Origin of the sequence: Levilactobacillus sp. FUA 3915 (assembly GCF_044053135.1) — a bacterium.
Classification (GTDB): Bacteria; Bacillota; Bacilli; order Lactobacillales; family Lactobacillaceae; genus Levilactobacillus; species Levilactobacillus lanxiensis.
Window position 1 is genome coordinate 1,211,102 of record NZ_CP168704.1, and the last position, 115,343, is coordinate 1,326,444.

At 48.9% G+C, this 115,343-nt stretch carries 95 protein-coding genes, 6 rRNA genes and 1 riboswitch (2 of these 102 running past the window's edge); of the genes, 69 read left to right on the top strand and 32 right to left on the bottom strand.

The genetic code is table 11. From position 1 onward, the window contains the following. The 12 genes from ACEPST_RS05830 to ACEPST_RS05885 all read left to right on the top strand — a co-directional run. Positions 1 to 678 carry the 3' portion of an alpha/beta hydrolase gene (locus ACEPST_RS05830; protein WP_204120657.1) on the top strand. The gene continues 108 nt to the left of window position 1, outside the view, so only the last 678 of its 786 coding nucleotides appear in the window; its start codon lies beyond the left edge, outside the window; it ends in the stop codon at positions 676 to 678. A 150-nt stretch (positions 679 to 828) separates the two neighbouring features. Beyond that, a complete protein-coding gene (locus ACEPST_RS05835) occupies positions 829 to 2,451 on the top strand; it encodes a glycoside hydrolase family 43 protein (protein ID WP_204120658.1) in 1,623 nt (540 codons plus the stop codon). 425 nt (positions 2,452 to 2,876) lie between these two features. Further along, positions 2,877 to 4,427 carry a glycoside hydrolase family 43 protein gene (locus ACEPST_RS05840; RefSeq protein WP_204120659.1) on the top strand — a complete coding sequence of 517 codons (1,551 nt, stop codon included), beginning with the start codon at positions 2,877 to 2,879 and terminating at the stop codon, positions 4,425 to 4,427. 792 nt (positions 4,428 to 5,219) lie between these two features. Next, entirely contained in the window at positions 5,220 to 7,046 is a 1,827-nt protein-coding gene (locus ACEPST_RS05845) for a DUF2207 domain-containing protein (protein ID WP_204120660.1), read from the top strand. 374 nt (positions 7,047 to 7,420) lie between these two features. Further along, positions 7,421 to 10,519 (top strand): YfhO family protein, encoded by a 3,099-nt coding sequence (locus ACEPST_RS05850; protein WP_204120661.1) that lies wholly within the window; start codon positions 7,421 to 7,423, stop codon positions 10,517 to 10,519. Between the two features lie 144 nt (positions 10,520 to 10,663). Beyond that, a complete protein-coding gene (locus ACEPST_RS05855) occupies positions 10,664 to 11,578 on the top strand; it encodes a prenyltransferase (protein WP_204120662.1) in 915 nt (304 codons plus the stop codon). A gap of 193 nt (positions 11,579 to 11,771) precedes the next feature. After that, positions 11,772 to 12,071 (top strand): hypothetical protein, encoded by a 300-nt coding sequence (locus ACEPST_RS05860; protein ID WP_204120663.1) that lies wholly within the window; start codon positions 11,772 to 11,774, stop codon positions 12,069 to 12,071. 92 nt (positions 12,072 to 12,163) lie between these two features. Beyond that, complete coding sequence (locus ACEPST_RS05865; RefSeq protein WP_204120664.1) at positions 12,164 to 12,637, top strand: hypothetical protein; 474 nt, start codon at positions 12,164 to 12,166, stop codon at positions 12,635 to 12,637. A 2-nt stretch (positions 12,638 to 12,639) separates the two neighbouring features. Next, complete coding sequence (locus tag ACEPST_RS05870; RefSeq protein WP_204120665.1) at positions 12,640 to 13,116, top strand: hypothetical protein; 477 nt, start codon at positions 12,640 to 12,642, stop codon at positions 13,114 to 13,116. A gap of 4 nt (positions 13,117 to 13,120) precedes the next feature. Next, positions 13,121 to 13,702: a hypothetical protein gene (locus tag ACEPST_RS05875; protein WP_204120666.1), complete on the top strand. Its 582-nt coding sequence runs from the start codon at positions 13,121 to 13,123 to the stop codon at positions 13,700 to 13,702. A gap of 16 nt (positions 13,703 to 13,718) precedes the next feature. Then, positions 13,719 to 13,874, top strand: a complete 156-nt coding sequence (locus tag ACEPST_RS05880) for a hypothetical protein (RefSeq protein ID WP_204120667.1) — start codon at positions 13,719 to 13,721, stop codon at positions 13,872 to 13,874. A gap of 344 nt (positions 13,875 to 14,218) precedes the next feature. Beyond that, complete coding sequence (locus ACEPST_RS05885; RefSeq protein WP_395390570.1) at positions 14,219 to 15,751, top strand: ATP-binding cassette domain-containing protein; 1,533 nt, start codon at positions 14,219 to 14,221, stop codon at positions 15,749 to 15,751. Positions 15,752 to 15,812: 61 nt separating this feature from the next. Here ACEPST_RS05885 and ACEPST_RS05890 read toward each other — a convergent pair whose 3' ends face one another. Then, on the bottom strand, positions 15,813 to 17,123 hold the full coding sequence (locus ACEPST_RS05890) for an NCS2 family permease (RefSeq protein WP_275404323.1): 1,311 nt from the start codon (positions 17,121 to 17,123) through the stop codon (positions 15,813 to 15,815). Between the two features lie 506 nt (positions 17,124 to 17,629). Next, positions 17,630 to 18,613 carry an aldo/keto reductase gene (locus ACEPST_RS05895; RefSeq protein ID WP_203647055.1) on the bottom strand — a complete coding sequence of 328 codons (984 nt, stop codon included), beginning with the start codon at positions 18,611 to 18,613 and terminating at the stop codon, positions 17,630 to 17,632. Between the two features lie 149 nt (positions 18,614 to 18,762). On the opposite strand from ACEPST_RS05895, the gene ACEPST_RS05900 reads away from it, so the two are divergent. The 3 genes from ACEPST_RS05900 to ACEPST_RS05910 all read left to right on the top strand — a co-directional run bounded on the left by ACEPST_RS05900 (position 18,763) and on the right by ACEPST_RS05910 (position 21,099). Continuing rightward, entirely contained in the window at positions 18,763 to 19,365 is a 603-nt protein-coding gene (locus tag ACEPST_RS05900; RefSeq protein WP_204120669.1) for an NAD(P)-binding oxidoreductase, read from the top strand. Positions 19,366 to 19,559: 194 nt separating this feature from the next. Then, positions 19,560 to 19,934: a hypothetical protein gene (locus ACEPST_RS05905; protein ID WP_239064474.1), complete on the top strand. Its 375-nt coding sequence runs from the start codon at positions 19,560 to 19,562 to the stop codon at positions 19,932 to 19,934. A 130-nt stretch (positions 19,935 to 20,064) separates the two neighbouring features. After that, a complete protein-coding gene (locus ACEPST_RS05910) occupies positions 20,065 to 21,099 on the top strand; it encodes a polysaccharide deacetylase family protein (protein WP_239064475.1) in 1,035 nt (344 codons plus the stop codon). A 57-nt stretch (positions 21,100 to 21,156) separates the two neighbouring features. Here ACEPST_RS05910 and ACEPST_RS05915 read toward each other — a convergent pair whose 3' ends face one another. After that, a complete protein-coding gene (locus ACEPST_RS05915) occupies positions 21,157 to 22,299 on the bottom strand; it encodes an ArgE/DapE family deacylase (RefSeq protein WP_125764832.1) in 1,143 nt (380 codons plus the stop codon). Between the two features lie 362 nt (positions 22,300 to 22,661). On the opposite strand from ACEPST_RS05915, the gene ACEPST_RS05920 reads away from it, so the two are divergent. From ACEPST_RS05920 to ACEPST_RS05965, 10 genes are all read left to right on the top strand, one after another. Continuing rightward, complete coding sequence (locus tag ACEPST_RS05920; protein WP_204120671.1) at positions 22,662 to 26,306, top strand: PD-(D/E)XK nuclease family protein; 3,645 nt, start codon at positions 22,662 to 22,664, stop codon at positions 26,304 to 26,306. After that, complete coding sequence (gene addA / locus ACEPST_RS05925; protein ID WP_204120672.1) at positions 26,290 to 30,081, top strand: helicase-exonuclease AddAB subunit AddA; 3,792 nt, start codon at positions 26,290 to 26,292, stop codon at positions 30,079 to 30,081. The genes ACEPST_RS05920 and addA overlap by 17 nt, the downstream gene beginning before the upstream one ends. Before the next feature lie 330 nt (positions 30,082 to 30,411). Next, entirely contained in the window at positions 30,412 to 31,803 is a 1,392-nt protein-coding gene (locus ACEPST_RS05930) for an MATE family efflux transporter (protein WP_395390572.1), read from the top strand. A 15-nt stretch (positions 31,804 to 31,818) separates the two neighbouring features. Beyond that, positions 31,819 to 33,447 (top strand): amidohydrolase, encoded by a 1,629-nt coding sequence (locus ACEPST_RS05935; RefSeq protein WP_204122285.1) that lies wholly within the window; start codon positions 31,819 to 31,821, stop codon positions 33,445 to 33,447. Positions 33,448 to 33,468: 21 nt separating this feature from the next. Then, on the top strand, positions 33,469 to 34,500 hold the full coding sequence (gene ptcA, locus ACEPST_RS05940; protein WP_204122284.1) for a putrescine carbamoyltransferase: 1,032 nt from the start codon (positions 33,469 to 33,471) through the stop codon (positions 34,498 to 34,500). Between the two features lie 31 nt (positions 34,501 to 34,531). Then, positions 34,532 to 35,905 (top strand): MATE family efflux transporter, encoded by a 1,374-nt coding sequence (locus tag ACEPST_RS05945; RefSeq protein ID WP_204122283.1) that lies wholly within the window; start codon positions 34,532 to 34,534, stop codon positions 35,903 to 35,905. Positions 35,906 to 35,922: 17 nt separating this feature from the next. Next, positions 35,923 to 37,017, top strand: a complete 1,095-nt coding sequence (gene aguA, locus ACEPST_RS05950) for an agmatine deiminase (protein ID WP_204122282.1) — start codon at positions 35,923 to 35,925, stop codon at positions 37,015 to 37,017. A 74-nt stretch (positions 37,018 to 37,091) separates the two neighbouring features. Further along, a complete protein-coding gene (gene arcC / locus ACEPST_RS05955; RefSeq protein WP_395390573.1) occupies positions 37,092 to 38,036 on the top strand; it encodes a carbamate kinase in 945 nt (314 codons plus the stop codon). Between the two features lie 36 nt (positions 38,037 to 38,072). Beyond that, positions 38,073 to 39,164, top strand: coding sequence for an agmatine deiminase (gene aguA, locus ACEPST_RS05960; RefSeq protein ID WP_204122280.1), 1,092 nt, complete (start codon positions 38,073 to 38,075; stop codon positions 39,162 to 39,164). A gap of 14 nt (positions 39,165 to 39,178) precedes the next feature. After that, on the top strand, positions 39,179 to 39,991 hold the full coding sequence (locus tag ACEPST_RS05965) for a MurR/RpiR family transcriptional regulator (protein ID WP_204122279.1): 813 nt from the start codon (positions 39,179 to 39,181) through the stop codon (positions 39,989 to 39,991). 50 nt (positions 39,992 to 40,041) lie between these two features. Here the strand turns inward: ACEPST_RS05965 and ACEPST_RS05970 are convergent, their stop codons facing one another. Then, positions 40,042 to 40,233 (bottom strand): hypothetical protein, encoded by a 192-nt coding sequence (locus ACEPST_RS05970; protein WP_125764825.1) that lies wholly within the window; start codon positions 40,231 to 40,233, stop codon positions 40,042 to 40,044. Positions 40,234 to 40,287: 54 nt separating this feature from the next. Next, positions 40,288 to 41,457: an acetyl-CoA C-acetyltransferase gene (locus ACEPST_RS05975; RefSeq protein ID WP_204122278.1), complete on the bottom strand. Its 1,170-nt coding sequence runs from the start codon at positions 41,455 to 41,457 to the stop codon at positions 40,288 to 40,290. Between the two features lie 157 nt (positions 41,458 to 41,614). Between ACEPST_RS05975 and ACEPST_RS05980 the strand changes: the two genes are divergently transcribed. After that, positions 41,615 to 42,577: a hypothetical protein gene (locus tag ACEPST_RS05980; RefSeq protein WP_395390574.1), complete on the top strand. Its 963-nt coding sequence runs from the start codon at positions 41,615 to 41,617 to the stop codon at positions 42,575 to 42,577. A gap of 391 nt (positions 42,578 to 42,968) precedes the next feature. On the opposite strand, the gene ACEPST_RS05985 is transcribed toward ACEPST_RS05980, so the two are convergent. Both ACEPST_RS05985 and lysS read right to left on the bottom strand, forming a co-directional pair. Further along, positions 42,969 to 44,486 (bottom strand): UDP-N-acetylmuramoyl-L-alanyl-D-glutamate--2,6-diaminopimelate ligase, encoded by a 1,518-nt coding sequence (locus ACEPST_RS05985; RefSeq protein WP_204122276.1) that lies wholly within the window; start codon positions 44,484 to 44,486, stop codon positions 42,969 to 42,971. A gap of 20 nt (positions 44,487 to 44,506) precedes the next feature. Then, entirely contained in the window at positions 44,507 to 46,021 is a 1,515-nt protein-coding gene (gene lysS, locus ACEPST_RS05990) for a lysine--tRNA ligase (protein ID WP_203647028.1), read from the bottom strand. 321 nt (positions 46,022 to 46,342) lie between these two features. On the opposite strand from lysS, the gene ACEPST_RS05995 reads away from it, so the two are divergent. The 4 genes from ACEPST_RS05995 (at position 46,343) to rrf (ACEPST_RS06010) (ending at position 52,934) form a co-directional block, all read left to right on the top strand. Further along, the gene (locus ACEPST_RS05995) at positions 46,343 to 47,527 is read left to right on the top strand and encodes an MFS transporter (protein ID WP_204122275.1); all 1,185 of its coding nucleotides are present in this window, start codon (positions 46,343 to 46,345) and stop codon (positions 47,525 to 47,527) included. A 512-nt stretch (positions 47,528 to 48,039) separates the two neighbouring features. Then, positions 48,040 to 49,605 (top strand): 16S ribosomal RNA (locus tag ACEPST_RS06000). A gap of 220 nt (positions 49,606 to 49,825) precedes the next feature. Continuing rightward, positions 49,826 to 52,744: ribosomal RNA gene (locus tag ACEPST_RS06005) — 23S ribosomal RNA — on the top strand. 73 nt (positions 52,745 to 52,817) lie between these two features. Then, positions 52,818 to 52,934, top strand: a 5S ribosomal RNA gene (gene rrf / locus ACEPST_RS06010). Together the 16S, 23S and 5S rRNA genes form the textbook arrangement of a ribosomal RNA operon. A gap of 487 nt (positions 52,935 to 53,421) precedes the next feature. On the opposite strand, the gene ACEPST_RS06015 is transcribed toward rrf (ACEPST_RS06010), so the two are convergent. Next, positions 53,422 to 54,006 carry a helix-turn-helix domain-containing protein gene (locus ACEPST_RS06015; RefSeq protein ID WP_204122289.1) on the bottom strand — a complete coding sequence of 195 codons (585 nt, stop codon included), beginning with the start codon at positions 54,004 to 54,006 and terminating at the stop codon, positions 53,422 to 53,424. A gap of 142 nt (positions 54,007 to 54,148) precedes the next feature. Between ACEPST_RS06015 and ACEPST_RS06020 the strand changes: the two genes are divergently transcribed. From ACEPST_RS06020 to ACEPST_RS06050, 7 genes are all read left to right on the top strand, one after another. Continuing rightward, positions 54,149 to 55,051, top strand: coding sequence for an ABC transporter ATP-binding protein (locus ACEPST_RS06020; protein ID WP_204122290.1), 903 nt, complete (start codon positions 54,149 to 54,151; stop codon positions 55,049 to 55,051). Between the two features lie 3 nt (positions 55,052 to 55,054). Beyond that, positions 55,055 to 55,828: an ABC transporter permease gene (locus ACEPST_RS06025; protein WP_204122291.1), complete on the top strand. Its 774-nt coding sequence runs from the start codon at positions 55,055 to 55,057 to the stop codon at positions 55,826 to 55,828. Positions 55,829 to 56,375: 547 nt separating this feature from the next. Next, positions 56,376 to 57,941, top strand: a 16S ribosomal RNA gene (locus tag ACEPST_RS06030). Between the two features lie 220 nt (positions 57,942 to 58,161). Then, positions 58,162 to 61,080 (top strand): 23S ribosomal RNA (locus ACEPST_RS06035). A 73-nt stretch (positions 61,081 to 61,153) separates the two neighbouring features. Continuing rightward, positions 61,154 to 61,270, top strand: a 5S ribosomal RNA gene (gene rrf / locus ACEPST_RS06040). Between the two features lie 460 nt (positions 61,271 to 61,730). After that, a complete protein-coding gene (locus ACEPST_RS06045; protein ID WP_204122267.1) occupies positions 61,731 to 63,017 on the top strand; it encodes a cation:dicarboxylate symporter family transporter in 1,287 nt (428 codons plus the stop codon). Between the two features lie 744 nt (positions 63,018 to 63,761). After that, positions 63,762 to 63,928, bottom strand: a riboswitch (M-box (ykoK) riboswitch). A gap of 218 nt (positions 63,929 to 64,146) precedes the next feature. Beyond that, complete coding sequence (locus ACEPST_RS06050; protein WP_125765325.1) at positions 64,147 to 64,710, top strand: peroxiredoxin; 564 nt, start codon at positions 64,147 to 64,149, stop codon at positions 64,708 to 64,710. A 94-nt stretch (positions 64,711 to 64,804) separates the two neighbouring features. On the opposite strand, the gene ACEPST_RS06055 is transcribed toward ACEPST_RS06050, so the two are convergent. After that, positions 64,805 to 65,152 (bottom strand): hypothetical protein, encoded by a 348-nt coding sequence (locus tag ACEPST_RS06055; protein ID WP_203639696.1) that lies wholly within the window; start codon positions 65,150 to 65,152, stop codon positions 64,805 to 64,807. Between the two features lie 307 nt (positions 65,153 to 65,459). On the opposite strand from ACEPST_RS06055, the gene ACEPST_RS06060 reads away from it, so the two are divergent. Continuing rightward, positions 65,460 to 66,101: an SDR family oxidoreductase gene (locus tag ACEPST_RS06060; RefSeq protein WP_204122266.1), complete on the top strand. Its 642-nt coding sequence runs from the start codon at positions 65,460 to 65,462 to the stop codon at positions 66,099 to 66,101. A gap of 91 nt (positions 66,102 to 66,192) precedes the next feature. Continuing rightward, positions 66,193 to 66,456, top strand: coding sequence for a hypothetical protein (locus tag ACEPST_RS06065; protein WP_125765322.1), 264 nt, complete (start codon positions 66,193 to 66,195; stop codon positions 66,454 to 66,456). Between the two features lie 48 nt (positions 66,457 to 66,504). Here the strand turns inward: ACEPST_RS06065 and ACEPST_RS06070 are convergent, their stop codons facing one another. After that, the gene (locus tag ACEPST_RS06070; RefSeq protein WP_204122265.1) at positions 66,505 to 67,062 is read right to left on the bottom strand and encodes a TetR/AcrR family transcriptional regulator; all 558 of its coding nucleotides are present in this window, start codon (positions 67,060 to 67,062) and stop codon (positions 66,505 to 66,507) included. 145 nt (positions 67,063 to 67,207) lie between these two features. On the opposite strand from ACEPST_RS06070, the gene ACEPST_RS06075 reads away from it, so the two are divergent. Then, positions 67,208 to 68,383 (top strand): NADH-dependent flavin oxidoreductase, encoded by a 1,176-nt coding sequence (locus ACEPST_RS06075; RefSeq protein WP_204122264.1) that lies wholly within the window; start codon positions 67,208 to 67,210, stop codon positions 68,381 to 68,383. A 49-nt stretch (positions 68,384 to 68,432) separates the two neighbouring features. Here the strand turns inward: ACEPST_RS06075 and ACEPST_RS06080 are convergent, their stop codons facing one another. After that, on the bottom strand, positions 68,433 to 68,873 hold the full coding sequence (locus tag ACEPST_RS06080; RefSeq protein WP_204122263.1) for a hypothetical protein: 441 nt from the start codon (positions 68,871 to 68,873) through the stop codon (positions 68,433 to 68,435). 303 nt (positions 68,874 to 69,176) lie between these two features. On the opposite strand from ACEPST_RS06080, the gene ACEPST_RS06085 reads away from it, so the two are divergent. Further along, positions 69,177 to 69,761: a hypothetical protein gene (locus ACEPST_RS06085; RefSeq protein WP_204122262.1), complete on the top strand. Its 585-nt coding sequence runs from the start codon at positions 69,177 to 69,179 to the stop codon at positions 69,759 to 69,761. A 68-nt stretch (positions 69,762 to 69,829) separates the two neighbouring features. On the opposite strand, the gene ACEPST_RS06090 is transcribed toward ACEPST_RS06085, so the two are convergent. The 3 genes from ACEPST_RS06090 to ACEPST_RS06100 form a co-directional block, all read right to left on the bottom strand. Then, positions 69,830 to 70,453 (bottom strand): helix-turn-helix domain-containing protein, encoded by a 624-nt coding sequence (locus tag ACEPST_RS06090; protein ID WP_204122261.1) that lies wholly within the window; start codon positions 70,451 to 70,453, stop codon positions 69,830 to 69,832. Positions 70,454 to 70,612: 159 nt separating this feature from the next. After that, complete coding sequence (gene gndA / locus ACEPST_RS06095) at positions 70,613 to 72,055, bottom strand: NADP-dependent phosphogluconate dehydrogenase (protein WP_125765318.1); 1,443 nt, start codon at positions 72,053 to 72,055, stop codon at positions 70,613 to 70,615. Positions 72,056 to 72,208: 153 nt separating this feature from the next. Continuing rightward, entirely contained in the window at positions 72,209 to 72,640 is a 432-nt protein-coding gene (locus ACEPST_RS06100; protein WP_204122260.1) for a MarR family transcriptional regulator, read from the bottom strand. A gap of 84 nt (positions 72,641 to 72,724) precedes the next feature. Here ACEPST_RS06100 and ACEPST_RS06105 point away from each other — a divergent pair, with 84 nt between their 5' ends. Next, on the top strand, positions 72,725 to 73,162 hold the full coding sequence (locus ACEPST_RS06105) for a GNAT family N-acetyltransferase (RefSeq protein WP_204122259.1): 438 nt from the start codon (positions 72,725 to 72,727) through the stop codon (positions 73,160 to 73,162). A gap of 78 nt (positions 73,163 to 73,240) precedes the next feature. Here the strand turns inward: ACEPST_RS06105 and ACEPST_RS06110 are convergent, their stop codons facing one another. Beyond that, a complete protein-coding gene (locus ACEPST_RS06110) occupies positions 73,241 to 73,921 on the bottom strand; it encodes a Crp/Fnr family transcriptional regulator (protein WP_204122258.1) in 681 nt (226 codons plus the stop codon). 84 nt (positions 73,922 to 74,005) lie between these two features. Between ACEPST_RS06110 and ACEPST_RS06115 the strand changes: the two genes are divergently transcribed. Further along, entirely contained in the window at positions 74,006 to 74,758 is a 753-nt protein-coding gene (locus tag ACEPST_RS06115; RefSeq protein ID WP_204122257.1) for an SDR family NAD(P)-dependent oxidoreductase, read from the top strand. A gap of 73 nt (positions 74,759 to 74,831) precedes the next feature. Here the strand turns inward: ACEPST_RS06115 and zwf are convergent, their stop codons facing one another. After that, the gene (gene zwf / locus ACEPST_RS06120) at positions 74,832 to 76,319 is read right to left on the bottom strand and encodes a glucose-6-phosphate dehydrogenase (protein WP_204122256.1); all 1,488 of its coding nucleotides are present in this window, start codon (positions 76,317 to 76,319) and stop codon (positions 74,832 to 74,834) included. 452 nt (positions 76,320 to 76,771) lie between these two features. Here zwf and ACEPST_RS06125 point away from each other — a divergent pair, with 452 nt between their 5' ends. Next, positions 76,772 to 77,587: an aminoglycoside N(3)-acetyltransferase gene (locus ACEPST_RS06125; protein WP_204122255.1), complete on the top strand. Its 816-nt coding sequence runs from the start codon at positions 76,772 to 76,774 to the stop codon at positions 77,585 to 77,587. A gap of 85 nt (positions 77,588 to 77,672) precedes the next feature. Here ACEPST_RS06125 and ACEPST_RS06130 read toward each other — a convergent pair whose 3' ends face one another. After that, the gene (locus tag ACEPST_RS06130; protein WP_204122254.1) at positions 77,673 to 78,515 is read right to left on the bottom strand and encodes an aldo/keto reductase; all 843 of its coding nucleotides are present in this window, start codon (positions 78,513 to 78,515) and stop codon (positions 77,673 to 77,675) included. Positions 78,516 to 78,755: 240 nt separating this feature from the next. Here ACEPST_RS06130 and ACEPST_RS06135 point away from each other — a divergent pair, with 240 nt between their 5' ends. Then, positions 78,756 to 79,574 (top strand): Ig-like domain-containing protein, encoded by an 819-nt coding sequence (locus tag ACEPST_RS06135; RefSeq protein WP_204122253.1) that lies wholly within the window; start codon positions 78,756 to 78,758, stop codon positions 79,572 to 79,574. A 294-nt stretch (positions 79,575 to 79,868) separates the two neighbouring features. On the opposite strand, the gene ACEPST_RS06140 is transcribed toward ACEPST_RS06135, so the two are convergent. Beyond that, positions 79,869 to 80,762, bottom strand: a complete 894-nt coding sequence (locus ACEPST_RS06140) for an IS982 family transposase (RefSeq protein WP_204122300.1) — start codon at positions 80,760 to 80,762, stop codon at positions 79,869 to 79,871. A 692-nt stretch (positions 80,763 to 81,454) separates the two neighbouring features. Here ACEPST_RS06140 and ACEPST_RS06145 point away from each other — a divergent pair. Further along, the gene (locus tag ACEPST_RS06145) at positions 81,455 to 81,805 is read left to right on the top strand and encodes a hypothetical protein (protein WP_204121977.1); all 351 of its coding nucleotides are present in this window, start codon (positions 81,455 to 81,457) and stop codon (positions 81,803 to 81,805) included. Between the two features lie 77 nt (positions 81,806 to 81,882). On the opposite strand, the gene ACEPST_RS06150 is transcribed toward ACEPST_RS06145, so the two are convergent. The 5 genes from ACEPST_RS06150 to ACEPST_RS06170 form a co-directional block, all read right to left on the bottom strand. Then, positions 81,883 to 83,784: a heavy metal translocating P-type ATPase gene (locus ACEPST_RS06150; protein WP_204121976.1), complete on the bottom strand. Its 1,902-nt coding sequence runs from the start codon at positions 83,782 to 83,784 to the stop codon at positions 81,883 to 81,885. A gap of 223 nt (positions 83,785 to 84,007) precedes the next feature. Next, positions 84,008 to 84,292, bottom strand: coding sequence for a hypothetical protein (locus ACEPST_RS06155; RefSeq protein WP_395390575.1), 285 nt, complete (start codon positions 84,290 to 84,292; stop codon positions 84,008 to 84,010). A gap of 485 nt (positions 84,293 to 84,777) precedes the next feature. Continuing rightward, positions 84,778 to 85,341 carry a Dps family protein gene (locus ACEPST_RS06160; protein WP_204121975.1) on the bottom strand — a complete coding sequence of 188 codons (564 nt, stop codon included), beginning with the start codon at positions 85,339 to 85,341 and terminating at the stop codon, positions 84,778 to 84,780. Between the two features lie 35 nt (positions 85,342 to 85,376). After that, the gene (locus ACEPST_RS06165; protein WP_125765308.1) at positions 85,377 to 85,604 is read right to left on the bottom strand and encodes a heavy-metal-associated domain-containing protein; all 228 of its coding nucleotides are present in this window, start codon (positions 85,602 to 85,604) and stop codon (positions 85,377 to 85,379) included. A 21-nt stretch (positions 85,605 to 85,625) separates the two neighbouring features. Further along, positions 85,626 to 85,853: a heavy-metal-associated domain-containing protein gene (locus tag ACEPST_RS06170; protein WP_125765307.1), complete on the bottom strand. Its 228-nt coding sequence runs from the start codon at positions 85,851 to 85,853 to the stop codon at positions 85,626 to 85,628. A gap of 238 nt (positions 85,854 to 86,091) precedes the next feature. Here ACEPST_RS06170 and ACEPST_RS06175 point away from each other — a divergent pair, with 238 nt between their 5' ends. From ACEPST_RS06175 to ACEPST_RS06185, 3 genes are all read left to right on the top strand, one after another. Further along, complete coding sequence (locus ACEPST_RS06175) at positions 86,092 to 87,258, top strand: MDR family MFS transporter (RefSeq protein WP_395390576.1); 1,167 nt, start codon at positions 86,092 to 86,094, stop codon at positions 87,256 to 87,258. Between the two features lie 274 nt (positions 87,259 to 87,532). After that, positions 87,533 to 87,868 carry a hypothetical protein gene (locus ACEPST_RS06180; protein WP_204121973.1) on the top strand — a complete coding sequence of 112 codons (336 nt, stop codon included), beginning with the start codon at positions 87,533 to 87,535 and terminating at the stop codon, positions 87,866 to 87,868. 304 nt (positions 87,869 to 88,172) lie between these two features. Then, on the top strand, positions 88,173 to 89,528 hold the full coding sequence (locus ACEPST_RS06185) for an MFS transporter (protein WP_203647218.1): 1,356 nt from the start codon (positions 88,173 to 88,175) through the stop codon (positions 89,526 to 89,528). Between the two features lie 44 nt (positions 89,529 to 89,572). Here ACEPST_RS06185 and ACEPST_RS06190 read toward each other — a convergent pair whose 3' ends face one another. Beyond that, entirely contained in the window at positions 89,573 to 89,995 is a 423-nt protein-coding gene (locus tag ACEPST_RS06190) for a helix-turn-helix domain-containing protein (RefSeq protein WP_204121972.1), read from the bottom strand. Further along, positions 89,996 to 90,367: a hypothetical protein gene (locus ACEPST_RS06195; RefSeq protein ID WP_239064542.1), complete on the bottom strand. Its 372-nt coding sequence runs from the start codon at positions 90,365 to 90,367 to the stop codon at positions 89,996 to 89,998. Between the two features lie 269 nt (positions 90,368 to 90,636). On the opposite strand from ACEPST_RS06195, the gene ACEPST_RS06200 reads away from it, so the two are divergent. Then, complete coding sequence (locus ACEPST_RS06200) at positions 90,637 to 91,749, top strand: AAA family ATPase (RefSeq protein ID WP_204121971.1); 1,113 nt, start codon at positions 90,637 to 90,639, stop codon at positions 91,747 to 91,749. A 66-nt stretch (positions 91,750 to 91,815) separates the two neighbouring features. On the opposite strand, the gene ACEPST_RS06205 is transcribed toward ACEPST_RS06200, so the two are convergent. Next, a complete protein-coding gene (locus tag ACEPST_RS06205) occupies positions 91,816 to 92,574 on the bottom strand; it encodes an NADPH-dependent oxidoreductase (RefSeq protein WP_204121970.1) in 759 nt (252 codons plus the stop codon). Continuing rightward, entirely contained in the window at positions 92,571 to 93,041 is a 471-nt protein-coding gene (gene nrdI, locus ACEPST_RS06210) for a class Ib ribonucleoside-diphosphate reductase assembly flavoprotein NrdI (protein WP_204121969.1), read from the bottom strand. Before nrdI ends, ACEPST_RS06205 begins: the two co-directional genes overlap by 4 nt. Positions 93,042 to 93,445: 404 nt before the next feature. On the opposite strand from nrdI, the gene ACEPST_RS06215 reads away from it, so the two are divergent. Together ACEPST_RS06215 and ACEPST_RS06220 are read left to right on the top strand one after the other, a co-directional pair. Next, positions 93,446 to 94,963 carry an ABC-F family ATP-binding cassette domain-containing protein gene (locus ACEPST_RS06215; RefSeq protein ID WP_204121968.1) on the top strand — a complete coding sequence of 506 codons (1,518 nt, stop codon included), beginning with the start codon at positions 93,446 to 93,448 and terminating at the stop codon, positions 94,961 to 94,963. Positions 94,964 to 95,094: 131 nt separating this feature from the next. Continuing rightward, positions 95,095 to 96,528 carry a DHA2 family efflux MFS transporter permease subunit gene (locus ACEPST_RS06220; protein WP_204121967.1) on the top strand — a complete coding sequence of 478 codons (1,434 nt, stop codon included), beginning with the start codon at positions 95,095 to 95,097 and terminating at the stop codon, positions 96,526 to 96,528. 54 nt (positions 96,529 to 96,582) lie between these two features. Here the strand turns inward: ACEPST_RS06220 and ACEPST_RS06225 are convergent, their stop codons facing one another. Next, positions 96,583 to 97,512: an AEC family transporter gene (locus ACEPST_RS06225; RefSeq protein WP_204121966.1), complete on the bottom strand. Its 930-nt coding sequence runs from the start codon at positions 97,510 to 97,512 to the stop codon at positions 96,583 to 96,585. 249 nt (positions 97,513 to 97,761) lie between these two features. On the opposite strand from ACEPST_RS06225, the gene ACEPST_RS06230 reads away from it, so the two are divergent. Then, positions 97,762 to 97,959 carry a hypothetical protein gene (locus tag ACEPST_RS06230; RefSeq protein ID WP_204121965.1) on the top strand — a complete coding sequence of 66 codons (198 nt, stop codon included), beginning with the start codon at positions 97,762 to 97,764 and terminating at the stop codon, positions 97,957 to 97,959. A 273-nt stretch (positions 97,960 to 98,232) separates the two neighbouring features. Here ACEPST_RS06230 and ACEPST_RS06235 read toward each other — a convergent pair whose 3' ends face one another. Next, complete coding sequence (locus tag ACEPST_RS06235; protein ID WP_204121964.1) at positions 98,233 to 99,075, bottom strand: SDR family oxidoreductase; 843 nt, start codon at positions 99,073 to 99,075, stop codon at positions 98,233 to 98,235. A 13-nt stretch (positions 99,076 to 99,088) separates the two neighbouring features. Then, positions 99,089 to 100,069 (bottom strand): zinc-dependent alcohol dehydrogenase, encoded by a 981-nt coding sequence (locus tag ACEPST_RS06240; protein ID WP_204121963.1) that lies wholly within the window; start codon positions 100,067 to 100,069, stop codon positions 99,089 to 99,091. A 119-nt stretch (positions 100,070 to 100,188) separates the two neighbouring features. Here ACEPST_RS06240 and ACEPST_RS06245 point away from each other — a divergent pair, with 119 nt between their 5' ends. Continuing rightward, positions 100,189 to 101,058 carry a LysR family transcriptional regulator gene (locus tag ACEPST_RS06245; RefSeq protein WP_204121962.1) on the top strand — a complete coding sequence of 290 codons (870 nt, stop codon included), beginning with the start codon at positions 100,189 to 100,191 and terminating at the stop codon, positions 101,056 to 101,058. Between the two features lie 42 nt (positions 101,059 to 101,100). Here ACEPST_RS06245 and ACEPST_RS06250 read toward each other — a convergent pair whose 3' ends face one another. After that, entirely contained in the window at positions 101,101 to 102,480 is a 1,380-nt protein-coding gene (locus ACEPST_RS06250) for a hemolysin family protein (protein ID WP_204121961.1), read from the bottom strand. Positions 102,481 to 103,049: 569 nt separating this feature from the next. On the opposite strand from ACEPST_RS06250, the gene ACEPST_RS06255 reads away from it, so the two are divergent. Both ACEPST_RS06255 and ACEPST_RS06260 read left to right on the top strand, forming a co-directional pair. After that, a complete protein-coding gene (locus ACEPST_RS06255; protein WP_203639725.1) occupies positions 103,050 to 103,412 on the top strand; it encodes a hypothetical protein in 363 nt (120 codons plus the stop codon). A 151-nt stretch (positions 103,413 to 103,563) separates the two neighbouring features. Further along, complete coding sequence (locus ACEPST_RS06260) at positions 103,564 to 103,899, top strand: type II toxin-antitoxin system Phd/YefM family antitoxin (protein WP_204121960.1); 336 nt, start codon at positions 103,564 to 103,566, stop codon at positions 103,897 to 103,899. A gap of 806 nt (positions 103,900 to 104,705) precedes the next feature. On the opposite strand, the gene ACEPST_RS06265 is transcribed toward ACEPST_RS06260, so the two are convergent. Further along, entirely contained in the window at positions 104,706 to 104,888 is a 183-nt protein-coding gene (locus ACEPST_RS06265; protein WP_125765289.1) for a YlcI/YnfO family protein, read from the bottom strand. Positions 104,889 to 105,154: 266 nt separating this feature from the next. Here ACEPST_RS06265 and ACEPST_RS06270 point away from each other — a divergent pair, with 266 nt between their 5' ends. From ACEPST_RS06270 to ACEPST_RS06330, 13 genes are all read left to right on the top strand, one after another. Beyond that, on the top strand, positions 105,155 to 105,727 hold the full coding sequence (locus tag ACEPST_RS06270) for a hypothetical protein (protein WP_204121959.1): 573 nt from the start codon (positions 105,155 to 105,157) through the stop codon (positions 105,725 to 105,727). Between the two features lie 28 nt (positions 105,728 to 105,755). Then, positions 105,756 to 108,269 (top strand): AAA family ATPase, encoded by a 2,514-nt coding sequence (locus ACEPST_RS06275; RefSeq protein ID WP_395390578.1) that lies wholly within the window; start codon positions 105,756 to 105,758, stop codon positions 108,267 to 108,269. Between the two features lie 18 nt (positions 108,270 to 108,287). After that, positions 108,288 to 108,716 (top strand): hypothetical protein, encoded by a 429-nt coding sequence (locus tag ACEPST_RS06280; protein ID WP_204121957.1) that lies wholly within the window; start codon positions 108,288 to 108,290, stop codon positions 108,714 to 108,716. 170 nt (positions 108,717 to 108,886) lie between these two features. Further along, the gene (locus tag ACEPST_RS06285) at positions 108,887 to 109,747 is read left to right on the top strand and encodes a hypothetical protein (protein ID WP_395390579.1); all 861 of its coding nucleotides are present in this window, start codon (positions 108,887 to 108,889) and stop codon (positions 109,745 to 109,747) included. Positions 109,748 to 109,792: 45 nt separating this feature from the next. Further along, a complete protein-coding gene (locus ACEPST_RS06290; protein WP_204121955.1) occupies positions 109,793 to 110,314 on the top strand; it encodes a hypothetical protein in 522 nt (173 codons plus the stop codon). 37 nt (positions 110,315 to 110,351) lie between these two features. Further along, positions 110,352 to 110,798, top strand: a complete 447-nt coding sequence (locus ACEPST_RS06295) for a hypothetical protein (RefSeq protein ID WP_204121954.1) — start codon at positions 110,352 to 110,354, stop codon at positions 110,796 to 110,798. Positions 110,799 to 110,810: 12 nt separating this feature from the next. Then, the gene (locus tag ACEPST_RS06300) at positions 110,811 to 111,326 is read left to right on the top strand and encodes a hypothetical protein (protein WP_204121953.1); all 516 of its coding nucleotides are present in this window, start codon (positions 110,811 to 110,813) and stop codon (positions 111,324 to 111,326) included. A 147-nt stretch (positions 111,327 to 111,473) separates the two neighbouring features. Further along, the gene (locus ACEPST_RS06305) at positions 111,474 to 112,541 is read left to right on the top strand and encodes a hypothetical protein (RefSeq protein ID WP_204121952.1); all 1,068 of its coding nucleotides are present in this window, start codon (positions 111,474 to 111,476) and stop codon (positions 112,539 to 112,541) included. A gap of 89 nt (positions 112,542 to 112,630) precedes the next feature. Beyond that, positions 112,631 to 113,095 carry a hypothetical protein gene (locus ACEPST_RS06310; RefSeq protein WP_204121951.1) on the top strand — a complete coding sequence of 155 codons (465 nt, stop codon included), beginning with the start codon at positions 112,631 to 112,633 and terminating at the stop codon, positions 113,093 to 113,095. A gap of 24 nt (positions 113,096 to 113,119) precedes the next feature. Continuing rightward, the gene (locus ACEPST_RS06315) at positions 113,120 to 113,482 is read left to right on the top strand and encodes a hypothetical protein (protein ID WP_204121950.1); all 363 of its coding nucleotides are present in this window, start codon (positions 113,120 to 113,122) and stop codon (positions 113,480 to 113,482) included. A 58-nt stretch (positions 113,483 to 113,540) separates the two neighbouring features. Continuing rightward, entirely contained in the window at positions 113,541 to 113,903 is a 363-nt protein-coding gene (locus ACEPST_RS06320; protein ID WP_204121949.1) for a hypothetical protein, read from the top strand. Between the two features lie 56 nt (positions 113,904 to 113,959). Further along, positions 113,960 to 114,841: a hypothetical protein gene (locus ACEPST_RS06325; RefSeq protein WP_204121948.1), complete on the top strand. Its 882-nt coding sequence runs from the start codon at positions 113,960 to 113,962 to the stop codon at positions 114,839 to 114,841. Positions 114,842 to 115,010: 169 nt separating this feature from the next. Beyond that, positions 115,011 to 115,343, top strand: partial view of a hypothetical protein gene (locus ACEPST_RS06330; RefSeq protein ID WP_204121947.1) — the 5' portion only. Its footprint extends 1,410 nt past the window's final position; only the first 333 of its 1,743 coding nucleotides appear in the window; its start codon is at positions 115,011 to 115,013; the stop codon falls past the right edge of the window.

The window sequence follows — 115,343 nt, forward strand, 5'->3', positions numbered from 1 at the left end:
TTCAGCTCGAATCGTGACGAGGCATTTAATTCCTTCGTCTACATGAGTCGCTTGCTCAACCAAAATGGGATTGCAGCGGTTGCGTTTGACTACGGTTACCATGGTGAGAGTGACGGGGACTTTATCGACTTTACCTTCAGTCAGGAACTCCAGGAAAGTCGTGCACTCGTTGCGTTTGTTAAGACACTGGATTTCGTTGATACCCAGCGCTTGTCATTACTTGGCATGAGTTTAGGCAGTGTGGCCGCTAGTATGACAGCGGGGCAGCTACCAAACGATATCAAGTCACTGTGCATGTGGTCACCAGCGGCGGTCTTTGTTGATGAGATTGCGAACAAACACGTGTTGCAGGGCAAGTCGACGGATACGGTTTCCCAGACGGGTTATCTGGACTTCAATAGCTTAAAACTAGGCCCAGCTTTCTTTGCGGATTTGCAAAACATTCAAATCTACGAAGAGGCCGCCAAGTATAAGGGGCCAGTGACCATCATTCATGGGGATGCGGATAACATTGCACCGCTCAGCTACTCAAAGAAATATCAAAGCGTTTATCAACAGCCAACAAATCTGGTTGTTGTGCCAGGCGCCAGTCATGCTTGGAACTCAGTTGCTGTGAAAGAAACGTTGCTTAAAGAAACTCTCGGGTTCTTCAAGGAGACGTTGTTAGGCCAGAAATAGCCGTCACGGCGATTCCAAAATGACGACGAAAGATGGGGATTCAGGTCTGGCGAGCTTGCCAGGTTTGAATCCTCATTTATTCGTTATTTACGGCCAAACGAAAGGCCCTGTTAAATTAAATTTCAGTTTACACGAAAGGATAAATTTCTTATGAAAATTCAAAATCCTGTGTTACCTGGTTTTAATGCCGATCCCAGCATGATTCGGGTGGGCGACACCTATTATATTGCCAACTCAACCTTCGAATGGTTCCCTGGGGTACGGCTACATGAATCCAAGGACCTGGTTCACTGGAACCTGTTACCATCACCACTGTCCACGAAGACCTTGCTCGACATGACGGGTAATCCGTCTTCTGGGGGGATTTGGGCACCAGATTTGAGTTATGCCGATGGTAAATTCTGGCTGATCTACACCGACGTTAAAATTACCGATGGGCCATTCAAGGATATGATCAACTACCTGACCACGGCGACCGACATTCACGGGCCATGGACGGATCCCATCAGGATCAACGGGGTTGGTTTCGATGCCTCCCTGTTCCACGATGAGAACGGTCATAAGTACCTGGTTCAACAAACCTGGGATCACCGTGAATATAAGCAACCCTTTAACGGGATTACGCTGACTGAGTTCGACCTGGATACGATGCAGCTGAAGCCTGAAACAGCGCGCAACATTTACAACGGTGATGATGTTAAGTTGGTTGAAGGGCCACATCTGTATCAAATCAACGGCTACTACTACCTGTTTGCCGCTGAAGGTGGCACCGTCTTTACCCACCAGGAAATCGTGGCACGTTCCAAGACGCTCGATGAATTATCCTTTGAAGGTGAACCAGACGGGCCATTCATTACGAACATGGACACGCCTGACTTCTACTTGCAAAAACAGGGTCACGGGGCCTTGGCTTCGACTCCAGGTGGCGAATGGTATTACGCTTCGCTAGTCGCGCGTCCTTGGAATCACGCTAACGAATCCAGTCATGATCCTCGTGGCTGGAGCACGTTAGGCCGAGAAACTTCCATTCAAAAGGTTGAGTGGGATGATGCTGGCTGGCCACGGGTTGTTGGCGGTCACGGTGGTCAAGTTGAGGTGGAAGCGCCTAAGGACGCCATTTTAACCGATGCGCCCAAGGATCACTCACAACACGATGACTTTAGTAAATCCACGTTGGACCTCAACTGGAATACGCTACGTCAACCGTTTACCCCTAAGTTGGGGACGGTCGGCGACGGCAAGCTGAAGCTGGTGGGACAACAGTCCTTATCTAGCACCTTCGACGTGTCCTTCGTGGCGCGGCGCTGGCAAGCCTTCAACTTCGATGCCGAAACAGAAGTTAGCTTTGATCCGTTCAGCTACCAACAAATGGCTGGCTTGGCTAATTTCTATAACGACAAGCATTACTCCTGGATTTTCATCACCAACGATGAGAAGAAGGGCCGCGTGATTGAAGTCGCTCAAAATGACGACAACACCTACACGTCCTTCCTGAAGGACAACGCGATTCCTGTCCCAGCAGATGCAAAATCCGTTTGGTTCAGAGTCCAAGCCCGCAAGGAATCTTACACGTACCAGTATTCCTTTGATGGTAAGACTTGGGAAACGGTGCCCGTCACGTTAGACGCTGCTATCCTGTCCGATGACTACGTCCTGCAAACGTCAGGTGGCTTCTTCACTGGCGCCTTCGTGGGGCTAGCAGCTGTCGATTATGCAGGGTACGAACAGGTGGCCACGTTTGACCACTTCGACTACCAAGAACTTCCTGACTAAGCAATTTTCTCAGGTGTTATATGCGTGGGAGAGCCTGTCTGTCCGGTCATTAATCTAGGTTCACAATTTGTCTAATGGGTGACTGAATATGTCGTTAAGCAGATTAATTGGCGGAATTTAGTGGTGGGTGTATGATGGACCCGCTCAAGTGGTTTGTCACCGTTAGCTGGATTGAGGCCGGGAAACCGGTCAGCGGGGGTGACACACGCGTAGCAGATTAAGACTGTATGTGTGATAGACGACACTTTTCGGTTCTTGCCGGAGGGGTCGTCTATTTTTATGGGGAAATGGGTCAGAAACGTCAAGGTCACAAATTGACTAAAAATAGGCATGAAGGAAGATAACGGCCTTTTGTGAAAGCAATTACAATATAAGGTGTCTCAGGTTATTAGAAGTTTTAAAAATAAAGCTAGGTGGCGTAAACAATGGCAAATGTACAGTATGAAAATCCCATTTTACATGGATTTTACCCGGACCCTTCGATTTGTGCGGTGGGGAAGGACTTCTATTTGGTCAATTCCACGTTCTCTTATTTCCCAGGGATTCCGGTCTTTCATAGTCGGGACTTAGTTCATTGGGAACAGATTGGGAATGCCTTGGATCGGGATTCGCAGGTGAGTCTACGAGGAAATGATGATCACGAGGGAATCTATGCCCCCACGATTCGTTATCATCAAGGAACTTATTACATTATCGCAGACCATGAAACGACGAAGAATCGTGGTGGCATGTTTGTTGTCACAGCCAAAGACCCACGGGGGCCGTGGTCTGAACCACGCTTTATTGATGCCGCCGATGGGATTGATCCCAGTTTGTTCTTCTATCAGGGCAAATGCTACTTCGCCGCGACGCATGACAATTCAGCCGGGCCAAAGTATTCTGGAGATAAAGAAATTTACGTTGCTGAATACGATTTGGAAACAGGGCAAATTGGAGATACGACCCCGGTTTGGCAAGGCGCCTTACGGAACGTTGTTTGGCCAGAAGGTCCGCACCTGTATCACCGAGGCGAGTACTTCTACCTGCTGATAGCGGAGGCGGGGACGTCGCACCAACACGCGATGACGGTTGCCAGAAGTAAAAACATCTTCGGCCCTTACGAAGGGGACTTGGATAATCCCATTCTCACGCATCGTTTCTTGGGCAAAGACTTTCCGGTTAAAAACGTTGGACATGGCGACTTTGTTCAGGCTTATACGGGCGACTGGTACTTTGTGTGCCTCGGTAGCAGACAGTGTGAAGGCTATGTCAATCTGGGTCGAGAAACGTTCCTAGGTCGGGTCCAGTGGGAAGACGGCTGGCCGGTCTTGAATCCTGGCCTCGGTCGTCTGGCAACGCACGGCGAGCTGAATCTCCCTAGTCACGCGGTTCCACAGTTAGCGAATAAACTGACTTTTGAAACGGATAAAGCAGACTTACGGACGCTATATCTGCGTAATCCTTACCGCGACCATTACGTTTTGGACCAGCAAAAACAGGTGTTGAAGGTAGTTTCTTCTCTGAAGTCGTTGGCAAGCATGGACTCGCCAACATTCTTGGGGATTCGTCAAAGCACCATGACGGGGACCTTTGAAGTGGCCTTTGGCGAGGTCACCATCCCGAACAGTCAGGTGGGGCTGGCGGTTTATCAGAGCCATACGCACTTTGTGACGTTTATGATCAGTGAAGTTGACGGGCAATTTGCGTTAACGGTAACGAAGCATCTGGATGATCAGGAGACGGTCGTTGAAACGGTCACCTGTCCAGAGATGCCGAAGAAACTGATTCTCAAGCAGCACGGGCAGAAGCTGTCATTTGGGTACTTTGACGAGGTCATCGGCAATTATCGTTGGCTAGCTACCCAGATGAAAACGAGTTTCCTAAGCACCGAGGTCGCCGGTGGCTTTGTGGGCTGTGTTGAGGGTGTTTATTGTTATGGGCCAGAGGGTCAAGGAACGGCTGAAATCCAGTCGATGACGACGAGTGATAGTTTTTAGAAATTTCTAATAGGCGACACTTTCCGGTCAATACCGGAAGGCTCGCCTATTTTTCTGCACAAAAATAGACCCCAGCGAGGCGTGTCGTCGGGGCCTGGCAAATGCATGTGTTTCCTAATTCTTGACTGAAGGTACTGGATTGGTATGACTAGTTAGGGGTGCCAATGCAATCCATAGGTGGGTGCTGGTTGGTAACGCCCATCTACAGGCTTAATAGTAACTGAGCAAGTGGGGAAACACAATCAAAGTGCTTCACAATCGGATTACCGGGCGATTGGTTGAGTTGGCGGGCTATTAAGCCGGTGGGTACGAAAGCGAGACAGACTAGGCGGTGAATGGCGTCACTCCTGTATTCTAAAGAAGTCGTCGATTTTGGTGACGATTGAGAGGAGTGGGCGTTGTGTTGAATTCTTTCTTGCTTCCCCTGGTAACGGGTTTAATTGTTGCTTGGTTTGCAGATTGGTTAAGTCGTAAACATCGGAAGTGATCGTTCCTTAGCCCACCAGTTCGCTTTTAGAACTAAAAAAACACCCCAACGAGTGCAATCGTTGGGGTGTTTGGTGTGTTGAATTCTTCTCTCACCACTATAGTACCTGGCTAACCGGTAAATAGCAATCAAAGATAACAACAATCGTGTTACGGGGTTATTAGTTATAGTAGCGGGTAATCTTTGCATATCCCAAGCCGCTGGCGGGAAACGACTGGCCAGTCCAAAGTTTCTTTGCCAACGAATACCCACCCCGAGAACGATATGCTACACTGAAACAAACACGGGAAAACGGGGGGATGAACATGCGAAAAGGAACGGGACTGATTTGGAGCCTGGTGGCGGTGTTGACCATACTATTGGTGTGGGGCAACACGCCCGTGACCGCGTCAGCCAGCTATAAGATTCAACCATTTAACGTGCACGTGACGGTCTTGAAAAATGGGGATGCCAACGTCACAGAAACGTTGACGTACCATTTCAATTCGGATTATCACGGCGTCTTTAACGTGCAAGATCTGCGGGGCATTCGGGGTGGCAAACTCATCGAGGTGCAGACGCAGCTCAATGGCGGCAAGGTCGTGACGGCCAAGCCAGCTAGCAAGCAACAGGACAATACCTATCAGCTGACGCAGACTTCCAAACGCCTCAAAGCCAAGCTGTACCGGTCAGTACGTGCGGGTAACCGATTGAAAGTCACGTATAAATTTCATTTGCGTGGGGTCATCACGAACTACCGCGACACCGCTCAGCTTAACTGGCGCGTCGTTGGCGGGGGCTGGGAGGTGCCGCTGACCAACGTGACGGTGACGATTCAGTTGCCAGCGAAAAATATTACGCAGCTGCAGGGGTGGACGCATGGACCTTTAGACGGCCACACGCAGGTCAATCGCGCGGCTGGGACCGTGACGATGACGGTGGCTAATAACCCTTCAAACAGCTTTATTGAGAGTCACCTGCTCTTTCCGACTAGCGTGACGGCGACCAACCCCAATCGCGTTGCGAAGAACCATAAAGCCGCGGCCCAACGGCAGGAAGCGGCCTTGGTCGCGGATGCCAATGCCCAACGAAAGAGTCGGCGTCGGCTCGTTTACGGGGGCTACGTGGGTCTACTCGTGGCGTTGGTAGCGACACTCGGTGGGTCCTGGTGGTGGTTGAAACGCCATCCGGCCAACGTTTATTCGCGGCCCATTCAAGTCGACCACTTCTTTGATGTCCCGCGCGTAACGCCAGCTTTGGCGGAATCACTAGTTGATGCGCGTTGGCCAAATACGAATGCGCTGACGGGTGACATCATGATGGCGGCGGGCAATCACCAGCTTAAGGTGGAAACGGTGAAGGATGGGCGACGGAACACCGTCCGGATCACCAAGACGGGGACCGTGGACAATTATTTCTTGCAGAAATGTTTCGTGCGCCTGGGGGCCAACGACAGCTTCACGCTAAAAGAACTCAATGCATTTGCGAAGAAGGATAAGAAGGGCAAGGTCGGCAAGTGGTTTGAACACTGGCAAACAGGTATCGACGAGCAAACCGACCAATACCAGGACGATGCAAACATCACCTTACGCCAACGGTTAGTCTGGTTGGCAGCGGGCATCAGTGCGCTGGTTGTCGCGTTGGTCATTTTCGCCTGGGTCATGGGGCTCGACGAGTTTGCCCTGACCGCGGGTGGCGGCCTGATCTTGCTGATCGGCGTCTGGAGTTACGCCTTGGTTCAACGGCGTCGCATCGACCGCAACAATACGGAAGGTCTGATTTTGGTCAACGAAATCCAGGGCTTTCGGCGGATGCTTAAGGACATTGGCCACTTCAACACGGCTAAGATCGGTGACCTGATCTTGTGGGAACAAATCCTGCCGTACGCCGCGGCCTTTGGGTTAGCTAAACAGGTTGCCCGGAAATTGGAAATTGATTTTGGCCGAGCAGAAGTGCAAGCCAGCTTTATTGATTTCTATCCACTGTATTTCGCTAACGTCACGGGGCAACCGTTGGGCGATGCGATTGGCAGTAGCGTTGCCGGCTCGATTAAAACGTCGAACGACCTAAGCTCCACGTCTGGTGGCTCCGGTGGTTTCTCCGGCGGCAGTTCAGGCGGATTTGGTGGCGGTTCCGGCGGTGGCGCGTTCTAAGGCCGGTCACCCAGAAACAGAATATAAGCAAACCTCGGTCGCCATGAGCAGTTTCCAAGCTCGTGGCGACCTTTTGTGTGGATCAGTTAACCAACGCTGGCGTTCCCAGCAAAAGGGTGGTTTTGGCAAAATGTTCCATGTGAAACATTACAATCGGGTATCGTCTGGCGAGAATCATTGACACGGAGCGCTTTTCTTGCAAAAATTAAGGTTAACTTAGCTAACACTAACGCCATTTAAGTTTAGAGTCGGCGTTTTTGAAAGTGACATTTTAATTGTAACCCAAAAAATGACAATTGAGCTGGTCAATCCGAATTAGTCGGCAGACAGGGGACGAATCAGACCAGCAACCAAATGAAAACGGAGGGAACAAAATGAAAATCGGACACCGCCAGTGGCCGCTGTGGTGGCTTTACACCTTAGCGTTTACGGTGATTGCGGCATTGGGGTTTGGCGTGTTTGGCCTGGCCAATCGCACCATGATCTGGTACATGGACGGGGTGACGCAGCATTATCCCGTCATTTTAGAGTTGCACCGCCTACTGGCCAAAGCGGGCGTCGGCGGGCTAGCCGGTTGGTCCTGGACGATGGGGCTAGGCGCCGACAAGCTGACAACGCTGGCTTATTACGTTCTCGGCGACCCGTTTGCCTACGTGTTGGCACTGCTACCGACGAAATTTTTAGAGGCAGGGTTCGGCTGGGCCATCATTCTGCGGCTCTACGCCACCGGCCTAGCCTTCCTGGTACTGGCCAAACGATACGCGTTTAAGCCCAGCAGCCGCCTGTTGGGGGCCATCACGTACGCCTTTACCGGCTACTCGTTGATGGTGGGCGTCCATCACCCCTTCTTCCTCCTGCCCATGATTTGGCTGCCCCTATTGTTCGTCGGCATCGACCGAATCCTTCACGGCAAAGGGTGGGGCTTGCTGGCACTGATGACCGGGGTGACGATTCTCAGTAACTTTTATTTTGCCTACATCTTAGGGTTGGGCAGTCTGATTTACGCGGTGATTCGCTACTTGCACGTCAAGCAGCAGGGGACACTGGCTGTGAAATTGCCAGTGGTCATTGCCCGTTTCTTGGCCGCTGCCGGGCTGGGCATCTTAATTTCTGGTGTATTGCTAGTCCCTTCACTCCTGATGATGCTCAATTCCACACGGACCGGGTCGATTTTTGCCAACGGCCTGTGGCTCTATCCGATTGATTACTATTTAAAATTAGGCAACGCCGTCCTGACGACTGGAAACACGCTAGATTACTGGAGCGTGCTGGGGTTGAGCGGTATTTCCTTCTTTGGCTGCGTCTACACGTTGGTCCATTGGCGGCAGCACAAGTGGGTTGCGGGCACGCTCATTGCCGTCGTCATCGGCCTGATGTTTCCGGCCGTGGCAGCGGTCTTCAACGTCCTGTCGACGCCATCTAACCGCTGGATTCTGCTAGCAGCCGTGCCAGTGGGACTCGCAACGATGACGTTGGCCGATAAGCTGACGACCCTGACCAACCGGGACCGGTGGTGGTTGGCGGGGAGTACGGTTGGCCTGTTAGCGCTGGTTTATCTGTGCAACGGTTTGGTCTTTAGCAATCCCGCCCGAGACCTGATTACCTACGGCCTCCTGCTGGCGTTAACGGCGGTCCTTGTGGCCAATGCGCCAGCCCGCGTCACGCTAGGCTTGGTTTGGACACTGGTCGGCCTCAATTTGGTCAATAATGCCTGGGGCTACTACGACCCGAACGCGGGGGTACAGGCGACCCAGGAACTTCGCCGGGGCGACGCGACTCGCTACATTCAGGATTACTTTGACGGTGCCCAAACGGTGGCCCAAAAGTCGGCCACGTTCAGTCGGGTCGATGCCACGCGGAACTTCAATCTCTTTCGCACGGTCGGCAACAACATGACCATGACCCACGGCCTGCACGGGACAATGTCGTATTTTTCCGTTCAAAATGGCTACGTGGGGCAATTTAGCCGTGACCTGCAGAACTCGGAGTATGCGATGAACGCGCCGATTGGGCAAGGGGATAGTCGAACCACATTGAATCAACTGCTGGGGGTTAAGTACCTCTTTGCTCGCGAGGATCAGGTGGCCGCGAATCAGGCCTTACCGTACGGTTATCACGCCCAGAAAAAGGTTTTCACCGAGAAGCCCGTCTACGCGCTATCCAACGGGGTGGGCACGCAGGTATTGACGACCAAGCTGGCTTTCCCATTGGTCTACACGCAACCGCAAGCGTTAACGACCGCGGCTTGGCATCAGCTAAGTGGCGTCGACCGGGAACGGAGTTTGACACAGGGGGCCGTCACGCCAACGGCAGTTAAGGGTGTGAAGACGGTAGACTACCAGTCGCCTAAGCGGACGCTGGGCTACACGGTCACGCCCAATGCTGTGCCGGTGATCGACAGCACCAATAAGGTTGTCCAGTATCGCCTGAAACAGGGGCAAGCGGGTCTGAAGACTGGGCTGAACGAGAAGCAACAGGATATGTTTGGCAGCACGCTGAAGGCACCCAAGCTGACCGTGGATGAGAATGGCTTGATCAGCAAGCAGGATATGCGGCAGTATGGGCCAATGGTTGCGTTGCAGCAGAACCGGCAGGCGTTAGACCGCGTGTTGACGAAGAATCAGGATATTTTAAAACAAACCACGACGGCAAACGCGACAGGCCTGCATCAACTGGCCAGTGATGCGCAAGACAATCCGATTAGCTACACGCTGACGCTGAACCGGCCCAAACGCGCGCAGGGGACCGAGTTGTATTTGGAACTCAACGGCATTACCTCTGAGCAATTGACCACGGCCGGGCAGCTTCAGGCGCAGGACAATACCAGCGTGTTGGGCGCCACGCCACGGTCAGCGCTGACTAAACTGAATGCCTGGCGCGATGCCACGCGGACGCCGGACCTGGGCGATTACTGGGTCACGGCGAGAACGCGTAATGCGGCCAAGACGTTCTCCCAATTTGGGATCGATAACCTATCCGACTATGAACCCAAGCAACACGTTCTGCTGAACCTGGGCTATTCCCAGCAATTGCGCAAGACCGTTGACGTGACCTTTAGCGCGACGAAGCAGATCAATTTCAAATCGGCGCGGTTGATTGCCGTGCCATTTGGGCAATCTTATGATCAGCAAGTTCACCGCGTTCAACGGCGGGGCTTGCAGCATGCACGGGTCACGAACAACCAAATCACTGGGGACCTGACGACAGGTCAGACCAGCGTCATGACGACGTCGGTGCCGTACTCAACGGGCTGGCAGCTGACGGTGGATGGCCGGCCAACCCAGACGTTGGTGGTCAACGACGGCTTTGTCGGTGCCCGACTACCTAGTGGGACGCACCGAATCAAGCTGACGTACCAGACACCGGGACTCAAGCTCGGCTGGATGCTGACAGTGGTTGGGCTCATTGGATTAGCCGGTGAAGTCGATTGGTGGCATTGGCGTCAGAGAAAACAGAAAAGCAGACTGAAGTAAACAAGTTAGGGTGTTGTGACCGTCCATGGGGCGGGAGCGATACCCTATTTTTGTGGCGGAAATTTCAGTGAGCTTGGGGACCGGCATTGCGCCGCAAGTTTGGTAAACTGGGGACAGTGTCAAACAATGTGGGGAGTGAGGAAAATGTCACGGTGGTTAACGTGGCCCGTATTTTACGAGTTAACGGAGATTTACACGGCGCCACTCAACATTATGTGGTTCATCTTGGGTGCAGCGATTGCCCAGTTCTATGCGGGAACGGTGGATTGGGTGAACGTTGGGCTGTGCCTGTTGGTGGTTTTTATTTTTGATTTGGCGGTCAACGTGGCCGATAATTACTATGATTATCAGCACGCCCATGACCGAGCGGGATACGCGCAACAGACGAATCCGGTTGGGCGGTTAGCCTTGCCTGAAATGGGGGTCGCGCAACTGGCCTGGGGCCTGTATGCATTGGCGGCAGTGCCGGGTGCTTTGCTGGTTTGGCGGACGGGCTGGCCGGTGGCGGTTTTTGGTGTTGTGGGTTATTTAATTGGCATCTTTTATACGGCTGGGCCGCGGCCAATCAATGCGACGCCGTTCTCGGCAATCATTGTGGCGCTGGCGATTGCCTTTCTGATTCAGCTGACCTGCGTTTACGTGTCCATCTATGGTCAACGGCCGCTCACCTGGCGCATGGTGGGCGTGACCTTCTTGCTGTGCCTACCGTTGACGTTGATCTTCTTTACGCTACAAATGGCTAATGATACGGCTGACCGAGCGGAGGATATTGCCAATCATCGCTATACGCTGGCCTATTACCTGGGCCAGCGCGGATCCGTGCGGCTGATTCAAGGGGTTGTGGTTCTGGGTAGCCTGTGGCCGCTGGTCAACGTGGCCCTGGGCCTCGCACCGGTGTGGACCGCGCTGGCAGTTCTGCTGTTGCCCGTGATGTGGCGGGGGATGCAGCCGTTCTTTCGGGTTCAGGATAAGCGCCAGACGTTCATGGCGATGGTCAAGAGCGCGTCCTTATTTTTCGTGGCGTACCCGCTACTATTCGCGTTGGGCGCCTGGTTATAGGGTGAAAATGTCAGAATTAACCCGGGTTATAGTTTGAAAATAGTGACGTCGATTCTGGGGTGATTACCGGGAATCGGCGTTTTAATTTGCTCGCGGAGAGATTGTTTGGGGGCGTGGCGATTTTGGCTATGCAAGCGTCCCAAAGTAAGGTATCGTGGAAGGTGTAGTCAGCAGGTAAAGGAGCTAACTAGCCATGAACCGCAGTATGAAACCTTATTTAATCATTTATGATATCTGTTGTATCGGAAGCCTGGTTGCGTTGCCAGCCTTGCTGTTTTTTGCCTCGTTTCGTGATCAGCTGCTGTATGCGGTCCTGATTGGGGTGGGCATCGGTGACTGGCTGACGCGGTCACTAGCGTTACGACGATATCAGCAAAACTTTGGTTACTATCGCGTGGCTTGGCGCCTGCGCCGAGTGGTGTTGGTCTTACTAACGGTAATGGTGGTGTTGGCAATTTTGCTGGCGGCAGTTGCACGGATACAGGGCAGTTAGATGAACGTGGGGACGTTGATCTAACGGGGGAATATACTCGGGTTAACCCGGGTTATAAGTCGAACAGCCAGTTTTTCCTGGGGAGGAAAGTCATGACAGCACACGTTCGTAGTTATTTGCGACAACAGGTTTTTGACGTCTTCTTTTTTATCGTGGTGTTCAATACGAGTGTTCAAGTTGTGCCTAAGTTCAATGAGTGGTATTGGCAGTGGGGAAGTACTATTTTCCTGATGTTGATGCTGATTTTGTTGGGAATTGAGGGACTGCTTACCCTATGGCGGCCGCAGCCTGATCCCACCGATTTCGACTGGCAACAGCGGCGCCACTGGCTCTATCTATTGAATGAGCCCAATGGGGATTATCAGCAGATGAACCTGACCTGGTCCAAGGTCGTTATTGTCGCGGCCGCGCTGGGGGCCCTCAGTCTACAACTCGGACGCGTATCGCTTTGGCATGAGCAAGTTGGCCTGGGAGTGGCCGGTCTGACCACAGGGATTTACCTCATGAATATTGGGTTATGGGGCTATCGATTGCGCAAGCACACACAAATTTCGGGGAGGAAATAAGCGTGACGAAGCAAACAAGAGATTACTGGCAACAATTTTTCGGGGATATTATCTTAGTTATGGTGACGCTGCAGTTAGCCATGATGCTGTTGGAATGGGATGGCGAGTGGGCTTGGCGGTTCCTGGCGGTGGCGGGTTTTGCCGTGGCCGCGATTGGCCTGAGTGTCGTAAGTATAGGGCATTTATTCTGGCACAATCCACGGTCATTAACGACCGAACAGACGGCGGATTGGCTCTACTTATTAAATGAGCACAGTGCCAATCCAATGCAAAATTGGTGGACCTGGTCGAAGGGCCTCCTGGTGGGATTGGCAATCTTAATGGTGGCCATTAGTCTTAGCGCGGATTTGATAAACTTACCACCCACGACCAACCTGTTTTTGGGCTTGGATAGTGCGGCAATCGCGTTAGGCATCGTGGGCGTGAATATTTTGCGGTGGCTACTGACGCGTGGTCGGCGGACAGCCAGGAAGGGGTAGGGACATGACACGAAGGAATTTTATTTGGGGTCTCGTGATTGTTCTAGGTAACGCGGGAATCCTGTACAGCTCACTAGCCATGCAGGCGACGATTCCGTGGCGGTTAGGGCATTTGGCACTGATGGTGGGGCTGTTTAACCTCAGTCTGATTTTTTGGCAACGGCACTGGCAGACATTTTGGCACGGTACGATTGACCGGTTTGCGGAATTGGTGTGGCTGGTGCTGGGAGATCTGGCTTATGGGTTCTTGGCCATCAGTCCGGCCGTTCATGGGTGGCAAGCTAGCGTCTGGCAGGTTGCCAACGTCGCAAACTACCTGGCGATTGCGTTGTTTTTAGTGGCGGCCTATGAGGTCGGCCAGGCTTGGTATCAACGACGCGTGCCGAAGAAGCTGGAGACATTGTGGCGGAAAGTTTTCCGTATCCTGGTTTTCTCCGCCGCTTTTCTCGGCGCCAGTTGGTTAGCACGGTTGGTGTGGCCACAGGCCGGCCAACTTAATTGGCAGCTAGCTGTGTGGGTGATTGGCTGCTTTGTTGTAGGGAGTTTTTGGCCAGACAAACGTCACAAGAATTCGTCGAATACATAGTAATAGGGGAGGACAAATGAGACAGTTTGATGGGATTGTCGCGCTGTTAATGGTGGTTGGTGCTGTTTCCTTTTTGGTTTACTTTTTTGTTACTGATTTTAAGACGGCCCTCCTTTTTACGGTTGCTTTGCTGAGTGTTTCGTACATTAAGAAATATTTTTCGAAGAAGTAGGGGTTACGTTGCTTGGGATTAAGTAAAACTAGAATGGAGTGGATGACGGGTTTTGTTGTTATCCGCTCTTTTTGTGCAATGAAAAGGGGCTAACTTAGGGGCAGCCAATGGCAGTTAGGTCGTTCACTGAACAAAAATAATGGCCTCAAATCACTGATCAATGCTCTAGATGGTTCTAGCCAGTCATAAATTATTTTATTCTGGTGAGCAGTGCACTAGTATTTGAATCAAGTCGTAAAATGTAGCAGGTAACGGGGTGAGCCTCGATGAAAAATTATAAAAAGGTAAATCAGTGTGGTGCTTTCTTTTTCAAAAAACAGTTACGAGGCAATTGGAGACAACTTGTGAAATTAGTCAGTTTGGCGCTATTAAATACTGGAAGCAAAATTACGTTGGCGTACGCGATGGGCTGGTTCATCAATGGTGCCGTTGCTCGTAGAATGCTTAGTGTTTGGGCTGCCGGTGGCGTGGCCTTGCTTTCGTTGATTCTGGGCTATGGTCTAACAATCACGCTATCTGCGACCCAATTGGAAATGACCAAGCAGATGCAACAGTCGCTGAAGGCTGCCATTTATCAGGTTATTTTTTATCGGGACGTACAGGAGACAAGAAAGTTTAGGTGGCAGAATATTTTTAATCTGACTGAAAATAGTGTCCCGACTGTGGCTAGCGATTACTTTGGTAATAATTTGGCTAATATCGGTCGCGTCATTCAAATCAGTTTGTGTTCGCTAGCGCTGTTAGTCATCAATATTGAAATTTTTGGATTGTTTGTCGTTGTGTCAGCGATTCCGTTCTTTCTGAATCCAGTCATTCGCCGTCAGTTTGGCCGGTATAAGGCAGAGTTGAATGAAAAAAATATGGCGCATATGAGCCTGATGACCAATGTTTTAAAGGGACTGACAACGATTCGGTCTTTCTCGGGTGGGGCAATTTTCAATCAGCAGTTGAAGGTAATGGACGAGCAACTGGAGGAACAACGCAAGCGCTCTAAGCTCTGGGACATCCGAATTGGTCAGCTCTCGACCTTGTTAGCGATGAGTGCCCAAATTATTTGCATGCTAATAGCCGCCTTCTTCGTGTTAAATCGCATGATTTCCATTGGGAATCTTATTGTGACGACCCAGTTGTTAAATTTTATCGTCCCTACGATTACGGCATTTAATACTGCGTACTTGATTGGTAGAGCCACGCTTCCCTTACGAAAAGAGTGTGATGCGGTTCTACGGGTCACAGCCAATTCAGCTTCTCGTCAGTTTATCAATGGGGATATCGTGGTTTCCCATTTGAGCTATGCTTATCCACAGAATGCCCCGTTGTTCACTGATCTTGAGGTGACATTTGCATCAGGAAAGAAGACAGCGGTTATTGGTGAAAGTGGCTGTGGTAAAAGTACCTTGATGAGACTAGTTGCCGGTGAATTAACGGATTATCAAGGCAGTGTAACGATTGGGGGCCAAGCAATCACGACAATTGACCCCAGGCAATTTCATCGTCATGTTATTTATGTGAATCAGACGCCAGTCATCTTTGCGGGAACTGTATTGGAAAATATCACATTATTTGGTACGCCTGCTTCGCCGGGCATGGCCAATATTTTGTGGCAACTCAAGCTAACCCATTTAGTGCAACGACACGTAGAGAATGGGGACGTTGAGCTATCCGGTGGCGAACGGCAACGAATTTCTCTAGCCCGCGCACTCTTGGTGCAGGCGCCAGTTTTAATGATTGACGAGCCTGATAGTGGACAGGACCCGGCTTCGGCTAGGACAATTCAACAGTTGATTTTTAAATTAAAAGATAGAACGGTCGTTGTGGTGACCCATAATTGGGAGGCCACGTACCTAAAGCGATTTGATCAGGTCATTAGGTTATAACTAAAAAGCAGTTCGCCAAATGATTAGGCGAACTGCTTTCATTTAATCTTTGTAAGATAGCTTATCCCGCGTTCAAAATCCACAGGAACAGTACGAAGACAATGGCTAAACCGTACATCATAGCGCCGACTTCCTTGCCGCGCTTGGCCGCAATCATGGTCAATGGGTAGGTGATGAACCCTAAGGCAATCCCATCAGAGATGCTGTAAGTCAGGGGCATCCCCAGGACGATTAGGAAGGCAGGGGCAGCGACTTCGAACTTTTCCCAGTGAATGTTCTTCAGGGATTGGGCCATCAGGACCCCAACAATGATCAAAGCAGGCGCGGTCACTTGGTTCGTGACAACGGCCAGGAGTGGGGAGAAGAAGGCGCCCAGGATAAAGAAGATACCCGTTACGATGGCGGTAAACCCGGAGCGACCACCCACGGCAATCCCGGCGGAGGATTCCACGAAGGCGCCCATTGGGGAAGTCCCGAGGAGTGAGCCGACGACCATCGTACTGGAGTCGGCCATCAGGGCCTTACCGATTCGCGGCAGTTTGTTATCCTTGACCAGGCCGGCTTGTTCGGCCAACCCGACCAACGTCCCGGTGGTGTCAAAGAAGGTTACCAGTAAGAAGGTTAAGACGACAACAACTAATTGCAGGGAATTAATGCTTGTGACATGCGTCAACCCAACCATAAAGGTCGAGCTGATGGATGGCACGCCGGAAATGATGTGTTTTGGCATGGCAATCAGGCCAGTGGCTAAACCTAAGATGGAGTTGGCGACCATCCCGATGAAGATGGCTCCCGGCACGCGGGCACTCATCAGAACCAGTGTCACCAGCAGACCAAAAATAGTTAACCAGGTGCTGCCGACTTGCAGGGAACCCAGCGTCACCACCGTGGACTTGTCAGCCATGATCAAGCCCCCTTGGCTCAGACCAATAAAGGCGATAAACAGCCCAATACCAGCACTGATGGCCATTTTTAAATCACGAGGGATGGCGTCAACGACTTTTTCCCGTAGCTTGAACGCGGTCAAAATCATGAAGAGAATCGAGGCCACAAAGACACCAGCCAGCGCCGTTTGCCAAGGAATCTTCATCCCGATAACAACGGAGTAGGAGAAGAAGGCGTTGATCCCTAAACTAGCGGAGATGGCAATCGGGTAGTTGGCGAGGATTCCCATCAACATACACCCGAAGGCGGAAGCGAAGGCCGTCGCAGTGAACACGGCCCCTTGGCTGATCCCGGATGCCCCCAGGACTTGGGGGTTCACGAACAGGATGTAAGCCATGGAGACGAAGGTAGTTAACCCAGCCAGCGTTTCCTTTTTATAGTTGGTACCCAATTCTTCAAAATGAAAAAAGTCAGCGATTCTTTGCATGAATAATTGCTCCTTTAAGACAGAATTTATGTAAAATCCGAACGTTAATGGTAATCGTTCGTGTTTTTCTCTCAAACAATACTTATAGAGCTTATCATTCATGCAAATAAAATGCAATCACGAATTATGAATTATTTTATTATAAATAAGTTCGTGAAACACGAACATCCCATGACACCGGCGTTAGGCAAAATAAAAGGGTCCGAGAAAATTTTCTCGAACCCTTGGGGGAGTGTGGTGCTTTGAATTTGTCGAAGTGAAAAATTTTTAGAAGCGGGTCCTGATAGCTCAGGACAAATTACAGTTAGCCGCAGGGCTGGTGAAAATGGGCTCAGCCGTGGGAGTTCTCTTGGTGGCGATTTTTGCCAGCTAGAGAACTGGTATCTTTGAAACGCGGGCTTGGCGGTTCAAAGTAAGCTTGGAGACCGTTTTTTGGCTCCAAGTGTCCGCCCACCGCGTCCCGGCCCATTTTCACCAGCCCGGAGGCAGTGAACCAGCTATTTGTCCTAGTCTGGGTCGGCTAAGGACTTGCCGCTTTCGATGGACTTGAAGCCAGCAAAGGCGGTATCGATCGTTTGATATTCCGTGTCGCTCAGGGTGACGTCCAGGGACTGCGCGTTGGCCTCGACTTGAGCGGCGCGCTTGGCCCCGGGGATGACGACGCTGACCAGCGGATCCTGCATGTACCAAGCTAAAACGGTTTGGGCAACCGTGGCGTTGTGTGCCTTGGCGATTGGCCGGATAGCTTCGATGGCCTTCAGGGCCTGGCTGTAGCGCGGTTCCTGGAAGTCGCTGATTTGGCTACGGATGTCATCGGCTGGGAAGGACACGTTAGCGTCATATTTCCCCGTCAACAGGCCGGAAGCCAGTGGGAAGTAAGGGACAAAGCTGATTTGGTGATCCTTCAGGTAGGGCATCAAATCGGCTTCGTGGTCGCGGTGTAGCAGGCTGAATTCGTCTTCAACCACGTCCACGTAACCGTCGGCGTTGGCTTCCTTGACCTGGTCCAGACTGAAGTTAGACAGGCCAATCGCGCGAATCTTCCCTTGTTCCCGCAGCCGTTGAAGGGCGCCAACCGCTTCGGCCTTAGGCGTCTGTTTATCTGGGAAATGGATGTAATAAATATCTAAGTAATCGGTATTGAGACGTTTCAGACTAGCCTCGACTTGTTCAGTTAAGAACTTAGGGTCGTTGTTGATGACCTGTTCGCCGCTGGAAAAGTCTTGAGCGCCCTTAGTTGCTAGGGTAAAACTATGCCGGTCAAAGTCGTGCATTGCTTGACCAACGAGTTCTTCGGAATGGCCCAAGCCATAAACGTAGGCCGTATCCAGTAGCTGAATACCGTTGTTTAAGCCCGCTTTGACCAAGTTCAGCCCGTCCTCGTCTTTCAAATTCGGGAAGAGGTTATACCCGCCAACGGCGTTTGTGCCCAGTCCTAGCGGTGTTGTTTGCACATCAGTTTTACCAATCGTGACTTGTTTGTGTGTCATACAAAGACCCTCCTAATTAATTGTGAAACCGGATTCAAATACATTTCCTATTATAACGGATTTATTTTGCGGTGAAAAATATCTTGGCCCGGTGTTAGCGTTCGCCACTTTCTGGTACACTGGGAGGCAAGGAAAAAGGAGCGGATATGATGACAACTTATTTAATCGTGGGCGCAACCATGCTGGGACAAACCGTCGCTCGGCAACTGGCACAGAAGCCGGACGCAACGGTGCGCGTGCTACACGCCGCAACGGAAACGCTGGCAGCGGACGTGGCCGGTCTCGTCACGGAATTTAGCGGAGATTTAACGGCGGAAGCAACCTACGTGGCGCCCTTACAGGATAGCCCGATTATTTTCTCAGCCTTGAGCGGGATGGATGTCGATTTGGCGTTTGAAGCCTTGTTCGACGCGCAATACCACCAACGACTCAAGCTGACACGCTTTGTGATGCTCAGCACGGCTGGCGTGGATCAAGAGGTGACGGGAGACTTAGCTTATCCCGGCATCGATAACGTGAAGGAATACCTGAATCAACAGCGTTATGCGGCCAAACTGGTCGACGAAGCGGAGTTTCCTTACACCATTTTGCGGCCAGTCACGCTGACGAATGGCGCTGGGCGTGAGCCGCGGATTATTAAAGAGGGTAATCCGGTTCCCACGGGCACTGTTTCACATGAAACAGTCGCCCACGTGGCCGTTGACCTGCTGGTTGATGGCGGCTATGATTATCAATCATTGGCTATTTGCTAGAGCTTGGCGGCTCAAAGCAAGTCTAGAGACCGCCTTTTGGCTCTAGACGTCCGCCCACAGCGTTCCGGCCCAGTTTTTCTCACCTTGGAGGCGAATCAAAGCACGAGAGTTTGCCCAAAGAACCTAAAGATTGCGGAAACCTGACGAAATTTTGCGTGACACCACGCAATGTTTGTTAGAATAGACCCAGTGGGGTGAAAGCATTGGCATTAAAAATAGATGATGAACAATTACAAGCGATTCGCGAACGCATGGGTGAGGCCAATCAACAGGCTCATTTCGTGATTTTTCAATCCGTTGAACGTGAGACGGGCAAGGTGTTACGCTTGATCACCGATGTCGAAAGCTTTCGGTCGATTCAGGAGCAGCATCAGGATGACTCAGACATGGCAATTATCCAAGATATCGTGCCAATTACCGACACGTTGGCGCGCTGGGCGGTGGCTGAAAACATGGCCGCACAACAGGGCGACAGTGCCAGCATTTTGGCTGACCTGGAACATTACACCAATGAGGTTTTGAAAGAGAATCATCAAACGATTAATCCGCCAGATAGTGCGGAAGATTAAAGGGAAACTGACTTCGGTTGGTGGCCCTTTTTTGATGTCAAATTATTTAGGCGGAACGCGTTCATTTCAAGGCCAAAACTGGTAACATAAGGGTAGATTCAGGGGAGTCTATTTTTTAGGAGGGATTTTAATGAGAAAACGACAACGAAGCATCATAACAGGGGTTATGGCAGCAGCGGCGGTCCTCTTACTGACCGGAACGTTATCTGCTCAGGCACCCGCCCAGGCGAAAACCAAAGCGGTGAACAAGACGGTTACCTATGGCCAATTAACGAACAAGCAACCGCACCGCTTAGCGGCAATTCGGGAGGCAGCGCGCCAGTCCATTTTACAGACGACCAAGGCCAAGAGTTCCAAGGTGGCTACGGTATATCAGGTGAAATTACCGACGCACATGAACAAGACCGCTAAGCTGACCAAGGATGGCTTGCGGATGCCACTGCTGACAAATAGTTTTAAACTCAAGCACGTCACGGTCCCTTACAGCGAGTTGAAGGGGAAGGTGTTGAACCGCTACCTACCTAAGGCTGATAAGACGAGTAAGGTCAAGACGAATAAGATGGTGGCATTGACGTTTGACGATGGGCCAGACCCAACCCTGACACCACGGCTATTGAAGACGTTAAAGAAGAATAAGGCGCACGCCACGTTCTTTGAAGTTGGGCAGAGTGTAAGCCGTTATCCAAAGATTACCCGCGCCGTACTGGCTGGGGGCAACGAATTGGGGAACCATTCGTGGAATCACCCCGACTTCAACACTATCGGAACCAGCAACACGGCAAGTCAGGTCATGCGTACCAACCGGGCCATCTACCAGGCGACTGGGACGCTGCCGCAGTACGTTCGGCCACCATACGGCAATATTACCGCGGCTGAGGGCCGGAAGATTCAGCAGCCCATCATCCGTTGGTCAGTCGATTCACGTGATTGGTCTTACCTGAACACGCAAAAGGACATTAATGAAGTGATGAAAGACACCCGTGGCGGGGATATCGTGTTGATGCATGATATTCACAAGCAATCCGTCGCTGCGGTACCGACGATTATCAAACGCTTAAAGGCCAAGGGCTACAAGTTGGTCACGGTCAGTCAGTTGTTGAATTACCAGGCGCTACCGGGACTTCAGTACTTCGGCGCGCATGATTTCCGAACTGCCGGTAAATAGGGCAACAAAAAACGCTTAGTTTCACGTGGAACATTCACGGAAACTGAGCGTTTTTACTTAGGCTAAGATCTGTTTTACGAGTTGTTCATAGACCCGTTGGACGTGGCGGAATTCGTCGAGGTCCACGGATTCATTCAAGGAGTGGGCGTCGTACCACTTACCCGCACCGTAAACGATGACGGGGAACTGATTCGTTGATTTAGTAAATTCGGAAGCGTCGGTCGCACCATGGATGACTTGCAGGTCGATTGGGTGGCCAAATTCGGCGTCGGCAATGGCCTTGGTCGTCTTGACCAGTGGGGAGTCCTGCGCGCTGATGATGGGTTTGAAACTGTAGTCCACGTGGAGCTTTAGGTCGACACCGTCTTCTTGGTTGAGGCGGTCCACGGTTTCATTTAACCGGTTGATGACGGCTTCGTTGTTAAATTCTGGAATTGGGCGAATATTGCCTTGCAGCTCGGCCTTGGCGGGAATACTGTTGACCTGTTCGCCACCGTTAAAGACGGTCACGCTGTGGACCAGTGGCCCGAGTTCGGGGCTGACCGGTGCATCGTCAAATTCGGTGGCTTCGGCGGTCACGTACTTGATCAAATTGGTGATGGCGTTCACACCCTTTTCAGGCATTGAACTGTGGGCGCCGACCCCACGAGAGTAGACGTGATAGTTGAGGGAACCATTGTGGGCGTAAACCAGGTTGCCGCCGGTAGGTTCACCGATGACCATGCCACGGACATCGTCGGCGTAGCCCTGTTCCGTCAGCATGCGTGAGCCCATGGCCCCGTTCTCCTCACCGACCGTCCCGATGAAGCGTAGACGACCATTCAGCTTGACCTTGGCGTCGGCCAGGTTAACGAAGGTAATCAGCATGCCGGCCAGTCCACTCTTCATATCGGCGGCGCCACGGCCATACAGCGTGTTGCCTTCGATGTGCGCGGCGAAGGGGTCGAATTGCCAATCGGCTAAATCGCCCGTGGCCACGGTGTCCAGGTGACCGGCTAGGACGAAGACGTTGTCGCTAGTTGGGTCCCCAATTTCGGCGACGATGTTACTGCGACCGGTGGCGTAAGGGATGATCTTAGCGTCAATGCCGTGTTCACCGAAGAGCTGTTTAATATATGTCGCGACAGCGTCTTCGTTGCCGTTGACGGAATTGATGCTGACTAAATCCTGTAAAATCTGAACTTCTTCACTATCTTTCATAAATGCAAGCCCACTTTCTCACCAATTTTTAATATTATGATTAAGTGTAGCACGCTTTCAGAAAAATGGCCCGCGAAGTCCTCAGATTATGACAAAATTTGTACCAAACAAGTGTTCGCTTTTGCGATGACGTATGCTAGAATATAATCAACCTAAGAGATGGACGGACTGGACTAAAGTTGCCCATAACTGGTGAAAACGACAATTGCTGACGGGTGTTTTTGATATCATGAGGCTAACGATTAGGTGAGGGGTTACGATCGTCCACACAGCTGCGATTAGTCACCTAACCGGCCTGTCCGGTCCCTGTCATGAAGCCGGGCAGTACATAGCAACAGAACTTAAGAGATGGAGGTTCGCAGATGAGTTTACAATTTATTCTAGGAAGTGCCGGCCAGAATCACCGCCAGCCGATGGTGGATGCGTTGGCCCAGCAGGTGACGGACCAACCGACGGATCAGAGCTATTACTTGGTTCCCAACCATATTAAATTCGAAACTGAAGTCGACGTCCTGGCCGCCTTGAAGGCCCAGGTCGCGCCAGACCAACCACTCTTCGCGCAGACGCAGGTGCAAGTCTTCTCGTTCACGCGACTAGCCTGGTTCTTCATGAAAAATGAACCTGTTTACCAGCTACCCCGCATCTCGACGGCTGGGCTGAACATGCTGATCTACCAAATCATCCAGAGTCATGCCGATGAGCTGACGATTTTTCGTGGCGAGGTCGACCGGCCCGGCTTTATTAGCCAGTTGACGACGCAGTTAGCCGAATTCAAGGTGGGTCAGGTGACGGCCGCCGACCTGTTAGCGGCGATTGATCAATTTCCGGGGAAGAACGCCGATCTGCAGGCCAAGCTCCATGATTTAATGATTATTTATGAGGCGTTTGAGACCCAGATGTTGGGAAAATACGTCGAAAATACAGACTTACTGAACCAATTAGCAGATTATCTGACGACACGGGTCGACCTCAGCCATGCCCATTTCTACCTAGAGGGTTTTTCACAATTAAGCGCGCAGGAGCGGCAACTGGTGGCCGTCTTGATTGAAAATGCGGCCAGCGTGACGGTGGCGTTGAACCTGGATAAGGGCTATCCACTAGATTTGCCGGATCCAACGAATCTCTTCTTTCAGTCGGCCAAAACGTATCACCAACTCTACGTGGTGGCCCAGGCTGCACACGTCCACGTGTTACGTGACCACCAGGCCCGGACACCACGCGTCAGCGCTGATCTACAGGCGTTAGATGCCTACTGGCAGGCTAGTAATACGCTATCACCTCAGCCAGAGCACGCCGAGCAATCGCTGACGAATGTGCAAATTGTTCAGGCGGACAACCGCTACGTGGAGGTCTCCCGGGTCGCCACGCAGATTCGCCAAATGGTGGCGACCGGTCGGTACCGGTATCAAGATTTTCTGGTATTGGCGCGCCATTTAGATGCCTATCAGACGGTGATTGACCCCATTTTTAGTGCACAGTCGATTCCGTACTTTGATGACGCCGACGTGCAGATGGCCGATCACCCCTTCGTAGAGCTGTTGAACGCGTTATTTGATGTGCAACGGCGGAACTACCGCTATGCTGACGTCTTTCGGGTCTTGAAATCAGAATTATTATTGCCACAAGATGCCGAGGGTCGGCCGATTTCAGTGACGAGCTACCGCCAAGCCCTGGCTCTGACGGAAAATCTCGTTCTGAAGAATGGGTATGAGGGCCAACATCGCTGGACCCAGGACAAGGATTGGGTCTTCAACCGCTTTGCGACCGGGGATGGTGGTGTGCAAACCACCCAAGACGATAAAATCTCACGGCAAATTAATTTAATTCGCCACTTTGTGAAAGATACCTTGCCGCCATTCTTTGCGCGGTTGAAGGGCGCTAAGACCTATACCGACGCCGTGGCCGTGCTCTATCAATTTCTGGTGAACGCTGGCGTCATGGACCGCTTGATGGCTTGGCGGGACCAGGCCATCGACGATGGTGATTTAGTGCGGGCAGGGCAACCGGAACAGACCTGGTCGACCTTCTGCCAAATTTTGGATGAATTCCATACGATCCTGGGGGACACGCCATTTGTGCAGGCTGACTTCCAAGCGTTACTACAGGCTGGGTTTGCCGGGGCTAAGTTCAGTCAGATTCCATCGACGTTGGATCAGGTCACCATTTCTGAAAGTGGGATCGTGCAAACCAATAATCGCAAGGTGACCTTCCTGATGGGGGCCACGGCCGATACCATGCCGGACAATCAGATTCCGACGACCTTGCTGGCGGATAACGACCGCCAAGACTTGAGTGCGCAACTCCAGCAGGTTGATGCCGATAGTTATTTGCGCGATGACGCAGCGACCCAACTGGCGGGGGAGCCCTACCTGAACTACCTGGCTTTTCTTAGTAGTAGTGAACAGTTGATCTTTAGTTATCCTGCAACCAGCGATGATGATAAAAATGGGCTACAACTGTCGCCGTATGTCGCGCGGATTCAGAACTTCTTCCAGTTGCCAACGCAGATTGCGGCGGCAACCCCAACGGCCGAGGACGGCGATATCTTGCCGTTTGTGGGGACGCGTCGGACCACGCTACGACACCTGGTGCAGGCGAGTCATGATAGTCAGCTCCGCGAGAAGCCGCTATCCAATGCGTGGTTGTACGTGCTCCAAGTTTTACGGTCGGACACCAATTATGGTGAGCTGACGACTAAGTTGCTGGGGAGCCTGAGCTACCGCAATGTTCCAACAGCGTTAACACCAGATATCGTGACCCAGTTGTACGGCAATAAGATCAGTACCTCCATTTCTAAATTGGAGGAATACTATGCCAATCCGTACGCTTATTACCTGAAATATGGGTTAAAGCTGCAGGAGCGGGATGTCTTTGAGCTGTCGCCGGCTAGCACCGGGGAGTTTTTCCATGCGACGCTGGATAACCTGATGAAGCTGGTCAATCAACAGAAGCTGGACCTGGCTGAGATGGATGACCAGCAACTGCGGGAAATGACGGATGAAGTGATTGCCAAAATTTTGGACACTACCGAGAATCCCCAGTTTGCCATTCTGGAGAGCTCTCACCGGATGACTTACATTCGCGAACAATTGATCAAGACCATGCGGCGGATGGCCAAAACCCTTCAGGAACAAAGCAAGCGGACCAAGTTCCGGCCTAAGCGGACCGAATTACAATTTGGCCTCGGTGACGAGCGGGGACTGACGGCCCTGTCCTTTGATGTCGGCAAGCAGCGCCAAGTTACCGTCCGCGGGCGGATTGATCGGCTGGATGCCATGCAGGTCAACAACAAGACCTATTTGGGAATCGTGGATTACAAGAGTTCCGAGCATAAATTTAGTTATCAAGACGCTTACTACGGCCAAGCCATGCAGATGCTGACGTATTTGGATGCGGTTAAGAAGAATATGCCGGACCTGTTGACGGATGTGTCACCAGCAGATGCTGAACTGGCCGGAGCCGTGTACCTGCACCTGCAGAACCCGATTTTAAAGGCGGCTGATGTGTTGGGCGAGGACCTCGAAGATGCGCTGCTCAAGGCGGAACAGTACCAAGGGTTATTGCTGGATGATCCAGATTTATTAACGAATCTGGATACGTTATTTGCTGACCCCGAGTTTAGTGGGAGCTCCTTGCTCTACCGGGGATTACGGCGGACCAAGAAGGGGACCATTACCTCCTACGGCAAGATGCTGGTTAACCCCGGCGAGTTGGACATGCTGTTGAACCATACGGAACGCTTGATCAAACGGGCAGCCACCGAAATTTTCGACGGGCACGTCGACTTGGCACCTTTCCGGCAACAGAGTAAGACGGCGCTCCAGTATTCACCATACAAATCAATCATGCAGTTTGATCCGTTACTCAAAGAAAACAATTACCGTGATCTAGCGGCGTTGAAGAAGGATGACGTCATGGCCCGCATCAAGGCCGAACAGAAAAAGGAACAGGAACAGGAACAGGAACAGAAGCAGGAACAGGAGGGTCCCGATGAGCACAAAATTTAAGTACACGCAGAGTCAGCACGATGCGATTTATCAAACGGGTAATAATTTGTTGGTCTCGGCCTCGGCCGGTTCCGGGAAGACCCGGGTGTTGGTCCAACGGGTGATTGAGCACCTGAAGGCGGGGATGGGGATCGACCGCATCTTGATTGTGACCTTTACCAAGGCCGCAGCCGCAGAAATGCGTGACCGAATTCAAACCAGCCTGCGTGCCGAACTCACAGCCAGCCAAGGCAATAGTGAGCAGCAACAGTTTTATCTGCGACAGCTCAATCAGTTACCGGTCGCAGATATTAGTACGCTGGATGCCTTTTGTTTGCGGATCCTGCAACACTATTATTATGTCATCGATATGGACCCCGTCTTTCGGTTATTAGCGGATGAAACGGAAAATGCGTTGCTCCGCGATGAAGTCTGGGCGGACCTCCGGGAAGACCTCTACGCTAACGATGAATCTGGCCTATTTGCGCGGCTAACGGAGAATTTCTCCGGCGACCGGAGCGATGATGGCCTGGCCGAACTGGTGCAGCAGACCTATACGTTTGCGAACGCCACGCCCGACCCAGCGGCCTGGTTAGCGGCCTTACCGCAACCGTATCAGTTGGATAGTGACCATTTGACCGGTACGACCTTTTATCAGGAACGGTTAAAGCCGTTATTTAGTCAGCAATTACAACAAATCAAGGCCGACCTGACGAGTGCCCAACAGATTGCCACGCAGGCGGACTTAACGAAGCAACTGGACCACCTGACGCCCCTGCTGAGCGATTTAGACGGCATCATTGCGTTAGTAGATGGTGAGAGTTGGAACGCGCTGAGAGCGGCGATTCAAGGCTTTTCCTGGGGCCGCATGCCGTCGATTCGGAAGACAAATGAAGACTATCCTGTCTACGATGAGTTAAAGTCGACCTACTATGATCCAGCCAAAAAACAGTTGGAAAAGTTACAGAAATCCTACCTGTTGCAGACCGAAGAGCAGGCTACGACTACGATTGCCAAGTCCGGCGAATTAGTTGGTGAACTGGCCCGGGTCGTGGGCGCCTTTCGGGATGCGTATCGGCAAGAGAAGCAGCGGCGACACGTCCTAGATTTTGCGGACATTGAACACGCGGCACTGGAAATTTTAACCAGTGACACGGATCAATCGCGTCAGGTCGCGGCGCAATTACGCGAGCAGTATCAGGAAATCATGATCGATGAATATCAAGATACCAATGGGCTGCAAGAAGCCATTTTAACGGCTATCGCGCAACCAGCGCCCCACGGTAATCTCTTCATGGTGGGGGACGTCAAGCAGTCCATTTACCGCTTCCGGCAGGCAGACCCGACACTTTTCATGGACAAGACGGATCGCTACGAAACCAATGGCGACGCCGGTCAGTTGATTGTGTTGGCCGAAAACTTCCGGTCGATGAAAAACGTGGATGATTTTACCAACTTGATTTTTAAACAACTGATGGACCGTGAACTGGGAGAAATTGCGTACACCGGCTCCGCTCAGCTGAAATATGGCGCGACCTATTACGATGAGCAGGGTGCTGGCGCCAAGAGCACCGCCGAGTTGCTGGTTTACTTGACCGAGGGGGCTGAAGAGGCCGCTGGTGAGGGGGAACCCATGGACTCGACCTTCCAGGTTGATAACAAACACCAAGGTGAAGTTTTGATGGTGGGGAAGAAAATCAAGGAATTGATTGCCGCTAAGACCCCCATTTATGATCGGGATGCTAAAGAGGTTCGGGACATGACTTACGGGGATATTACGCTGTTAACACCGACCCGGACCAATAACCTGATCATTACCGATGAACTCCGGCGACTGGGAATTCCGGTGGTCGTGAATGATGCGCAGAATTATTTCAAGACGACTGAAATTCAAATCATGATGGCGTTACTGCGGATCATTGATAACCCCTATCAGGATATTCCGTTGGCCGCGGTGCTGCGGTCGCCCATCGTGGGGTTGAACGAAAATGAATTGGCGATGCTTCGAATCAACCAGAAGACGGGGGATTACTACCAGGCGTTACTGCATTTCCAACAGACCTTTGCGGGCCCCAAGGCGAGTGATTTCCAGCAGCAGGTCCATACAAAAGTGACCCATTTCTTGGAGCAGCTACAGACTTTCCGAAACGTCGCGCAACAAAATGAATTGGTCACTTTGATCTGGCGCATTTACCAGGATACCGGCTTCCTCGATTATGTCGGGGGGATGCCGGCTGGTGAACAGCGTCAGGCCAATCTGCATGCGCTGTATGAACGGGCTCAGAGCTATGAGAAGAGTAGTTTTAAAGGCCTATTCCAGTTCGTCCGGTTCGTGGAACGCCTACAGGAGCGCGATGCCGATTTGGCGGGGGCACCGGTACAAACGGCGACGGACGCTGTATCGGTCATGACCATTCATGGGAGCAAGGGACTGGAATTTCCAGTGGTCTTCATCATGGATGCGTCCCGGCAGTTCAATAAGCAGGACCAACAGGGAAACTACGTCATGAGTGGCAAGACGGGGATTGGGATTGATTATCTGGATCCAGATAGCCGCGTCAAGGCGCCAAGTCTCCAGAAGCTGGTCACGGCCCAGGCCATTTCGCGGGCGAGCCTGGCCGAAGAAATGCGGAAACTGTACGTGGCTTTAACGCGGGCGGAATCTCGACTCTACATTGTTGGATCACACAAGACCCAGGCAGAGGCCATTGCGGCGTGGGAACAGGCTTATCAGAGTCCTGACCTGGTGTTGAACGCGACCTTGCGGGAAAAGTCGACGCAGGCGAACTATCTCGACTGGATTGGGATGTGCTTGGTTCGTGATCCCAAATTTGCGGCTGACTTACGCCAAGGGTCAACGACCTTCTCAGGCTTAGCTGGCGATCCCGCTGATTTTGGTATCGCATTTGCAACGGCCAATGATTTGGAACCCGCCCAAAGTGTCAATGAGGCGGCAACGGATTGGCTTCAGTCAACCAGCGAAACGGCCGCTAAGGTAACTGCCAGCGCGGTTTCTGGTGAACAGATCCAACAGATTATGGACTTCCAGTATCCACACCAGGCGGCAACCATGACCACGGCCTACCAGTCAGTCTCCGAAGCCAAGCGGTTATTTGAGGATCCCGACAACGCGTCGATTGGGGAATACCGAGCCAGTGCAACGGGGCAGACGACCGGGAATCGGTTCGTGACCCACGACTTTGCACGGCCAGACTTTTTACAAACGGTGCGGGAGCCCTTGCCAACCGAAATTGGGAGCGCGACCCATTTGGTGCTCCAGAAGCTAGACGTCACGACTGCGCCAACGGCCGACAGCGTTCAGGAAGTTATTGACCAACTGGTCGCCGACCAAGTTTTGTCAGCAGAGGTGGCGCAGCGTATTCAACCGGAATTCATTTTGCGCTTCTACAGTAGTGAACTCGGCCAGCAGATTTTGGCAACGCCCCAAGCTCTCCATCGTGAAGTGCCGTTCTCCTTATTGATGCCGGCGCGAAGCTTGTTCCGGGACTTTAAGGAAGCCGACTCACAGGTGTTGGTCCATGGGATTGTCGATGGTTATTTGGAAACGGCGGACGGGGTCATCCTGTTTGACTACAAGACCGATCACGTCAACATGCAGGCTGTTGCCCAAAGCGAAGCCAAGTTGATCGACCGTTATGGGGGTCAAGTAAACCTGTATGCGGCGGCATTGAAACAGATGACGGGCAAACCTGTGCTGGCGCAGTACCTGTATCTGTTGGCTAGTGGTGACTTATTGCCGGTACCGGTTAAACAGATTCAGAATTTACCAGATTAGATGTAGTATTGGAACACACTTTCAGTTGAATACTGAGGTGTGTTCTTTTTTTATATCTATTTTCTAGTAATTGGGTGCTAAATAGCTTAGAAATCAGCAATAGTCTTTGGTTGAAAAATGTTTCATGAAATGTAACACGTGACACAACTGAGGTAGTAGGATCAATAACTCTGAAAGCGCTTTATTAAGGCGCAGTGATCCTTTATGATAAATATGTTCATGAATGATCAAAGGATTTGAAATCCAAAATAGTTATAGAAGATTGATTGGTCTATTTAAAGTCTGAACTGAGTTTAAACCGCGAAGTTCATTGAAAGAAAGGTGATTCTTATGGATTCTTCAAACGAGAAAGACCCGCTTGAAGAGGTTAACGGTAGCGAACTTGGACATAAAGAAATTACACCATTATTCGCAAGATATACAATGCTAACGTTTGCAGGATTAGCTGCTCAGGCTGTGATGGTCGTAATTGAAGGACTAGTTATTGGCCGCGGATTGGGTTCTAACGGTTTAGCAACTGTCGGAATCATCATGCCACTTGAATACTTGATGTTGGCACTGGGCGGTTTCTTTGCAATTGGAACGTCAACATTATGCGCTATGCGTTTGGGTGAAGGAAAGGAGAAAGAAGCACGCCGGATATTTGGTCAAGGAAGTTGGTATAGCATTATTGTTGGGCTAACGGTAGCTATCTTAATTGCAGTTTTTGCTAGCCAAGTTGCAACACTTTTGGGGGCAACACCACAGTTGCACAGTGAGGTGACAACGTTTATTCGGATATTTATGATTGGATATCCATTTTGTATGATTGGTCATGTCACAGTTTATATGGTCCGTGTGGATGAAAGACCTGATATTGCAACTTGGGCGATGTCCTCGTCAGCAATCATTGCCGCACTCTGGTTGTATTTGAGTGTATTTCCACTCCACATAGGATTTGTTGGCGCGGCATTCTATTATGCATTCTCTATTGGAATTTGGGGATTCTTCTTTGTCTATTTTATTTTTAGTAGAAAGTCCAAGTTTCAAATTCATTGGTCGGATTTAAAGATGGATAAAAAAATTATCCTCGCCATCTCTAAGATTGGTTTTCCTTTTATGCTAATTCAAGCATCCAGTACTGTATTCACCATGGTTTTGAATAACTTTCTTGGAAAATATGGGACTCAGATGGATATTGCAGCCTTTTCAGTGATCAATAGCTATATCATTTATATCCTAATGTTAATTACTCAAGCAACGTCAGGTGGTCAACAACCAATTGCCAGTTATAACTATGGTGCAAATTTATTTGGGCGTGTAATTAAGCTAATCAAGGTTAGTTTGATAGCTAATATTGTTGGAATTTATATATTAGCTGGTTTGTGTTTTGTATTCTCTAATCAAATAGTTGCCTTCTTTGTTGGAAGTGGTTCTAGTCTAGTTGGGATGGCCGGCGGATATTCTAAGATTGTTGTATCTTGTGCCGCTTTAGGATTAACAGCCAATTTAATGTCTGGTTACTTTCAGGCTGTCGAGAGAATTTTGGAATCTACGATTTTGGGCGTTTGTCGTTACCTAATTTTTGGAATTCCAGCAATCTTCATCATGGCCCATTGGCTTGGGGTCACAGGTGTTTGGTTCTCACAGCCAGTTTCAGATGTTCTGGCGTTTCTTCTGACAATGTGGTTAACAGTTCGGGAAATAGGACGTCTTAAAAAATTTGAAAAGAAGTCAAATTGAAAGGAAGATGCTGTTATGCGTAGTGCCGATACAATTATTGAAAGTAATGCGATTTTTAATGGTGTTTCAGACAAGTTAATCAATGGTTTTGTTGCCATTAAGGATGATCATATTCAGTATGTTGGGGAGAAAGAGTTTTTGGATCTTTATAAGGGATCTAATACTAAAGTTATTCAAGCACAAGATAAATTAGTCATGCCAGGCTTTAATGATGCACATGTTCATATGTACATGTCGGCCTTATACGCTTCACCGTTGGTTAACGTTAGCTTTGAGGATAAGAGCGCTGCAGAGTGTGTTGCTGGCCTGAAGAAGATGGAAGACCGAATTCCTAAGGATGAATGGTTGATTGGTGCTGGATGGTACTACACGTTGTGGGATGATCCAACGATGCCAACCAAAGCGGACATTGATGCTGTCTACCCAGATCGTCCCGTTGCCATGGTTTCAGCTGATTGCCATACTTTTTGGGTGAACACAAAAGGTTTAGAAAAGTTGGGAATCACTAAAGACTCTGTTGCGCCAGAAGGCGGGAGCTATAACAAGGATGATGATGGTGAATTAACAGGGATTATTGAAGACACTGCCGCATCTGCATTACAACCAAAAATTTATGATTTCGATAATGAAACGGTCGAAGGATTTTATAACAGTTACATGGCTGAAATGAATAAGCTGGGAATTACTTCAATTTGTGATGTTTCAATGATGGCCATTCCAGGTCTCGACTTTATTCGTGATGACGTTTACGAAAAGATGCAAAAGGATAATAAAGTTTCTGTCCGAGTTAATATGTTTCCAACCCTGCGTAAAGATTTGAACAGACCATTGGAGTTGAGAGATAAATTCCAAGGCAATATGGTTCGATGCCAAGGTGTTAAGCAATTCTTTGATGGCGTTTCGTCTACGCATACAGCATATCTTAAAGATGATTATTCAGATGCCTGGTTTAAAGGAGATCATGGTCATCCTTCAATGCCAGTTGAGAAGATGGAAGAATTAGTCTTATGGGCATACAAGAACGACTTAAGTCCACGCGTTCACGCTATTGGTGATCAATCGATTCATAACTTGATTAATTTCTTCGAAGAGGCACAAGAAAAATATGGGGACAAGCCATATTTGCATCCAACGATTGAGCACCTTGAAAATTTCCAGAAAGAGGATATTGCTCGATTAGGTAAATTACGAGTTATTCCATCAGTACAGCCACCTCACTTAATGGTCGATCCTAACGGGATTGAAAAGGATTTGGGTCAAGAACGTATTCAATACATGTGGCCATTCAGAATGATGTTGGATGCTGGTAGTACGTTAGCCTTTGGGACGGATTCTCCAGTTGTTGAGATTAATCCATTTTATGGAATTTATAATGCGGTTACTCGTCAATCAGCATTTACTAAGGAGCCAAAAGGCGGCTGGATCCATAAGGAACGTATTTCACTGTTTGAAGCTTTACGAGCATATACGTATGGTTCTGCCTGCGCAGCAAGCCGTGAAAGCGAATACGGGACGTTAGCTCCCAACAAACTAGCGGATTTGGTTATTTTAGATAAGAATCTGTTTAAGGAAGATAACGATGCTATCTTAGATACAAAAGTAGACTTGACGATGTTAGGTGGGAAAGTTGTATACAAAAAGTAAATTAACAGAGGAGTAATTGACATGACTAAACGTGATTTTATTGACACCAACACTTACACGAAAGACGAAATCCAATACATGATCGAATTGGGGATCAAGATTAAGGAATCCATCAAGAACGGTTACTACCCACCATTGTTAAAGAACAAGACGCTCGGGATGATCTTTGAACAATCCTCAACGCGGACCCGGACTTCTGCCGAAGCTGCCATGACTGAATTAGGTGGTCACGCCCAATACTTAGCACCAGGCCAAATCCAATTGGGTGGTCACGAATCTATTGAAGATACGTCACAAGTTCTGGGCCGCATCCTCGACATCATCGGTGCCCGGGTTGAACGTCACCACACCGTTGCTGAAGTTGGTAAGTTTGCTAAGGTGCCCGTTGTTAACTTCATGAGTGACTACAACCACCCAACGCAAGAACTTGGCGACATCATTACCATGACGGAACACTTACCAAAGGGCAAGAAGCTTAGCGACTGCAAGATTGTCTTTGTTGGTGACGCGACCCAAGTTTGTGTTTCAACCATGTTTATGGCTACCAAGATGGGGATGGACTTCGTACAATTTGGCCCTAAAGGCTTCCAAATCAAGCCTGAAACGCTTGAAATTGGTAAGAAAAACGCTGAAGTTTCTGGCGGTTCTGTCACCATCACGGAAGATGCTGACGAAGCCTTGAAGGATGCCGACTTTATTTACACCGATGTTTGGTACGGTCTGTACGAAGCTGAATTGTCTGAAGAAGACCGGATGAAGATCTTCTACCCTAAGTACCAAGTCAACGCTGACTTAGTAGCTAAGGCCTCCGATCACGTGAAGTTCATGCACTGCCTGCCAGCTACCCGTGGCGAAGAAGTTACCGACGAAGTCATTGACTCCGACTACTCCATCGTTTGGGACGAAGCTGAAAACCGTAAGACGGCTATGCGTGCCATCTTCGTTTACCTGTTGAACCCAGAATTAAAGTACGCTTCTAAGGCTGTTGCCGACAAGTACGATGCAGAATTTGAATTAATGTTACGGAACGCCGTTGACGAACGTAATAATTAATTTTCCACTAAACGAAAAGTAGTGATTGTACATGGATGAATCGGTAAGGGATGAGCCCAATAGGGAGCTAGGCACGAAGCAGATTGGTATGCTTTTCGCAAAGTATGGTACTACCACGCTCATGGGAATGGTGGCCCAGGCAGCAATGGTGATGTTTGAAGGTATTACTATTGGGAATGGACTAGGTGCTGAAGGCTTGGCCACGGTAAGTATTATTATGCCGTTGGAGTTGTTGGATCTTGCTCTAGGCGGTGCTTTGAGCATGGGAATTAGTTCAGCTATTGCAATTAAACTGGGTGAAGGAAATTTAAGACAAGCACAAAAAGTTTTCTCGGACGGTTTTTGGATTTCGGTAATTATAACAGTTATTCTGTCGATGATAATTGGACTCAATGCTGAAGCTGTAGGTAGGTTGCTTGGAGCATCTGCAACATTATTACCCAGTGTTAGGATATTTATTCATATTTTTATGCTAGGATATCCTTTCTGTATGTTAGGTCAAATCCTATGTAGTGTTCTACGTGTGGATGAGAAACCAGGGATTGCAACCGGGGTAATGATTGCGGCATCAATTTTCGCTATGGCTATTCTGTTTTATACAGTGATAATTGCCAAGATGGGGATTAAGGGTGTCGGTATTTACTATGCGTTCTCTATTGGTAGCTGGTCATTTTCGGTTTTTTACTTCTTGTTTAGTTCTACTAGATTGAAAATAAGATTTGATTTTGAGTTTGAATTCAAGGAATTCTTTAAAGCTTTTAAAATTGGGTTACCTTTCTTTATTGTTCAAATTACAAGCTTTGCTTTTACTTGGACAGCCAATGTTCTATTGGCGAGAGTGGGGAATGATGTTGATGTTGCGGCGTTTGGGATTATTAATAGTTATATTTTTTATGATTTGAATTTAATCACAACGGCGCTGACAAATGGGATGCAACCAATAGCGAGCTTTAATTTCGGGGCCCGCTATGAAGGACGATTGAAGCAGCTAGTTAAGGTCAGTACGATAAGTAATTTCAGCATTTTACTTGTAGTAACGCTTGTATTCATCTTGCTTCCTACACAGATCATTGGACTTTTTGTTGGGAATGATCCTGAATTAATTCATGTTGCATCGCGTGGAGCAATGGTTATGATTTCATGTTCTGCGTTTGGATTAACATCTAACCTAATGTCTGGGTACTACCAGGCTGTTAATAAGACAAAAGTTTCAGTATTGTTGGGAGTCTCAAGATTCTTATTTTTGGCAATTCCGCTTATGGTAATTTTCTCCAGTGTCTTTGGCGTCGATGGAATTTGGGCTAGTCAACCTGTAGCTGATTTAATAATTTTTTTAGTGACAGTAGTTGTCATTAGAAAGGAACTTGAGACGAATGTTGAAGTTAGTGATCGCAGAGAAAAATGATTGTTGGAGGGTAGATTATGAAGACTTTAGATAGTACACCGAAAAAAGATGGTTTCCGTATGCCAGGAGAGTTTGAACCACATCAAGGTGTCTATATGTTATGGCCACAGCGACCAGATAATTGGCGAAATGGTGGGAAACCAGCGCAAAAGACATTTGCCAAGGTAGCAGAAACCATTTCTGGATTTGAACACGTGACCGTTGGTGTGAATGATGATCAGTATGCCAATGCAAGACACCTACTAGCAGATGATGTTGAGGTAGTTGAAATTTCAAGTAACGATGCTTGGATGCGTGACTGCGGTGCGACATTTGTTAAGAATGATAGAGGCGGTTTGCGAGCTGTTGATTGGACATTTAACTCATGGGGTGGGCTTGAAGATGGATTGTATTTCCCTTGGGATAAGGATGATCGCGTTGCACAAAAAATGGCGGAACTGGAGCATGTGGATCGGTATCGGTTAAACGATTTTGTTTTGGAGGGAGGATCAATTCACGTTGATGGTGAAGGAACTTTAATCACAACTGAAGAATGTTTGCTTTCTCAAGGACGAAACCCACAACTCTCTAAGGAACAAATTGAAGAAGTGCTTAAACAAAATTTGAATTTAGAGAAAGTTATTTGGTTAAAAAAGGGAATTTACCTTGACGAGACCAATGGGCATGTCGATAACATCGCTAATTTTGTAAAGCCAGGGGTTGTCGCATTAGCATGGACTGATGATAAGACAGATCCACAATATGAAATCTCAAAAGAAAACCTGGATATTTTAGAGCGTGCAGCGGATGCTAAAGGTCGAAAATTAAAAGTGGTTAAACTACCTGTACCCAAACCAGTATTGATTACGCAGGACGAAAGTGAGGGCGTCGATGCAATTGATGGGACGCTCCCAAGAACAAAAGGTGAGCGACTAGCAGCTAGTTACGTCAATTACTATACGGCAAACGGTGGAATTGTATTTCCATTATTTGATGATCCGATGGATAAAGCTGCCAAGAAAATCTTAAGTGAACTATATCCTGATCGAAAAGTAGTGGGTGTTCCGGCGCGTGAAATTCTACTGGGAGGCGGCAATATTCACTGCATTACCCAGCAGATTCCGACAATTTAATAGGTGTTGCAGATAAGACAAAACGATCAAGTTTTGTCTTATCTTAATTTAAAAGTATTTTTGGAGGTAATATCATGGCAAAAAGAGTGGTTGTTGCTTTAGGTGGTAATGCTATTTTATCTAAAGATGCATCAGCGGAGGCACAGCAGAGAGCATTACGTCGGACAGCGAAGTATTTAGTACAATTTGTTAAGCAGGGAGATCAGCTGATTATTTCGCACGGCAATGGGCCACAAGTAGGAAATCTCTTACTTCAGCAATCTGCGGGGAGTACTAGAGAGAATCCAGCTATGCCATTAGATACAGCTGTTGCTATGACGCAAGGCAGCATTGGGTATTGGTTACAGAACGCTCTTGGAAAAGAACTACGGAGTAGTCAAATTGATGTAGAGGTGGCTACCGTGGTTACTCAAGTTGAAGTAGCTAAAGACGATAGGGCTTTTGAGAATCCAACAAAACCAATTGGACCTTTTTACAGTAAAGAGGCTGCTGAGAAACAACAACAGTTGCACCCCGATTATGTTTTTAGTGAAGATGCAGGTCGCGGATATCGCCGGGTTGTTCCATCTCCCAAGCCTATTAATGTGTGTGAAGCTAACGTTATTAGCAAGTTAGTTTCAAACGGTGTTGTACCGATCTCCGTAGGTGGAGGTGGTGTTCCAGTGGTTAGACAGGGTGAGGTATTAGTCGGTAAAGAGGCGGTTATCGACAAGGACTTTGCATCTGAAAAACTTGCAGAACAAGTCGGAGAGGATCTATTAATTATTCTGACAGCAGTAGACGCAGTTTATATAAATTATAATCAGAAAAATCAAATGGCTTTGAAAGATGTTACAATAAATGAATTAGAGAAGTATATTGCTGAAAACCAGTTTGCGAAGGGGAGCATGCTGCCAAAAGTACAGGCCGCTATTGAATTTGTACAACATTCAGATAATGCTAGGGCAGTTATAACAGCTTTGTACAACGTCTCTGGTTTGATGCAAGGTGGGGTAGGAACCATCATTTCAAAGAAATAGAGCGTAGAATATCTATAGCGAGAGGACTTAGCTGAAATGAAAATGAAAACGTTACCATACCGGGATGGTTTTAAAATGGCTGCCGATTTTGATGAGAAACAGGCGGGTTATATGCTCTGGCCTCAGCGACCAGATAATTGGCGCGATGGTGGTAAACCAGCGCAACGGGCGTTCACGCAATTGGCCAGTAAGCTATCAAAGTATCAGCCGATGACAATGCTAGTTAATGAGAATCAATACAAAAATGCACGGTCCATGTTACCGGTCAGCGTTAGGGTAGTTGAGCTTAGCAGTAATGATGCTTTTGTTAAAGACATTGGACCTATTTATCTACAAAGTACTGATGGACAACAAGTACGTGCAGTCGATTTTAATTTTAATGCTTGGGGAGGCTTAGTAGATGGGCTTTATTTCCCTTGGGATAAGGATAATGAGGTTGCTAAGAAACTTTCAGAACTAGATAGTATTAATTATTATGAAAGTACGCTTACCTTGGAAGGGTGTTCAGTTGTAACAGATGGGGACGGGACCCTGTTAACGACGGAAGATGTTATCTTGTCCGAAGGTCGAAATAAGGGATTAACAAAAGAAGTGGCTACTGAACAACTGAAAGAAACTCTTGGGGTTAACAAAATTATTTGGCTAAGTGAAGGCTTTTATTTAGATGAGACAGGTGGTGATATTGATAATATGGTGAGTTTTATTGCCCCTGGCGAAATTGTTTTGTCATGGACGGAAGATAAATCCGATCCTCAATACGTATCAAGTCACAGGGCTTTTGAAGTTTTAAAGCAGGAGACGGATGCGCGGGGAAGGCATTTTAGAATTCATAAATTGCAAATTCCTACACCCCTTTTCTTATCCAAAGAGGAGGCTAATGGGGTTGATCCTATCAATGGCAGATTACCACGGATAGCAGGTCAACGACTGACAGCAACCTATACGAGTTATGTGACGACGAATCGAGCCATTGTTTTGCCAGAATTTGGTGTCGCACAAGATGAAATAGCTTTAGAGCAAATGAAAAAATATTATCCAGACAGAGAAGTTGAAAGTATTCCTGCAAGAGAATTTTTAACGGGTGGTGGTGGATTACACACAGTTGTTTTAAATGTACCTGGTGTCTAACCTGGAGGTAAATGATGAATTTTTTTGAGATTGTTAATTCTCACCTCAGCTCATTAACTAAGAGTGAACAAGCCTTATTTGACTATGTTGTTAAAAACATGGATAAAATAAAAAATCAGAGAATTAGAGAAGTTGCGGGAGAAACTTTTGTTTCGACAGCAACATTCCTACGTTTTGTAAAAAAAATCGGCTTTTCTGGTTTTAGCGAGTTTACGACGGTTATTAAATATACTGTCATAAATAATCAGCATGCAGAAGATAAAGCTATGCCATTTACTGTTCCTCAGAGAGATTATCGCGAAGAATATCTAAAGAACATCATCGAATCTGTCCGAGTTGTATCACAGAGTAAACTTCAGCAAATTGTAGTGAAATTGGCTAAGCACCCCACAATATACTTTTTCTCAAAGGGAGTTAGTAAGTATGCAACAGAGTACATTTATTATTTGTATACTATGGCGGGCTTCTCAGTCATTCTTCCGAAAGACCATGAAATGCGTCGAATTAGCTCTAGGCAAGTGAAGAGTGACGATGTCGTTTTCATTTTAACGTATAGTGGACGAGATGGTGAATTCTTAGAAATGATGAACCAGTTTTCCGATTTTGACCGCAAGCCATTCGTTATTTCAGTTACTGAGCCAGATAATAATACCATCCAAAATTTAAGTGACATTAATCTCTACATATTCACGGATGATATTAAAGTTAATGAAACGGATATTAGTTCTAGAATATCGACAATTGCGCTAATGGAGCTAATCCTGTATCAATATATTGAGAACTACGGGGGTCGAGATTTTAACTTTAGAAAATTGGGCTTGGGATAAAAACAAGGTTGATCCCGCCAAATTGGCAGGGTCAACCTCGTTTTTTTAATTTATTGATGAATGAGGAGCAAGGACACGAGCACGAAGGCCTGAACGACCATCACGCCGAAGACGCCAGTGAACGACTGGCTGTAATGGTGATCGCGGTGCCAGAGATAACCAACCACACTGGCGAGCACCACGAGGCCAACGACAAGTAAAATAATCAGTTTAAGTTTAACGTCAAAATCCGCTGTTAGCATTGCGTCCGCTTCCCTTACGTTGAATAGTTACCGTCATTATACCAGACCTAGCGGCTAATCGCGCGAAATGGTAAGCGCAATGCCCATTCCGCCGCCGATACACATGGAGGCCAGGCCGTGGTGTAGGTCCGTGCGGATTAGTTCGTGTAGAAGCGTGACCACGATGCGGGTACCGGATGCACCCAGGGGATGGCCGAGGGCAATCCCGCCACCATTCACGTTTAGCCGGTCGCTGGGGATGTGTAGGTCCCGGGTGACGGCGACGGACTGGGCAGCGAAGGCTTCATTAACTTCGAAACGATCAATGTCATTCACCGTCAGGCCATCTTTGGCCAAGACGGATTGAATGGCCGTCACGGGAGCGTAACCCATGACGGCTGGGTCAATGCCGGTTTCCTGATAGCTGCCTAAGATTGCCAGGTAGGGGATGCCCGCAGCCAGTGCAGTTGATTTGCGCATCAGTACCATAGCGGCGGCGCCATCGTTTAAGCCGGCGGCGTTGCCAGCCGTGACAGTGCCATCTGCCTTGAAGGAAGGCTTTAGGGCGGCTAATTGATCCGCCGATGTCGTTGTTCGAACGGGTTCGTCCGCTGTAATGGTTTGGTTACCGACCTTGACCGGTACGATTTCCGCGTCAAAGCGGTGGTCGAGCTGAGCTTGCGTTGCGTTCTGTTGGGAACGTAGGGCGAAAGCGTCCTGTTCGGCGCGACTCACGTGGTATTTTTCGGCCACGTTCTCCGCAGTCATGCCCATCGTTTCGCCACCAAAAGCATCGGTCAGGCCGTCATGGGCCAGACTGTCGATTAAACTGGTGTGGCCAAACTTCTGTCCCCACCGAATATTGTTGTTTAAAAATGGCGCGTTACTCATGCTTTCCGTTCCACCGACCAAGACGGCGTCCGCGTCGCCCATCAGGATGGCACTTTGGCCGAGCCGAATCGCTTTGAGACTGGAGCCACAGACCTGATTGATGGTCATCGCTGTGCTGGTGACGGGTAGACCGGCATTCAGTTCAATTTGGCGCGCCACGTTTTGGCCGAGTCCCGCTTGAAGCACCGTGCCAAAGATGGTTTGCTGAATCATGGCGGGGGCAAGACCGCTCCGCTTAACGGCGGCCTGCGCCGCGATGGTTCCCAATTCAACGGCCGAAAGTCCCTGAAGACTCCGCCCAAATTTGCCAATTGGGGTCCGCACCGCACTAACAATCACAACTTCTTCTGCCATGATAACTCTCCTTTTCCGATAGTATCCGAACCTTTAATATAACTGACTTTCCCCGGTTTGTCTTGGATTACGCGCCAAGATGATCGGGGATTTGCATTTTCTTAAGGAATTTCTCTATAATAGTAGGTAATGGACTCAAGATAGGGGAATAAAAGTGATGGAACAATCAGATTCAACTGCCAAATCGTTGACGCCGGCAGAATTCCTGACGCCGCAACGGTTGGCTTCATTATCAGCTAATCAACAAAAATACGCAGCCGCCATTTTAGATGACGTGCTGCGCGTCCGCAAGACGGTCGACATGGCGCAGGGAGACTGGACGCCGCAACAGGTTGCTGCGACGTTAGCGGCCTTGCCAACGATGGTCGACCAACCACACCTGTATTTCGTGGCGGTCGTGCCGGTCTTATCGGCTTACTTTAAGGCCCAAAAGTTGTCCAATCTGAAAGCCTTGGATGCCGCGTTGAAAGCCGCTCGCCCTGATTTGGTCGAAAAGCATGCCGCTGCGGCCGATGAACAGGAAGCCTACGAGGGCGTGGTCGCGCTCGTTGAGCAGTGGGTCCAAGCCATGACGAATCAGCCGGATGTCGCCAATTTATCGGCTACTGACCAGCAAAACTTCATCACTATCGTCCACACAACGGCCGAACTGATGATTACCGGGAAGGGCAAACAGCCTAAGGATTGGGACGTGCAAACGTTAAGTGAAATCATGTTTGGCCCATTCACCCATTTGCTAGACGAAAACGATCGCGTACCCGCACTGTTCAACCTGGTACCCTTTGCTCTGACGACCCTGTTCGCCTACCTAGCCGACCAGCAAGAGTTACCGGCCGCTACGGCGCTACAGGACTGGGTCAGCGAGCACCACACGGCATTAGTGACCATGTACGACCCGAAGTTGGAGAGTTTCTTTGAAGACCTGACCACGGCCATGCAGGCGCAAAATATCGACGCTGACGATGCTAAAGCGGTGGATGCCTTCACCCAAGATTACCTGCGGGCCCACCCAACAACCAGCCGGGAGCTCTTCACGACGGATCGTCAGTTGACGCACAAGAAACACATTAAGCAGATCAAATACAGCCAAAAGAAGCGGCGGAAGCACCGTCGTCGTTAAGCACGTTAATGTTGCTGCTGGGCTAGCGAAACGATTCTAAAACGTGGTGACGGTCGTTCCCGCCGGCAGATTCAAAGTGCCTGGCTATGGGGTCGGTTCCAGCCTGAGAGGCGGTCTTCCACCTCGATTTTGAGCCAAAGTGCGGTCTCAAAAGTCGTCCCGTGGGCTAGGCTGGGGAAATTCATCCCAGCCAAGGCCATCGACACAGCCGGTCACTTTGATCTGCCTCTGGTCACTCACAGCGACTAGAATGGTACCAATTTCACTGATACAGCGACTGATGTGAGCTTAACGCGTTCTGTCTGCCATGAATTTTAAATCGTATACAAAAACGAGCAAGTAGCTCCCTTCAAATTGAAGAGAGTTACTTGCTCGTTTTGCATATTTTAGATTATTGTTCGTCCGCCAAACCAGCAATCACGTCTTCCGCGACAACGGGGTCGGACGCGTAAGGCGTGTCCACACCGTTGATCTTTTGGTAGGCGTCCTCACCCTTACCGGCCAGCACGACTAAATCGTCGTTGGTGGCACTGGTAATGGCGTGTTGAATGGCGTCTTCCCGTTGCGGAATGATGCTAGTCTTGACCTTATCGTGGTCAATCTGGCTGTCGATTTCCTTGGCGATGGCGATGGGGTCCTCGTGACCCGGATCATCTGTCGTCAGGAAGGCCGTGTCAGCGTAATCGTTGAGCGCCTTGGCAAAGCCCTCGCGGCGGTCCTCACCCTTGTCACCCGTACTCCCAAGAACGGCAGTAATGTGGTGGTCAGGGAACTGCGTGTGCAAGAAGCTCAGCAGGGCATTCATGCTGCCCCAATCATGGGCGTAATCAATGTAGATGGTCCCATGATGTTTGGTCGTAATCGACTCCATCCGGCCTGGAATGGTCGTATGCGCCAACCCGTACTGCAGGTCGCTGACCGCGGCGCCGGCCAAATGACTCGCCAGAATGGCGGCCGTGGCGTTGCTTTGGTTGAAGTCACCCGGCACGGACACATGATACGTCGTGGCCAAGGCCTGTAGCTGGTCGGCACCGTGGACCGTCAAGCCAAATTCGCTATCGGTCAGTGTTGCCGTGCTACTGGTGATGGACAACGTGGCGTCCGGCTGGTTAAAGCCGTACGTGAAGATGTGCTCGGGCGCCGTGGAGACCTTAGCGGCCGCGTAAACCTCATCAAAATGATCCATGTCCGCGTCAATAATACAATTGCGCGAGTTGATCATCAGCTGCATTTTGCAGAAGAGGTAGTTCGCGAAGTTCGGGTGCTCGTTGACCCCGATGTGGTCGGGCGAAATGTTCAGGAAGATACCGACGTCAAACGTCAGTCCGTACACACGGTCCAGCAGGTAAGCCTGGGAGGCCACCTCCATCACCAGCACCTTGTCACCGTTGTCGACCGCTTGCCGCATTTCATGGAAGAGGTCAAATGACTCTGCCGTGGTTAAATGCGCTTTGAACTGGTCTTCCGGCTTGGGGCCGATGATGTGGTTGATGGTCGAGAACATGGCAACCCGTTGTGGAAATGCGTGGCTCAGGATGTTCGTGGTCAGGTACGTCGAGGTCGTTTTCCCCTTGGTCCCGGTATAGCCAATGACGAAGAGGTCATTTTGCGGGAAGCCAAAGTAGAGTTGGGCGGCCAAGGACAGGGCCTTGCGCACGTCGTTGACCAAGATGACTGGCACGTCAACGTGGTAATCCTTTTCGGCTAAGTAACAGGTTGCCCCGTTAGCAATCGCCGACTGTAAATAGTCCACTGAGAAATTGAAGCCTTTGCAGACGAAGAGGCCGTTGGCGCTGGCCTTGCGAGAATCATACGCTAAGGATGCAAAGTCGACGTCGTCTGATGGTAGCGTGGTGCTCAGAAACAGGTTATGCTCCTGGAGCAACGCAATCAGCTGGTTTGCTCTCATTCAATTGCCTCTTTTCGTGGTTAATCGTTAGGCCGCATGGTAGGGAACAGCATCACGTCGCGGATAGAAGCTGCGTCAGTTAAGAGCATCGTCATCCGGTCAATCCCGATACCCAGACCACCAGTAGGCGGCATACCGTATTCCATGGCTTCGATGTAATCATTGTCGATCCCATGGGCTTCTTCGTTACCAGCTGCACGTTCGGCGTCTTGGGCTTCGAATCGTTGCTTCTGGTCGATGGGGTCGTTTAATTCAGTAAAGGCGTTCCCGTATTCGTTTCCGTCGATGTAAAGTTCGAACCGGTCGGTGAAACGAGGGTCCTTCGGGTTCTTCTTAGCCAGTGGTGAGATTTCAACCGGGTGGCCGTAAATGAAGGTGGGGTTAACCAAGTTGTCTTGAACCTTTTCTTCGAAGAAGGCGTTGATGATGTGACCGACCTTCCAGTAAGGTTCGCAGTGAATGCCGTTTTCTTCAGCTAACTTCTTAGCGTCGTCGTCAGACATTGGTTGCCAGAAGTCGATACCAGTGGCGTCCTTAACGGCATCAACCATGTGAACCCGCTTGAAGTCGGAGTCCAGGTCGATGTCCTTACCTTGGTAAGAAACTTTTCCGGAGCCGTTAACCTTGTTGGCCACGAAACGGAAGATGTTTTCCGTCAAGTCCATGACGTCCGTGTAGTCTGCGTAAGCCGTATAGACTTCAACCATGTTGAATTCAGGGTTATGCCGTAAGTCGGTCCCTTCGTTCCGGAAGTCCTTGCCCAGTTCGTAAACTTTTTCCATCCCACCAACGATCAGGCGCTTCAGGTAAAGTTCCGTGGCGATCCGCAGGTACAAAGGAATGTCAAAGGCGTTGGAGTGGGTGACAAATGGCCGTGCTTCGGCCCCACCGGCTTCCGTTTGGAGAACGGGGGTGTCCACTTCCAGGTAGCCTTCGCTATCTAAGTATTCGCGAATAGCTTTCTTGATTTGGGTGACCTTGATGAACCGGTCAAAGCTATCTTGGTTGGCGATTAAGTCCAGGTACCGTTGACGGTAGATGGTTTCAGGGTTCGTCAGACCATGGTACTTGTCTGGTAATGGCCGTAAAGCCTTAGATAAGAATTCAAAATCAGTGAAGCGGAGCGTCAAAGCGCCAGTGTTCGTCTTGATGACGTAACCCTTGGCACCAATGAAGTCCCCTAAGTCTAACGTCTTGTAAAGAGCGTACTTGTCTTCGCCCAGTTCATCTTGACGCGCGTAACCTTGGACCACACCAGTTCTGTCGAGCAAATCGATAAAGCCGGCCTTGCCGCTGCCACGCTTACCGGTAATCCGACCCGCAACAGCAACATAATGTTTGTCTTCCATCAGCTCTTCTTTATCATACTTATCGTATTTTTCAGTGAGCGACTTGCTGTCGTCAGTTCTATCGAAGCGGTGACCGAAAGGCGCGATGCCCTGTTCTTGTAAATTATCCATTTTATCCCGACGAACCTGCATCTGATCATTCAGATCGGCCGGTGCGGCATTTTTATTATTTTTGCTGTTACCCATGTTGTGTCCTCCTATTAAGTATTGATTCAAAGTGTCATGAATCCAAACCTCCCTTAAATTTAGTTGATTTTCGCCCAATAAGCAAGCCATAATGGGGGATTAGCTGAATGAAGACGCTTACAAAATGGTGCCACAGGATTTTTCCGAAATAGTTCGCTAATGCGGGACGCGAGGGACCCGGCAATCGGGGGAGAGTGGTTCAGGCAATTTTGCCAATCCGGTCAAAGAGCTGCAGAGATTTCGGGAACCCCCTTTCGAGTGGTTGGGTAAACATGATAGACTTAGCACATTCACGTTTAAAAAGGGGGTCAAGTATCAGTCATGTTAAGATTAATGCGCAAAATGTGGCCGTTGTTACTGCTCGGATTTTTGGTGAACACGGCCTATAGTGTGATGTGGCCGTTAACCACCATCTACCTGCACGGTGACCTCCACTTAAATCTGGTTCAAAGCGGCTTGATCCTGGCGGCTTACTCCGGTTGTAATGTTCTGGGGGGGTACCTCGGTGGTGTGTTGACGGATCACTACTCGGCAAGAACAGTCGGGGTAGGGATGCTGGTCGGCTTGATCATCGATGCGGTGATTGGCTTCTTCTGGAACGGCATCATCGCCTATCCGATTGTATTAGTGGTCTTTGGCCTATTGACCGGGGGCATGCTAACCCTGATTACGGCGATGACCGCCCAACTCAGCCATCTCGACGGTCGGTTATTCAATCTGCTCTACATTTTTATCAATGTCGGCCTGGTAGTGGGGACAGCTAGTATTGGGGTTCTCTACCATAATAGTTTGAAGCCCATCTTTGGCCTGCTGCTAAGTTGCTACGTGCTTGCGGCCATTCTCTGGAGTTGGCGGGCAGGAAGTTTCGAAAGGCAGTCTGCCGGTCAGACGCCGCGGCAAGCAACACCGAGTGCGACCGCTCACCCAACCACGGGTGGCCGCTTATCACGAATGAGTCTCGTCATCATTCTCCTGAGTCTGGTGTTTATGTGGATTACCTATGCCCAGTGGATGAGTAACGTGTCGGTCTACATTCAAAATGAGGGCTTGGGAATCAAATTGTATAGCACGCTCTGGGTGTACAATGGTGTGCTCCTAATTGTCGTGCAAGCTTTGATGGCAAAAGTCAGTCATAGCAAGGTGTTGCCTTGGCAAATTCTGGGTGGTTTAGTGGCAATTGGCAGTTCTTTTCTTCTATTAACTAGTGAATCTGGTGTGGTGGTGCTATTTGCAGCAATGACCCTCCTAACGATAGGGGAGGCTGTGTATGTTCCGGGAGTCCCCGCGCTGATCAATTTATATACGGTGGGGAACGAAGGTAAGTATCAAGGACTCGTCAATGCGTTTTCTTCATTAGGTAAAGCGTTAGGCCCAGTGCTAGGTGGTGTGGTCATTGCCCATTTGGGGTCGTTTCACTTACTTTTTTGGTTCTGTGCCATCGTTGATGCGGTGATTGCGTTGGGCTTTTTAGTCGGCGTGGTCCCGGCGCTCAAACGTCAGTCATAATTGATGCGAACTATCACCAGGCGTTCCCTGGTAAAACGACCGATTAACTCGGTCGTTTTTTGTTGTTTTCACGACAACCATTCGGCTTTGAAAATTATTTTCATTTTTCGCCTATTTTAGTTGACGGGGCGGGCTGTGGTTGGTATAGTTATATACGTTGTCACGGCGATTAACCAACTAGACCAATTCGAAAGATTGAAAATAGTTGTTGACAAGCATGACGACAAAATGATATATTAATTAAGTTGCTTCGTTGGAAGTAGCCATCAACGAGAAACGTTGTTAAATCAAACTTCTTGTTGACATCAAATCAGTTAAATGATATGATGATTAAGTTGTCTGCGAGAGCAGATAACTGGTAGACCTTTGAAAACTGAACATTGTTTCGACAAACCAAATATGTGTAGGGCGGTTTGATACTTGGTATCAAACCCAAACAATATTTGCGAAGTCAATTCGCTTTTATAACAAATAAAGTAACAACAATCGATGAGCTATTCAAGCATCATCTTTAAGATGAGAGTTTGATCCTGGCTCAGGACGAACGCTGGCGGCATGCCTAATACATGCAAGTCGAACGAGCTTCCGTTGAATGACGTGCTTGCACTGATTTTAACATTGAAGCGAGTGGCGAACTGGTGAGTAACACGTGGGAAATCTGCCCAGAAGCAGGGGATAACACTTGGAAACAGGTGCTAATACCGTATAACAACAAGAACCGCATGGTTCTTGTTTGAAAGGTGGCTTCGGCTATCACTTCTGGATGATCCCGCGGCGTATTAGTTAGTTGGTGAGGTAAAGGCCCACCAAGACAATGATACGTAGCCGACCTGAGAGGGTAATCGGCCACATTGGGACTGAGACACGGCCCAAACTCCTACGGGAGGCAGCAGTAGGGAATCTTCCACAATGGACGAAAGTCTGATGGAGCAATGCCGCGTGAGTGAAGAAGGGTTTCGGCTCGTAAAACTCTGTTGTTAAAGAAGAACACTTCTGAGAGTAACTGTTCAGAAGTTGACGGTATTTAACCAGAAAGCCACGGCTAACTACGTGCCAGCAGCCGCGGTAATACGTAGGTGGCAAGCGTTGTCCGGATTTATTGGGCGTAAAGCGAGCGCAGGCGGTTTCTTAAGTCTGATGTGAAAGCCTTCGGCTTAACCGGAGAAGTGCATCGGAAACTGGGTAACTTGAGTGCAGAAGAGGACAGTGGAACTCCATGTGTAGCGGTGGAATGCGTAGATATATGGAAGAACACCAGTGGCGAAGGCGGCTGTCTAGTCTGTAACTGACGCTGAGGCTCGAAAGCATGGGTAGCGAACAGGATTAGATACCCTGGTAGTCCATGCCGTAAACGATGAGTGCTAGGTGTTGGAGGGTTTCCGCCCTTCAGTGCCGCAGCTAACGCATTAAGCACTCCGCCTGGGGAGTACGACCGCAAGGTTGAAACTCAAAGGAATTGACGGGGGCCCGCACAAGCGGTGGAGCATGTGGTTTAATTCGAAGCTACGCGAAGAACCTTACCAGGTCTTGACATACTATGCAAATCCTAGAGATAGGACGTTCCCTTCGGGGACATGGATACAGGTGGTGCATGGTTGTCGTCAGCTCGTGTCGTGAGATGTTGGGTTAAGTCCCGCAACGAGCGCAACCCTTATTATCAGTTGCCAGCATTAAGTTGGGCACTCTGGTGAGACTGCCGGTGACAAACCGGAGGAAGGTGGGGATGACGTCAAATCATCATGCCCCTTATGACCTGGGCTACACACGTGCTACAATGGACGGTACAACGAGTTGCGAAGTCGTGAGGCTAAGCTAATCTCTTAAAGCCGTTCTCAGTTCGGATTGTAGGCTGCAACTCGCCTACATGAAGTTGGAATCGCTAGTAATCGCGGATCAGCATGCCGCGGTGAATACGTTCCCGGGCCTTGTACACACCGCCCGTCACACCATGAGAGTTTGTAACACCCAAAGCCGGTGAGATAACCTTCGGGAGTCAGCCGTCTAAGGTGGGACAGATGATTAGGGTGAAGTCGTAACAAGGTAGCCGTAGGAGAACCTGCGGCTGGATCACCTCCTTTCTAAGGAATATACGGAGGCTACACATACTTTGTCGAAACAATGGTCAGTTTTGAGGGGCTTACCTCTCTAACTTGTTCTTTGAAAACTAGATATTATCAAATATTTTCTAATAATTATTTTTATTAATAATTAAACCGAGAACACTGCGAATTTTTTTGAGTTTTTAATTAGTTTTTATCGCTAATACTCAATTAATCAACGATTACGAAGTAATCGTTAGGTTAAGTTATGAAGGGCGCATGGTGGATGCCTTGGTACTAGGAGCCGATGAAGGACGGGACTAACACCGATATGCTTCGGGGAGCTGTACGTAAGCTTTGATCCGGAGATTTCCGAATGGGGAAACCCAGTAGTTTTAACCGACTATTACAATTCAGGGAATACATACTTGAATTGAGGCAGACGTGGGGAACTGAAACATCTAAGTACCCACAGGAATAGAAAGAAAAATCGATTCCCTAAGTAGCGGCGAGCGAACGGGGAATAGCCCAAACCAACAAGCTTGCTTGTTGGGGTTGTAGGACTGAACATTTGAGTTACCAAAGTCAATGATAATCGAAACGTCTGGGAAGGCGTGGCATAGCGGGTGATACCCCCGTAGATGAAATCGTTGGCCCTCAGTTCAGGATCCTGAGTACGGCCACACACGTGAAACGTGGTCGGAAACCGGGAGGACCATCTCCCAAGGCTAAATACTCCCTAGTGACCGATAGTGAACCAGTACCGTGAGGGAAAGGTGAAAAGCACCGCGGAAGCGGAGTGAAATAGTTCCTGAAACCATGTGCCTACAATTAGTTAGAGCCCGTTAATGGGTGATAGCGTGCCTTTTGTAGAATGAACCGGCGAGTTACGTTAATTTGCAAGGTTAAGGTGTAAAGACCGGAGCCGTAGCGAAAGCGAGTCTGAAACGGGCGTTTCAGTAAATTGATGTAGACCCGAAACCAGGTGACCTATCCATGTCCAGGTTGAAGGTGCGGTAAAGCGCACTGGAGGACCGAACCCGTGTATGTTGAAAAATGCTGGGATGAGGTGTGGATAGCGGTGAAATTCCAAACGAACTTGGAGATAGCTGGTTCTCTCCGAAATAGCTTTAGGGTTAGCCTCGGAATTAAGAATCGTGGAGGTAGAGCCACTGTTTGGACTAGGGGCCCGTCATGGGTTACTGAATTCAGATAAACTCCGAATGCCACTGATTTATATCCGGGAGTCAGACGATGAGTGATAAGATCCACCGTCGAAAGGGGAACAGCCCAGACCATCAATTAAGGTCCCTAAATACATGCTGAGTGGAAAAGGATGTGGAGTTGCATAGACAGCTAGGATGTTGGCTCAGAAGCAGCCACCATTTAAAGAGTGCGTAATAGCTCACTAGCCGAGTGATCCTGCGCCGAAAATTTACCGGGGCTAAGCATGTTACCGAAATTATGGATGTGACCATTAGGTCACGTGATAGGAGAGCGTTCTAAGGGCAACGAAGCTAGATCGTAAGGACTAGTGGAGCGCTTAGAAGTGAGAATGCCGGTATGAGTAGCGAAAGATCAGTGAGAATCTGATCCACCGAATGACTAAGGTTTCCTGGGGAAGGCTCGTCCTCCCAGGGTTAGTCGGGACCTAAGCCGAGGCTGAGAAGCGTAGGCGATGGATAACAGGTTGATATTCCTGTACTAGTTAATTATGTTTGAACGATGGAGGGACGCAGCAGGCTATGGTATGCGCACGATTGGAAATGTGCGTTCAAGCGTCAAGTCTGGTGATGAGTTAAATGCTTATTGCTAAGGACAAGGCGTTACGAGGACCGAATTTTAGTAGGGAAGTGCCAGATGTCACACTGCCGAGAAAAGCTTCTAGTTAGTAATTAATTACCCGTACCGCAAACCGACACAGGTAGTCGAGGAGAGTATCCTAAGGTGAGCGAGTGAACTCTTGTTAAGGAACTCGGCAAAATGACCCCGTAACTTCGGGAGAAGGGGTGCTACACGCAAGTGTAGCCGCAGTGAAAAGGCCCAGGCGACTGTTTATCAAAAACACAGGTTTCTGCAAAATCGTAAGATGACGTATAGGGGCTGACGCCTGCCCGGTGCTGGAAGGTTAAGTGGATGAGTTAGCTTCGGCGAAGCCCAGAAATGAAGCCCCAGTAAACGGCGGCCGTAACTATAACGGTCCTAAGGTAGCGAAATTCCTTGTCGGGTAAGTTCCGACCCGCACGAAAGGCGTAACGATCTGGGCACTGTCTCAACAAGAGACTCGGTGAAATTATATTACCTGTGAAGATGCAGGTTACCCGCGACAGGACGGAAAGACCCCATGGAGCTTTACTGTAGCTTGATATTGGGTGTTGACACAGCTTGTACAGGATAGGTCGGAGCCGTAGAACTCGGAACGCTAGTTTCGAGTGAGGCGCTGGTGGGATACGACCCTCGCTGTGTGAACACTCTAACCCGCACCACTTATCGTGGTGGGAGACAGTGTCAGGTAGGCAGTTTGACTGGGGCGGTCGCCTCCTAAAAAGTAACGGAGGCGCCCAAAGGTTCTCTCAGAATGGTTGGAAATCATTCATTGAGTGTAAAGGCAGAAGAGAGCTTGACTGCGAGACAGACAGGTCGAGCAGGGACGAAAGTCGGGCTTAGTGATCCGGTGGTACCGTATGGAAGGGCCATCGCTCAACGGATAAAAGCTACCCTGGGGATAACAGGCTTATCTCCCCCAAGAGTCCACATCGACGGGGAGGTTTGGCACCTCGATGTCGGCTCATCGCATCCTGGGGCTGTAGTCGGTCCCAAGGGTTGGGCTGTTCGCCCATTAAAGCGGTACGCGAGCTGGGTTCAGAACGTCGTGAGACAGTTCGGTCCCTATCCGTCGCGGGCGTAGGAAATTTGAGAGGAGCTGTCCTTAGTACGAGAGGACCGGGATGGACATACCTCTGGTGTACCAGTTGTGCCGCCAGGCGCATCGCTGGGTAGCTATGTATGGATGAGATAAACGCTGAAAGCATCTAAGTGTGAAACTCGCCTCAAGATGAGATTTCCCATTCCTATATGGAAGTAAGACCCCTGAGAGATGATCAGGTAGATAGGCTGGAAGTGGCAGCGTTGTGAGACGTGAAGCGGACCAGTACTAATCGGTCGAGGACTTAACCAAGTTGAAAAACGTGGTGTTCTCATAGAAAATAATTTGATGATATCTAGTTTTGAGGGAATAAGTTCTCTTATAGTGTGGTGGCGATAGCCTAAAGGATACACCCGTTCCCATGCCGAACACGGAAGTTAAGCTTTAGCACGCCGATAGTAGTTGGGGGATCGCCCCCTGCGAGGATAGGACGTTGCCACGCAAACGTATGGAACCCAGTGATGGGTTCCTTTTTTTGTGCAGAAATTTAAAAGAGGACTGGCGCATGACCGCAGCAGAAGTAAGACGGGCACCCCGGTCGCGTCAGAAACAAAATGGACGTGTAGATTTGGACGATTTTCTGAAGCTACGGGGCATGTCTTCCATCTATGATTAAGGAACACGTGCAACCGAATCAAAACCGCAGTACGTCATGGACGGTACCTTGAGTTGACGGAACGCTTTCGGATTCTATAGCGTTTGGATTGTGGACGTTCCAGTTCTGATAGTGATGCGCGGCTAAATCGGCGTCCATTTCAAATGGTCGATATCGAACACATTACCGTCAAAAACGAGTACTGGCCCACTAAGCAAGACCCACTAAGGATTAGAAGAATAGCCAATTTAAAAAAGGTAACGGCACTTCCATGTAGGAAGGTCGTTACCTTTTTTGTGAGCAGTTACAGTAGTCCTTATAGATAACGATTACTCTAGCGTTGTGTAACCTTAGTTGATCGCGATTGCCAGCACTTTCTGATCAATGCAATGATAACGACCAGGCCACTGAATTGGCAGGTCGTCATTAGGCCAAAGCCCATGTTAAAGGCGTTGATACTCCCACTAACGAGACTGAGTGCGGCAAATACCGTTAAGCCAATCCAATGTATCCGCTTCGTCCAAGTGTTCGGGTGGCGCCGGGCAATGCCCAAGTTGAGCATAAGACCGATCAGCAAGAGGATGAGGAAGTCCATCCAGTAAAGAGCAGGGAACGTTGAAAATTGGGTGACACGTTCCACCAGGAGAACGCCGAAGAGGACGACTAATAGGCTGGCGTTTGGGTGGGCAACTGGTTTCGTTACGGGGACGGTTGCTGTGTCCTGTAAGAGGTTATCTACTGGGACGGCATATAGAGTAGCTAATTGGGTAATGGTGGCGATGTCCGGTTGGTTCCGGCCAGTCTCCCAGCTGGAAACGGTCTGCCGTGAGACGTGTAGTTGGTCTGCCAGTGCCGTTTGGGTCAGCTGTTGCGTTTGGCGGAATTTTTTCAAACGCGCGCCTAGTTCTGTCGATGCCATGGGGGCACCTCACTTCCTTGATAATTGCTATTGACTCTATCATAGAGAATCGTCTGAAAATAGCAAGCTATTCTCGCTAGCATCCGTATCATTCGGGGATTTGAACGGGTACGCTGAATGGGAGTAGAGGAGATGATGTCCAGTGCAAAATGGACAAGTGAAAATGATTCAGGTAACCGGGCTACGGAAAAAGTTCGGTCGCCATGTGGTCTTACGTGATGTGAATTTCGCCTTTTCAACTGGCGAAGTTGTCGGATTAGTCGGGCCCAATGGTGCGGGCAAGACGACCATTATGAAAGCCTTATTGGGACTGCTAGCCACGGATGCTGGCAACGTTCGGATTTTGGGACAACCCGTTTCAGTCAATACCCATACTGTTGTGACCCAACAGGTAGGCGCGCTCATCGAACGCCCAGCAATTTATCCATTTCTGACTGGCTGGCAACATTTGCAACTGATGACGACTTCCGTGGAACAAATGACATGGGTGGTGCAGGCCCTCCAAATGGAAACCTATATTCACCGGCCGGCCAAGCGGTATTCACTCGGTATGAAACAAAAGCTGGGAATTGCCATGGCGTTGGTGAATCGCCCACGGTTAGTCATATTAGACGAGCCGATGAATGGCTTAGACCCCCAATCGGTTAAGCGACTACGTCATTTGATTGGTCAGTTGGCAGGGGAAGGGACCACATTTTTAATTTCCAGCCATATTTTGAGTGAGCTGGAAAAGATCATTGATACGGTGATTTTAATTGATCAGGGAGAAGTGTTGCTACAACGGACGATGGCGCAACTTCAGGAATCGGCGCGGCAAACATTAGTGGTACGGACGACGGAAAATGCCCGAGGGTTGCAGGTGCTTTTACAGGCAGACTATCCAGTGACACAGCGGGGCAGCAACTTAATCGTGACGAAGCCGGTTGCGTTGACGCCCTTACTGCAGACCCTTCTCGACGCGCATCTTCAAATTTTAAAGATAAACCAGCACCGGGAAGATTTAGAGACAGTCTTGTTACGCTTATTGGCAGAGAGGAAGGCATAGACCATGGGACAATTAATGCAGCAGGAGATTTTTAAATTCAGACATCAACGGATGGCGTGGCTGGCCCCCGTCATCTTGGTGGGTTTAATGGGCGGACTGGCCACGACGGCTCACGGCGCATCAGTCAGTGATCAGAAATTTTATATTTCATCGGCGTATGGTGGGTTTCAATGGCTGACGATGCTCATCATTGTGATTGGCGCTAGCTGTGTGACCATGGAATTCGAGTATGGGACAATCAAACAGTTGGCGACGCAGGTGAATCATCGCTGGACGATTTTTGTGGGGAAGTATGTCCTAGTTCTCGGGTATAGCGTGTTAGGTCATGGGTTGGCCATCCTTGTGACGCTATTGCTCAAGATTAGTGCTGGTCGGGGCCTACACTGGCAGACCATGTATCTCTATCACCAATCGCTATTAGCTAATCTAGTGACTAATGCGGGGCTGGATATGTATGGTGGCATGATGATTATTGGACTGGTCTTCTTGCTGGCAAGCTGTAGTCATAACAATGCGGCAGCCATCGCTATTGGTATGGGTGTCTGTTTTGTGGGGGAAGGGGTATCCAGTTTGTTATTGCAGTCGTTTAAGTCGTTAGTGCCTGTGATGAAATGGAATCCGTTTAACATGTTATTCTTACAGGAGGAGTATGCCAATCCCAGTTATCAGCAGAACGTGACCCATTTGACGATTCAGCAGTTGAGTGTCGGCAGTCTTGTGTGGGCGTTATTCTTTGTAGCGGTCGGTGCGGTGATCTTTTCGAGACGGCGGATTTAGGCTTGGCCGGAAATATGAGTTGCAAATTAGACAGGGTGGCAAGCGTCACGGCGACATCCTACCAAAAGAGACTTCTGGCCCGTGGTAGGGGGCGAGCGAGGGACGGTCCTGGAGCCGCTCCAAACGAATAGTGGGTTATCGATATTAATTTAGGATTTTTGTTGACAGTGGATTGATGTGCATGGTATATTATCTAAGTTGTCTTTTACGACAGCGACTCATTAATTTAAAAAGTTAAATTGCTTGTTGACAAGTAGTCTAACAAAATGGTATATTAATTGAGCTGCTTCGTTAGGAAGCACATTTAACAAGTTGTTGATTAAATAAAGCTTCTTGTTGACATCAAATCAGTTAAATGATATGATGATTAAGTTGTCTGCGAGAGCAGATAACTGGTAGACCTTTGAAAACTGAACATTGTTTCGACAAACCAAATATGTGTAGGGCGGTTTGATACTTGGTATCAAACCCAAACAATATTTGCGAAGTCAATTCGCTTTTATAACAAAAAGTAACAACAATCGATGAGCTATTCAAGCATCATCTTTAAGATGAGAGTTTGATCCTGGCTCAGGACGAACGCTGGCGGCATGCCTAATACATGCAAGTCGAACGAGCTTCCGTTGAATGACGTGCTTGCACTGATTTTAACATTGAAGCGAGTGGCGAACTGGTGAGTAACACGTGGGAAATCTGCCCAGAAGCAGGGGATAACACTTGGAAACAGGTGCTAATACCGTATAACAACAAGAACCGCATGGTTCTTGTTTGAAAGGTGGCTTCGGCTATCACTTCTGGATGATCCCGCGGCGTATTAGTTAGTTGGTGAGGTAAAGGCCCACCAAGACAATGATACGTAGCCGACCTGAGAGGGTAATCGGCCACATTGGGACTGAGACACGGCCCAAACTCCTACGGGAGGCAGCAGTAGGGAATCTTCCACAATGGACGAAAGTCTGATGGAGCAATGCCGCGTGAGTGAAGAAGGGTTTCGGCTCGTAAAACTCTGTTGTTAAAGAAGAACACTTCTGAGAGTAACTGTTCAGAAGTTGACGGTATTTAACCAGAAAGCCACGGCTAACTACGTGCCAGCAGCCGCGGTAATACGTAGGTGGCAAGCGTTGTCCGGATTTATTGGGCGTAAAGCGAGCGCAGGCGGTTTCTTAAGTCTGATGTGAAAGCCTTCGGCTTAACCGGAGAAGTGCATCGGAAACTGGGTAACTTGAGTGCAGAAGAGGACAGTGGAACTCCATGTGTAGCGGTGGAATGCGTAGATATATGGAAGAACACCAGTGGCGAAGGCGGCTGTCTAGTCTGTAACTGACGCTGAGGCTCGAAAGCATGGGTAGCGAACAGGATTAGATACCCTGGTAGTCCATGCCGTAAACGATGAGTGCTAGGTGTTGGAGGGTTTCCGCCCTTCAGTGCCGCAGCTAACGCATTAAGCACTCCGCCTGGGGAGTACGACCGCAAGGTTGAAACTCAAAGGAATTGACGGGGGCCCGCACAAGCGGTGGAGCATGTGGTTTAATTCGAAGCTACGCGAAGAACCTTACCAGGTCTTGACATACTATGCAAATCCTAGAGATAGGACGTTCCCTTCGGGGACATGGATACAGGTGGTGCATGGTTGTCGTCAGCTCGTGTCGTGAGATGTTGGGTTAAGTCCCGCAACGAGCGCAACCCTTATTATCAGTTGCCAGCATTAAGTTGGGCACTCTGGTGAGACTGCCGGTGACAAACCGGAGGAAGGTGGGGATGACGTCAAATCATCATGCCCCTTATGACCTGGGCTACACACGTGCTACAATGGACGGTACAACGAGTTGCGAAGTCGTGAGGCTAAGCTAATCTCTTAAAGCCGTTCTCAGTTCGGATTGTAGGCTGCAACTCGCCTACATGAAGTTGGAATCGCTAGTAATCGCGGATCAGCATGCCGCGGTGAATACGTTCCCGGGCCTTGTACACACCGCCCGTCACACCATGAGAGTTTGTAACACCCAAAGCCGGTGAGATAACCTTCGGGAGTCAGCCGTCTAAGGTGGGACAGATGATTAGGGTGAAGTCGTAACAAGGTAGCCGTAGGAGAACCTGCGGCTGGATCACCTCCTTTCTAAGGAATATACGGAGGCTACACATACTTTGTCGAAACAATGGTCAGTTTTGAGGGGCTTACCTCTCTAACTTGTTCTTTGAAAACTAGATATTATCAAATATTTTCTAATAATTATTTTTATTAATAATTAAACCGAGAACACTGCGAATTTTTTTGAGTTTTTAATTAGTTTTTATCGCTAATACTCAATTAATCAACGATTACGAAGTAATCGTTAGGTTAAGTTATGAAGGGCGCATGGTGGATGCCTTGGTACTAGGAGCCGATGAAGGACGGGACTAACACCGATATGCTTCGGGGAGCTGTACGTAAGCTTTGATCCGGAGATTTCCGAATGGGGAAACCCAGTAGTTTTAACCGACTATTACAATTCAGGGAATACATACTTGAATTGAGGCAGACGTGGGGAACTGAAACATCTAAGTACCCACAGGAATAGAAAGAAAAATCGATTCCCTAAGTAGCGGCGAGCGAACGGGGAATAGCCCAAACCAACAAGCTTGCTTGTTGGGGTTGTAGGACTGAACATTTGAGTTACCAAAGTCAATGATAATCGAAACGTCTGGGAAGGCGTGGCATAGCGGGTGATACCCCCGTAGATGAAATCGTTGGCCCTCAGTTCAGGATCCTGAGTACGGCCACACACGTGAAACGTGGTCGGAAACCGGGAGGACCATCTCCCAAGGCTAAATACTCCCTAGTGACCGATAGTGAACCAGTACCGTGAGGGAAAGGTGAAAAGCACCGCGGAAGCGGAGTGAAATAGTTCCTGAAACCATGTGCCTACAATTAGTTAGAGCCCGTTAATGGGTGATAGCGTGCCTTTTGTAGAATGAACCGGCGAGTTACGTTAATTTGCAAGGTTAAGGTGTAAAGACCGGAGCCGTAGCGAAAGCGAGTCTGAAACGGGCGTTTCAGTAAATTGATGTAGACCCGAAACCAGGTGACCTATCCATGTCCAGGTTGAAGGTGCGGTAAAGCGCACTGGAGGACCGAACCCGTGTATGTTGAAAAATGCTGGGATGAGGTGTGGATAGCGGTGAAATTCCAAACGAACTTGGAGATAGCTGGTTCTCTCCGAAATAGCTTTAGGGTTAGCCTCGGAATTAAGAATCGTGGAGGTAGAGCCACTGTTTGGACTAGGGGCCCGTCATGGGTTACTGAATTCAGATAAACTCCGAATGCCACTGATTTATATCCGGGAGTCAGACGATGAGTGATAAGATCCACCGTCGAAAGGGGAACAGCCCAGACCATCAATTAAGGTCCCTAAATACATGCTGAGTGGAAAAGGATGTGGAGTTGCATAGACAGCTAGGATGTTGGCTCAGAAGCAGCCACCATTTAAAGAGTGCGTAATAGCTCACTAGCCGAGTGATCCTGCGCCGAAAATTTACCGGGGCTAAGCATGTTACCGAAATTATGGATGTGACCATTAGGTCACGTGATAGGAGAGCGTTCTAAGGGCAACGAAGCTAGATCGTAAGGACTAGTGGAGCGCTTAGAAGTGAGAATGCCGGTATGAGTAGCGAAAGATCAGTGAGAATCTGATCCACCGAATGACTAAGGTTTCCTGGGGAAGGCTCGTCCTCCCAGGGTTAGTCGGGACCTAAGCCGAGGCTGAGAAGCGTAGGCGATGGATAACAGGTTGATATTCCTGTACTAGTTAATTATGTTTGAACGATGGAGGGACGCAGCAGGCTATGGTATGCGCACGATTGGAAATGTGCGTTCAAGCGTCAAGTCTGGTGATGAGTTAAATGCTTATTGCTAAGGACAAGGCGTTACGAGGACCGAATTTTAGTAGGGAAGTGCCAGATGTCACACTGCCGAGAAAAGCTTCTAGTTAGTAATTAATTACCCGTACCGCAAACCGACACAGGTAGTCGAGGAGAGTATCCTAAGGTGAGCGAGTGAACTCTTGTTAAGGAACTCGGCAAAATGACCCCGTAACTTCGGGAGAAGGGGTGCTACACGCAAGTGTAGCCGCAGTGAAAAGGCCCAGGCGACTGTTTATCAAAAACACAGGTTTCTGCAAAATCGTAAGATGACGTATAGGGGCTGACGCCTGCCCGGTGCTGGAAGGTTAAGTGGATGAGTTAGCTTCGGCGAAGCCCAGAAATGAAGCCCCAGTAAACGGCGGCCGTAACTATAACGGTCCTAAGGTAGCGAAATTCCTTGTCGGGTAAGTTCCGACCCGCACGAAAGGCGTAACGATCTGGGCACTGTCTCAACAAGAGACTCGGTGAAATTATATTACCTGTGAAGATGCAGGTTACCCGCGACAGGACGGAAAGACCCCATGGAGCTTTACTGTAGCTTGATATTGGGTGTTGACACAGCTTGTACAGGATAGGTCGGAGCCGTAGAACTCGGAACGCTAGTTTCGAGTGAGGCGCTGGTGGGATACGACCCTCGCTGTGTGAACACTCTAACCCGCACCACTTATCGTGGTGGGAGACAGTGTCAGGTAGGCAGTTTGACTGGGGCGGTCGCCTCCTAAAAAGTAACGGAGGCGCCCAAAGGTTCTCTCAGAATGGTTGGAAATCATTCATTGAGTGTAAAGGCAGAAGAGAGCTTGACTGCGAGACAGACAGGTCGAGCAGGGACGAAAGTCGGGCTTAGTGATCCGGTGGTACCGTATGGAAGGGCCATCGCTCAACGGATAAAAGCTACCCTGGGGATAACAGGCTTATCTCCCCCAAGAGTCCACATCGACGGGGAGGTTTGGCACCTCGATGTCGGCTCATCGCATCCTGGGGCTGTAGTCGGTCCCAAGGGTTGGGCTGTTCGCCCATTAAAGCGGTACGCGAGCTGGGTTCAGAACGTCGTGAGACAGTTCGGTCCCTATCCGTCGCGGGCGTAGGAAATTTGAGAGGAGCTGTCCTTAGTACGAGAGGACCGGGATGGACATACCTCTGGTGTACCAGTTGTGCCGCCAGGCGCATCGCTGGGTAGCTATGTATGGATGAGATAAACGCTGAAAGCATCTAAGTGTGAAACTCGCCTCAAGATGAGATTTCCCATTCCTATATGGAAGTAAGACCCCTGAGAGATGATCAGGTAGATAGGCTGGAAGTGGCAGCGTTGTGAGACGTGAAGCGGACCAGTACTAATCGGTCGAGGACTTAACCAAGTTGAAAAACGTGGTGTTCTCATAGAAAATAATTTGATGATATCTAGTTTTGAGGGAATAAGTTCTCTTATAGTGTGGTGGCGATAGCCTAAAGGATACACCCGTTCCCATGCCGAACACGGAAGTTAAGCTTTAGCACGCCGATAGTAGTTGGGGGATCGCCCCCTGCGAGGATAGGACGTTGCCACGCAAACGTAAGGAACTCAGTGATGGGTTCCTTTTTTTGTGCAGAAATTTAAAAGAGGACTGACGCATGACCGCAGCGCCAGTGCGTCTGGCACTCCAATCGCGTCAGAAATAGATTCTTCAATATAAATGGCGTAAACGTTTTACCAATCGCGCATAGCGGCGTGATTGATATTTTCACAAAAATCTATTGCTTAGGACAGCCAGTGATTAGGACTAGCTACTAGAAATGGTAAATTCAGCCCCTTATTGGTCTCAGGTGGCCGTTAAATCGGTTAGCGTCTCCGTGGTAGCTGACACACCTAAATGGCGTTACAGACTAACTGAGGGCGTTTTCCCACCTTAAATCGGTTGTGTGCCATCTTTGCCGGGGCGGGTCGTTGTGCTATCATTATGACTGTTGTGACTAATCACTACCTAAATTATCTGAAACTATCAAATAAGAGAGAACAGGTGACAGTAGCATGCAGAAGTATCGGAAGTACCGCCTGAGTCTAGGGTGGCAAATTCTGATTGGATTGATTCTCGGGATTATTCTGGGGGCAGTCTTTTATCAGAACAAGGTCGCTATTACAGCGATGCAAAACATTGGGAACATGTTTATTGGATTGATTCAAATGATCGTTCTGCCAATCGTGGTTTCCTGCCTGACCGTTGGGATTGCCAACATGGGTGACATCAAGCAATTGGGCCGGATTGGTGGGAAAACCATCATTTACTTTGAAATCATGACCACGATTGCAATTGCCTTAGGGTTGTTGGTGGGGAACATCTTTAAACCCGGGGACTTCATTGATATTCATCAATTACATAGTACCGACATCAGTCAGTACGTTTCCTCTGCCAAATCGGCTGGGAACTCTGGTATTTGGGCCACCTTAATGGGGATTATCCCAACCAATATCTTCAAGTCGCTGTCTGAAGGGGACATGATGCCAGTCATCTTCTTCTCCGTCTTCTTCGGACTGGGAACGGCCGCTATTGGTAAGCAGGGACAGGTCATTATTGATGCCTTAGACGCCGTCTCGCAAGTGATGTTCCGCGTGACGAACTGGGTCATGCACACGGCGCCCATCGGGGTCTGTGCGCTGATTGGGGTCACCATCGCGCAAATGGGACTGTCGGCGTTGGCACCTTTGGGGTATTTCATCGTCTTAGCCTACGCGACCATGGCCGTCTTCATTCTCGTGTTCATGGGCTTAGCGGCCCGATTGTTCGGGTTCCGGTTGTGGGACCTGCTCTACGTCATTAAAGATGAAGCCATCTTGGCCTTTTCAACGGCGAGTTCCGAAGCAACCTTACCCCGGTTGATTGATAAAATGGATAAGTTCGGGGTTAGCCAAGGCATCGTGTCCTTTGTGATTCCCACTGGCTACACGTTCAACCTGGATGGGTCCGCGATTTACCAGTCATTGGCCGCACTCTTCCTGGCACAGGCATATCACATTCACCTGAGCCTGGGACAGCAGATTACCTTGCTAGTGGTCTTGATGATTACCAGTAAAGGGATGGCCGGTGTTCCCGGTGCGTCCTTCGTGGTCTTACTGGCGACGGTTTCGACGATTGGGGTGCCTATGAGTGGGTTAACCTTTATTGCTGGGATCGACCGGTTAGTTGATATGGGACGGACCGCCGTTAACGTGGTGGGGAACTCCCTGGCAACCGTGATCATTGGGAAATCTGAACATGAATTTAGCGAGGAGAAGAGTCAGGTTTACCTGGACCATCTTCACTCGGCAAAAGCAAAATAATAAAAAAGCAGCGAACCAATTCGTTTTTCGGAATTGGTTCGCTGCTTTTTAGTGAAGCGTGTTTGGTAATACCAGCTCATCAACGTCACGGCGGTGGCACCTTGCGGGGTGATTCCCATCAGCCCATGGGGGCCATCAGATGGCGTTGATAACCAGTTTATGATTGGTTTGGTATTGATTAGTCGTATCGACCGTTAGAGATTAAAAACCGACCTAGTTGAAACGGCGTCAGTTACGAAATGTTTTCCTCTCCACTGGGTTCCCCCAACGGTGAAGCATCGCTACGTGGTGTAACGCTATGCGACTAGCACGTCAATGCATTGTGGTGACATAGTTGCTGAGAAAGACTGGTAACTCTAGCTTGCGTTATCCATTAAGTGGGTGGAACCCGACTGGCACACGAACGAGTTCGGGAAGTTCAGACGAGTTACGGTCGGTTGCAACACCGACAGCGTCTGAAATAAAGTGGCCAGTCGTTTCCGTTTAAAGTCTACTAGTCGAACCTCCGCATCAAGCTACGGGGTCCGGGATAGGGAAAGCTAGAGGTTTGTCCTCCTCAAAGCGTCAACCAAGAGGCTTGAACAGACTGTAACTTTCCCACCGGCGAGTAATAACACGCTCCGGGATCATCTAAAAGTTGCGTTGTCATGTTCAATCACCTCCTGTAGTAAGTCGACAGTGACAACTGCGACAAATTAAAAGCGCTTAGCCACGACTAGCTAAGCGCACAATAAAAACATGTGTGATTTTGGCTAGTCGTTGAGTTTTAGCACTATACGGCGTAGTTAATTTCATAACAGCTACATTAGATCAGGCCTTGAATTGACCTGAACAGCTGACTCATTGGCGTTTCTCGACGTTTCTGAGCAGTAGCATTTTCCGTATAGGAGCCTCACCTAACAGCTTCTAATTTATCTATGTACTTAGTATATCTGCTTTCAGCCCACAATGCAAGAAAAATGCGTAATCCCTAGCGAATAATAATTATAATAACAAACTATTAAAACCTTTATAACAGGCAAACGTTCGATACTTTTCTAGTTTAGAATGATTCTTGATTTCGAACCGAAAACCGCGTATGCTAGGGGTGTGTTAGAAGTTATCAATTGAATGAGGGGAGTTTTAAATCATGAATTATATTGGTTCTGCGTTACCCGATTTTCAAGTCAATGCCTATCAAGACGGCGAGGTACAGTCTTTAACGCCCACCGACTTACTGGGCCACTGGTCCGTGTTGTTCTTCTATCCAGCCGACTTTTCTTTCGTTTGTCCCACGGAACTTGGCGACCTGGCAGCACACTACGCGGCGTTTCAGAAACAGAATGCGGAGATCTATAGTATTTCTGAAGATACGGAGTTCGTGCACCAGGCTTGGCACGAGCAGAGCGATGAGGTCGGTCACGTGGCATACCCAATGATTGCTGACCCAGCCGGAGTGCTCGCGCGACACTATGACGTGCTGGACGAAGAGGCAGGACAGGCCTACCGGGGCGTCTTTATTCTGGACCCTGCCGGTAAGGTACGCTCATACACCATCAACGATATGGGTATCGGCCGCAATGCGGAGGAAATTCTGCGGACGTTGACCGCGGCACAGTTCGTGGCAGAGCACGGTGACCGCGTTTGCCCAGCCAACTGGCATCCGGGCGAAGAAACGCTGAAGCCGGGGACAGACTTGGTTGGTAAAATTTAACGACTAAATTATCAAAAGGCGCGTCCAGAGTAATCCGGACGCGCCTTTTAGTGCGCAAAAAAAGGCAGCTGCCTGCCCCTCATTGCCTGCTTGTTTATTTACCTTCGGCGATGCCAGCGTACTGTTGTGCGTACCAGCCGTCCCAAGTTAAATCTTTGAGCGCACCACTTGCCGTGTAGGGCAGGTTGACCGTCTTCAAAATGGTTAAGAATAGGTCGCGCTTGTTAGCCAGAACCCCAGCGGCCAGTTGGTCGGGGCTGAAGTTCAGATTGCTGTAAATGTACATGTTGATATCGTTCATGGCGTAATCAACTTTAAACGAAGCCAAGATTTCCAAATCGTTGGTCCGGTAGTGCCGTAAATAAAAGTGGACAAAATCAGTTAGAGCAGTGTTTTGGGCATTTTCGTCCAAGTCAGTGATGGTCAAATCTGGATTTTGCAAAATTTGAGACCTCCTCAAAATGTGTGTGTCAAAGCGAGTATCGGTCAAAGTCGGTCGGTGCCCTTTCTTCATTATAGCATGGGGGCTAGTGGGGTAAAGCAGACTGGTCAAAAAATTTCAGTTGTCAATGACTTCTATAGTGTGGGATTGCAAGTTAGGCGGATAGGGTCTTGGCTTTACAGACGTCGAAATTAGGCAAGCAGCACCTTGGACTGAAAGGACGGGTTATCCCGGAGACGCAGATAAAATCCAGTTAACCCGTAGTGTATAATGATTATGAAAAGTTTGGAAGGGAGTTTGAGAACTGATGCGGGTAATGATCGTTGGGGCAAACGGCCACGTGGGTCGGCTATTAATGGTGCAGCTGTTGGCCAAGGGGGATGAACCGATTGCCGGGTTGCGGCCGGATGAAGATGGTGAGGACTGGGAAGACCAGGGCATCGCTGTCCGCCGGCTAGACCTCCTAGAGAAGCCTGAGCGGATTGCTAGCACGTTTATGGATGCGGAAGCCATCATCTTTGCCGCGGGCTCTGGTGGCCGGACTAGGGACGATATGACGCTACTGATTGACCTGGACGGTGCTGTGAAGACCATGCAGGCCGCCGAAATTGCTGGCGTCCACCGCTTCTTGATGATCAGTATGTTATTTGCTGAGGACCGCAACCGCTGGGCCGATCCGTTGAAGCCGTTGTACGTGGCGAAATTTTACGCCGACAACTGGCTGGTCCACCAGACGCACCTGGATTACACCATCGTGCAACCGGGCGCACTGTCCTTTCATCCGGGGACTGGCAAAATTAAGAGTGACCCGTTGGCGGTCGGTAGTGTGCCCCGAGAAGACGTCGCTGCCTTCTTAGTGGCGGCTCTGCATGCTCCCCAGACAATCGGCAAGACCGTGCCGTTATTGCAGGGTGACCAATCGATTAATCAGGTGATTGACCAGTTGTGAGCATAATGGTCGCGTTCGTCAATTTTTCTTGTTAAAATGAAGACAGAAATAGAGAGTAGTCGACTGAACATTTGCTAAGGAGGGGACGGTTATGACTGAGAACTTAGTGTTAGACGCGCCAGAAGCTCTGGAGTTAGCGCACCACCTTGATGAATGGGCGAAATGGCGGCAGACAAAAGACCGGACCACGGCCGATATGGACTGGGACCGGTTCATTGCCAAGAGTCGCGAAAAAGCGCAATGGCAAGCAGGCCTCGCCACTGAAATTGACCACTGGGAAAACCTCCACGCGATTCAAATGGCACTTGAAGATCGTTTAGCGGGGACCACAGCTGGTGGCCACACGCGTCAATAGAGAAATAAAAAACCGTCTGGGGAGCAGCTCCTCAGGCGGTTTTTGTGTTTAAAAGGTTGGGTTGGTGACGGGCAGATCCAGGCGAATACGGCACAAAATTTCAGGCATAAATAAATGCAATTCGTAGCCTAAATCAGTGGCGGATTGGGGCGTGTCGCTCAGAATCCACTGACGTGTGTAGGTGACGAAGCCATCGACGAAGAAGCGCACGGCCTTGCGTTCGTCAGTGGAGAGGGCTTGGTGGCTACTGTGGGTCGTGATAATGGCCGCAAACTTTTGATTCAGGTAGCCGCGGAAGAATTGGGTGAAAGCGTTTTGCCCCTCATTCTGGAAGGCGGTGCGAAAGAAGACGCGATGCTTTTCCAGGTAAACCGTCATCTTGGTGAAAATGCCCTGCCAGGTAAAGGCGTCACATTCCTTGAAAATCTCGGTCATGGCCTCTTCGTAGTAGCTATTGACGACGTCATATTTGTCAGCAAAATATTTATAAAAAGAGCCGCGACTGACCCCAGCTTCCGCGAGAATATCATTAACGGTCATGTCTTTAATGGCCTGACGCTGGGCTAGTGTGTAGACGGCGTGTAAGAGTTGATGGCGAATATCCATAGGGTCGTGTTCCTTCCAATAAGTAGACAACTGAGGATTTTTGTTCAAATATGAACAAATTTCACAAAACGTTCGTTACTAATAATAAGCGATTCTGTTACAGTAGACAAGTAAAGTTCTTGTGACTAACTTAGGAGGGGTTCAAATGAGTCAATATCAATTTCTGAGATCGGCAACGTTGAAATCCGGTGTGACCGTGAAAAATCGGGTCGTCTTGCCACCAATGACGGAGTGCATGTCTCTGGCGAATGGGGAAGTCTCTCGTGATGAACTGCGGTACGCCGCGATTCATGCTGGGGGTGTTGGCTTATTTATCACCCCCGTCGCCAACGTCAATGCCCGCGGTAAGGGTTTTGAGGGCGAGCTATCCGCTGCCGAAGACCGGTTCATTCCTGGCCTGACGAAGTTGGCAACGACCATCCAACAGAACGGGACCAAGGCTATTTTGCAGATCTTTAGTGCCGGTCGGATGTCCAGTTCTGCCATTTTACGGGGGCAACAACCGGTTTCTGCTAGCGCCGTTGCCGCCCCGCGTCCGGGGATGGAAACACCCGCTGAGTTAACGGATGCTGAGATTGAACAAACAATCACCGACTTTGGTGAAGCGACGCGACGGGCCATTCAGGCCGGGTTTGACGGTGTGGAAATCCACGGCGCCAACACCTACCTGATCCAACAGTTCTTCTCTCCGCACAGCAACCGGCGGACCGACAAGTGGGGCGGCTCCGTTGAAAAGCGGATGACCTTCCCGTTACGTGTTGTGGCCGAGGTACAGAAGGCCGTTGCCACCTACGCGGACCGGCCATTTGCCGTTGGCTACCGCTTCTCACCGGAAGAGATTGAGGAACCTGGGATTCGGATGGCGGACACACTGAAATTGGTTCAGAAGCTGGACACCCTGGGCTTGGACTACCTCCACGTTTCCATGGGAAATGTTTGGCGGCCATCGATCAATGAGCGAACGGACAAGACGCCACTGATCGACCAGATTCAAGACGTGACCCAGGAGACGCCATTGATTTCTGTCGGGAACGTCAAGACGCCTGTCGATGCCGAACGGGTGATGGAAGCTGGTATTGACTTCGTTGCGATTGGCCGGGAAAGTATTCGCGAGCCACATTGGGTCGAGAAGGTCGAAGCCGGGGCCGAAGACAGCATTCGCTACACCTTACCACTCGCTGATTTGGACGAGCTAGGAGTTGCCTCACCATACTTTGATTTCTTAGCGGGGATGGATGCTGGGGGCGCTCACATTGGGTTTGAACCCGCACTAGCCACGACTGAAAAAGGGAATGCGGAAGATTTAGTATTTCGGAAATAAAAATGAATCCAAAAACTGCCACCTGGGCATCGACCTAGGTGGCAGTTTTTTAGCTGAAGGCGCGCCACAATCCGTAGGCTAACAGGATCAGTGGCGCAAAGAGAAACTTACCAAAATTGCTTAACAACTTTGGTAACCAGTGCTCGTGCGGGACCGTGTAATCGCGTAAGGGCATTAGGGGCAGACCGGCCGCGTAAATGCTAGCCCGTGGCGTTGGTGCCTGGGCCATTGGGTGGGGATGACGGGGCCAGCTGGCACGGAGGTGTGACAGGAGGACGGCCACCAGCGGGAAGGTGGCGTAACAGAGGGTGAGGTACCACGAGGTCAGGTTCCAAGTAAAGCTGAATTTGTTTAAGGTAAACTGGCAATTTAGCAAGATGAGAATAAGCCAAACAGGCAGGGCCTGCAGGTACAGAATGAGATAGCGACGAGGGGAGGCTGCTAGGGAAATCGACCCAGATTTTGGGGATAAATGCGCGATGGTTTTCATGATGATCACTCCTAACTTGGTTTAGTCCCAGTATAGGTGGCCTTAATCGCGTGGGTGATAAAAATAAATCGGTTAGGGTCATGACAGTGAAAACAGTGGGCTAAGGATTAAGGGTCATGGTAGTGTTCGGGCACAGCCATTTTAGCGGCGGGTGACTAGGTGACTAAAACCATTCACCTACTGGTAGGTCCGAAGATGAGGGTATTTATGGAACCGTCGTCATAACCATTCTTTTGCAGTTCTTGATTGACAATTCAGGGTGCGTCAGCGATACTTTAGAAAATAGTATCGGGGGCGAAGCGGATGGCGAACGGTCGAGCAAAGCAAGTGATGGGAATTATTTTAGGTTTAATGTTGGCGACAATTTGGGTGCAACTCTTCTCGACGCCAGTTTACGCGGCGCACCGGCAACTAGCTAGCACGCCTAAGGCCTTACGCGGGTACTGGTATACCTATGGCACCAAAACGACCCATCGCCATGCCAGTGACCTGGTTTATTTGCATGTGACCGTCAACCATATTGACGGCAGTGTGATTTCTCGCAAGACCATGAAATTAGGCCTGCAAACGTTCAGTGGGTTGAATCTGAATCCGGGGAACCCAATTGCCACAAAGTTACGTGCCAATAAGACCAATACGCTGTACCAAATCAACCGCAATCATTGGCAGTTGCATGCACTGTTGTCGACTGCAGACGGCAAACTATATGCCACCGGTCGATATGCGTTGAAGGGACGGAACACGCTGTTCTTCCAAGGGGTGGGCAGCACCCAGGGATTTAACGATCATCCTTTGGCGACCCACTCACGCCTGCACGGAAAGCATCCCGTTATCAAGTACACGAAAATCAGTCGGCAGTATCTGCACTCGATCGGCATCTTTGACTGAAGCTTGTTTAGGGGGATGGCCAACAAAAAAGGTCAGGGCAATGTTAGCCCTGGCCGTCTGTGAGTAAATTAAGGTAATTGATCGAGTTGATTGGCGCCGGCGCGCTTATGCCAAAAGGAAAATTCGGCAGAAACCAGGATAATCGCGGTGATGGTTGCGAGGAAGGTGAAGTCGCTAGCGAGTGGGACGTTGCCGGTGAATTTTAGAATCAGTGCAGCCACTGCGCTACCGAGGGTAACCAGCAAAATCCATGGCCGCCGTTTCGTCCACGCGATATACGGATTAACGTTATCCAAACTATTTGCGAAGACCGTTAATTGGTTTAACGCCAAGATGTTGATCATGCCCATTAGGTAGAATAGGTCCTGACTAATAAAGGTCTGGTGCGAAAAGCTCAGGCCAATCAAAAAGAGAATATCAACGATGGTGAGTGTTTTAATGACGGGTTTAATCGATTGGAGAACGACAGGCTTCCGTAGTGTATCGGTCAGCCCGGTATCGTTCTTGAGCAGTGTATCTAAGGAAATCTGAAAATAATCGCTTAGTTGAATCAGACTATCGATGTCGGGATAGCTTTTGCCGCGTTCCCAACTGGAAATGGTTTGTCGCGTGACGTGTAAATTCTTCGCGACGGTTTCTTGTGTTAAATCTTGATGTTGCCGTGTGCGTTTAATTCTTTCCCCGAATTCCATGGTGGTGCCTCCTCTAACTGATGGGTCTAGTATAGGCATAGGTGGGGAGAAGTGTCTAGCAAAGGTTCTCTGCAACGCTGATATGACGGCGTTTCTACTCAAATAAAAAACTCACGACCAAAACGACCGTGAGTCTTCAAAATCAATTTAAAATTAAATTTATTGTTCTTCGTACCAGCTGTAATGGAAGTTCCCATCGCGGTCGTTCCGTTCGTAGGTGTGGGCACCGAAGTAATCCCGTTGTGCTTGTAACAAGTTAGCAGGCAGAACTTCTGCACGGAAGCTATCGTAGTAAGTGATAGCAGCGGACAAACTAGGAACGGGGATGCCGGCTTGAACGGCCATGGCAACCACGTCACGGATGGATTGTTGATACTTACCGGCGATATCCTTGAAGTAGCTATCGAACAGCAGGTTGGTCAACTTAGGATCCTTGTCGAAGGCATCGGTGATATTTTGCAGGAATTGGGCCCGGATAATGCAACCGCCACGCCAAATCTGTGCTAATTCACCAAACTTCAGGTCCCAATCGTTAGCTTCAGAAGCGAACCGCAGTTGTTCAAAGCCTTGGGCGTAACTCATCAGCTTACCAAAGAAGAGGGCTTGACGAACTTCTTCAACGAACTTGTCCTTGTCAGCGATTTCGGCCTTGCCCTGCTTAGCTGCAGCTGGCAATTCCTTAGAAGCCTTGACCCGTTCGTCCTTTAACATGGAAATGTAACGAGCATAAACGGCTTCCGTAATCACGGATTGTGGAACTTGAACATCGAGGGCATCTTCGGAACTCCACTTACCAGTCCCTTTGTTGTTCCCACGGTCCTTGATGGCATCAACGATTGGCAAGTTCTTGTCGTCGCCTAAGTCATCCTTACGGGAAAGGATGTCAGCAGTGATTTCGACCAAGTAGCTATCGAGTTCACCCTTGTTCCATTCCTTAAAGATATCAGCCATGTCGTCAACGGAGATTCCGGCAACGTTACGCATGATGTTGTAGCTTTCATCGATCAGCTCTTCATCACCGTATTCGATACCGTTGTGGACCATCTTAACGTAGTGGCCGGCACCGTTAGGCCCAATGTAAGTGACACATGGCTTGCCGTCTTGAGGCGCCTTAGCCGCAATTTTAGTTAAGATAGGTTCAACGAGATCATAAGCTTCCTTTTGGCCGCCGGGCATCAGTGAAGGTCCTTGTAAGGCCCCTAATTCACCACCGGACACACCCATACCAATGAAGTTGATGCCGGACTTGTCCAGTTCAGCGTTCCGTGCCATGGTGTCATGGAAGTTCGTGTTCCCACCATCAATCAGCACGTCACCCTTATCAAGCAATGGTAACAGTTCGTGAATAACGGCGTCAGTTGGCTTTCCAGCCTTAACCATCAAGAGAATCCGCCGTGGCGTTTCCAAAGATTTAACAAAGTCTTCAACCGTGTAACTTGGAACCAGTTTCTTTTCGCTGTGGTCCTTCATGACTTGTTCAGTCTTGTTTGCGGAACGGTTAAAGATTCCGACCGTGTACCCGCGACTTTCGATGTTCAGGGCTAAGTTCTTGCCCATGACTGCCATACCAACTACACCAATATTTGCTTTTTGATCTGCCATTAGTAACCTTCCTTTTTGTTTCAAAATTAGTAACGACTTTCCACCAGCTAGTGTAGCATTGAACAATTTGAAAGGAAACTGATTTGACTGGAAATGGGTGAAAAAATCACTCAGGTTTCAAAACAGTCGCGCAAAATGGTAACAGTACGCGGTCTAGGAACGCTTTTCCTGGAAATCACGCATGTTCGTCGCAACCTTGGCCAGCAATTCTTCGAGCAGGGCGGCCTCACCGGTAGATAAACCGGCGGTGCCGATGGCCAGGACGTGTTGCTCATAGGCTTCAAGCGCGGGTGCCATTGCCATGCCCTTAGACGTGGCGACTAGGGGTCGGCGTTTCTTATTGGCGTCATCGGTCTCACGACTGACATAGCCACTCGTGATAAGCTTGCGCACAGTTCGTAGACAGGTGGAGGGGTCAACGTGAAGTTGGCTAGCCAACTCGGTCTGGGTGATCCCTGGCTGTTCCGTGATCCGTAGAAGATAGATGAATTGATTGTTAGCGAGATCGTCAGCTTGAAAAAGTTGGTTTCCCATGGTTGCCGTCACACGGGCAATCAAGCCGATGCTGCGAAAAGAATTTGCCATATTTTCTCCTTCTATAGTTGCATTTGCAATTAAAATGACCGATACTATTTAAAAATAGTATAACACAGAGAGAAGATAATTGACTTGGAATGGCAAACTAAATGGTTTAATGAGCTGTCGACAACTGATTTATATAAGATTGCATATGAACGTATTCGCACGTTCGTTATCGCGCAAGACCGGGTCTATCAAGAAATTGATGATATTGATCCCGTGGCCCACCACGTGCTGGGGTATGACGGAAACCAATTGGTCGCCTACGCGCGGGTCTTCGAGGAGGATGACCACGTCACGTTTGGCAGGGTCCTGACGATTCCAGAGCGTCGGGGGACGGGACTGGGTCGACAACTGGTCGACCACATCGAAGCGGACCTGCACGCTAACTTTGCGTTGCAACCTATCAGCATTGAGGCTCAGATTGATAAGCAGCATTTCTACGAGAAGTTTGGCTACACCGCGACGGGTACCGTGTTTAATTTCCATGGGACGCCGCATATTCAGATGACGAAGGCAGGAATCTAAGGTCCGAAATAAATCCAAGCCACGACGCATCAAACGGGGATTATAGTGAGAGCTATAGTCCTTTTTTACTGCCAAAGATTAATTTTCTGCCAACAACTCCGGACTGCAGAGCCGCACCAACCCTGGCCAATCCACAATCGTCAACGATTTGCGGGCCGTAGTCACGATTCCCTTTTCCCGCAGTTTTTGCAGTACCCGAGTGAACGTTAATAAAGGAACGCCAACGTTGCTAGCCATGGCTTCCTGGGTGAGAACGATGCCGTGGGGTTTCAGCAGCTTTTCGTACTGATACAGGTAGTTGCAGACCTTGGTCTGACTGTCCTGCGACGCCAAAATCACAGCGTCATAGAGCAAAATATTGCTGAAGTCGGCGTATTGTCGCAGCATGGCCTTGGCGAAGTCGGTGTCAGCCAGTTGGGATGCCAAAAACTGCTGCGACAACGGCGTGACCACCACATCCGTCTGAGCCTTGACTAGAAAGGCGTCGCGTTCCATACGATATTGCCGCTCAAGCGGACTATACAGGGGGAATAAGTCACCGGGACCGATGAACCATTCCGTTTTTTCACGACCCGTTTCGGCATCCAAAATGTAGAAACGCAGGACGCCACGATGAATATAAAAACTACGACTCATGAATTCGCCAATGGTGACCAGTTGGTCGTTGGCTTGAAAGGTCTGCGGAGTTCGCCCCGCCGTTAACTTAGCCGCAAAGGGAGTAAAGATACCTTCTGAGTAATATTCAGGGATTTTGAGCATTGGCAACCACCTCATTTGATGTATAAGCGCTTTCAATTATAGCTTAAAATGACCCTAACAAACGTACTCAAGGAGGAATTCGTCATGACAAAACAAGTGGCCATTATTACCGGTGGGACCAGTGGTATTGGGTTAGCAACAGCGCAAAAATTTGTCCAAGAAGGTTATGAGGTCGTTGCGGCTAGCGTGGATTCAGCAGAAAAAGTTGCCGCTGCTAAAGCACAAATTGGAGAAAAACATTTCAACGTGGTGAGTTGTAACGTTGCCGACCGGGATGCCGTCGCTGAAACCGTCGCGGCAGTGGTGAAGCAGTATGGTCGGATTGATGTGTTGGCCAACGTGGCGGGCATTCTGGCCAAGGAAGTTGATTTGACCGATGCCGATTTGGACAACGTTGAACGGACGATTCAAATCAATCTGATGGGAACCATTTACATGGCTCAAGCCGTTGCCCGGGTCATGAAAGAACAGGGGAGTGGCACCATCGTTAACGTCGGCTCAATCGACGGTGTCATGGCGAACCACGAATCAATCGCCTACCACGCATCCAAGGGTGGCGTGCACATGTTCACCAAGGCCTTGGCCCGTGAACTCAGTCCCTTTGGTATCCGGGTCGTCTGTGTGGCGCCCGGTTGGGTTGACACGGGGATGGTGCCGGACAAGGCCCGGGCTTACGGATCGAAGCTATTGATGAAGGGCCGCCTGATCACTACCGCAGAATTAGCTGGCGCTATTTGGCTGATGACCTTGCCGGAGGCCGCAGCCATTAATGGGAGCGTGGTCATGGCCGACGATGGTTACGCTGAGTTTAAGGGTTTGGGTATTCTGGATTTATAAAACGAATCGGTCACAACAAAAAAAGCGCTGATTACCAGATTCCTGGCAGTCAGCGCTTTTGCTTAATTATAAATTAGTTGTTTAAACGGTAGATCCATTCACGGTGGTCGCGTTGAATTAATTCTTCAGCGGCGGCTGGTCCCATTGAATGTGGCGTGTAGTTAGGGAAGTTAGGTGCTTGTAAGTCCCAAACACGACGGATTTGATCCACGAACTTCCAAGCGTAGGAAACTTCTGGCCAACTTGAGAAGTTAGTCCCGTCACCTTTCAAGACGTCGTGTAACAGACGTTCGTAAGGTTCTGGCGTTTCCTTAGACTTTTCAGCATCAACCAAGTAATCCAACTTGATTGGTTCCGTTGAGAAGCCAGCGTCGTTGGTTTTGGCGTTCAATTGAAGAGAGAACCCTGCGTGTGGTTCAACGAAGATCGTCAAAACGTTGGCAGCCAATGGCGTGTTTTGAGATTGTGGGAAGGCAAAGATATCAACCAGTGGACGCTTGAAGACCACGTCAACTCGGGTGAACTTGTCAGCCAACATCTTACCAGTCCGCACGTAGAATGGGGTACCGGACCAACGGTAGTTGTCGAACAACAGCTTGCCGGCAACGAAGGTTTCAGTCGTAGAATCAGCTGGAACATTGTCTTCATGACGGTAGTCTGGTTGGTTGTCAACGGAGCCGTATTGGCCACGGACAAAGTTGGTTGCGGCGTCAGCGACGTTGTACACGCGCAGGCTCCGTAAAGCTTTGACCTTTTCAGCACGGATATCAACGTCCGTGAAGGCAACGGGTTGTTCCATGGCTAACAGGGAAACGATTTGCATGATATGGTTTTGGACCATATCACGTAAAGCCCCACTGTTGTCGTAGTATGAAGCCCGTTCTTCAACCCCTAACTTTTCAGAAAGGGTCACTTGGATGTTGTCAATGTACCGGTTGTTCCACAGAGATTCAACCAGCGTGTTCCCAAAGCGCAAAGCTTCGATGTTTTGGATCATTTCCTTACCTAAGTAATGGTCAATCCGGAAGATTTGTTCTTCCTCGAAGGAGTTGCTTAAGGCATCGTTTAACTGCTTAGCGGAGTCAAAGTCGCGGCCGAATGGCTTTTCAATAACCAACCGGTTGAAGGCGTCTTTGTTGGTGGACATCAAGCCTTGCGCCTTTAAGTCTTTAGCAATCGTGCCGAAGAATTGTGGGGCCATAGACAGATAGAAGATTCGGTTACCTTGTAACTTGTACTTCTTGTCCAGCTTTTCAGCAGCGTCCTTCAAGACGGAGTAGTGCGCCGTGTCGGTAACGTCGTGAGCTTGGTAGTAGAAATGAGAAATAAAGTCGCTGGCTTCTTTTGAGTCGGCGCGGTTACCGCTGTCAGCTAAAGACTTCTTAACTGCGACACGGAATTTGTCATCATCAAGCGTTTGACGGGAAGTCCCGATAACGGCGAAGTGTGTCCGTAAACTGCCTTTTTTGTAAAGGTTAAACAGACTAGGGTAAAGTTTCCGGTAAGCTAAGTCACCGGTAGCCCCGAAGAACATGAATAAAGCTGTGCGTTCAGTTGCCACGAGATTGTCACTCCTTAAGTGTAAGTTCGTTATATGAGTCGTATCTACAATAAATATGAGAAACAGTTAGCAATGCTGTCGGCTATCCGTGAGCGGTGAGCAATGCCGCCCCGGGTCCGCAATGATCTAAACGATGTCTAGACCACTTCAAAAATGTATTATACGCTTCTTTGCCATGAAACGCGACCTTTTTAAAGCAAGAATTTAAAATTTGGACAACCGGTTGCAATTGCGTAAAATCAACGTTTTCATCGATTTGACGTTTTCATGAAAACGATAATATTTACGACGAATTAGCATGGAAGCGACTTTCGCTTAGCCCTTTTGTGAAATCGCTGCCACTTGTAGTCTATCAGAAACGGGTTCGATAGTAACGTGAGACGACGCGAATTTGTGAAAAATTTTGGGGCAAAATCATGGTACACTGAATCCATTAGAAAAGAGGGATTGCCATGAGTTGGAATCAACGAGAAATCCAGACGGTAACCACGGCGGACGACCTGCGCCAGTTATTTATGAAGCTGGGGCTCGAGTCCACGGACACCTGTCTGGTTCACACGGCGCTCAGTGCCTTTGGGTTCATTCCGGGCGGGGAGCAGACGTTGGTGACTACATTAAAAGCGACGCTGTGGGACGGCAATATTGCCATGCCCGCGCAGTCAGCGGATTGGTCTGACCCGGTCGATTGGGAAAATCCGCCCGTTCGTGCCGACTTGCAGGCCAAGGTCATTGCCGGCATGCCAGCCTTTGACCGGGAGCAAACACCCTGTCACATGATTGGCTTAATGCCGGAATATTTTCGGACGTTACCGGACACCCATCGGAGCAATCACCCAACCTGTTCGATGACCGCCTGGGGTCGTGATGCCGAGAAAATCTGTGAGACGCCGACCTTGGACGTGCCATTTGGTGAACTGGGGCCCCTCCAGAAACTCTATGACTTGGACGCCAAGGTCGTGTGCCTGGGGACACCATTTGAGAATGCCACAGCGATTCACCTGGCGGATTCCACGATTGGTCGACCAACCCACCTGGAACGGGCGCCCATCAGCGTCGACGGCAAGCCACAGTGGGTCTCCTTTGCCATGGCACCGCTGGAACCCTACGATGATTTCAATGAAATGGGCGCCGCATTCATGGCCGCACAGCCAGACGTCGTCCACGAAGAACCCATTGGTGACGGGCACTTGGCTCGGGTCATGTCGATGCGAGCCCTGGTCGATTTTGCGCGTACCTATTACCGGGAGAAAGATTTAGCCGCTAAATAGGTAGTGATTATAGAAATGAAGACAGGCACCGCTAACGCTATCTCGAGGATAGTCCTAGCGGTGCCTGTCTTTTTGAAGTTAACACTTAGTTAGCCAACGCCTTCAAAGCGTCAAAGTCTGTTTGGCTCAGGTCAATGTCTTGGCCGTGAATGTTTTGTAATTCGTGTTCGCTGGACTTGGTTCCAGGAATTGGTAAGATGACGTCCGAGCGCTTCAGCAGCCAGGCTAAGGCAATCTGAGCGGGAGACGCGTCGTATTTCTGTGCGATATTGGTCAGCGTTGGGTTGTCGATGAGCTTGCCGGTCGCTAACGGGAACCACGGAATGAAGGCGATGTGGTGGGCGTCGGCGTAGTTCAGCACGTCTTCATCCTGGCGATTACTGAGGTTGTACATGTTTTGAACGGAAGCGATTGGCGCAATTTTTTCGGCTTCCTTGAGTTGGTCGACGGAGACCTGACTCAAGCCAATGTGTTTGATCTTGCCCTCGTCCTGTAAGGCCTTCAGCTCCCCAATTTGGTCGGCAAATGGCACGTTGGGGTCGATGCGGTGTAATTGGAGTAAATCAAGATGGTCGAGGCCTAGGGTAAACAGGTTCAGTTCGACCTGCTGACGGAGGTAGGCTGGCACACCGGTTGGGGTCCACAGGTTCGGCCCTTGCCGCGTTTGGCCAACCTTGGTGGCAACCATCACATGGCTGTCGGGCCGGTTTTGCAGGGCCTGACGCAGGTACAGGTTGGCGTAGAAGGGACCGTAAGCATCGGCGGTATCGATGAAGTTCACGCCATGATCGATGGCCGTTTCAATGACCTTGACCGCGTTATCGGGATCCGGCACGGGGCCCCAGACGCCGTCACCGGTCAGCTGCATGGTGCCGTAGCCTAAGCGATTAACGGTTAACTCGTCGTCAAATTTAAATGTTTTTTCCATTAGAGATCCACCTTAATTTTTAGAATATGGTTATGCACAATAAGTTAGTCTTTTACCAATACAATCGCAAACATTTCGCCTCGGAAAAATGGTGAATCAAGTTAATTTTAAGGGACGTTAAAAAAGTCTAAACTCCTGTTCGATTTTAGACCTTTTTACCATAAAATCTGTTATACTACTAGTCGGTTAAAAAATTAAATACCGGCGCGAGAATGCCGGTAGAATAGGGGTCAGGATATAATGAAAAAATTTATGGTTGCTATGACCGGACTGGTTACCTTAGCTACTCTGGGAGCCGTTGCACCCGCTGCCGCTGTGACACCAACGACTGCTCACGCCGCAACGACGCATGTTGGTCCTAGCTTGAGCGTTAACGCTGTTTACACGTCATCTGCTAAAGTTTCGGGGACTGCTACGAAGGGTTCTAAGGTTACCGTTAAGGCGACCAAGAACGCTAAGAAGAACTTGGCTAGTGGGACTGCTTCTAAGACGACTGGTAAGTACAGCATCAAGCTGTCCAAGAAGTTGAAGAAGAACGCGAACGTTTACGTTTACGCAACGAACCCTAAGACGAAGACTTCTTTCTACCGGATCATCCGCGTCCAAGCCGCTGCGACTAAGGCTGCAACGACCACGAAGACGACTTCTACTAAGAAGACCACGTCAACCAAGAAGACGACCACGGCTAAGACCACGACGACTTCTACCAAGAAGGTTGCCAACTACGGTGTGAAGACGCCTACTGGTACTTGGAAGTCCAACACGGCTAACAAGTATTCTCAAAAGATCGTCTTCAGCCAAAAGACCGGTTTTAACCAAACGCTTTACAAGAACGGTAAGAAGGTTAAGACCTTAGTTTCTTACGCTAAGTACAGCGTAGATGCTAAGACCCCAACGTTCTGGAAGATCAACTACACCCCTAAGGGTTCCAAGACTGCGCAAACGCTCTACCTGCGTTTCACGTCTGCCAAGACCTTTAAGCTTGTTAACAGCAAGAACCAAGTCGTTGCCGTTAAGGCCGGCGTTGCTCCAGCTGCTAAGTGGACTTTCACGAAGTAATTAATGACTAAATAAATTGACGACCTCATCAATGCGATGGGGTCGTTTTTTGTAGCTACTTGATTAGTTTGGTGGGAAGTTGCTTCTATTTACTATTGTGCAGTCGTCGGGGTTAAGACTTTAGTATAGTTTCCATCGGGTAGGCAGTAAAAGGCTCTGGCAATTCAGCCAGAGCCTTTTACTGTTTAAATCATTGAATGATATGTTGCTCGGCTGATAAATAGCTAATGGTTCTCTATTATACTAAATCGTTCTGATTCAGAATTAGAAATTAAATACCAATAACGCGTAGTGCTAGTCTATTCGCAATCCACTTCGGCCACGAACCAGATTACTATGAACTTTGAGTGTATTCCACAAGAACAGTGCTGCTAATCGGCTGCCTAAGCCGATTAGCGTACCGGTTCCTGGATGTTCAAAGTGGCCTACCGTATTGAGATTATTAAAACCAGTCTCAATGTGGCGCCGTTGATTCTTTAAAAACGAAGAGTTAACGTGGCCTGAGTCACGCATGTTCTTTCGTAGTGGGAACCAGAAGTTGATTCCTTGCGTTTTCAGCCGTTGCTGAAGGGGACGGCTAAGATAGCCGCCGTCCGCTAGAACCTGACGTGCTGGGACTTCTCGCAATAATTCTTCGACTGGCTTTCGATCATCAACGTTGGCCGCTGTTAGTTCCCAGTTCACGAAATATCCATTATTATCCATGACCGCGTGTAGTTTGAATCCGTAATAATATAACTGTTTGGTGGCGTTAAAACCTTTATCGGCAACACCTCGTAAGACCCTAGCTTGATTACTACGCCTTGCTGAGACTAAAGTGATTGGTGCACTATCAATGATTTCATAGGTAGTGCTGTGACGATATTGCTTCAATAATTGCCAGCGAATCAGCTTCATTATTTGAAGAAGATTTCGGCACCGGCGGTTGTAACGGCTACGTTCTGGGACGATAATTCCTGCTGCCATCAAAGTTTGGTGGAAGTGCGTTTCTGATGGGTCCCGTAAGTCTATTCGCGTAAGCATGCAGGCGATAATAGTGATATCACTGACTTTTAGCTGTTTGTAATTTTGACGGAAACGAATATATTTTGGCAAAAGTTGGTAAACAGGTGTGATAATTTTGATGAATTTCTGGATAGTCTCTTGAATTAAATTGAATTTTGGGATAGTTTTAAGGAGGCCTTGCATTTACGGTTCTTCTTTCTGGTTTAGTCACCTTAGAAGCTACCGCAAATGCGGGCTTTTTGCATACTATTTGATTTGATTCAAGATTCTATCCAATAAATATTACATGACTAGCACTACGCGTTACCAATATTCATGATATTTAATTTTCATCTATGGAATTGGTATAAGAACTATCTTCTTTGTCGAGGCTTACTCGTTACATAGAATAAACTCTTAATGATAAGTAAAATTCCAAGGACCAAAAAAATAATCTGTTCGACTTTTGAAGCAGTTGTCCAAAATGTAGCGGTGAAAAATTGACCTGTGAATAAATCTGATAAGACAGTATTGTCTAAAATAATCAGGATAATACCACCCCAAAAACTAAACTCCTTATAAAAAAGACGGTTTATCATAACCTAAATCCTCCCCGTTCAAATAAAATAACCCAACTCAAATGATATAGTTTTTCACTATTAAAAGCCATTAAAACTAGCAACCTAGAGGGTAATCTATCAAAATGTAGTGTTCTGGCTCAATTTTCACTAGCCTGGAGGGACACAAATAGTTGATTACAGTTCCCGGCACCGACTTGTTTAACCGGCCCTAAACGACTAGAATACTTAATGATACAGAGAATTCACAAAGTGTCTGAATCCGGTGCCACTGGGGAGTGAACCACGGATTCAGTCGTTCAAAGGGGGAACGGTGACGTGCAACATAGACTGAAAATAAGTTTGATTGGTCTCGGCGTTGTGGGCATCGGAATCGCAATATACCTGGCGTGGGGCGACATGGTCAACACGATGGCGCTCACGTACGGGGATGCCGCTACAAATGAGCTTGTACTCTGGGAATTAACTGCCGCGGCGACCATCATCTTTGCGCTTAGCCTGTTCTGGATCCGCTTTCGAGGCATCACCTGTCTGAGTGGTCTGCTGGGCTTCATCAGTATGAGCGGTTACGCCTTGCTGGTCGGAACGGGGTTGAGCCCGTTGATTGGCGGCTACCTGGTGTATCTGGGTGTCGGCTGCGGGCTGAAATGCTACGCCAATAAAGTTTAAAGTGAATATGGAATTATTTATCACATAAGAAAAGCGCCAGGTCGTCAGTGACCTAGCGCTTTTCATTTACCAATGATTTAGTTCGTGGCTAATTGTTGGGCAACGGGTTGGGCGTCCTTCTTACCGCGAGGCTTGTACCCAATCAGGCGCATCGCGTTGAAGATAACAACCAGGATGGAGGCTTCGTGGACGAACATCCCACTGGCCATGTAGATGTAACCGTAAACCAGGCCAATAAGCAGGAAGGCGACCGTCAAGATGGCGATGGTGATGTTTTCCTTGGTGTTGGCAGAAGTCTTCTTGGCTAAACCGACCGCGTGATTCAGAGCGGTAAAGCTAGATTGCATCAGGACCACGTCGGCCGTTTCGATAGCGACGTCGGTCCCACCACCCATGGCGATGCCGACACTAGCAGTGGCTAAGGAAGGACTGTCGTTGATGCCGTCTCCAACGAAGGCGACGTTGCGACCCATGTCTTGGAACTTCTTCACAAAGGTAACCTTGTCGGTTGGCAGTAAGTCGGCGTGGACTTCATCGATGCCTAAGGATTCAGCAACGGCGGAGGCGGTGGCTTGGTTGTCACCGGTCAACATAACCAGGTGCTTGATGCCTTGGCGTTTCAGAGCGGCTAAAGCAGCGGGTACCTCGGGACGAACCGTATCGGCAACGCCCAGGATGAAGGCGAGTTGACCTTGGTAGCCGACTAAGACAGTGGATTGACCCTCATCTTGCATTTCGTGTAAGTCGGTTAATTGATCAGCGGTCAAATCAATGCCGTTGTCTTTCAGTAAGGCGGCGTTTCCGACGTAGAGACTGTCGTCGTGCCAGTTACCGACCATCCCACGGCCCTTGAGGGTTTCCGTTTCAATGGCAGCGGCGTTGGCATCGAGGTGAGCGTCTAAGTGCGCCACAATGGCCTGGGCCAGAGGGTGATCAGAAGTTTTTTCGACTTGAGCAACCCCGGCTAAGAGGGATTGGTCGTTCGTGTATTGCTTCAAACCGGCGACGGTCATCTTACCAGTGGTCAGCGTCCCAGTCTTATCAAAGACGATGGTATCAACCTTGGCGAGACTTTCGACCACGTCGCCACCCTTGATCAGAATCCCGTTTTTAGCACCGTTACCGATACCAGCCACGTTAGAAACGGGCGCGCCGATAACCAGGGCCCCAGGGCAACCGAGAACCAAGACGGTGATGGCTAACCGTAAATCTTGCGAGAAGACGTAGACCAGAATGGCGATGACCAGAACGGCGGGCGTGTAGTATTGCGCAAATTTATCAATAAACTTTTCAGCGGGAGACTTGGTATCTTGGGCTTCTTCGACCAGTTCAATAATCTTGGAGAAAGTCGTTTCGTCCCCAACTTGAGTAGCTTCAATGGTTAACGTCCCACTCTCAACCATGGCACCGGAGTAAACGCCGTCCCCATTTTGCTTATTAACGGGGCGAGACTCACCGGTAATGGAGGCTTCGTTGACGTAACCCGTGCCGTCGACGATTTTACCATCGACGGGGACTTGGCCACCGGCCTTGACTAACACAACGTTGCCTTCTTCCAGGTCATCGACGTCGACTTCTTCAGTCGTGCCGTCGTCGTTGACCAGTTGGGCGGTCGTTGGGGCCATTTCCGTCAATGATTGGATGGCACCCCGGGTCTTGGCCAGCGTCTTCTGTTCGAGGTAGGACCCGAAGAGAAAGAGGAAGGTCACGATGGCTGATTCTTCAAATTCACCGATGGCAAACGCCCCGATGACAGCGATCCCAACCAGCAGTTCAATACTGAAGACCTTGGCTTTCAACGCGCTGATGGCCCGCAAAACGATTGGGGCGGCGGCGATAACGGAAGCGATGATCCAGGCGACGTCGGTCACGTAAGGCACCTTGGTGAACCAGGTGTTCAGGAAACCGAGAATGATTAAGCCAGCAGACCAGAAGGTAATGGGGTTGGTGTGACTGTAAATAAAACGTTGAAATTTCATGGGGTAGCATCCTTTCTATTGATCATTCCTAAGTAAGTTTTTGTGTTCCTTGTTTATGTATTCATTATGCCTGCGATGGGGATGGATTAACTTGATGTGAATCAAGTTGGGGGAAATAGTTGGGATTTATTTGGATTCGTGGAAAATTTGGGCGAAAAAATAGGCTGTCAACGGCGTGATGACGGCGTTGACAGCCTATTTCAATATCTTTGGGGGACTCTATTTATTTTTTATGCAGCCGGCGCACAAAGAAACGCGTGATCTCGTACGTGACGATGCAGAAAACCAGCAGGAGTAGGAGGTTCAGTAGTAGCGAATAACCAGCGCCTAGCGTGAAAGTCTGATTGCTGAGCCACGCAAAGAGCTTGAAGGTGATGAGCACGGCGATAAACAGCTCGAGTAGGGTTAGTAGGTTGCGTTTGATGGCGACAGCCTCCTTAGATGTGGCGTTAGTTAGGTTAAGGCTAACAAGCGGGGATGCCGTCGTCAAATGGAAATTCGCTAGCATAACAAAATAAATATTACGTGGTAAATAAAAAGGCGGCTGTCAGCACCTCGCAGTGTGCTGACAGTCGCCCTTTCTCGCAGGGTGGGACTTGGTGTAAGTGAAATTTGATGGGTGGTAAGTGATGTGTGACGGGGATGGTGGTGCCAGCATGGGGTGCCCGGTGTGATATTGACTTGGGGCGAGTTAGTTTTGGAGACAGTCTACTTGCCATAGTTTGGTTCGTGGACTAGTTCTTCGCGGAACTATCCTGGTGCTGGCGGCCTCTGAAACGTGCTCCGCGGGGCAGGTCCCTGCGCTTACGGCAGTTCAAACTGTCTCAGTTCGTTGCTCTGGTTCTTCGCGGAACTATCCTGGTGCTGGCGGCCTCTGAAACGTGCTACGCGAGCCAGACTCCTGCGCTTAACCCGGCAAAGAAAATATCCCAAATTCGGGGATATTCCCTTTGCCACGTTAATGCTCAGAGTCTAAGCGGCTCGCTCCGCACTCTAATCTTCGTCATCCTCATCGTCTTCTTCGTCCAGCCCATCCCGAGCGTCATTGCCCAGAACGGCTTGGAGTTCACGGATGATGTGGTTGTTGGTGCCACGTAGGTCCGTTAAGAAGCTGGCCAAGGCTGGGCGTTCTTCCTTTTCGGCGAGCTTGATGGCCCGGTCAATGAAGAGGTTGTGGGTATCAGCGTCGTGAACCAGCTCACTGACTTGGTCTTCGGCGTTGAGGTACTTCTTGTCGCCACCTTCTTGCAGCATGTTGTAATCGTGATATTCCTTGGTCGTGGTCGAAACGATTTCGCCCTCATCCAGGAGCAGTTCACCTAAGGCGTCAAACTGTTTGCGGTAAGTGTCGATGTAGTCGGTTAACAACTGGCGAACGCTTAAGGCCAACGGACCTTTGACGGACCACCGAACTTGGTGGAACTTAACGATAGAGATGTGCAGGTTGGATAAAATGTGGTTGGTCATGGCGCCGGCCGTTGGGACGTGGTGGTCGTGGTCGGTTTGGGCTTGTTCGGCAGCGTAACGGTCTTCGATACTCATAGTTGTAGTGGTCATTAGATGAACTTCCTTTCAAATTTAGGGGTCAGGGATTAAAGGGCTTTGACTTTTGAACTCTTTACGACGTAGCCGAGGTCGGTGACGGTGTCCGCCAGGCTTTCAGCGGTAACGGCACTGTCGTCGAATTCGGCTTTGATCTTGCTGGCATTGAAGAGGACCTTGACGTTTTCCACGCCGTCCTTCTTACTCAGTGCGCCTTCAATCTTGGTCATGCAAGAGGGGCAGGTCAATGCGTCTAACTTCATGGTTACTTTACTCATAATTGAAAACCTCCTATTGGGTTAAAGAGCTTTAACTTTACTGCTTTGAACGGCGTAGCCTAAGTCGGTCACGGTGTTCGCTAAATCTTCGGCGGAAACGGTGGCGTCGTCGAATTCGGCTTTGACCTTGCTGGCATTGAACAGGACTTTGACGTTCTTCACGCCATCTTTCTTGCTCAACGCGCCTTCGATCTTGGTCATGCAAGAGGGGCAGGTCAGGTCGTCTAACTTCATGGTTACTTTACTCATAATGAAAACCTCCTTCGGCTTTTCGTTTGCCTTGATTACATGACTTAGTATACGGGCGGCCGGGGGAAAAGAACTTGACTCAAATCAAGTTGGCCGAAAAGATAAAAAAATTTTTACGAAAAATGAGCAACTTGCTCATAAAACAGCGGTTTAATCCCATTTTGAACGGGTAAGAGTTTCGGAAATTTTTTATCTGTGCGACAATGAAGACAGATTGAAAATAAGTGAGGGACGCTAAATGTGGAAAACCAAACGAGAAGTGAGTATGCCTGGTATTGTAGCGGCAACGCTACTCCTTAACGCCGCGGCCGCGTGTATGTGGCCGTTGACCACGGTCTACATGCACGATCAGTTACACCAAACACTGACGCTGGCGGGGATTGCCTTGCTGGGGATGTCACTCTGTATGATTTTAGGAAATTGGCTGGGCGGCTGGCTCTTTGACAATTGGTCGCCGTTTTTGTCGGGAATCGTGGGCACGCTGTGTTCCTTTGTCCCGATGACGCTGTTGATCTTTTTCCATGGCTGGCCGGTCTTTGGCATCATGCTACTGTTCATTGGACTGGGCGACGGCATTGTCATGACGGTCGTGAATTCCTTTGCGGCCACGGTCAAGTCGGTGGAGAGCCGCAAAGTTTTCAATTACCTCTATATTGGGATGAACTTAGGGGTCGTCATCGGCACGCTGATGGTCGGGGTCCTGATGAAACACGGGGTCACGCTGGTCTTCGGGGTGGCAGCGCTCAGTTATTTGGCGCTGCTGTTGATCTTCATTTTTGACTTCCGGGCCAAGATTGAAAAGAAGACGTACGCGCATGCCAAGGGGCCGGACAAGCCAGCCCAACTTAATCTGATCTGGCTGATCAGTGCGCTGGTCTTCGCCCTTTACATGAGTTACTCCTTATGGGAAAGTGTGATTTCCGTGCACATGACCGGCCTCGGCATCTCCTTTGAAAAATACAGTTTGCTGTGGACGTTAAATGGTTTGATGATTGTCTTTGGCCAACCCATTGTAAACCGGCTAGCTGCAGACTTTAAACTTAGCTCACAGATCTGGGTCGGCACGCTAGTTTTTATTCTCTCGTTCCTGCTGTTAGTTTTTGCCAAGAGTTACGCAATGTTCGTGATTACCATGGTGATTTTAACTTTGGGTGAAATGACCGGTTTTCCAGGGATTCCAGCGTGGATCGATGGCTTGGCGGGGGACAATGACAAAGGAAAATTCCAAGGGATTTATAATATGGCGATTTCCTTCGGCCGAGCCGTGGGACCGCTGTACGGTGGGATGATCATTGAGTATGGCAGTTACCAATCATTGTTCTGGTCGGTGACGGCTTTGATGCTGGTGGCATTGGGGGCCGTTCTCCTCTGTAACCGCCGGAACCAGGCTAAACTTTCTAAATAGTGTTTTTGTTTCGCCTCCCGGACATTTCAAATTGGACCGGAACGCGGTGGGCAGGACGCCCCGAGCCAAAGGGCGGTCTCTGGGCTCGCTTTGAGCCTCTGCGGACCGAGTCTCAAAGTCGCCATTTACTGGGCTGTGCCCAGTAAATCCCACGGCTGAGTCCATTTGAAATGTCCGTCCGGCTGACACTGGTTTAGAACGTTTGGACTGGCCGTTGTTTTGGGCTTAGTTTGTTTTACTTTTTTCACATTTTGCTTTAATAAGGAAGACTGTTATGAAAAAAAGTGGCGTTGTCATCATTTCAATTTTAGTGATATTCGCACTGATTGGTAGTGCTGGTGTGCGGCTACTCCCTAATACGCCGCAAAATGCCGTGCGCTTGGCAATTTTAAAAAATGGTCATCCGGTGATTGCTTTAACCGAAACGCCTAAGAGGCTAAACGAAAATCAAAGAGAGGATTATTCTGGTAAAACGGCTTGGCGGTATTATCAGGTTAAAACAGCTTTCGACGCAACCAATGGCTGGATAAATATTGATACGCTTGCGGTTAATCAGCCAGCAAAAGGGTCGCCCGCTTATCGGGTTCACTTAGTCTATAGCGTTGCGTGATTCGGGTTACGTCAAATAGGAGCCAAATCTGGGGGAATATCAGATTTGGCTCCTGTTTTTTCTCTGAAAAACGGCCACCTGAGTTCTCCTCAGGTCCAACTCGTACGGCCTGGTCTCACGGATTAATGCAATTATGTGCAAGCACTTGAATCAACTGGTTCCCTTAGCCAGGTCTAAAACTTTCTTTCGAAAATAAGGGTCACTTCTAAAGAAATGTAAGGGTTTACATTGACGTGATAATGGGCACGGTGTACATTGAAGTTGTACAAATGTTCACTAACACAATTTCGTAGGGGATGAGCTTATGTTTTCTTTTCTGAAACCAGCTCCAGACGCTAAGGTGAAGGTTCCTGCTGAGAAAATCGAGGGAACTTATCGTTGGCGGCAAACGGGTGTCTTGCTCTCAATTTGTATTGGTTACATTGGTTATTACATTATTCGGCTGATCTTCACGACGGAACAGAACGACATTATGAAGGCGTATGGCTTTACCACCGCTGATATCGGGCTGGTCATGTCTTGCTTTGGGATTGGCTACGGGATTTCGAAATTATTCATGGGTGCGCTCAGTGACAAGAGTAATCCCAAGTGGTACTTAGCAACTGGGTTATTTGTTTCAGCTATTTTAAATTTGGGGTTGGGTGCAACGCGCAACCTGTATATGATGATGTTTCTGATGCTGGTGATGTCTGTCGCCCAAGGGATGGGTGCCGCTGCTTGTCAACGGACCGTTCAACTCTGGTGGGGGAAGAAATGGCGGGGGACCGTTTACGCCGTTTGGTCCTCTGCGCACAATGCCGGGGCGTTCGTCTGCGTGGCCGTTGTGCAACTGGCAACGTTGATGTTTACCGGTTCGATTGCGGCCGTCTTCTACACTGCCTCCGTCGTTTCCATTATTATTGCTATCTTTATCGTGTTCGCTGGTGCTGACCGGCCCGCTACGGTTGGTCTCCCAAGTGTTGGCGAACATACCGGTGACGAGGTTGTGTTGGATGATGGGAAAGCCACGGCCGCTGAACTGACCGACCTGTCTCTCTGGCAGATTTTTGTCAAATATATCTTAACGAACAAAATTGTGTGGGCCATCACGTTGACCTCCATGTCACTTTACCTGGTGCGTTACGGGATCATGAGTTGGATTCCTAGTTATTTGACCCAGTTCAAGGGCTTCGACCCTGGGACTGCCAAATGGTTGGTCGGTATCTTTGAACTGGCCGCCGTCCCAGGTGTTATCTTGATGGGGGCCATCTCCGACCTGTTAAAGGATCGCCGGGCGCTGGTCTGCATCGGCTGTGTGATTGGGTTATTGATTTGCCTGACGACCTACTTCTTCAGTACCAGCCACATTGCTATCATCGTGGTTCTGCTGATCATGGGAAGCTTGATCTACGCGCCACTGACCCTGGTCGGCTTGATGGTCAACGAAGCTGTGCCAAAGTTTGCCGTGGGTTCCTCAACCGGGTTCATGGGCTTCTTCCAATACATCTTTGGTGAAACGTTAGCCACCGCACTGATTGGGATTCTGGTTGCCAAATTTGGGTGGATTGCCAGCAACACTGTGTTGTACTCGGCTGCCGGGTTGGCCCTGCTCCTGTTACTCTACATTGCCATTCACGAACACCGGGTCGCCAAGATTGTTGCGGCAGATCAGGTGGAATGATAAATTGAATGTAAATGAAAAGGGCTGGAGAAATCCAGCCCTTTTTACGCACGTTTTTGTTTTTTAGAGACGGCGGTGAAACGCTCCCCCTGAGCCCAACGAAAAAGGTTATCTTGATACTTCGTTTGAATGCGCTCGTTATTTTCAATTTGTGAAACGGTCGAGATACCTAATCCTAAGATATCTGCGAATTCACGAACGGTTAAGTGAAGCTGTTGCCTAATGTGAACGATTTCTGTCGGGGTTAAAAATTTTTTCCGCTGACGATACGCTTGAAAATCCAGGTGAATATTTTCCATGGGAGAGTTGAAGTCCCCCCATAGTTCGCCGTCCGGGGCTTCCCAGTAATGATGGCGGATGGTCAAGTCGGTAATGTCTTTGACGGTACAAGTCTCCTCTAACCATTTTTCAGTGTAAAGCTCAGTTAATGCCTTTTCAGGATTGAAAAATTTTTGTTGGTTAGGCATTTAGAAGACCTCCTTAGAATTTTGATAGGGGAATTTCAGATTAAATTCAGCGATGTGAAGGGAAATCCACATCACAATGCCATCAGGACGATCTTGAAACTTCAAGTAGCACGGTTGTTTTAAAATAGTTAAACCAAATATCCAAATCGCCCCAGGAATAGGTGGTTGATGGTTGTCCGCTAGAGGTCCGGAAATATAATCCTGCCAGGTAAGCTGGCGATTGATGATATCTAGAACAGGTGTCGCTCCGAGCCCTAACTGAGAAAGTGTGAGTAGATTTTTTTGGCGGTAACTCAATCGCCATTGGGAGCGTCGGTGCTTGATGGTCATGAGAAAAGAGTGAACAGTTTTAGGATCACAAATCTTGGACAAGTGGCCAGCTCCTCAAAATATCTATTTGCTAGAAGTCTAACACGTTTGTATCTCAGGAGAAACAAAAATGGCTTACGATTTTTTTAATGTTGGGGGTAGTGCTGCAACTTGGGTACCATTAGAAACCTTATGAAATCGGCATTTCCACAACGATATTTGTTTTTAAACGACTTATTAAAATCGCAATGACGGATTTGCTAATTTGGAGTGAAATTCGTTGTGAAATTGGTGAAGTGGCGTAACCTGTTAGAAAAAGGGGAGGTCTCGCCATGCTTATTGCATTTACGCTCCAGAATTTTCGGTCGTACAAGGAAGCCGCTACGCTCTCACTCGCTGATTTGAAATGGGTGGCCCTGTCAGGACTCAATGGTGCTGGGAAAAGCGCCGTGCTCGCAGGCTTAACCCTGCTGCAGCAGATGGTGGTGGTCCCCACGGAACAGATTACGGATCGACTGCCGTATCAGCCATTTGCCTTTGACACGACCAGCGATGGCCTTCCCACACAGTTTTCAGTGACGCTAGAGCGCGGTGGCAGTCGCTATCGGTACGCGCTGAGTTATGATGCGACGCGGATTTTGAGTGAGGAGTTAGCGGTTCTCCTGCCGGGTGGTCAGTCACAGCGGTTGTTCTTACGGCAAAATGGCGGCATCATTTGTGTGCCAGCCGGGCAAAAGCAAGCGGCCGCTAACACACGGCCCAACACGCTCTTTCTGCAGACCCTCCAGGCAGCCAATTACCAACCGGCAATCGCCGTCTTCAGCTGGTTTGCGGAAGATTTAGTGGTCCTAGGCGACCGTCCACGGACGGATTTGGTGCTGGATGACTGGCTGATTCCCCAGTTGACACAGTTCTTACACGCTGTGGGCAGCGAAGTGGCAGGTGTGACGCAACGGCAGCTGGCCCTTCAGTTTCTGGATGGGTCGCGGTTTACCCGGCCAGACCTGGCTTTGCTCTACGAAAAATACGATGAAGAAGGAGAGGTCGTCGATGTGGCCGAACTCCCGTTACGTCAAGCTTCAACCGGGACCCAGCAACTAGTGGCTGCGGGGCTAGCCTTTATCACCGCCCAGGTTGCCAAGAATCCGCAAACGGTGATTGCCGATGAGTTTGCGAGTGCTGTCCGGCCAGAGGTGGCGACGGCCTTGCTGGCCCTGGTGGCGTCTGACGTGAACCATAGTCAGTTGCTCTTCTCAACGGGACACGAGGTCCTGTTAAGCAGTCAGACGGACCCGCAGCAGCGATGTCTAGCGGAGAAAAACTATCGGGGTGAAAGCACCCTGCGCCAAGGCATTCCGGCGATGACGGCGCACCCCACGATTTTTACCCATCAGCAAATTGACGGTGAGACGCTGCGGACGGCGTTTACGACCGATATGGCATGACTTAAAGCTGGACACTAAAAGGGGGCTGAGAAGGTGTCTCAGTCCCCTTAATTTACAGGATAGTGGTTAGTGGGCAGCTTCCAGGGAAAAGCCTTGCTGGATGAGGGCCACTAAGATTTCTTCACGCTGTTTCGGGTCACGGCTCATTTCGCGGACGATGTGGTGCGTAAATGTTTCGTCGCGCTGGTTAGAGCCACGGTCATGATAGTAGGACGTAATCAACTGATCGTAAGTTTTTAAAATTGGATCAGTGGCGACAATCGGTTGATAGGCATTGGTGAAATGAATCAATTCTTTGGGAAGTCGGGGCTTTTGCTCTGGCTTTTCAGCGGGATGCCCCACGGCTAGGCCCAGAACTGGGAAGGTCAGCTCGGGTAAATCGAAAAGTGAGATGACCCGCAACGTATCGTTGAGGATACTCCCCATAACGGTGCTTCCCAGACCCAAGCTTTCACCGGCCGTGACCATGGCCTCGGTGGCAATGGCGGCGTCAAAAATGCCAGCCAACAGCTTATCCGTGCTGCGAAGATTGGTTGCAGTTCGCTCATTCTTTGGAGCCAATTGTTCGTTACGATATTGATCCGCAACCATCAAGAAGAAGTGGCCCGCCTGTTCTAACCAGTGGTGCCCGGTAATTTCACCTAGGACGGCTAGTTTCTGTGGGTCGGTGACACTGATGATGCTGTACTGCTGGGAAAAGGTACTGGTCGCGGCGTGCTGTGCGGCGTTGACGAGCGTTTCAACTTCGTCAGCGGTCAGTTTCTCATCGGTAAATTTGCGAATGCTGCGGTGGTCAAGCAGCGTGGTTAATGTCGGGTTGATCATGCTTGAGCCACCTCCCGTGCGCGAGCGACCAGGGCATCGTAGACCCGGGTCTCATCACGGGGAACGCCCCGGAGTTCATAGTTCGCCACGAAGGGTGCGTTAAATTGGGTCGCGTACCGTTTAGCCGTTAAGCAATACTGCTCGTTAAAATTACGGTTCCCGCTACCGACGACGCCGATAAGCTGTTGCGCGTTGTGGTTATAGGCAATGTACTCGCCCATAACGTTGGTCATCAATTCCTTAACACCGTTATCAATGCCGTTGCCGCCATTCAGGTAGGTGGGCACGAAACAGAAGTAAGGTTGGATTTCATCAACAAAGTCGCTGACCTCACTGATTTCCAAGGCGTCAATGGTTGGCAGGCTAGCGTCATTGGCATGCTGTTGCGCCGCATAGGCGGTCAAATTTGTGACAAAGTTGCGGGTGTTTCCCTCGATAGAAATGAATAAAATACGTAAGGGTTGCATAAAAAAGCCTCCGTTCAAAACAGTCTGATTACTCCCAGTGTACTCGAAATGAAGCAGAAATGTTGTGATTTTTTCGTGTGAATTTTGGGTGAGTCTGTATGAGAAGGTGAGGATTGGGCTTAGTTATTTCGAACGAAGAAGAAAAGCACTTGTCAAAAAATAAAGCCTGTGCTATTCTGTTGGTAATCTAAGAAAGAACGAGGTATTCAGCCGATGCGTAACTAATCAATCCACAAATGTCAGTCAGCTTCACCACCTGCAAGGGGTGGAGTGGGCCTGCAATTGGGATTGATGGTGCATCGACTGAGTTGCCAAACGCAACCAGTGGGCGCCATTTCCGGACGGGAAATGCGGCCGCTATTTTTGTACCCTTCAATCCCTGCTTTCAAAAGGGGGACGACTTTTTGACACAACTTACATTAAATAACTTAACGAAAACAGTCGCGGGAGAAACGTTATTTACCGCGGAACATTTAACCGCCCAATCTGGTGACCGGGTTGGCATTATTGGCGCTAATGGGACCGGGAAGAGTACGCTGGCCCATATTATTTGTGGCACGGACACGGACTTCACCGGCCAACGGACCGTGACGGATACGGCCATTTTAGTGCCGCAGATTGCGCCGAACGCTGGTCGTTCCGGTGGGCAAAGCATGCTGGACCGGATTCGCCGGGCGATGGCACAACGGCCAGAATTGTTGATTTTAGATGAACCATCCGCCAACCTGGATGACGAACACCAAAGCTGGTTAATTGGTCAGCTGCAACATTTCTCTGGCTTGCTGATTATTATTTCTCATGACCGGGAGCTGTTGGCGGCCGTGGCGACACAAATCTGGTCCCTCGAGGATCACGTGTACACCCAGTATAATGGGAGCTTCACCAAGTTTGAAACGTACCGGGAACAGCGGCGGGAGAATGCGCGGAGTCAATATCAAAACGAACAGAATGATCGGCGTAAACTTCGCCTGGCTGTGCAAGCCCGGCACGAAAAGGCCGACCGTATCCGTAAGGGGAGCCGCAGCATGAGCGCCGCGGAACGGTCGAACTCGCAATCGGTTCGTGAACAGAACGCCGGCAAGATGGAACGTGGAGCCCGCGCCTTACGCGACCGGGCCGAACGGCAAACGACGACGGTCAAGCCTCACGAAACGGCGGCATTGAAGCTGGTGGCCACGGATTTACCACCCGTTACCGGTAAACGCCTGATTGCGGTGGAAGACCTGCACCTCAAGCGCGGGAAGCACGACCTGCTACAACACGCCCGTTTCAGTGTGACGCCTGGCGAACGGGTTGCCCTGGCCGGCCCTAATGGCTGTGGTAAGTCGACGCTGATTGAAGCCATTCTGAATCACGCGCCCAACACCCGCTTGGCACCTAGTGCGCGGGTCGGGTACTTTCATCAGGACATGACGGAGCTGCCTGCGGCGAAGACCGTGTGGCAGGTGATGTCGGCGGCGACCGCGCTCGATGGTAACCGGACGCGTCAGGTGATGGGGGCCTTTGGGTTAACGGCCCGGTTTTACGACCGGCTAGTTGGCGACCTCAGTGGGGGCGAACAGGTTAAGCTGCAACTGCTAGCCATCCTGGTCAGTGCTAGCAACCTGTTGATTCTGGACGAACCCACGAACTATTTAGACTTACCCGCCTTACGGGCACTGGAAGACTATCTGATTGGCTACCCTGGCACCGTCTTGTTCGTGGCGCACGACCAGGAATTCCGGCAACACGTGGCGACACGGACCTTGGTCATGGCAGATCACCAGCTGACGGACCCGGCCAAGACGGCTAAGGGCGTCCCAGCCAGTGATCTACCACGGCTCCAGTTTGAATATGATCAGGCGATGATGGCCCCGGAACTCGATACCCAACGGTTAAAGGAACTTCGAGAACAGATTGCGGCGTTGAAATCGGCCGATTAAATGGCAATTTGGTGAAAAGTTGGCGATGAAAACGTTTAATTGAAACTTTTTCTAATTTTGCTATTACGAAGAACTATTTTTTCTGCTAGAGTAATCCATTGTGTATACATTGAAAGTGAGTGTGAAAACAAATGGATTCAGCACAAAGTAGTCAACCAGAAATGGCTAAGCACGCGCGGGTACAAGTTGCCCACCCAATGTTAGCCATGATGGGAATGCTAATCGGGGGCTTTGTTGGGATGTTTTCTGAAACATCTTTGAATATTGCTTTGCCCCAGTTGATGGCGCAGTTAAACGTGTCAACGGCCACGATTCAGTGGTTGGTGACCGGATATATGTTAATGGTTGGGGTGGTTCTGCCACTCTCCAGTATTATTACGAAATGGTTTACGACGCGGCAGGTTATCCTGTTTGCCCTAATTGATTTCGCAGTCGGGGCGATTATTTCCGCTTCGGCTCCCGGATTTGGGGTCTTGTTGTTTGGTCGGATGATCCAAGGGATTGCGACCGGCTTGATCTTACCCCTGATGTTTACGGTGGCGATGCAAATCTTCCCACCCTACAAGCTTGGGGCAGCCATGGGGATGGTCGGACTGGTCATCATGTTCGCACCAGCCGTTGGGCCAACCTTAGCCGGTATCGTCTTGGGAATTGCTTCCTGGCGGTGGATTTTCTGGCTGTTCGTGCCATTCTTAGTGATTGCCTTTGCCTTTGCGGTGACTTCATTAAAGAATATTGCCGAAGTGACGCGGCCCAAGGTGGACTTTTTGTCCATTATCTTGTCCACGTTAGGGTTCGGTAGTTTAGTAGTGGGCGTTAGCTTAGCTAGTGATCATGGCTGGGGTTCCGCCATCGTGATTGGCGCGTTGGTCTTTGGAATCGTCATTTTAGCTTGGTACACGCACCGTCAGTTGATGGTTGAAAAGCCTGTCTTAAACTTACGTGCCTTTGCGATTCCTGGCTTCCGGATGGGGGCCATTCTGGTCATGATCAACTTCGGGATTATTCTGTCTGCGATGTACCTGTTGCCGATGTACATCCAAAAGGGCCTGCTGATTCCCGTTGCTTTGACCGGGATCATCATGTTCCCTGGTGGTATCATGAACGCCATCGTTTCCGCCGGCGCTGGCCGGTTGTATGATCACGTGGGTGCGCAAATGCCTGCCCGCTTAGGGTTTATCATTTCAATGGTGGGGGCCCTGATGTTGGCCTTTACCTCAACGCATTCCGCTGTGTGGTATGTGATTATGGCGCATGTGATTCTGATGATTGGGGCACCGTTAGCGATGTCGCCATCCCAGACGCACGCGTTAAACGCCCTGACCGGCCCAATCGCCGCCGATGGGAGTGCCATCATGAACACCTTGCAACAGATTGTTGGGGCCATTGCCACGGCGATTGCTACCAGTTTACTGGGTATCGGCCAAGCCGCTTACCTGGCTAAGGGGACGACCAACGCCGCCGGAGCATTTGTGAACGGGGCCCACTATGGGTTCTACTTCACGTTTATCCTGGCCTTGATTGGTTTCCTGATTGCCTTACGTTTACCAAAGGCAGAACGTTAAACGAACGCTAAATAAAATGGTGTCCGACCAAGCTGGTCAGGCACCATTTTTTCGTTAGAGAAAATTACTGAGGGCAAAAACTAGGGGAATCGTACCCATGCACAAAATCGTTGAAAGGCTCATCAGGGTAACGGCCGGCGTGGTATCGCCGTGGGCCTTGAGCGTAAACAGGACCACGTTACCGGCAACCGGGCAGGCGGCCATCAGCACGGTCGTGTAGAGCGGAATCCCGCTGACGCCAAATGCCCGCAGAATTAAAATGTTGGTAATTGGAAATAATAAATTGCGTAACAGCAGGGGCCACCAGAGGCGGGGGTCCAGCGTTTGCCGGTTGAGTTTAACCGCGGCTAAACTGTTCCCAATCACGATCATCGATAGCGGCGTGTTGATGGAGCTGACGTCGGTGATGGTTTGGTTGAGCAGACTTGGCAGGTGGACGGCACTGACGAAAATGATCAGCCCCACAACAATTGCAATGATGTTGGGATTGAGTAGAATCTGGCGCCAGTTGACGTGGCGTTCACCCGGCTTTTTGGGTGTAAAGAGGGCGATGCCATGCGTCCAACAGAACAGGTTGAAGCCGGCCAGTGAGGCCACGGCGAAGAAGACACCGGTGCTGCCAAAGAGCGCGCTGGCCAGTGGCACACCCATGAAGCCGGCGTTGGAGTACACGGACCCGAAGCGCATGATGCGTTGCAGGTTGGCGTCCGCTATCCGTTTGAAGACCAGGTTGGTCACCAGGACCATGACGGCGTACGTCAGAAGAATGCCCAGCATGACCATGGCGAGGGCCTGCAGGCGGCTAGCGGAGAAACGCTGTTCAAACGCGTTCACGATGAGGCAGGGCGACACGATGTAGAGCAAGATGTTGGTGAGGTCGGTCGCCGTTTGCCCGTGCATGAAGCCGAGTTTGTTCGTCAGCAGGCCGACCGCCATGAGGATGAACATGAGGATGATTTGGTTCGAGAGCTGCGCAATATCCACGCGATTAGCTTCCTTTCAGAATGGGGGTGTTGTCAGTGCCTGATTAGGCCGATAAAAATAGCGGATGTGAGTCGGCATTATTTACCAGCGATAACCTGAAGCGCGTAATCAATCAAAAAATTCGGCGCCAGAAATAACGACATACGTTCATCTTCGGCCTAACTAGCCGGCGTGTCAATGATTGCTAGTTAATCCCCTGTCCATTAGTGCTAGAATAAGAGGTAACAGTCAGTGGAAGGCGGAATCAGCGTGACGTTTAATAAAGAATTTTATCGATCATCGAATTTTTGGGGCGGCATCGTGGCCCTGGTTTTGAGTGGGTGGGGGTTCTCACCTTTGACCGGGAACAGCGTATTTGAGTGGATTATCTCGGGTATTCTAGTCATTGTCGGCGTTTATGAGTTGTCGCGGGGGATGTTTGTCACCCCCAGTCGGCAGAAAAAGTAGGAGGAGTCATGCAATTTAATCGACGTTTTGTGCATTCATTGGATTTTTGGAGCGGACTCCTGATTATGTTTTTAATGATTTGGAATATCCTGCCATTTCGGCTAACCAGTGTTTTCTGGTGGGTCTGCTTCCTGCTGTTTTGGGGCGGCGTGTTTTACTTTGTTAAGGGGTTAGTGCGGTTGCGGTAAATCAGCGGTGACCAGACTTGATTTCTGTCAGATTACATAAAAACGTCCCTGCTGCCAAGTTGGCAACGGGGGCGTTTGTTTGAAATTAAGCTTTAACAGCCAAAACCTCATCGACATATTCACTAAAGGTCTTCGCTGGCCGACCCATCAGGGCGTTGAAGTCTAGTGGGTTACCCTTGTACGGGTGGTTGCCGTGATAGGTGGCAATCCGACCGAATTGATCGTTGGCGTGAACGGATGGGAAATCAGGCACCGGAATCAAATTGATTTTGAGCTGTTTCCCGGTCTTGTCACAAATTTCCTGCGCGTACTCGCGAGTCGTCCGGTTGCCCTTGGAGCAGAGGTCCAGTGAGCAGGCGTAGTATTCGTCATCACTCAGCAGGACCTTGACGTTGGCGGCTGCGATATCATCAAGACTGATCAGGTTAGAAGGCTGGTCGACCTTGATGAAAGTGGTCAGCACGCCGGTTTCAAAGACGCTGTCGGCACCAGCGGGAAAGTGGCCTTCCAGGTAGCCACTGGGTTTGGTGATGGTGTAATTTAGGATTGACCCCATCAGTCGGTCTTCGATTTCGTATTTTTCCCAGTGTTGGGCCAATTCCATGACCGTGTTCAGGCAGGAGGAGAAGACGAAGTGGGTGACGTTGGCCTTTTCGGCGGCACTAATGAGCCGTTCGGCCATGGGAACCATGCCATCGAGGGCATCTGGTAAAATCAACAGGACCTTGTCGACGCCGGCAACGGCCTGGTCGATGATTTCGTCACGACGCAGGTCACCAATGATGACTTGACTAGCGCCTAATTTTTTCAAAGCTGCCTCGTTAGCGGGGTCCGGGTCGACTGCCACGACGTCGACGTTGTTTTGAGCCAATAAGGGAATTACCTTTTGACCGATGTGACCAAATGATGCGGTAACTAGTACTTTCATGAGTATTTCCTCCTTAACGCCATTTGAAGATGGGGTTATTAATCGTATTGTCGTGTTTCAGAACCTTACCGTAGAGCATCTTAATGTTTTCGTCGGTTGGGTCGTAAATGGTATCGCTGTGGGCAGGCGCGATAATCTTCTTGGTCGACAGGAGCCATAGGAAGTTCTTAATGGCCTTGCGTTGCCGGTCCATTTCGGTGTTCACGAAGTCGCCCAGAATGGTCAGGTTTTTAATGAAAAATTCGCCGTAGTTCAACGTTTGTGGATTATTGTTGGCCGTGCAGAAGACGACCTTACCCAGTGGCCGAGCGAGGTGAATGGCCAGGTTCATGCCGGGATTACTGCCGGATACGTCCAGGGCCGCATCGACGCCACCGTTCAGTTTGCCGATGAGAGCTTCAATGGCCGCGGAATCATTCGGATCCAGGACAATGTCAGCGCCAGCTTTTTTGGCCGCTTGCCGCCGTTGTTCCTGAATATCAAAGGCAATGATGGGGTGCAGGCCGTTTGCCTTGGCTGCCTGAATAGCAATTTGGCCTACGACGCCGGCGCCGATGATGGCCACAGACTGGCCTAAACGTAGGTCGGCCTTGTCCAGCGTAAAGAGGGCGGTCATGCCTAGGTTGTAGAAGACGGCATCGTCCAGCTGAACGTCGTCGGGAACCGGGTAGACGGCATCTTCTTCAACGTAGGTGTAGTTAGAGTGGGCGCCGTAGACGGGCGCACCGATGACGCGGTCGCCAGGCTTAAATTTCGTGACGTCTTCACCAACCGCTTCGACGACACCGGCAGAACTGTAGCCGGGGATGAAGGGAAAAGTGGTGCCCAACACAACGTGGGCTTTGTCATTCACAAACCAACTGTTTTCACTGCTCTGACTGATCAAAGAATACTGTGTGGCAATCAACACGGTTTTGCCAGTGGGTTCACCGATTTCTTCCTCGTGATACTCCGCAACACCGGCGCTAGGCCAATAAACTGATTTCCGTAACATCTTCGTTGCCTCCCTTAATTTGCTTACAAACCCATTGTAGAAGCGTTTACATTCAAACGGAAATAGCGGATAATTGTGATAGATAATAAGTGAAACTTATAACAAGGTGGTGCCATGAAATGGATTTAGAGTCGTTAAAATACTTCGTTGACGTGGTCGACCTGGAAAATTTTACCCGGGCGGCCGAACGAAACTTTATTTCACAGCCGGCCATTAGCGCCCAAATCAAACAGTTAGAAGAGACGGTCGGGAAGCCACTCTTGTTGCGAGACCACCATCACGTGACGGTCACGCCCGCTGGTCAGCAATTTTATCGTGCGGCCCAGCGCATGCTGGCAACGTATCACGGCGCGCTACTGGATATCTGGCGGAAACAAACGACAGTACCGACTCGGCTGCGGGTCTCCTTTTACATTGCCCAACAGTTTCAACCTTACATCAATCAACTAGTCAAGTTTCGCGCGGAGTTTCCGAATGTAACCGTTGATTTGGTGGAACGCGATTCGGAACAGGCGGTGCAGGATGTGCTAACGGGGGCGGCTGACCTGGGATTTGGCATCGTCGACCATTCCGACCGGCAACTCGTCTGGAAGCAGGAGCTAGCGGATCAGCTGGTCGTCGTTGGGGGAAAGGACACGTTAGCGGCGTTGCCCCGGCGTGTGGCCCTGAATCAGTTGGTGGGGCTGACCTATCTGACGTTGACCAGTGTGCCAGCGACACAGTTTGGCCAGCTGACGGCGCAGCTCCTGCACGGCCATGATTTTGAAACGACCCAATTGGCGGGGCTGGACCTCTTGTTCACCCAGCTCCAAATGACGCCGACGTTTGCCTTACTGCCCGCCTCACAAGTGCCTCGTAACCTGACCGGGCTGGCAACGCGGGAGCTACAAACGCCGCTCCCAAATGCGATGGGAGTTGGTTGGTGTTACCAACGGCACCCCTTGGATCCCACGGTGGGGGCGTTTCTCGCCTTTGAAAATTTACTGTAAACGAAAAGCCATCACTCAAAACGAGCGATGGCTTCTTTCGTATTACTTATCTTTTTTCTTGTCGTCACTTTCGGTGTCATCCGTCGTGGTGATCTGCTTCTGTGGCGGATTGACCGTGACCTCTAACCAGTTGATGAAGGAGTTCTCGTAATCCAAGATCTTCAAGTCGAAATTCTTCAGTTGGATGACATCGTTGACCTTGACGTCGGGGTAGTTATCAATGATAAACCCGGCCATCGTGACCGTATCGGAGGCCTCAAAGCCCTTGATATCGGTGTTGAAGTAGCGTTCAAAATCGTAGGTGGTCATCTTCCCATTGACCTGGTAAGTGCCATTGGGTTGCTTGAAGATGTACTGGTCGTTGGCGTCATCGATTTCATCGCGGACGGTCCCGAACAGTTCTTCATAAATATCTTTATCCGTAATGATCCCGGACGTCCCACCGTATTCGTCAACCACGACGACGATTGGAGTCCGTTTCTTGATCATTTGTTGGAGGACTTGGGTGATGGGCGTCGTTTCGGGGGTCGTGGAGATGTCGCGAATTAATTTATCGATGCGGACGTGAGAATCCACTTGTTGTTGCCGAATCAAATCGTAATTGTAGACGTAACCCAGAATCTTATCCTTATCACCGTCGGCCACAACGGGGAGCCGGCTAAAGCGTTCTTGCAGGTAAACGTTCAAGGCTTCCTTGACGTTGGCCGTGATGTCGATGACCATCAGTTGCGTTCGGTCAATCATGATATCCTTGGCAACTTTATCGTTTAATTCGAACGCCCGTTGCATGTAAATCAAGTCGTTCTTTTCCAGTTCACCACCGGCAACGGCGCTTCTGGAAAGGTTTAAAATTTCAGCTTGGGAAAAGACTTCGTCACTTTCGTTGGCCACTTTCAGACCCATCAATTTGACGACCCCGGTTGCGCTGCTGTTTAACAGCCAAACAAACGGGTAGAAGATGACGTGGCAGTAATGTAGGGGGGTGACCACTAACATTAAAACCTTCATTGGCATATCAATCGAAATGTTCTTGGGTACAATTTCTGTAAAGACCACTTCGAGGTAGGTCAAGACCAGAACCCCGACAATGACCGCAATCGTGTGGGCCGTTGCCGTGTTCAGGTGGGCGGGCGCAATCCCGCCGAGCAACAGGTCAACGAAGAACGTTTCCCCGATCCACCCTAAGATGATTCCGGCGAGGGAAACCCCCACTTGAGTCGTTGATAAATATTCATTCAAATTGGTGACCATTTTCATGGCCCGATTCAGCTTGGTCGATGGCTTGTCTCTTTCGGCAATTTTTTCCTCCAGGGCACTAGGCCGGGTTTGGACCAAAGCAAACTCGCAGGCAACAAAGAAAGCTGCAAAAAAGAAGGTAATTAAAATAATAATTAGATTTACAACTATCTGACCGCTATCCACACATCATTCCTCATTTCATATAGTTCTATCTCTTCATTATAGCGCGTCTCACCGCCTTTTCACAGGGGGTGAATTGAAGCAAATTTTACCCTTTATGGCGGTCCGACGCAACCGAACATCGCAAAATAAGCGGAATTTTACCAAAAATTGCGTGGGTCCAGGATTGAGGGAAGGGTAGCGGTTGGCATGCAGGGAGAGTGTTGGGTGGCTTTACCAGATTGTCCGGTGAAAAAGCGAGTGTTGACGCGGTTTCTGATTGGAAATTAGATTGGCGAACGAAGTTACTCGTGTGATTGCGTATTTATATAGTAGAAATGTGATAAATAGAGACAAATATGGGATGGACTGGTTCGATAACAGAACATAGGCACGTCACCACAAATCGGCTTTATTTTCACCATCTTAGAGGTGCCTGCCAGCAGTCTACCCTGCACCGAACTAGTTAGCGTAAAATTAACCCTGACGGCGGACCATTTAACCGTCTAACTAACACAAGTCACATGGAATACTTAACGTTTGCCCGAAAAAGGACTAGACTAAAGTCAGAAACATCAAAGGAGATTTTGATTATGGCAGATACACCAAAGGAAGAAACAAAGAAACCGACCGTAGTAATTCCTGACGAGGACGTTGAAAAGGCGTCGAAGTTGGTTCTTGATCCGGGGTATGTGACGAAGAAAGATTTACCAAAGATGGCAGATTTAGAATGGGCGACCGCTTTATCTGATGCTGTAACGAAGCATTTCTTAAACGACGACGAAGACCACGATCCTTACGTCTACTTCGAACAATTTGACTTTGCTGGTGGCGATATTGATTCCATCATCTTCAACATGGACATTATCAAAACGCGTGATGCCGGCTTGCACAAGCTGTCAGAAGCGCTCGATGAAAATATCATCGACAACGATGTGCAACAAGAAACTTACTAAATTTAATCTGGAGAGTAGCTGGTGTGAGCTGGCTACTCTTTTTTTATGGCAATGAAACGTTTAAAAAACTTTAGTAAGACGGATAAAAGTCATTTACGTAGGATATATTTAGCGAGCATGTTACTATATGCTAAAAGAGAAGGTGCTCTAAATGCAAACGATGAACGTGCCAATCAGTAATATCACTGATTTGAAGAAGTCTCCTAAAAAACTGTTTGATGAAGCGGGCGACAAAAAAACCGGCGTTTATGTTTTCAATCGGGATCAGCCGGCGGGAGTTGTCTTGGCAGTGGCGGATTATGAAAAACTGGTTAATCAAAATGAGGAGCTTCAAGAAAAGTTGTTTGAAATGGAACAAGATTATCTGGTCTCGCAACGTTTACTGAAGCAGGCACAAGCCCCGACGTCCTTAGTGGATGATAAAACGGTTCGGGGTTCCGTATCTGACGAGGCTCCGGTAGTCGATGAAAATGATGGTTGGGAATGATGCCAGATAAGATTGGAGCATACGCAATTACCTACCTAGAAGAAGCGCGGAACGACTATCAAAAATTAGACGGTTCCCAGAAAGTCTTTGTCGATAAAGGACTGAATAGGATTAGGAAGTTCGGGATGCAAGCCGGGCAACCGTTAGCAGGAAGCTAATTGCCGTAAGCTGAAAAACAAGCGTATGGGATTGCGAATAGTTTTCGGACAGGCTGATCAAGAAATTCAAATCATTCAAATACAAGCCATTGGCAGGCGAGCAGATAAAGCGGTCTATCGTGACGCTGCACAGCGCTTGTCGCAGTTTAAAGAGTAGTCTTGAGATAATTAGTGAGAGATTTGGAGCAACTGGTGTGAGCCGGTTGCTCTTTTTTTATGGAGATTTTTAAAAGTCTGCCTCTTAAATTGGGTGGTGAGTCAATCACAATCAAAAAATGGGCCACGTGATAGTTAGCTTGCTCAAATTTTGTTTTCACTAGTGAAAAGCATGCAAAATCACGCGGAATATTTGTCGAAAAAGCCAAAATAATTATCCGCCAAACATTTTTGATTAATGACTTTTCAACAGATTGGCGTTTTTTAAAACAGTTCGGCTGTTTCCACGAATTGTAACCTGTCCGTTGGGAGCCACTGATTAAGCGAAGACGTATGTAAAAAGCCATCTAGTTTGGATTTAGATGACTTTTCATTGTAATTACTACATAAGATAAAGATTTAGAATATAAAGCAAAAAAGTGAAAGGCAATACATATTGCATTGCTAAATGCATTGCGATATTATTTGTATAAGCCTTTAAACAATTGACTTTCACTTCTTATCTTTATCATCTTCCATATTGTCGAGCGCATATTCACAAGCTTGAATCACAAAAGTTGAAAAGGTGACGTCCTCACCTTCAATCGCGTGTTCAATCTTTTCTACCAGTTCCAGCGGAAACCGAACTGTTTTGTTGACGGTTTCTTTACGATCATGTCGAATTTTGAATGCCATTTGCAATCACCTCCTGGAAGACAAGTTTAAGTAAAAATGTCCCGATAATATGCACTGCATAAAGCACTACGTTTTGTCTTAGATGTGAGGGTGTTCTTTGAAAGCTAGACTGCTTTTTAAGTGATTAAGGGTCAGTGGATAAAAAGAGGCTGATAGGTCACTGAGAATGGGATAGCTCTGGTGGGTTAAGGCGACGATGGTAATTGTTGAAATATTTTGAAAGTCATGTCTATACATAGGAATTTGAAATCAGGAGGAATTTAGTTATGGATGATAAGCCAAAGTTTGGGGTCAATAGTGTTAGCGATGATACCAAACCAACCAATGATGAAACAGATACGACGACTGAAAAGGTGACAGCTGAGACAGAGACTGAAACTCAGCAACCACAGTTTGGAACACAAGCAGCAGTTGATCAGCCCAAAGACTTACAACACTACGGGCATTATGTGACGCGGGTTTTCAAGCTCCAACCGGCTTCGTTCTGGATAACTCAGTACATTTTCTCGTTCATTGGTCTACTACTCTTTTCGGGCGGTTTTTCAGCGTCAGCAATGAGTCAGTGGGGTTGGTGGTTCATTTTGGACTTTATCCTCTATCCAGTGACGGTTACCGTCTTTAAAGAAATTGGCGGACTCTTTCATAAAGAACCGGGTGCAGTTGCCCGGATCTTATTTGCGACGCCCAACAATAACTCTGATGAATCAAATGGTTCAATGGTGATGATTTACTGGTTCTTCCGCTTCATTTTCTTCATGGTGAAATGGTTAGGCAGCATCATCATTGGTCCAGTCGGATTAATTTACATGAATCATGAAGCAAAAAAGATGAATCTATAAAACGTGTCGGAGTTAGGAGTGTGGCGATGTGAGAAAGCCGATTTTAGTGGGTAAGGGGTTTGGCAAACATACCTTTGATGAAGCTGTCAAGATGGTAGAAGCCGGGGGCGTAATCGTTTTTGATCCAGGTACCTATACGAACACCGATGGCTATAATATTCAGAATATTCGGATGAGGGGGGATGGCAAGCAGCCCCAAGACGTGCAAATTAACTCACATTTCAGTGTCGCAGAAAATGGCAAGTTTGAGGTCGAGAATATGCAAATTAATTTCACGGCCAATAACAATGTCATCAACGTTCAAGCAAACGGAGAGTTTATTGCTTCTAGAACGATCTTCAATTTAGACACGACGGGTGACGTTCCAACCATCTGGAACCATAACGGCAGTGTGACATTACTGAGCTCTGAGGTTAGACGAAACAGTACGGATAAATATGAAGCCCTAGATGGTGATGGGGGACATTACTTAGTTAAACAATCAATTGTCGATGGTATTTATGTCTTGAATAGTTATCTTAAGGTTGAAACCAGCCAAATCAACGGAAAAATATGGTTGTCAAATGAGGCTGAACTTGAGGGAACTGACGTGTACTTCGATGGTACCGTTCCAACAGATGATTCATCCATTAAAGTCTTTGATGGTTCGAAGCTAACCACGGAGAGCCTAATTCTTCAGGCTGAAAGAACGGGGGTGTTTGTTACCCATGGCTTCTTAACCAGTCAGAAAAGTAACATTCAACCGGAATCTAAACCTGTAATGATTATAGGGATGGATGAACAGTCAGAAGTTAATGTGCCGGGGGCAGAAGTGACGGTCGAAGCAGCCGACGGTGAGGATGATCAGACAAACTCCTACGAGTCAGCAGTCCCCTACGACGCAGAAACCAACGATGACGCAGAGCCGGAACCAACTGAAGAACCCGAGCCAGTCGTCAAAGCCATCGATCAACTGGATGGCATGATCGGCTTGACTAAGGTGAAGGAAGCCGTTCACCGCTTTATGCGGGTCGCTATTTATAATAAGAAGCGCGAAGAACAGGGCCTGCCCAGTGTCAGTCAGTCTTACCATTCCATTTACCTGGGGAATCCTGGGACTGGGAAAACGACAGTCGCACGGTTGGTTGCCCGCGTCATGCATGATGAGGGGATTCTTCCCAATGATAGTTATCACGAAGTTGCGCGTCAGGACTTGGTCGCTCAAGTTGTTGGGGGAACGGCCAAGCAGACACAGAAAATTTTGCAGGATTCTTTAGGTGGCGTGCTTTTCATTGATGAAGCCTATACGTTGTACCAAGAGGGTGGCGGGACAAACTGGGGTCAAGAAGCCGTGGATACGATTCTGAAATTTATGGAAGACCACCGCAATGACCTCATGATTATCTTTGCCGGCTATACCAAAGAAATGAAAGATTTCATCAATATGAATCCTGGCTTAGAATCGCGCGCACCAAACGTATTTGATTTTCAGGACTATACGCCCAAAGAAATTAGCACGATTGGGGTCAAGCAACTAGAGAGCAAGCAGTTTAAGTTCAACCAAGAGGTCTACACAGATGCCGTGGAAACAGCCTACAAGAGCAGTGTCGAGAACAGTAATGGTCGTTGGGTTCGTAATTTTAACGAGCAATTGGTTCAAATTGTTGCCAATAACTGTATTGATGACCCTGAGCGTGACGTCACCCTGATTTTGGATGATGATATCCATGAACTGGTTGGTGGGGATGATAATGCTAAGGCTGACAAAGTTCAGGTACTACTAGACCAGCTGGATCAATTAGTTGGGCTGGATGATGTCAAAAGCTACATCCATGACTTGGTCGAACGGGTCGCCGTGGAACGGAAACTGGCTGACAAGCTGCCGGATTCTAAGAAGCCAACGTATCACATGGTCTTCACGGGGAATCCCGGAACTGGGAAAACGACCGTTGCCCGAATCTTGGCGCAATTGTTCTATAACCTAGGAATTTTGGAAAAAGACACGGTCATGGAAGTCAGTCGGGCCGACCTAGTGGGTGCGTACATCGGGCACACGGAAAAGAAAACGCGTACAGCTGTCCGGGATGCATTGGGCGGCGTGTTGTTTGTTGATGAAGCTTACCAGTTAACGGCGCAGAATGGTAATGATTTCGGAAAACAGGCTGTGGAAACTTTGATTACAGAATTGGAAAATAATCGGGATAAATTCATTGCGATTTTTGCCGGGTATACGGATCAAATGGAGACCTTCTTAAGCGCTAATCCTGGCTTGCGGTCGCGGATTCCACTGACGCTGAACTTTAGTGATTATACCCCGGACGAAATTGGTGAAATTGTGTACCGGCGTATTTCTCAGAACTGGAAGATTGATGAGTCATTGTTGAAGCATCTGGTAGCGAATAAGTACCAGGGCCTGCCAGCAAATGAACAGGCAAATGGGCGTTGGGCCCGTAACTTTACGGACAAGCTCATCAGTAACTACAAGAACTGGTTAGTTGATCACCTGGACCGGCCTGATTTGACCGTGATTCCGGATGAAATTTTACTTGAAGCGATTCGTTAAAGTGAAGGAGCTAAACTTATGAAGAAGTTGTTAGCACTAGCTGCGGTAACTCTATCGATTGGCCTACCACTGGCATTGGATTCGCCAACCACGGCTCATGCAGCCAAGTGGCACCAGGGGACGCCCAAGGTGTTGCGTGGCACTTGGGAACGTAACAAGCGGGCAGGTCAGGGTAAGTACGCGTTTAATGCCAAGCTTGGTGTCAAAATCACTAAGAAGGGTCTTAATTCATATTGGATTGGTGATCCGCTTGTGTTGGGAAAGATGAAGTACCGCAAGACTAGTCAACACGTCTACGTTCTTAAAGGAATTGAAATGATAAATTCTTTGAAGCCATACCAGGTTCGAATCAGGCGGGTTGGCAGTCGATTGAAGTATCAAGAATATCAATTGATTAAAGGCCATGGTCACTACACTAAGGCCACGGCTTGGTTACCGAAAAAGTAGACTTAGTAAAAAAAGTATTAATTCAGCTAGCGAATAAGGGAGTGATTGCGTCCGGACGGCGCAGTTTGGAAATCGCTGGTTGATTTTACATAGTGCATGAGCGGGTAATAAGTTGATTATGTTCATGAAGTTGTTGGGAATAGTTGAAGTCAATTTTGGAGGAAATAGTTATGAATAAGTTTATCGTAAGAACAGCCTTAACCTCAGTCACGGCGCTGGCCTTATTTGGTGGGGCAGATCTGTTGACCAATGGTAATGGACCACTGACACAAACGGTGGTTGCCCAGGCGAAGACGGTTAGTCGCAGTCAGTTTTTGAGTGACGTGAATGCCGTTCAAAAAGCTGGGTTGATGTCCACTGATGGTGTTAAAGAGGATTTGGGGATTTCGACAATCAAGGCGTTTTTGGCAGATCCATTAGCTGCTTATGGGGACGCAAATCCTGAGACGCCAACAATTAGTGGAACCATAGAATCTTTTGAAAATTTGAACACACCAGGTTACTTTAGAGATCAAGATGCATTTGATAAGGATTATTCTGGTGTCATGTATTTGTACAAACACTTCAAATCACGTTTAACTAAAAATGATCAAGTGGCATTAGATACTTACAAGTCAGACGTAGATGCGGTTCGGAATACGTCAAGAGACAATGATTTTAAACTGAATGATTTTTGCGAGAATTTTGAATCAGCACTTGGAGCCTATAGTGAAACTGTCACCAAGGTGCAACCAGCAGCTAAAGCTAACAAGGTTTACAGCGTTAAAGCGCGTAAGCAAGGCAAATACGTTGTGGTAACGGGAAAAGTCACCAATAACCGATTGACCAAGTCAGCATTAGCCAAGACTAAGAAGCTGAATCGGGTGAAGGTCACGTCTTACCGTGGCGCTAAGTACCTGAAAATCAGTAAGAATACTTTCAAGATTAAACTTTATGCACCTAAGGCCAAGAGTGTTAAAGCCAATGCCGGTGGACTGAATGGTAGCAAGTACGCCGCTATCACCAAGACAGTTAAAGTGGCGGTTCGTTAGTCAGTGGTAGCATACGACGATAAGAACAGGTAAGGAGTGCGTACGATGAAACGATTCGTTCTACAAATTGGCTTGGTTTTAGCTAGCCTAAGTTTGGGCGGCGTATTCACTGCGAATATAACGCCAACAGCTCAGGCAGCCACAACGCCCAAAAACATTAAAACCTTCCCCAAGAAAATGCGGGGGACTTGGTACTACCGAGACGGGAACAACAACACTAACAGGATGATCTTTACCAAGCACACCTTGAAGAAAGCTATTTTATATGATGGTAAGGTGCAACACAAGTGGACTTATAGATTGGTTGTAAAGAGTAAGAAAATGGGTGATGTGTACTTGAACAAAAGTGGCCACGGTTGGTATATGGTCAGTGTGGCCTACACCGATGCATGGACCAATTACAAGCGCGGCACTTACACAATCAAGGGACACAAGTATGCAGCGCTATACACCGGTGCAGTCAGTGTATTAGACCCTGTGCGGAAGAAGGTATCTTTTGATATGGCCATGCACAAAGACCATGGACGTGCTTATACCAAGAAGGTTTCTATTAAAGGCTTACTTTAATCAAGTCAGCGATAGGTTTTAATTGGAGGTCATAATCATGAAAAAAATATTTGCTACAGCAGCGGCCGTTGTATTGAGCTTGACCCTTGGAGCCGTTGCACAACCACAAACTAGTGCACAGGCAGCGAAGTATCATCAAGGAATGCCTAAGGTTCTTCGCGGGAAGTGGATGATTCCCAAGAAGGATCATTGGCAAATAGTTGGTGAGAATGAGGACAACTTAAAGTACTTCAAAGTGTCGAACAAAAAATTTGTGATTAAGCAAATTGATACTAATGACACCTACTTGTCTCCACGGTATAAGAAAACGTCTAAGGGCCATTACACGGTCTTAACCCACTACAAGATGATCAGTACCATCGTAAAAGGTCGAGTATTCAAAAGTAAAAAGAACGTTAAAATGCACTTCGTTTTGAAGAAGGGCGTGTTGAATATTAAAGGCAACAGTAGCATTGTCGGCCTACCTTATCAGCGTGTTAAGTAAAGGGGCAAGCACATGAATCGATTAGTGATTAAGAGCGGCCTCATTTTAGCCAGTCTAAGCGTTGGTGTGGTGGCGATGCAGACGCACGTTTCAACGACGGCTGCGGCCGCTAAAACCGTGACGACGTTTCCCAAGAAGATGCGTGGAACCTGGTATTACCGGGATGCCGAGCATTATCGCTACAAGACGACCTTTACCAAGCGGTCAATGAAACAGACTACTTGGCATTACGGTAAGTCTCAAGGGACGTCAACTTATAAGCTGGTTAAGAGTTTCACGACGAAACATGCGGTGAACCTTACTAGTAATGGTCACGGTTGGTACACTGTTGCCTGGACGAACAGTAATATGTGGAAGAGCTACAAGCGTGGCACCTACACACTCAAAGGTCATCAATATGCGGCACTGTACACCGGGATGGTTGGTGTGGCAGGACCTATGGGTAAAAAGGCCTCGTTTGCTGCGGCCATGCATCAGGACCGAGCCCACGTGTACACCAAGAAGGTTGCCATTAAAGGATTACGTTAAGCAAGACACAAAGAGTTGGTGGATGACAGTCGAGTTGTCCCCAACTTATTTGTGCGAAAGATAAAGCCGCAAAGATAGTGACACTGCTTTTGGATAACTATCTTTGCGGCTGAGATTGCCAAATAGAAAAGGATAAGGAGTCATCTTATGAAGAACACACGAGGTCTATCTATTAGTAAGCTAGTGGGTCAACTGCTGATTATTGGCGTTACCTTTGGTGTAGTTGGGGCTGGTTCTGTTGGTAATAAACATGAAACGGTGGTCGCACAAGCTAAGAGCGCCACTTTTCATAAGGGTGGCCATCTGTGGTATCGCGGTTCAGGGAAACATGGCATGAATGTTGAGGTCATGCCCAAAAAGATTCGTGTTAGTGTACATGGATCTTATACAGTTCCCAAGAATAAGACAAAACATTTTCGCTTATATACAGTCAAAGGGATGCCCGTAATTCCAACGAAGAAGGCAGGCTACCCCGCCCCAGCATATTCTGGACAGTGGATGCAAATTACAACGGGCGCTTGGGGAAATGATAAGGACTTTAAGAAGTTTCCCAAAATTATCCAAAAATACTGGGGTAAACGCTATATGGCGACGTTTAGTGGGAATACATTGCTTCAATATGAGGGAACCCCGATTAAGACCTTTAACCTACCAACTGTTCACGGTACCGTACTGACCTATCAGACCGCGGATGACATAGGAAATGGCAATACGCTGGTCGTTCCTTCAAGTGCAGCGGATACTGATTTGACGCAGAAGACGGTTCACCCGCTAGTGACGGCTAAGTCGTTTAAATATATGGATAAGCAATCGTTTTACTATACATGGGGTGTCGCCGATAAACTTCAAAAAATAAGTCACGGGAACCATTATCCAATTATTAATGCTTTTGCGCGAACCCATCCTAGTGGTTTTGATTCTTTGTGGCCTAAAAATTGTCAGTGGCATCAAAATAACAGAAATATTTTAGGCGACTTATATTATGGTGTTGATGAAAATACGCAAACCATTAAGTTTGGTGGCTATCCGGAACAGCCCGGGCATTACGTTTTCAAATTCTATATTATGCCAACTGATAGTTATGGTGATGTATTACGAGGCCAATCACTTATTGGCCAAATTGGCAAACAGGAAGTGGACATTACCCGTGGAAAAACCACGACCGTTAGTCAAGACCAGTTTGACAAGCTAAGTGAGGCTGATCGCATTGACTGAGTAACGCGGACTTTTAACAATTAATCGTTATTTGTGAAGATGCCAGGATAGTGAAAATTATTGTGGCAATGTGAAGGGGAGTTAAATACATGAAAAAATTTTGGATAACTTTGACCTTATTACTGACGATGGTTGGTGGGTTAACGCTAATTAATGCCAATCCAGTGACAGCTCAAGCAGTGACGAAGCATTATACGGTCGTTCCCAAGACCTTGCGAGGCCATTGGCGGCATTACGATAAAAAGAAAAAATCCTACGATAAAGTTATTTTTACCAAGTGGCAGTGGAAGTATCGAAATGCTGGTCAGAAGAAATGGCATAGTCTGTCTGGAAAGACCTTTAAAATGGCGAAGCATGTCCAGGCTAGCAGTCCCTGGTATAGCGATTTGTCGATCACAAAATTTGGCAAGCACAAGGATTATACGGTAGGCCAGAGCTATTCAGATATGTGGCCAAGCTGGCGGCGGGTCAAGCGGAATGGTAAAACAGCGTTACGTAGCACGCCAGTCGCACTGGGGCAAAAAGTCTCGTCTACCTATTATTATCGCTATTAGTCGTTTGAGAAAGGAAGCACGACAATGAAAAAAATGAAATGGTTACTGACCGCGTTACTAATGTTAGGCGTCGCAGTGTTACTGATTAACGCAACGCCAACCACAGCCAATGCAGCTACGGTTAACGGGATGCCTAAAGCGTTGCGTCACGTCTGGATTCGGGGCAAGTACAAGACCAAAATCACGAAGTATCACATTTATTGGGCACCAACAGGCAAGAAGTACACGAGTCAGATTTCGTTTAAAAAGGTTCTCAAGAGCGGCAATAAATATACCGTTAAAAAGACTGATCTGTTCGAGCAGACCCCGTACTGGATTAAAGGGCACAAGATGTATCACGGGATGCGAGGGGATGCTAATGATTCTTTGACAATTTGGCATCGTTAACGTCAAGCGACTAGAGATTTTGTCCGTCGATTAAATGAAATTGTAGGAGGTTTTACTCATGCGTTCTGGATTAAAATGGACGGCTGCGTTGCTGGCAGCTTTGACGTTGTCAACGACAGTACTAACACCAGTTACAGCCAATGCTTCTAGTTATCATTCGGAGATGCCAAAGAGGTTTTGGGGCCACTGGCGGAATAAAACTGAACGTATACGCGTTAGAAAGAACGGGTACGATTCAGCGTTGAGGGTCGCAACCGGTTGGGTTTTTGTGTATGGCAAGCCGCGAGTCAAGGCCCTTGGACACAATAAGTATCGGGTTCGAATCTTTACCTATAAAGCTAACCGTTGGACGACGCATTCATTCACTTATATTTCTAAGAATAAGATCAAATGGCTTGGTGAAACACTCAAGCGATATTAGTGTTCGCACGATTGCGTAGAGATTCAAATGGATTTTTTAAAATCAGGAGGTACTTGATGAAACATTTTAAATGGTTCGCGCTGGTTATTGCGGTAATGGGTGGGTTATATCTATCCCAACAAGCACCAACGACGGCGAATGCTGCGGTTCACTACATTCACAAATGGCAGCATCCCTACCCGATTGATTTGCTGGAGTACGAGGAAAATTCCGACAAGCCCAATCGTGCCGGCGTTTATTCCAGCAAGGGAAAGCTGTTGCGCCGCGTGAATGGGTCCAAGGTGACGGATAACTATTGGCCGTTAGCTGAAGCCAAGATTAAGGGCCATAAGTATTATCGCGTTTACAAGTATTCTTGGCGGGCTAATCATGAGGGCACGCATAAATTAGTTGGTTGGATGCGGACGTCGGCTTTTGGGAAGCAACCCAAACATAATGAGTATGCCTCTGCCTCGTTTTACACCTACTCGGCAAACTTTGGCGACAGTGATTTGCCTAAGGCTATGTGGATATATGAAATTTTAGGCCAACCGATTAAATTTCAGGCGGAAAATGCGGGACATTCATTTTCCTTTGCGACCAGCGCCGAGTTTGTTTTGCGTTCATATATGAGAGAGTCGGATGGTAATTATTCGAACACGGGGGTTGAGGCCCTTCGTTGCACAGGTGGCGAATTAGAACTGTTCTATTCGTCTCAAAAGAAAGGAAAACACAGCGTCACGAAGTATCTCAAGAGCGGTAAAACGCAGCATTACACGATTTACGATAATAAATACGGAAACGTGCCAACGACAATCAAGAATAATGTCAAAGGCAAGTGGTTAACCTTCTCGTACAAGTTAAAGGGTAAAAAGCATACTTATACGATTACGAGCAAGGGTGTTACGCGATTCGACGGCAAAAAATTGAAGTATACGGTTGAATCTAACGAAGGGTGAGGTCGAAGTGATGATCTGACGGATATTTTTTCAGGTCATGCCATCGTTTTACGAAATGAGAAGGTCTCGTTCAACAGTAAGCTCAATCATGGACTACCAGACTAGCTAGAAAGGGAGGGTGGCAGCCCTCTTTTTCTTTGCCAACAGTCACTTAACAGGGAGGATTTCTATGTCAGAGTCACCAGCCCAACACCCAGTACGAACCTGGTTGTGGCAACACGCGTTTCTTTTAATTGTGATTGCGCTGTCTTTCTTAGCGGCGCTACCGCAACTTACCAGTCATTCGGTCATTCTCGGTGTCGATGGGCTTTTTCACTTTAACCGGTTCTACGATGCTGTTATGCAGCTAAAACAGGTGAATTTCCATTACTTTGTTGCGCCCTATGAGTATCAGGGGATGGGCCGGATGGTCAACGCCATCTACGGGCCGTTTGCCGCAGGATTCAATGGCGCCTTACTCCTGCTAGCGGGTAACTACGTGAAGTACCAAGTTCTATCTCGC

What these genes read in the sequence shown, in the direction of transcription:
- ACEPST_RS06270 (WP_204121959.1), top strand. Translation starts at nt 105,155, where the DNA reads ATGGATGATAAGCCAAAGTTTGGGGTCAATAGTGTTAGCGATGATACC.
- ACEPST_RS05875 (WP_204120666.1), top strand. Translation starts at nt 13,121, where the DNA reads ATGACACGAAGGAATTTTATTTGGGGTCTCGTGATTGTTCTAGGTAAC.
- ACEPST_RS05980 (WP_395390574.1), top strand. Translation starts at nt 41,615, where the DNA reads ATGGAACAATCAGATTCAACTGCCAAATCGTTGACGCCGGCAGAATTC.
- ACEPST_RS05855 (WP_204120662.1), top strand. Translation starts at nt 10,664, where the DNA reads ATGTCACGGTGGTTAACGTGGCCCGTATTTTACGAGTTAACGGAGATT.
- ACEPST_RS05970 (WP_125764825.1), bottom strand. Translation starts at nt 40,233, where the DNA reads ATGCTAACAGCGGATTTTGACGTTAAACTTAAACTGATTATTTTACTT.
- ptcA (WP_204122284.1), top strand. Translation starts at nt 33,469, where the DNA reads ATGACTAAACGTGATTTTATTGACACCAACACTTACACGAAAGACGAA.
- ACEPST_RS06140 (WP_204122300.1), bottom strand. Translation starts at nt 80,762, where the DNA reads ATGCAAGGCCTCCTTAAAACTATCCCAAAATTCAATTTAATTCAAGAG.
- ACEPST_RS05860 (WP_204120663.1), top strand. Translation starts at nt 11,772, where the DNA reads ATGAACCGCAGTATGAAACCTTATTTAATCATTTATGATATCTGTTGT.
- aguA (WP_204122280.1), top strand. Translation starts at nt 38,073, where the DNA reads ATGAAAATGAAAACGTTACCATACCGGGATGGTTTTAAAATGGCTGCC.
- ACEPST_RS06180 (WP_204121973.1), top strand. Translation starts at nt 87,533, where the DNA reads ATGAAAAAAAGTGGCGTTGTCATCATTTCAATTTTAGTGATATTCGCA.
- ACEPST_RS05965 (WP_204122279.1), top strand. Translation starts at nt 39,179, where the DNA reads ATGAATTTTTTTGAGATTGTTAATTCTCACCTCAGCTCATTAACTAAG.
- ACEPST_RS06100 (WP_204122260.1), bottom strand. Translation starts at nt 72,640, where the DNA reads ATGGCAAATTCTTTTCGCAGCATCGGCTTGATTGCCCGTGTGACGGCA.
- ACEPST_RS06085 (WP_204122262.1), top strand. Translation starts at nt 69,177, where the DNA reads ATGGCGAACGGTCGAGCAAAGCAAGTGATGGGAATTATTTTAGGTTTA.
- ACEPST_RS06170 (WP_125765307.1), bottom strand. Translation starts at nt 85,853, where the DNA reads ATGAGTAAAGTAACCATGAAGTTAGACGACCTGACCTGCCCCTCTTGC.
- ACEPST_RS05975 (WP_204122278.1), bottom strand. Translation starts at nt 41,457, where the DNA reads ATGGCAGAAGAAGTTGTGATTGTTAGTGCGGTGCGGACCCCAATTGGC.
- ACEPST_RS06070 (WP_204122265.1), bottom strand. Translation starts at nt 67,062, where the DNA reads ATGGATATTCGCCATCAACTCTTACACGCCGTCTACACACTAGCCCAG.
- ACEPST_RS06065 (WP_125765322.1), top strand. Translation starts at nt 66,193, where the DNA reads ATGACTGAGAACTTAGTGTTAGACGCGCCAGAAGCTCTGGAGTTAGCG.
- ACEPST_RS05945 (WP_204122283.1), top strand. Translation starts at nt 34,532, where the DNA reads ATGGATGAATCGGTAAGGGATGAGCCCAATAGGGAGCTAGGCACGAAG.
- ACEPST_RS05880 (WP_204120667.1), top strand. Translation starts at nt 13,719, where the DNA reads ATGAGACAGTTTGATGGGATTGTCGCGCTGTTAATGGTGGTTGGTGCT.
- gndA (WP_125765318.1), bottom strand. Translation starts at nt 72,055, where the DNA reads ATGGCAGATCAAAAAGCAAATATTGGTGTAGTTGGTATGGCAGTCATG.
- ACEPST_RS06025 (WP_204122291.1), top strand. Translation starts at nt 55,055, where the DNA reads ATGGGACAATTAATGCAGCAGGAGATTTTTAAATTCAGACATCAACGG.
- ACEPST_RS06075 (WP_204122264.1), top strand. Translation starts at nt 67,208, where the DNA reads ATGAGTCAATATCAATTTCTGAGATCGGCAACGTTGAAATCCGGTGTG.
- ACEPST_RS05920 (WP_204120671.1), top strand. Translation starts at nt 22,662, where the DNA reads ATGAGTTTACAATTTATTCTAGGAAGTGCCGGCCAGAATCACCGCCAG.
- ACEPST_RS05845 (WP_204120660.1), top strand. Translation starts at nt 5,220, where the DNA reads ATGCGAAAAGGAACGGGACTGATTTGGAGCCTGGTGGCGGTGTTGACC.
- ACEPST_RS05935 (WP_204122285.1), top strand. Translation starts at nt 31,819, where the DNA reads ATGCGTAGTGCCGATACAATTATTGAAAGTAATGCGATTTTTAATGGT.
- ACEPST_RS06160 (WP_204121975.1), bottom strand. Translation starts at nt 85,341, where the DNA reads ATGACCACTACAACTATGAGTATCGAAGACCGTTACGCTGCCGAACAA.
- ACEPST_RS06290 (WP_204121955.1), top strand. Translation starts at nt 109,793, where the DNA reads ATGAAACGATTCGTTCTACAAATTGGCTTGGTTTTAGCTAGCCTAAGT.
- ACEPST_RS06110 (WP_204122258.1), bottom strand. Translation starts at nt 73,921, where the DNA reads ATGCTCAAAATCCCTGAATATTACTCAGAAGGTATCTTTACTCCCTTT.
- ACEPST_RS06300 (WP_204121953.1), top strand. Translation starts at nt 110,811, where the DNA reads ATGAATCGATTAGTGATTAAGAGCGGCCTCATTTTAGCCAGTCTAAGC.
- ACEPST_RS06305 (WP_204121952.1), top strand. Translation starts at nt 111,474, where the DNA reads ATGAAGAACACACGAGGTCTATCTATTAGTAAGCTAGTGGGTCAACTG.
- ACEPST_RS06260 (WP_204121960.1), top strand. Translation starts at nt 103,564, where the DNA reads ATGCAAACGATGAACGTGCCAATCAGTAATATCACTGATTTGAAGAAG.
- ACEPST_RS06115 (WP_204122257.1), top strand. Translation starts at nt 74,006, where the DNA reads ATGACAAAACAAGTGGCCATTATTACCGGTGGGACCAGTGGTATTGGG.
- ACEPST_RS06280 (WP_204121957.1), top strand. Translation starts at nt 108,288, where the DNA reads ATGAAGAAGTTGTTAGCACTAGCTGCGGTAACTCTATCGATTGGCCTA.
- nrdI (WP_204121969.1), bottom strand. Translation starts at nt 93,041, where the DNA reads ATGCAACCCTTACGTATTTTATTCATTTCTATCGAGGGAAACACCCGC.
- ACEPST_RS06265 (WP_125765289.1), bottom strand. Translation starts at nt 104,888, where the DNA reads ATGGCATTCAAAATTCGACATGATCGTAAAGAAACCGTCAACAAAACA.
- ACEPST_RS06125 (WP_204122255.1), top strand. Translation starts at nt 76,772, where the DNA reads ATGAGTTGGAATCAACGAGAAATCCAGACGGTAACCACGGCGGACGAC.
- ACEPST_RS06255 (WP_203639725.1), top strand. Translation starts at nt 103,050, where the DNA reads ATGGCAGATACACCAAAGGAAGAAACAAAGAAACCGACCGTAGTAATT.
- ACEPST_RS06130 (WP_204122254.1), bottom strand. Translation starts at nt 78,515, where the DNA reads ATGGAAAAAACATTTAAATTTGACGACGAGTTAACCGTTAATCGCTTA.
- ACEPST_RS06155 (WP_395390575.1), bottom strand. Translation starts at nt 84,292, where the DNA reads ATGCTAGCGAATTTCCATTTGACGACGGCATCCCCGCTTGTTAGCCTT.
- ACEPST_RS06050 (WP_125765325.1), top strand. Translation starts at nt 64,147, where the DNA reads ATGAATTATATTGGTTCTGCGTTACCCGATTTTCAAGTCAATGCCTAT.
- ACEPST_RS06060 (WP_204122266.1), top strand. Translation starts at nt 65,460, where the DNA reads ATGCGGGTAATGATCGTTGGGGCAAACGGCCACGTGGGTCGGCTATTA.
- ACEPST_RS05895 (WP_203647055.1), bottom strand. Translation starts at nt 18,613, where the DNA reads ATGACACACAAACAAGTCACGATTGGTAAAACTGATGTGCAAACAACA.
- ACEPST_RS06295 (WP_204121954.1), top strand. Translation starts at nt 110,352, where the DNA reads ATGAAAAAAATATTTGCTACAGCAGCGGCCGTTGTATTGAGCTTGACC.
- aguA (WP_204122282.1), top strand. Translation starts at nt 35,923, where the DNA reads ATGAAGACTTTAGATAGTACACCGAAAAAAGATGGTTTCCGTATGCCA.
- ACEPST_RS05865 (WP_204120664.1), top strand. Translation starts at nt 12,164, where the DNA reads ATGACAGCACACGTTCGTAGTTATTTGCGACAACAGGTTTTTGACGTC.
- ACEPST_RS06135 (WP_204122253.1), top strand. Translation starts at nt 78,756, where the DNA reads ATGAAAAAATTTATGGTTGCTATGACCGGACTGGTTACCTTAGCTACT.
- ACEPST_RS06235 (WP_204121964.1), bottom strand. Translation starts at nt 99,075, where the DNA reads ATGAAAGTACTAGTTACCGCATCATTTGGTCACATCGGTCAAAAGGTA.
- ACEPST_RS06080 (WP_204122263.1), bottom strand. Translation starts at nt 68,873, where the DNA reads ATGAAAACCATCGCGCATTTATCCCCAAAATCTGGGTCGATTTCCCTA.
- ACEPST_RS06240 (WP_204121963.1), bottom strand. Translation starts at nt 100,069, where the DNA reads ATGTTACGGAAATCAGTTTATTGGCCTAGCGCCGGTGTTGCGGAGTAT.
- arcC (WP_395390573.1), top strand. Translation starts at nt 37,092, where the DNA reads ATGGCAAAAAGAGTGGTTGTTGCTTTAGGTGGTAATGCTATTTTATCT.
- ACEPST_RS05915 (WP_125764832.1), bottom strand. Translation starts at nt 22,299, where the DNA reads ATGAAAGATAGTGAAGAAGTTCAGATTTTACAGGATTTAGTCAGCATC.
- ACEPST_RS06150 (WP_204121976.1), bottom strand. Translation starts at nt 83,784, where the DNA reads ATGAAATTTCAACGTTTTATTTACAGTCACACCAACCCCATTACCTTC.
- addA (WP_204120672.1), top strand. Translation starts at nt 26,290, where the DNA reads ATGAGCACAAAATTTAAGTACACGCAGAGTCAGCACGATGCGATTTAT.
- ACEPST_RS06285 (WP_395390579.1), top strand. Translation starts at nt 108,887, where the DNA reads ATGAATAAGTTTATCGTAAGAACAGCCTTAACCTCAGTCACGGCGCTG.
- ACEPST_RS06190 (WP_204121972.1), bottom strand. Translation starts at nt 89,995, where the DNA reads ATGCCTAACCAACAAAAATTTTTCAATCCTGAAAAGGCATTAACTGAG.
- ACEPST_RS06245 (WP_204121962.1), top strand. Translation starts at nt 100,189, where the DNA reads ATGGATTTAGAGTCGTTAAAATACTTCGTTGACGTGGTCGACCTGGAA.
- ACEPST_RS05900 (WP_204120669.1), top strand. Translation starts at nt 18,763, where the DNA reads ATGACAACTTATTTAATCGTGGGCGCAACCATGCTGGGACAAACCGTC.
- lysS (WP_203647028.1), bottom strand. Translation starts at nt 46,021, where the DNA reads ATGGGTAACAGCAAAAATAATAAAAATGCCGCACCGGCCGATCTGAAT.
- ACEPST_RS05890 (WP_275404323.1), bottom strand. Translation starts at nt 17,123, where the DNA reads ATGCAAAGAATCGCTGACTTTTTTCATTTTGAAGAATTGGGTACCAAC.
- ACEPST_RS06045 (WP_204122267.1), top strand. Translation starts at nt 61,731, where the DNA reads ATGCAGAAGTATCGGAAGTACCGCCTGAGTCTAGGGTGGCAAATTCTG.
- ACEPST_RS06205 (WP_204121970.1), bottom strand. Translation starts at nt 92,574, where the DNA reads ATGATCAACCCGACATTAACCACGCTGCTTGACCACCGCAGCATTCGC.
- ACEPST_RS05995 (WP_204122275.1), top strand. Translation starts at nt 46,343, where the DNA reads ATGTTAAGATTAATGCGCAAAATGTGGCCGTTGTTACTGCTCGGATTT.
- ACEPST_RS06175 (WP_395390576.1), top strand. Translation starts at nt 86,092, where the DNA reads ATGTGGAAAACCAAACGAGAAGTGAGTATGCCTGGTATTGTAGCGGCA.
- ACEPST_RS05910 (WP_239064475.1), top strand. Translation starts at nt 20,065, where the DNA reads ATGAGAAAACGACAACGAAGCATCATAACAGGGGTTATGGCAGCAGCG.
- ACEPST_RS06320 (WP_204121949.1), top strand. Translation starts at nt 113,541, where the DNA reads ATGCGTTCTGGATTAAAATGGACGGCTGCGTTGCTGGCAGCTTTGACG.
- ACEPST_RS05985 (WP_204122276.1), bottom strand. Translation starts at nt 44,486, where the DNA reads ATGAGAGCAAACCAGCTGATTGCGTTGCTCCAGGAGCATAACCTGTTT.
- ACEPST_RS05840 (WP_204120659.1), top strand. Translation starts at nt 2,877, where the DNA reads ATGGCAAATGTACAGTATGAAAATCCCATTTTACATGGATTTTACCCG.
- ACEPST_RS06165 (WP_125765308.1), bottom strand. Translation starts at nt 85,604, where the DNA reads ATGAGTAAAGTAACCATGAAGTTAGACGCATTGACCTGCCCCTCTTGC.
- ACEPST_RS05835 (WP_204120658.1), top strand. Translation starts at nt 829, where the DNA reads ATGAAAATTCAAAATCCTGTGTTACCTGGTTTTAATGCCGATCCCAGC.
- ACEPST_RS05930 (WP_395390572.1), top strand. Translation starts at nt 30,412, where the DNA reads ATGGATTCTTCAAACGAGAAAGACCCGCTTGAAGAGGTTAACGGTAGC.
- ACEPST_RS06015 (WP_204122289.1), bottom strand. Translation starts at nt 54,006, where the DNA reads ATGGCATCGACAGAACTAGGCGCGCGTTTGAAAAAATTCCGCCAAACG.
- ACEPST_RS06220 (WP_204121967.1), top strand. Translation starts at nt 95,095, where the DNA reads ATGGATTCAGCACAAAGTAGTCAACCAGAAATGGCTAAGCACGCGCGG.
- ACEPST_RS05850 (WP_204120661.1), top strand. Translation starts at nt 7,421, where the DNA reads ATGAAAATCGGACACCGCCAGTGGCCGCTGTGGTGGCTTTACACCTTA.
- ACEPST_RS06325 (WP_204121948.1), top strand. Translation starts at nt 113,960, where the DNA reads ATGAAACATTTTAAATGGTTCGCGCTGGTTATTGCGGTAATGGGTGGG.
- ACEPST_RS06310 (WP_204121951.1), top strand. Translation starts at nt 112,631, where the DNA reads ATGAAAAAATTTTGGATAACTTTGACCTTATTACTGACGATGGTTGGT.
- ACEPST_RS06200 (WP_204121971.1), top strand. Translation starts at nt 90,637, where the DNA reads ATGCTTATTGCATTTACGCTCCAGAATTTTCGGTCGTACAAGGAAGCC.
- ACEPST_RS06090 (WP_204122261.1), bottom strand. Translation starts at nt 70,453, where the DNA reads ATGGAATTCGGGGAAAGAATTAAACGCACACGGCAACATCAAGATTTA.
- ACEPST_RS06315 (WP_204121950.1), top strand. Translation starts at nt 113,120, where the DNA reads ATGAAAAAAATGAAATGGTTACTGACCGCGTTACTAATGTTAGGCGTC.
- ACEPST_RS06185 (WP_203647218.1), top strand. Translation starts at nt 88,173, where the DNA reads ATGTTTTCTTTTCTGAAACCAGCTCCAGACGCTAAGGTGAAGGTTCCT.